The following is a 115,343-nucleotide window of genomic DNA, read 5'->3' as shown; positions in this document are numbered from 1 at the left end:
CAACCCCTTTATCGTGGCCGATTCGCAATCCGAAAAGGTAGCCCATTGGCATAGTCAATCCAAATTTGGGGTTGCCGTCAGCCAACTGGACCAAGCCCATCAATTAGTGGAAGATTACGGACTGCATATCTACGGTATTCATATCCATTCCAGTTCGGTCATTATGAATCCTGAAATCTTTCAAAAAGGAGCGGAAGCCGTTTTTGAAATGGCCAAACAATTTAAAGACTTGCAGTACATAGATTTTGGCGGAGGCATTAAAGTACCTTATGCTCCGGACGATCAGACCATTGACATCTTTCAAATGGGAGAGCGCCTTCACAATGTCCATCAGCAATTTTGCCGGGAGTTCGGCAAGCCCGTTCAGTTGTGGTTTGAGCCGGGCCGCTTTTTGGTCAGTGACTGTGGAGCATTGCTGGTAAAGGCAGTGGTGAGAAAAGACAATGGCGACCGGGATTTTGTTGGGGTGGATTCGGGATTTAACCATTTGATCCGGCCGATGATGTATGGCGCCCATCATGAAATTGTAAACCTCTCCAACCCTTTTGGCCCCCGGAAGGAATATACCATTGTGGGCAATATTTGTGAGATCGACAACTTTGCCGTCAACCGCTCCATGCCCGAAGTGAAAGAAGGGGATTTGTTGGCTATTTTAAATGCAGGAGCTTACGGTTACAGTATGGCAAGCACCTATAATTCCCGCTTCCGTCCGGCAGAAGTGCTGGTACACGAAGGGAAAGCACATTTGATCCGGCAAAGGGATACTTATGAAGACTTGATGCGCAATCAAATGGAAATTAATTTATAAATTGGGTCGAATTTTCGTGATCCCTTGTACAGGGAACGATACTCACGATTACTCGTGAAATAAGCATGCACTTGTTTCACTCCTTAAACCCAATTTTCAATCACATAAAAACATCAACACAATGTCATCTATTCAAACACTGGAGCAGCTACTAGGTAAAATGTGGCGGGATTATGTAGAAACCAACCCTCCTGCTCAACAAATTCACGACTTAATTCAGGCCGAGGGCAATGAAGTTTTGAACGATCATATTGCATTCCGCACCTTCAACCATCCTAAAATCAATATCGATCAATTGGCCAAAGTATTCAAAGCTTGTGGCTATGAAGAAAAAAGCGATTATTACTTTACGGAGAAAAAACTATATGCCAAGCATTTCGAACACAGTGATGAAACGCTTCCCCGGATTTTTATCAGCGAATTGCAATTGGAGGAGTTTGATGAAGAGCTGAATACCATTATCAACTCACTGGTAGAACAGATTGCGGAAGTGGATTATGAGCGTTTTGACTTCAGTTCTATGGGCCGCCCTTGGGAATTGTCTTACCAAACGTATCAGCAGTTAAAAGAAAAGAGTGAATATGCTGCGTGGACCGCTGCTTTTGGTTTTCGCCCGAATCACTTTACAGTAAATGTAAATGCCCTCAAGACACTTCCGGACTTAGAGTCGCTTAATGCCTTCCTGAAAGAGAAAGGCTTTAAATTAAACGATAGTGGCGGGGAAATCAAAGGGTCAAAAGAGGTATATCTGGAACAATCCTCTACCTTGGCGTACAATACCGAAGTCGTTTTTTCTGATGGAAAACACGTGATCCCGGCTTGTTATTATGAATTTGCCAAGCGCTATCCTACCGAATCCGGAAAGTTGTACAGTGGCTTTGTAGCCAAGTCAGCGGACAAGATTTTTGAAAGCACCGACCGGGGACAATAAGCCTTTGGGCTCGTTCCAAACCTTCCAGGTTTTGAAAACCCGGAAGGTTTTTATCTTCTACGCGTACTTGAAAGTTAGCCATTTTTTCACCAATTTATCCACAAGCTATGCCCAAAAGCAAAGCTGAAGACTTTGATCATCAAAAAGTTCAGAGGAACTTTACCGTTTTTCGCAACCCACGAAACGAAATGTATGCGGGCTTAAGCGATAGCGAAATATGGAGTGAATTTAAGCAGGGAAGTGAAAAAGCGTACCGCTATCTCTACGACAAACATGTGGATGCGCTTTATAATTATGCCACCCACTTGACTGCTAACCATGAGGCTGCGGAAGAATGCATCCAGGATTTGTTTGTAGAACTTTGGTGCAAACGCCATAACCTGGGGGACATCCAACATATCCGGGCTTATTTACTCAAATCCTTGCGCAGGAAGCTTTTCCGGCAACTTTCCCAAGACCGCAAAAAGCTTAGCCAAGACCCGGCAATTGACGGATATGCTTTTGAAGCGGTTCTTTCTCATGAACAGCAGTTGATCCGACACCAAACCGCTCTGGAACACAAAGAGAAATTGCAAGAGGCCTTTAACAAACTTCCTGACCGCCAACGGGAAGCCCTGTACCTGCGCTTTTACAATAACCTCTCTTGTAGCGAAATCGCCCAAACGATGGACATGAATTCCCAATCAGTCTACAATCTGATTCACAGAGCTTTAAAGCATTTGCGTAAAATATTGCTCGTTGTACTGGTTTTGATAAGCTTTTTGAGACAATAGATTTGAGAGCAACCCCATCCCCTTCTTTGTTTTATTTATACAAAGATGCTACGGATAGGTACACAATGTACTTGCGCAATTCAGAAGTCCTAAAAAAAAATTCTATCCATCGCTCTAGCGATTTTTGTAGACCGTCAGCGAAAAAAAATATTTTTTTTGCTTCAAGTGAGTAGATTTTAAAACACAGCTCCTCTTATAGAGCAAATACATCTTCTATGAATGATCAAGATTATACAGTTGAAGAATTAATCACTAACGATTCCTTTCTGAAATGGGTCCGGCAACCCGATGAGGAAACCTCCCGTTATTGGGAAGCATGGCAAAACCAGGCCCCCGTACGGATGGAAGCGGTCAGGCAAGCCCGGCAATTGCTTACCAATCTGCATTTTTTCAACGGTACTTTATCTACGGCAAAGAAAGAAGCCCTTTGGCAAAATATACAACAACAAAAACCGAACTTCCGGCCTGTTCATCAAGTCACAACTTCCAAAGGCCGGCATTGGCTACCTATCGTATCCGGTATGGCGGCAGTCCTTGTATTACTTTGGATGGCCCGTATTAACTTTTTTACAAGTGACACACCGGACAAGACTGATTCCAAACCGGAACTAGTTCTGATAGAAAAATATAACCCCAAAGGGCAAAAAACCACACTCCGTCTCAGTGACGGTTCGGTTATCAAACTCAATGCCGATTCCAAGTTGGTATACCCCAAGCATTTTGCCCATGACAAACGGGAAGTCACCTTGGAAGGTGAAGCATTTTTCGAAATCAGCAAAGATGCCCAAAGGCCTTTTATCGTCAAAGCAGGCAAATTGAAAACCCGGGTATTAGGCACTTCTTTCAATATCTACGCCTACCCGGAAGCTGCCGAAGTTAATATTGCTTTGGTCAGTGGAAAAGTTGAAGTACAGAGCGAAGAGGTCAGCCTGATCAAAGAAGACAAAGTCACCATGGCACCGGGTGAAATGTTCACCTACAACCGCTTTCATAACAAAGTGGAAAAGCGTGCTTTTGACCCGAAGGAAGTCCTGGCTTGGCGGGAAGGATTGATCATCTTTAAAAAAGCCAACCTTACGGAAATTACCTGGAAACTGGAGCGCTGGTATGGCCTGGAATTCAAAAAAATAGGCCCGGTAGCCGAGAACCAAAACTATACCGGGCAATTCCATCATGAAGCGCTGGAAAATGTGCTCAAAGGCATTAGTTATTCCACTGATCTTCAGTTTGAAATCCAAAATAACAATGTATATATCCGTCAAAAATAATTACTCAATTATGCAATCGAACAACAGTAGTTAAAAAGTCTGGGAAGGTTATTTCAGACAAACTTCCTGGCAACAAAAAAACCAGCAACATCGGGTCAGGATATTGCTGGCGGTTAACATTCCCAGGCAGCTGTGCGTAGGGATCAGCTACACATACAGCCGCACTGGAAGAGAATCATTTTGCCTTTAAAGAAATTTTTCAACTTCCTTAAACACATTCAAAAATATGAAATATGAAAAAATTTTACATGTATTTTGTATGATTTCGAAATACGGACTATATGGATTTATCGGACAACTACTATGTTATACGGTATTATTCGCAGCCAACAGTAATGCTCAAAACATACGAGAAGTGTACCTGTCCATTGAGGCAGAGGATGTCGCTTTAGAGCGAATTTTCAGTAAAATTGAAGAGAGCACAACCTTCAAGTTTTCGTACAGCAATAACAAACTCAACCTGAAAGAGCGGATCAGCATTACCGCCAAGCAACAAACCGTGGCTCAAGTGTTGGAAAACATTGCTCTGCAAACCGGCTTGCGGTTTAAGCAGATCAACCGGAATATCTTTGTCAATAAAAACCTCAACAGGTCTACGGAGGTACCGTCTAGCCTGGTGGTACAAGAAGTAATCATCAAAGGTATCGTCACCGATGAAACCGGAGGAGGTCTGCCGGGGGTGAGTGTGGTGGTCACAGGTACCACTACCGGAACCGTGACCGATATCGAAGGAAACTACCAATTGAAAATTCCTTCGGATGCCGCTTCCTTATCGTTCTCCTACATTGGTTATAAAACCATAGAACAACCTGTAAATGGCCGTTCGGAAATCAATGTACAAATGGAATTGGATGTACAATCGCTGGAAGAGGTAGTAGTAGTCGGATACGGCACACAGAAAAAAGGGGATGTTACCGGAGCCATGTCAGCCGTAAAAGTAGCCGATGTGCAAAAAGTACCCGGAGGAAATGTAGCCAATATGATGCAAGGCCAGGTAGCCGGGGTAAACATATCACCGGGAACCGGAGCACCGGGAAGTGCACCGGTAGTACGTATCCGGGGCATGGGAACCATCGGAAGCAACGACCCTTTGTACATCATCGATGGTATCCCGGGTGACATTACCTATATCAACCCAGCCGATATTGAATCCATTAACGTGTTGAAAGATGCTTCTGCGGCTACCATTTATGGTTCCAGAGCTTCCAACGGAGTAATTTTGGTCACCACCAAAAGAGGAAAGAAAGGTGCTCCGGTAGTTACTTTGGATGCTTTTGCAGGAGTTCAGACACTTTCCAACGGTGAAATTGAAGTCATGAACAGCAAAGAATTGGCCCAAGTCACTTATGATCGCTATATCAATGCCGGGGTCGACTCAAAAGACATCCCCTCATGGACGCAGAACCCGGAAAACTATGCCGATACCGATTGGCAGGATTTGATGTTCCGGAACGGAGTAGAGCAAAAATACGACTTGGGGATTGCCGGTGGTTCTGATCAATTAACTTATAGCTTTAGCGGAGGGTATTACAACACCAAAGGACTGATTATCAATACGGATTACGAACGGTACAATGCCCGGCTCAACCTGAATTACAAATTTTTGAAAGACCGCTTACAAGTAGGACAAATTCTGGCTTATTCACGGGTCAACAAAAACAATATTGGAGAACCTACCGGAGGTGGAGACGCTGGTTTTTCTCCCTTGCTCGACATTCTGGAAGAAAACCCGTTAAAAGAAGCCTATGATCCGAATTCGCCCAATGGTTTTGCCACTCCGAACCCTGACTTAAACAGTTATGGAAATGTGCTGGGAGAAAGAATGTTGGAAAAGGATCAAAACCAACTTGATTATGTTCAAGTCAATATGTTTGCCGATTTGAAATTGTTCAAAGGCTTGAATTACCGCTATCAAATGGGTTTTAACATTGAAAACGGTCATGACTTTTATCACTTAGCGGCATATGATTTCGGGGCTCAGGCACAAAACGAAAACCCTTTGCTTTCCGAAAATCGCTACCGTCAAGATGAAAGAGTATTTACGCACACCTTGACGTATGAGCACGATTGGGACAATCACTATTTTAAAGTCCTGGGAGGATATTCTACCGAAAAAGTCACCTACCGCTCTACAGGAGGAAGTAACCGTAAACTGGCTTCCGAAAAACTTGAATCATTAAGCAGTGGAATCGGTGACCAAGCAGCTACAGGAATTAACACATCCAACGCATTACAATCCTTTTTTGGTAGAGTGAATTATAGTTTCAAGGACAAGTATTTTGTGCAAGGTTCGGTTCGTAGGGACGGTTCTTCCCGCTTTAACTCCGACAACCAATACGGAGTATTTTACTCTATGTCACTCGGATGGCAAGTAACGGAAGAGTCATTCTTCAACGTACCCTTTATCAGCGACTTGAAGCCGAGGTTCAGTTATGGTACCTTAGGCAACCAAGCCATCGGAGACTTCAAATACCTCAATGTGATCACCATCGGTGAGAATGTGGTGAATTATCCTTTTGGCATGGATGCCAGTCAAAAAGTAGCGATCGGAGCTATTGGCACGGAATTACCCACCCCGGATATCCAATGGGAAGAAACCGCCACGGCCAACTATGGTTTGGACTTAGGCTTATGGGATGACCAATTGACCTTTACTATGGAATATTTCAAGGCCAAAACCACCAAAATGCTGGTGACGGTTCCGGTTCCGGCTACTTCCGGGATTACTGTTTGGCCTTATACCAATGGCGGAAGTATGGAAAACCAAGGCTGGGAATTTGCCGCCACCTTTGCCAAAAGAGAAGGGGAATTCAATTTTGACATTACCGCCAACCTGGCCGCCACCAAAAACAAAATCACTAAGCTAGGTTTTGCCGATGAATCGATCACCGAAGGATTTATAGATTTCCAGAATCACCCCACCACCTTGAGCGAAGTAGGAGGTGAAATCGGGCGTTTTTACTTGTATAAAGTCGATGGCATTTTCCAGTCTGAAGAAGAAATCAATGCCCATACAAACGCAGGGGGGGAATTGCTTCAACCGAATGCCGTACCCGGAGACTTCCGTTTTGTGGACGTTAATGGCGATGGTAATTTAAATGACGAGGACAAAGATTTCTTTGACAGCGGCCTTCCCAGACTGGACTACGGCTTAAATTTCAATGCTACCTATAGAAACTTTGACCTCTCCATCTTTATCCAAGGGACTGCCGGCAATAAAATGTACAACGGAGTGAAATACTGGCTGTACAGACAAGGGGTGTCTAAAGACTTATTGAATGCCTGGACTCCGGACCGTCCGAATACGGATGTTCCCAGAAATACGCTTGCAGATAACAACTCCAACTTCCGGCCTTCCAATTACTTCCTGGAAGATGCCTCGTACCTGAGGTTGAGAAACATCCAGTTAGGATACACTTTGCCTAGTGCCCTTACCGATAAAATTAAAGTGGCACATGCAAGAGTTTATGTAGGAGGCTTAAACTTACTGACCTTCACCAAATACGAAGGTTTTGACCCGGGATTATCCAACTTCGGAAACTTTACCCGTGGGGTTGACCGGGGATTATATCCTCTTAACAAGTCCATTGTAGCAGGTATGAACTTGCGCTTTTAATCAGATTTCTCATTTAAGTCTTATTAAACAATGAAAGTGAAAAACTATTTTAAATATATATGTCTGTCATTCCTCTTCTTTTCTTGCAATGACGACTTTTTAAATGTTCCCAACACAGGTAAACTCACGGATGATTCTTTTTGGCAATCCGAGGAACATGTATTAGAAGCCATCACAGCCACTTATGCTACCTTGCAATCCCATACGGGAAGCAAATGGACCTTCTTTGAAGAATTGTATACCTCGATGAATTACAAGGGGGACGATGTCGATAACCTGGTGGCAGAGCCTTATGGCCGTACCTTGGCCAACTTCACCTATACCACAGAGGCTTCCGGACCTTATAATTTATGGAAAACCTGCTATGCCGGTATTGGCCGGGCCAACCAAGTGATGCAAAATGTAGCCGTGATGGATGAAGTCATCATTGATGCGGAATATAAGCAAGAGATCATCGCCGAAATGAAATTTATGCGGGCTTTGTTCAATTTTTTCTTGGTCACAAGCTTTGAGGATGTGCCACTGGTATTACGCTATGAAATTGACCCTGATTTATTAACTCCTGCCAAAACCCCCGCTTCGGATGTATGGAAACAAATCGAAGCCGATTTAACAGAAGCAGAGCAATACATCCCGGACGCACATCCGGAAAAATGGGCGGGAAGAGCCACCAAATGGACGGCAAAAGCTTACTTGGCCAAAGCCTATTTATATCAAGAAAAATGGGCGGAAGCAGAAAGCAAATTCCAAGACGTAGTGGAAAACGGACCGTATGACTTGTTGCCGAACTACGAGGATAACTTTAATGGAAAAGGTGAAAACGGACCGGAAACCGTATTTGATATCCAGTTTTCCGGAGACCGCTCCAACGGCAACGATGAAAGGCACCCCTTCAGCTACGAAGCTTCTTCAACGGCTACCGGAGGATGGAGTTTGTTTTACCCTACAGCCTGGATGGTGGAGGAATTTAAAAATGACCTGACAGATGGTGGGAAATACAGCGACCGGGTTTACGGATCTATCTTTTTTGACGATCCCGAGTCGGAAATGTATAGCCTGGGCACAAACGAAATGGTTGCTTACAGCGAAGTAAAAGAAGATCTCAATCACCCTTATTTCTTCAAAAAATTTGTCAGCGATTACGATGAAAATTTCTATTCCGGTATCGATATTCCTTTGATGCGTTTTGCCGATGTGTTGTTAATGTATGCAGAAGCCTTGAATGAGAATGGAAAAACCACAGAGGCTTTGACGCAAGTGAACCGGGTAAGAACCCGCTCCAATGCGGCCGAACTTTCTTCAATGAACCAGGATGAACTTCGTACACAAATCCGCCATCATGAACGCCCGGTAGAGTTGGCCATGGAGATGGGAATCCGTTGGTACGACCTTTACCGCTGGGGAAGGGGCAACACGGCCACTGAGTCTATCAAAACGATCTTGACCAATCACGATAAACCTTTTGCCGAAAACTTTGAAGAAAACAAACACTACCTCTACCCTATTCCTTTACAGGAAATCAACATCAACCCTAATTTGGAACAAAATCCAAATTGGTAAAATAAAAGCTCGTTAAAAAAGAGTTTTATGGTCCGGAGTCCCTATGGACTCCGGACTTTTTCCTTCGCTTCCATTCATTATAAATACGAATTTCATGAAAAACTATCGACTCGCTCTCTGGGGAATCGTTGGCCTGTTGTGGCTGGGAAGTACTTCGTGCTCTCAACAAACAGGTAATGAGCAAAGCTCCGAAAGCACTGTTATATCCAACCAATTAACACGAAGTAATTTTCCCAACACTCTGAACCTGCAAGGCATCCCCAAGGATACCAGCGACCTCTCCGTTTCCAGTTTTTCCGACATGGGAGCCTGGCATAGTTTTGCTCTTCCTCCGGAAAAAGATTCAGTCCTCACCGGAAAGTTTATAGGACCATACCTTTTGGGTCGCAAAAACGGCCGGTGGCTTTCTTCCAGCTTGATGGGGCTTTGGGTGAAAGACGCAAAACTTCAACCCATCACTTTTCAAACTGAAAAAAGTGTTTATTTACCAGGAACCCTGATACAAGAATTAAGTCACCCGGATTTTTCAGTCACCCTCCAATTGATTTTCCACTCTTCTCGAACAGCTCTTGTCAGGGCGCATGTTCAGAATACCAGCCAGGAAGAGCAGAAGCTAACAGTGGGTTGGCAAGGCGATGTACTCTACGAAAATACAACCCTAAAAGAATCAAGAGAAGGAATACAAATCCATTTCAAAGATCAGGATTTGATAGCCGCAGTACACACCCCCACTTTAGTGGAAGTTTCGGTGCAAAATCAAAATCCCTCTTATGATTTAACTTCGGAAACCCGGCTGCTGGCACCTCAGGAAAGTGCGGACTTCTTTGTTGCGCAAATTACGGCGTTTAACCAAGAAGAATACAACCGGGAGAAAATAACATTAGAAGAGGTATGGCAACAACCGAATAAGTCTTTTGAAGCCAACGAGCAACGCTGGAACCAATACACACAAAGCTTACTGAACCAGGTCAATACTACCGATTCCTCGCAACAACAATTGGCCGTAAAAGCCCTGAATACCTTGATGAACAATTGGAGAAGCCCCGCCGGAGAACTTCTTCATGACGGACTTTTTCCTTCCTATGCCTACCGGGGCTTTCACGGCTTTTGGGCCTGGGACTCTTGGAAACATGCCGCGGCCTTAAGTTTGTTTGCCCCGGACTTAGCCAAAAATCAAATGCGCAGTATGTTTGACTATCAAAACGCTGCCGGCATGATTCCCGATTGTATCTTCCGGGACACATTGATCGAAAAACACAACTGGCGCGATACCAAGCCTCCTCTGTCGGCTTGGGCCGTTTGGAAAATTTACGAACAAGATCAGGATACTTCTTTTATTAAAGAGATGTTTCCAAAGCTTATCAAATATCATCAGTGGTGGTATCAAGACCGTGATCACAACCAAAATCAAATTGCAGAATACGGCTCTACGGATGGCACACGTATAGCTGCTGCCTGGGAAAGCGGAATGGACAATGCTGTGCGCTTTGATCAAGCGGAAATGCTAAAAAATCATGATACGGCCTGGTCACTCAACCAAGAATCCGTAGATTTGAACGCCTTTTTATCTGCTGAGAAAAATTACCTCATAGCTATGGCCGGATTGCTTCGGGAAAACACAATCCGGGAACAACTTCAAAAGGAAAATCAGGAGCTAATAAAGGTATTACAAAAGGAATTTTATGATTCTGCTTCCGGCTATTTTTACGACCGGACCCTCACTTCCCAGGCGTTAATCAAAGTGCAAGGCCCTGAAGCCTGGATCCCCTTATGGGCCAAAATAGCTACTCAAACACAAGCTAAGAAAACGGCAGAAATCATAGTAAACAAAGATAAATTCAGTACGTACCTCCCCTTCCCTACGCTCGCTGCCGACCATTCTGAATTTGACCCTACGAAAGGATACTGGCGGGGTCCGGTATGGCTGGACCAAGCCTGGTTTGCTTTAAAAGGCATGAAAAACTACGGTTTTGCTTCGGAGGCTGACTCTTTGGCGACTCTGCTTTTTTCCAGAGCGGAAGGCTTGATGAACAGCCCACAACCCATCCGGGAAAACTATCATCCCATAAATGGAAAGGGGTTAAACGCCCATCATTTCAGTTGGTCAGCCGCCCATATCCTTCTATGGCTGACAGAAGAATAGGAATGTAAAATAGCAAGACCTTCCAGGTTTTAGAAACCTGGAAGGTCTTTTACTGCCACCCGTATGTTTATTTCTTACTTTGTGGCAATTGATACATTACCTGTTGCGCCATGGAGCTCAACAACAAGCGGTTAATTTCTTTGCTTAATTCTTCGCTTCCGGGATATTGCTCAAAGTGCCGGACCGGTTGCCCATAATGATCGAATAAAAGATAGTTGTCCGGTGAATGGATATTATATTTCTGGATAATTTGCGATGCCATACCTAAAGCCAAATGCATCTGCATGCCTACAGATGGCAAATATTTCACGCGTGCTTTCTGCCAATCATCTTCATCCCGGTCTATTGACAAATACACAAAATACACATTTCTTCCCTCGTATTTTTGTGTAACGTTTTTGACTTGCCGCAATGCCTTCAAACTGTTTTTATCTTTGCTATCCCAAAAAGAAACTAGCAAAACATCCCCTTTGTGTTCTTCCTTCATTTTCTGAAACTGCGCTGTTTCGATAGAGTCTTTATACACCGATTGGGCATTGAATAAGGCAAACTGTTGATCAAGAGGCAGGCGGTTTGCTAAATCTTCTGCAATCTGCTCTTCCAAAGGAGTGGCTTTTAGAATATTATAATTCTCCCAAAAAGCCTTATCATACGCAATCTCCAACAATGCTTTTTGGGAAGGCTCCTGCCCGGTATATGGCACAAAACCCCTCGTTTGTACATTGTTAGTCATCATTTCAATATGATAGTAATGGTCTTTATGATCAGTCAATTGCCGGTTGGCATCAAATGCTTCAAAAAGAGCTGTTCCCTCACAAAGAACCTGATTCAGGTAGTACTTGTCCTCGTAGTTTTTATAGGTAACCGTATTGGTATATTCATTCACTACTTTGCGTTCCTCGTTAACAAACTCCACGGTATGCCGATCTACCACTTTCAAAAAAGCAAAGTCACTGGCTTTGATATACATCTCCCCTTCATGCAATACCGTATCTTTTTGAATCAACTCATTCTTACCACGGATAAAATCTTTTCCTTTGGAAAAAGCCACTACAAACACCATCTGTTTATCAAAATAAGTAGTATCAATGACTTCGTAAGTATAATTTTTGGGTGCGTTTCGCAATTTACTTTTGTAACTGGTAATATCATTCGCCAGAGAGCTATAAATGGAAATGGGGGCATGATTTAATTCGGAAAAGCTGGTAAAATCAAAACTTCTCCGCAGTTGATCTACTTTGACTTCCACCTTTTTCTCCGGAGATTTATACAAACGTCTATGCCCTTTGGGATCGTAAATATCCACAGCGGCCTCTATCAACCTACCGTACTGGCCTTCTTCCTTACAATAGTGACGGTAAAATGTATTCAGCAAATACGGATTTACCGGATAGTTATCTTTCACTTTTAAAAAAGCTTGTTTCACCAAATCCCGTGCATTGTATTTTTTCGCATAAACAGGGACTGTATGTAATTCCATCACGCTTTCCTGAAGCTGAAAGCTAAGGGTATTTGTCAATTTGAGTTCTTTCAGAGGAAGTAATAATGACTCATATCCCATACAGGAAATTTTTATATTCAAATCACCTTCCAAAGCTTCCGGGTGTATTTTTAATTCAAACTCACCATTGAGATTGGAAATAGTGCCATAAGATTGCCCCAGAATGCCGATGTTTGCAAAGGCAATAGGTTCTTGAGTAGCTTTACTACTTAAGCTCCCACTCAACACAAGTGAATTTGTATTTTGGGCCAAAACCTGAAAAAAAACCAACAAAAGCAAAAAGAATATTACATACTTTTTCATACTCCAAATGTACTGGAATAAATGTAAGCATAAAAGTTAATTAACACTCATTAAAGGCAATTAACAAGCATTAATCCATTTAAAAACAGGAAAAACACAAAATGACCAAACAGGAAAAAGTTAATATTATCAGCAAAACCTTACAAGAAAGCTATCCGGAAACTCCCATCCCTTTAAATCACAAAGACACTTACACTTTGTTAATAGCCGTCTTGCTATCGGCCCAATGTACAGATGAAAGAGTTAATCAAATTACCCCCACGCTATTCAAGCGAGCGGACAATCCGTTCGACATGGTAAAATTGACCGTAGATGAAATCCGTGAAATCATCCGGCCTTGCGGCCTCTCCCCTACCAAGTCCAAGGCCATTCATTCACTTTCCCAAATTCTGATTGACAAATACCAAGGCGAGGTTCCTCAAACCTTTGATGAATTAGAACAGCTTCCCGGAGTGGGGCACAAAACCGCCTCCGTAGTGATGTCACAAGGTTTCGGTTTTCCGGCTTTTCCGGTTGACACGCATATTCACCGGATTATGTACCGTTGGGGTCTTTCCAACGGTAGCAGTGTGGAACGTACGGAGAAAGATGCCAAGCGACTGTTTCCCAAAGAGGAATGGAATAAGCTGCACTTGCAAATCATCTTTTTTGGCCGCCAATTTTGTACCGCCCGCAGCCCCAAACACGATGAGTGCCCTGTTTGCGAAGCATTAGGAAAACCTTGCCCTTCCGAAACGCCTAACAGTTTGAAGAAAAAAGCAGCAAAAAAGAAGAAATGATCCGTCCGGAAGGTCTACGGATATCTGAAAATTGATTACTAACTTTAACTTGAAACGAATTTTTGTTTTAACTAATGAAAATGAAAAAGGTCAATCAATATCTGGAACAAACCGTATTAACGCCTACTGCCACACGGGGGGATATGGAGCAATTGGTGAAAGAAACCATACAGTATCAGTTTTTAGGCGTATGTGTTCCTTCTTTCTGGGTCAAGAAAGTGAAACGGGATTTGCGACAATTCTCTACCAAAGTAGTCGCCCCCATTGGCTTTCCTTTGGGTTACCAACATTCCGAGGCCAAGGTAGCAGAAGCCCGGCAAGCCCTTACCGACGGAGCCGATGAACTGGATATGGTCATGAATTTGTCTGCTTTTAAATCGGGAGATACCCATTGGCCCAAAGTGGAAATCGCCCAGCTTTCCAAGCTGGCTCATGAAAACGATGCTTTCTTGAAAGTCATCATCGAAACCGCTTACCTCTCCAAGGAGGAAATCATTACCACATGTAAACTTTGTGCTGATGCCGGAGCCGATTTTGTAAAAACATCCACCGGTTTTGCCCCTTCAGGCGCTCAAGTGGAGGATATCCGTTTGATGCGCACTTGCTTGCCGGATTCAGTCGGGATTAAAGCTTCAGGAGGGATCAAAACCTATGCACAGGCCGTGGCATTGATTGAAGCCGGGGCTGACCGGATAGGAACTTCTTCGGGGGTAAATATCATGAATGAGGCAACCTAATTAATCACTACATAGAAAGCCGCAGCAACTTATGAAAGGGTAAGCCTCATTTGCTGGCAGTATTATACTACCTACTGATAATCACCAATAAACAATCATCCAACATGAATAAACACGACTCAGAACCATTATTTACCGAGTTTCCACCCATCGCCAAAAGTGAATGGCTGGAAAAAATCAATAAAGACTTAAAAGGAGCGGACTTTGAGGAAAAATTAGTTTGGAAGACAACTGAGGGTTTTACCCTTCAACCGTTCTATACGCAAGAAGACTTACGGGAATTAAGTACCCCCGAACGGTTTCAAAATCAAGACCTTAATACAGCACAAGTCCCATTAGGCGCGAGACAATGGGAAAACCGCCCCGAGATTGTTGTAGAAGACCTGAAGAAGGCCAACCAAATGGCACTGGAAGCCTTGAACAATGGTGCCGATGGCATTGCTTTTAACCTTTCCGCTTACGCATCACCAATCGACTTCTCCACGCTTCTCGCTGAAATACAAACCCGATATTGTGGCATTTCATTTTTATTGAAAGAGGGTTTCAAAAATTTTGTTCAAGAATATTTAGGTTATATCACTCAAACCGGTCAGGAGGTGACCCAATTGAACGGCTGTATCCATACTTCTACGACTCCGTCACCGGATGATATCAAAGCTTTGATGAACAGCCCGGCCCGGGATTCCTCCTTAAGATTTATCCCGATAAACCTTCCAACTCTACCTGACACGGTTTCCGAAAGGGTAGCGACACTACTTTTTAAAGCGACCACTATTCTGAACACCTTGATCGATCAAGGCTGCCAAATTGAGCATATTGTTCCTCATATAAGCTTTTCCTTTCCGGTATCGAATAATTACTTTTTTGAGATGGCAGGCTTGCGGGCCTTGCGCACTTTATTCTATGAAATGATTAAAGAATACGGTGTGAAAGATTATCCGGCTCACCGTGTGTATTTACATGTGCGGTCTTCTATTCGGACCGACTATGCCACGGAAGAAGAGCATTACACCAACCTGCTTGCCAATACCACGCAAGCCATGTCGGCAATCATAGGCGGCTGTAACGCCCTGACCGTAACGCCTCATGATGCGGATCTAAAGGTCAATAATCGTTTTTCCTGCCGGATCGCCAGAAATGTTTCTACGGTCTTGAGAGAGGAAGCATATTTTGACAAAGTTGCAGACCCGGCTGCCGGCTCCTACTACCTGGAAACCTTAAGTTATAAAATTGCCGAAAAAGCCTGGAGCCGGTTTCAGGAAATGCTATGAACAAGAAGTATTCAAAAGTAAGAAACCAACCAACTAACGCGTTTTAGCTTTTTTTAACACCCTTTTGCCCAACCTGAAGGTCTGACGGGCGTTGTTCCAAGTAAAATCTTTTCTACTTTTGAAACCCATTTGTCAGGCATCGACTGACATTTTGAATAAAAACAAACAGCAAGCCCTCATGAAAAACATACTAGCCAGTGTTGCTTTAAGTCTGGTAGCAGGATTTTCCGGAGCATATCTGTACGATACGCTCAAACCGGAAACAACTACCCCCCTGGTGCATACTGCCAAAGACACGCTCCGTACGGACTTACTAAATCAGGCTTACCTACCGCCTACCGAACCCCGTTCCTCGAAGGACGTTCCCGGTGTTGACTTTGTCAAGGCTTCTACCGTGAGCACTAACAGTGTCGTATATATCAAAACGTATGCATCGCAAGAATACCAACGATACAGTTGGTTTGACCTTTTCTTTGACCGGAGACCGGGTATGAGCGAACGAGTCGTTTCAGGCTCGGGTTCGGGCGTGATTTTCAGTCAAGATGGCTATATCGTCACCAATAACCACGTAATAGACAATGCTAATAAAATCGAGGTAGTGTACCAAAAAAAGACCTATGAAGCCGAATTAATCGGGACCGACCCTTCCACCGATTTGGCACTGTTAAAAGTTGAGGCCCATAACTTGCCGGCTATTCAAGTAAACAGCTCACGCAATGTTCAGGTAGGTGACTGGGTGCTGGCTGTAGGAAACCCGTTTAACCTTAACTCTACGGTAACGGCCGGAATCGTCAGCGCCAAAGGAAGGAGAATCAATATCTTGAAAGATATCTTCCCTATCGAATCCTTCATACAAACCGATGCAGCCATTAACCCTGGCAACAGTGGAGGAGCCTTGGTGAATATTGACGGAGAATTGGTGGGAATCAACACCGCAATTCTCTCCCGTACGGGTACCTATGCCGGCTATGGCTTTGCCGTTCCTTCGGACATTGTGGTCAAAGTGGTCGAGGATTTAAAGCAATACGGTATTGTGCAAAAAGCCTTTATGGGTGTGGAAGTTTCGGATATTGACGATCAGCTTTCACAAGAACTCCAATTGCAAACTATGAATGGAGTGGTAGTAACCAATGTTGAAAGCGGAGGAGCCGGGGAACAAATAGGCTTGGAAAAGGGTGACGTGATTTTATTTGTGGACGGAGATCCCATTCATTCTCAAGCCAGCTTTGACGAAAAACTCAGTTATTATACTCCCGGTGATACGGTGAAGGTGATAGTAAACCGCAAGGGTAAACGCCTGAACAAAGAATTGGTCCTTACCAATATTGACGGAACTACCGGCATTACCAAACGCATGACTTTTGATGCTGAAAAATTGGGGGCAGTCTTTGAAACCGTACCTACTTTGGAAAGAGCCCGCCTGAATATTGAAAACGGCATCCGGGTGCAGGAAGTAAAGAGAGGCTTGATCTATCAAATGGGACTGCAAAAAGGAGATATTATCCTGTCAATCAACCGTTATAAAATCCAGTCAGCCGAAGAACTCAGTAATATTTTGGAAAAAATACGGGGCAGGGTCATTGTAGAAATTTTGACTTCATCAGGCAGAAGAAAATTTTATTCCTATTATTTCTAAAAAATCTACAATAACTCTACCTCCTCCAACGTAATAGAATCAGTTAATACATTTGGTTAACATGCGAAAACATTTAATTCCTAAAGGCGCCTTTCTGAGGTGCCTTTTTTCATGATATTTCATCGAAGTCCTAATTTTTTAAAAAAACCTGTTTACAAACTTCTTTTCAATCAAAAAAAGTTTCGCTTTTCTCCAATTGTTTTGGGGCCCATACTTTCACATTGTCTACCATGCCCGTGTCATCAAACGAGCCGAAACCAATCCGCCCCTGGTCAAAATGTGTATCGACCGTTTCCATAACCGGATGATCCATATCGCCAAAATACACTTTGATGGTACCCTCCTTTACGTTTCGTTCAATACGCACCTTATGCCACTCCGTAGTGGTACCCCAATCCACTCCTCCGGATACTTTTTTGCCGATGGCGACCCTGGGTTCATCGTTGACTAGAAAAATATTATGTGCATGCGGATCTGGCTTGGTTGCCAAATGCACATAGTAAAAATCGGAGGGATCTTTTACATTGAAAAACAAACACAAATCCCGGTGTCCGTACTCTTTTCCGGTTTGGCAGAGTTCTACTTCCATCACAAAATCTCCCAACAACAAATCTTTAATCAATGCAATGTTAAAAGGAGAGCGTACTTTCGGTTGGTAATCACTTTGGCCGACTAATGCCAACACGCGGTTCTCCCCTACTTTGGTCAGACGCCAGGCGGTTTCATCGGTAAAATAGAAATCGGATTTTTTCGCTTTCCGGAAATCGTTCGAATACACCAATTGGTAATTTTCAGGAATTCTATTTTGCGGTTGTCCCAGGCTCCAAAAGGCATGTGTCATCAGGACGATGAGAATCGTTAGTTTTTTCATTTTTCGTTTTTAATGTTAAATCAAAAATTAATCAGGTATTCCCCGATGGCAAAAAAGCTTTACTTCGGAATACCTGATGTCTATTAAAATTCCATGCAGGTATTTTTATGCATTCTCGTATGCCTGAATCATTTTTTGCAAAATATCAATAGCCGCTTCGGCAATCACCGTTCCCGGCCCGAAAACACCCAATACACCCGCCTGAAACAGAAAATCATAGTCCGCCGGAGGGATGACCCCACCGACCACCACGGCAATATCTTCCCGGTCAATTTTCCGTAACGCTTCGATCAATTGAGGCACCAAGGTTTTGTGTCCGGCCGCCAAAGAAGAGGCACCGATCAAATGCACATCGTTTTCGGCCGCTTGTTTGGCTACTTCTTCAGGCGTTTGAAACAAAGGGCCGATATCCACATCAAAACCCAAATCGGCAAAACTGGTAGCAATCACCTTGGCTCCCCGGTCGTGGCCGTCTTGTCCCATCTTCGCAACCAGAATCCTGGGCCTTCGTCCCTCTATTGAAGCGAATTTATCCGAGAGTTCCATAGCCTGTTGAAAGCTTTTATCTTCTCCGGCTTCTTTGGAATACACCCCGGAAATCGAATGGATCACCGCTTTATGCCTACCAAATACCGATTCCATTGCGTTGGAGATTTCTCCTAGGGTGGCTCTTTGCCTGGCAGCTTCCACGGCCAGAGCCAGTAAGTTCTGTTCATCGTTTGCCGGGTCGGTTGTTTCTTGCTTTTTCAATTCCGCACATTTCGTTAACGCATCCAAAGCGGCTTGTACGGCCGTTTCCTCTCTATTTGCTTTTATTTCCTTGAGTCTTTCTAATTGTTTACCTCTGACCAAAGTATTGTCTACTTCCAGGAGCTCGATTTCCATATCCTCTTCTGTACGGTATTTATTCACCCCTACTATGGTATCTTTCCCCGAGTCAATCCGGGCTTGCTTTTTGGCCGCAGCCTCTTCGATTCGCATTTTGGGCAAACCGGTTTCGATGGCTTTCGCCATTCCTCCCAAGTCTTCTACTTCTTGGATCAACGCCCAGGCTTTCCGGGCCAGGTGATGGGTGAGATATTCCACATAATAACTCCCTCCCCAAGGGTCCACCGTACGGCAGATTTCCGTTTCTTGTTGAATAAACAGCTGGGTATTCCGGGCAATCCTCGCGGAAAAATCGGTTGGCAAGGCAATGGCCTCGTCCAAGGCATTGGTATGTAAGGATTGGGTATGGCCTAAGGCCGCTCCCATCGCTTCCACACAGGTGCGGGTTACATTGTTGAAAGGGTCTTGTTCAGTCAAAGACCATCCGGATGTTTGGCTATGGGTACGCAAAGCCAACGACTTGGGGTTTTTAGGGTTAAATTGTTTGACAATCTTGGCCCAAAGCAAGCGTCCGGCCCGCATTTTGGCAATTTCCATAAAATGATTCATCCCTATCGCCCAGAAAAAAGACAAACGGGGCGCAAAATCATCGATTTGCATACCCGATTGCAAACCTGCTTTGATATACTCCAAACCATCGGCTAAGGTATAGGCCAATTCCAGATCGTTGGTTGCCCCGGCCTCTTGCATATGATAGCCACTGATACTGATGGAATTAAAACGGGGCATTTTGCGGGCTGTATAAGCAAAAATATCCGTAATAATCTGCATACTGGGCCTCGGAGGATACACATAAGTATTCCGTACCATAAATTCTTTCAACACATCGTTCTGTATGGTACCGCTAAGTTGCTCCGGGGTTACGCCTTGCTCTTCTGCCGCCACAATATAAAAAGCCATGATGGGAATTACGGCACCATTCATGGTCATGGACACCGACATTTTATCCAACGGAATCTGATCAAACAGGATCTTCATATCTTCTACCGAATCCACTGCTACCCCGGCCTTTCCCACATCTCCGGTGACCCGCGGATGGTCGGAATCATACCCCCGGTGGGTGGCAAGGTCAAACGCAACCGATAACCCTTTCTGCCCGGCCGCTAAATTGCGTCTGTAAAAAGCGTTGGACTCTTCCGCCGTACTAAACCCGGCATATTGCCGGATGGTCCAAGGACGCATCACATACATGGTAGAGTAAGGCCCCCGTAAATACGGTGACATCCCTGCCGCATACTGTAAATGCTCGAAATTTTTCAGGTTCTTTTGTGTAAACTGCGCAGGCACCTCAATGGCTTCGGGAGTGCGCCATATCGAAGACCTTCCGACCTGAGGCTTGCTTTTCTTATACAGTTTATCAAAAGATATGGATTTAAAATCGGGTTTCATTCATGTAAATTTTGGCTGTTGTCTATTGGTTGCTTGTTGCTTGTCTTTTTCCCATTAAATAAAACAATAAAAAGAACTCCACCAATCAATCGGGAAGTTTTCCTGTAAAATAGTGGAAGGCTATTTAAATTTTACTTGTAATTAATTTACATGTAAACTATATTTGCCGTATGAAATTCGAAGAGAGTATTAAACAGGAAACGTTTTCATCCCCACAAATCAAAGCCTTATTAAATATGATGTACACGGCAAACTGGTTTATGGGCAAACAAACAGAGCTTCTTAAGCCCTATAAACTGTCGCCTCAACAATACAATGTGCTACGGATTTTACGAGGATCGCACCCTAACAAACTAACGGTGCACAGCATCAAAGAACGAATGCTTTATAAAACGCCGAATATGACCCGTTTGGTGGACAAACTGATTGCACAAGAATTAGTCATTCGTGAAGGGTGTATTGAAGATCGCAGGGTGGTTTATGTTGGAATTTCTCAAAATGGTCTGGACTTAATGAGCCAATTGGATGAAACACTTTCTGTATTCGATACGATCTTACAGACCTGGGGAGAGGAAGAAGCGGAGTTGATATCAGAGGCGATGGACCGCCTGAGAACGCAGTAATTAAATTCAGAACATCTTTCGTTTAATCCTTTTAGGGTACCGGAGAGATCACTCCCACAACAAAACGTATACCTACTCTCAGCAATTCACAATCACTTAGATACTGTTCATTTTTTTTACCCAAATACATTACATGTAATATAAAGTCTAAACACTAATCATTATGAAAAGAAAAATTGAAATCGGATTACGCATTGTGATGGGACTCATTTACTTTGTCTTCGGTTTAAATAAGTTTTTTGGATTTATTCCTTTACCGGAAATGCCTGAAGCAGAAGCTAACTTCATCGGGGCTTTGATCGCTACCGGATTCATGTTTCCTTTGATTGCGATTGTTGAAATCGCTACTGGCGCCTTATTGCTTGCAGGAAGATTTGTCTATGCAGCAGCTGTAGTAGCCATGCCCGTTACGCTGATCATTTTCCTGACACATGCCTTTTTAGCGCCATCAAGCATTGCCCTCACCATTGTATTATTAATTGCCAACCTGTATATTCTGCTCAACCGTAAAGAACAATTACAGGCTATATTAGCTGTGAAATAAACCCTCTTGATACAAGAAAAACCTGACTTTTGCCTATAAAAGACAAAAGGTAAATATAGAAGTGGTTTACACTTATCGTTTTTGACCGAAGATGAAACCAAAATCGGTTCATCAAGGCACTTTTTGGAGAGAATAGCTAACGCTATTGTTGAAAAAAGTAACACAGAGGAGGCCTTTTTGAAACATTTTTTGGCAAAAAGAAAAAGGTTAATTCACTTCATATTCTTATTTTTGATAACGGATACCAACAACAGGTATCCGTCTTTTTTTGAAAATAAAGAAATCAGGGAAGTAAGGATGTGGATAGGTGTAGCGTGAAAGGCCAGTATAGGCACTTTGTTCGCGAGCATTTTTCTCCTCTTTGAAAAGACACAAAAACATTGCGTCTGTATTGTTTCACTCTCTCCTGAAAATTGATACCTATCTTCTGAAAAATGCCCTCTTTTTCACTTCTTCAAAGCTTTTTTCATGATTTTTATCAATTTTTAACAGTATGATTCTAGGGATAATTTACTATTTTCGCCACCCAGTGTATCGCTTCAAATTACAGATAATAAACACGTTAACCATTCACAATGAACCAATTCAAAAAGATTAACAAACTCACCGGATGGGTGATATTTGCCATAGCAACCCTTGTGTATTGGGTCACTGTAGAGGAAACAGCCAGTTTTTGGGACTGTGGTGAATTCATTGCCGTATCCTATAAATTAATGGTTCCGCATCCTCCCGGAGCGCCTTTCTTCCTATTAATCGGCCGGCTTTTTTCCTTTCTGGCCCTTGGCGATGTGGAACGGGTCGCTTACTGGATCAATATACAATCCGTACTTTCCAGTAGTTTTACCATCCTGTTTTTATTCTGGACGATTGTTTTGCTAGGCCGTAAAATTATTCAACCGGTCAACGGAACATATTCACTGGCTCAAACCATACAACTGATGGGGGCAGGAGCCGTGGGAGCCTTGGCCTATACTTTTTCCGATTCTTTTTGGTTTTCAGCCGTTGAAGCCGAAGTATATGCCATGTCGTCTTTCTTTACGGCTTTTGTATTCTGGGCGATTTTGAAATGGGAACATATCAAAGACGAACGGGCAGCCAACCGTTGGTTGATTCTGATTGCATATATGATGGGTTTGTCCATTGGGGTACACTTGCTCAACCTGGTCACCATCCCGGCCCTGGCTTTGATTTATTACTTTAAGAAAAATGAAAACCCTACGCCTAAGGGCATTATCCTGACTTTAGGAGCCGGTTTATTGATTGTGGGTATTATTAATTCCGGCATTATTCCGGGTTTACCTTCCATTGCCGGGTCCTTTGAGATCTTCTTTGTAAATAGCCTTGGATTACCTTTCCGCTCGGGAATCATCTTCTTTAGTGTCATCTTCCTGTCTGCCGTAATCTATGGAATTTACTATACTCAAAAGCATCAAAAACTCATTTACAATACGGTTTTATTGTGTTTGGCTTTTATTCTGGTAGGGTATTCCAGTTATATGCTTATCATTATCCGGTCTAACTTTGACCCTCCGATTGATGAAAACAACCCGGAAAATGTGATCAGTTTCGTTTCTTACTTGAAAAGGGAACAATACGGAAACCGTCCTTTACTCTACGGCCCCACTTATGAAGCACAAAGAAGCAGTGTTACTCAAGGGGAACCGCTATACCGCAAAGGAGAAGACAAATACGAAATTTACGATTACAGAACCGAAGTAGAATACAGTAAAAAAGATAAAATTTTACTCCCCCGTATCTATAGTAACCAAGGAGGACACCCCGATTTGTACCGTGAGTGGATAGGCCTGCGGGAAGGGGAAAAACCTACGATGGGAGACAACTTGTTTTACTTGTTACGCTATCAATTTGGCCATATGTATTTCCGCTATTTTATGTGGAATTTTGCCGGAAGAGAGGGTGATGACAAAGATGCGGGCTTCTTGATGCCTTGGGACAGCAAGAGTGACGTCTCCAGTGAAATTGCCAATAGTAAGGCCTGGAGCAATTTTTACTGCATCCCGTTGATTATCGGTATTTTGGGAATGTTTTTCCAATATGTTCGCAATGAAAAGACCTTCTGGGTTACCATGCTGTTGTTTTTCTTAACAGGCTTGGCCTTGGTACTCTACCTCAACTCTCCTCCGGTAGAACCCCGCGAGCGGGATTATATTTATGTAGGATCCTATTATGTCTTCGCCATATGGATTGGATTCGGAGTCTTTTTCTTATCCGATACCTTTAATAAGATATTAAAAAATGCCAAACTGGCCGGAATCATTGCCACGGTTATCGGGCTAATGGCACCGGGCATTATGGCGGCTAATGGTTGGGATAATCACAACCGTTCGAACCGTTGGCATTCCATTGACCAAGCTAAAAATACCTTGAGAAGTTGTGCGGAAAACGCCATCCTGTTTACCGGTGGAGACAATGATACCTTCCCTCTTTGGTATGTACAGAATGTGGAAGGTTTCCGTACGGATGTACGTGTAGTGGTATTAAGTTACTTTAGTACGGACTGGTACATTGACCAAATGCGTCACCAGACCTATGAGTCTGAGCCATTGCCAATCAAAATGAACCCAAACAATTACCTGGCAGGCACCAACGACTACTTGCTGTTGGTAGAAGACCCAAGGGTAAAAGGAGCTGTAAATGTAAAAACATATGTCAACTATATTGATAACAAGCATCCTGATGTGTTGGAACGTTATGCTGACGGTTCTGTCAATGCCAAATTGATCTCTAAAAATTTCTACTTGGACGTTGATAAAGAGAATGTGTTGAAACAAGGTTTTATTCCGAAAGACAAAGAAGACCGCCTGGTTGACCGCATGATCTGGACCCTGAAACCGGGGCAACGAGCGATTATGAAAAATGAATTGGCCTTATTGGACATTCTTTCACATAACAACTGGGAACGACCGATTTACTTCAACAACACTTCGGCCAACACCATTGCCATGGACTTGCGCCCTTACTTACAATTGGAAGGAATGGCTTACCGCCTGATGCCTGTGCGGGCAAAACAAGAATCCGGAGAGGTAGGTGAAGTGAACATTGAAGTGATGAAACAAAACATCAGCGAGTTTGAATTCCGCGGCTTTGACGACCCGAATACATACAATGACGAAGAGTATAAAAAGTTCGGTGCCAATACCCGGAACAGTTTCTACCGTCTGGCCAATGCCTTGTACTTAGAAGGCCGTGATCAAGAGGCATTACTAACGTTGGATTCTGCCTTGATCAAAATTCCGGATGCAACCATTCCTTATAGTTACTTTATGCCGCGTTATATTGACCTGTACCACCGCTTGGGCAATCATCATAAAGCTTCCGAAATAGCGGAAATCATTTCCAAAAGGTCAGAAGAAAACTTGGAATACCTGATCAATACGGACAGGCGTAATGGTATGCTGTCAATGATCCAGCAAAAAAGCTTCTTGGTATTAAACCAACTGGCCTTGCTTTACAGGGATTTAAGTGAAGAATCCAGTGCCAAAGTAAAAGCCTTGAATGAGCAAATTTCAGTCAACCAGGAAGATGCTTCTCTGGAAACCCAACTGAAAAAAGCCCAGGAAGAGGAAACAATGTACTTGGAACTTGCGCAAAAATACAATGAGGTATTTATCAAATATGCCCGAGTGTTGCGATAATCGACTCGTGTAGATCACAAACAAAATACCCGCCTGGTTAACCAGGCGGGTATTTTGTTTGTCTGAAAGATTCATTAAAACTTCTCCAGAGAGGATCGGGGGCAGATAACTTTATTTATCCCTTTTGATTTAATATTTCCTGAGAAATCCAGGCATATACTTTATCCAATACGGCATCTTTCTGCACTTCATTATGCAACTCATGCCTCATCCCCTCCCATAGTTCCAAGGTCACTTGTCCGTTAAGCTGACTGGCTACTTCTTCTGTAGCCAAGTGAGAAGTCAGTTGATCTGCCTTACCATGCATCATGAGCACCGGGAAAGCAAAGCGGGTTTTTCCGGCAAACTTCACAACATAATCGGCACCCCGCGTGATTTCGGTCAATAAACGGGCACTCATCCGGCTGTGTACCAAGGGGTCTTGTAAGTACATCTCCCCTACCTGCGGATCGGAAGAAAGTACGGTAGTATCTATGCCGGCACTTTCTCCATATTTCGGATAAATGATATTCATCAAATCCGCCAAAAAACGCTTGATCATTCCGGGAGGGCGAACCAAGCGCAACCAAGGGCTGGTAATAATTGCCCCTTTCAGAAACTCCGGTTGATACCGCATAATAAAGTTCATCACCAGGTTACCCCCCATACTATGTCCGTTCAACAAGATGGGCACTCCTTCAAACTTTTCATGCAACAAAGCCAGGCATTGACTGATATCGGCAATCAGATCATCGTATTGCGCTACGTAGCCCCTGAGTCCGCCGGATTGGCCATGCCCTCTCAAATCAAACCCGACCATCCCGATGCCCTTTTGGGTATAATAGGCGGCTACGTGTTCATACCTGCCAATATGTTCTCCAAAGCCATGTACTTGGCAGAGGATCGCTTTAGGAGTGTCTTCAGGTATCCATCCTTGCCCTTTCAGGCTTAGCCGGTCTCCGGTCTGCCAGTCAAATTGGAATGTCGTCATATGTATTGATATCTATCGCCTGCTCCGGGTTATGCTTCCCCGATGGTTCCCCCAAAGTTCATCGGGAATTTAGGCGCTTCTTCGGTTTGTTTTATTTTTCCAAAATTACTCTCGTACTTTTCAATATTATCCGCTAAGGCGTTCAACAAGCGTTTGGCATGCTCCGGAGTAATGACAATCCGGGATTTTACTTTGGCCTTCGGCACCCCCGGCATCAAACGAATAAAGTCAACGACAAACTCACTATTTGAATGGGCTATCATTACTAAGTTAGAATATATGCCTTCCGCAATCTCTTCTGTTAATTCAATATTGATTTGATTCTGTTGTGTTTCTGGATTCTTTGAGTCGTTACTCATAATTCATCAAATTTATTTAAGTGGAAATTTGCTCTCCGCAAATATAGGAGTTTGATTTTTATACTTTAAACCCACGATAAAAGTGAGGGGGAACGCTTCCTCCAAAAAATGCAGACAACCCCTACTTAAGAAACCTTTCCGAGGTACATACACTCTTATCATTGCATAGTTAAATTAAGAAATAATAATGTATATTTTTACTTACAAGAATAAAAATCCGGGAATCCTCTAAAGAGGAGACTTATAGCGGATGAAATCAAACACTGGCCTTCCTTCTGGCGAATATTATCGAAAATCATTAAATTCATCTTAGAAAATTAAATACGAAAAGCAAGGTAAACGTAAAAGAACAGGTAAGAGCTGAGAATGAAGTGGTTTACACTTATTAGTTTTTGACCGAAAATGGAATCAAAACCGGCTTATCAAGGCACTTTTTGAAGAGAATAGCCAAAGCTATTGTTGAAAAAAGTAACACAGAGGAGGCGTTTTTGAAACATTTTTCAGCAAAAAGAAAAAGGTTAATTCACTTCAATAAGAAAAAAAGAGAATTTCACTCCATTTCAAAAGAAAAAAGAGCCGATTGTTTTATTAAACAAGAATATATGTAATTTTTGTCGAAGGCGGTTTTTATTACCTAATAAAATATTGTAAATACAGACACCAAAGCAAACTCTGGAAGATATGCAAAACAAAAACCTATTACCCCTGATTGTAGGAGGCGCAGTGGCCTTAATACTGATTATTTATTTTTCAAATAATATTTTTTACACGCTTCAACCGGGACAAAGAGCCGTCATTTTTAAAAAATTTGGCGGAGGATTGGATAAAGAAAATGTGCTTATCCCCGGTTTTCATATCATCGCCCCCTGGAATTCTTTCATCAATTACAATGTAAAAGAACAACAAATAGAAGAAACGATGGACGTTCTGGATAAAAACGGGCTATCCATTGCCGTGGATGTCACTGTGCGTTACCACCCCATCTACGACCGGATTGGCTTTTTGCACGAATCCTTCGGAGTGTCTTACCCCACTACATTAATTATTCCGGAGGTCCGCTCTGCTGTCCGGCAGGTAATGGGCCGGTTTACCGCAGAGGAAATTTATTCAACCCGGCGCGGTGAAGTGGAAACCACCATTAAAGCCGAAACGCATAATGTACTCACCGGTAACAATATTGAAATGAAAACCCTTTTGATCCGTTCTATCCGCTTGCCGGAGCAGATCAAACAAGCTATTGAAAATAAACTGCAACAGGAACAAGAGGCTTTGGCTTATACGTTTAAACTGGAAAAAGAGAAAAGTGAAGCAGAACGTAAACGGATTGCCGCCGAAGGGGAAGCTAAAGCCAACCAAATCATCAACAGTAGTCTGACAGACAACCTCTTGAAAATGCGGGGGATTGAAGCTACCCGGGAATTGATCAGTTCGTCTAACTCCAAAGTCATTATCATCGGTAGCGGCAAAGATGGACTTCCGGTCATTCTTGGCAATTAAAAAGAAGTATCCAAAAAAGGTAATGGCCATGACTTGGCCCGATAATAAAAAACTCAAAAAGGCATTGGTGTACAATGCCTTTTTGAATGCACTTCAGTTTCAACCCCTATTTTACTCCTTTCTATTAAAAAAATCACATCCTTTCTTGGCATACACCAATGGATTAACAATTGTTACAGGCAAATCAGCGGGTATTTTTTGTACATTTTCCAAATATCCCTTACATTATACCTTAATAATTACTTCATAAACACCAAAAAATCATGGAAATAAATACTATTCTCGTTTCCACCGACTTTTCCGAAGAAGCTGATAATGCCTTAGATCTTGCTGTATCCATTGCCAAAAAGCGAAATGCCAAGATCACTTTGTTTCATGTGGTAGATGTTCCCCCGGCCATTAGCGGAGGGCTTGGCAGTGGCATTGGTTCCGTAGGGGGAGCCGGAATCGGTGGTGCTACAGACAGCCGCTTGCACGATCACTATGTCCATAAATTATTGGAAGTAGTCAAATACCGCATTGGCGAACTGATCAACCGTTATTCTGACGCAGGGGTTACGATCCAGGAGCAGATTATTTTTGACAATAAATCTAAAAAACTGGCAACGTTTATTGCGGAAAACGAAGCGGACTTGATCATGGTTGCCTCTCAATGTTCGCAATTGGAAGATCATGCGATACACCTTACGATCGAACAAATTATCCGCAAGGTGAAAAAGCCGGTGTTTATCGTAAAAAACCGTGCGGAACACCCACAAATGGGGCAAATTGTCTTTGCATCGGATTTCAAAAAAATCAATCGCGAAGCGGTAGAAGAACTGAAAATGCTACAAGAAATCTTTGATGCCCAACTCCATTTGCTGACGGTCATCAAAAGCCTTTCGATGGAAGACAAAGCTCAAAAAAGAATGAAAGAGTTTGCGCAATTATTTCAATTGGAAAAATACACGATCAATACCTACAAAGACAACAGTACGGAACATGGCATCCGGGCATTCAGCAATTCCATCAATGCCGATATGATTTCGATGATCACCCATGGCAGAACCGGGCTCGCTCACCTCTTATATGGTAGTATTGCGGAGAAAGTGGCCAATCACGCCAAGCGCTCTGTGTTAACTTTCAACCAACACGAATAATCCCTCGTTATCAACTTTCTCAGTCGGTAGATTTCTGAACATGCTTCAATAAAAGGTATAAATATCCTACCAGCTTCAAAGTAGAAGCTGGTTTTTTTATATTTTTTGGCTATCACCTCCTCTGCTTTCCGGGACAATTTTTGAAACCTAAAAGATAAGTCGACTCGTATTTGACAAATAGTTTGTTTCTTTGAACTGAAAATAATCCGTAAGACGGAATTTTTGTCAAAAATTTATGAGTTTGGATAACTCTTTTAACAATTAAACCGATGAAAGTAATGCAGATACGTTTTGCACTGATCTTTTGGTGGGTAATAACATTTGCATCTTTGGAAGGTCAAGCCCAACTCTCCAACCGAATGACTCCGGAGAGCTACATCAATACATTTAAAGATGCGGCCATTCAAAATATGTATCTAAAAAAAATCCCCGCAAGTATCACCCTTAGCCAAGGGATGTTGGAGTCAGGTTTTGGAAATAGCACACTTGCCCGCAAAGCCAACAACCACTTTGGGATTAAATGCCATGATTGGAAAGGAAAGTCCATGAGAATGAATGACGACCGGAGAAACGAATGCTTCCGGAAGTATAATACGGTGTTGGAATCCTATATGGATCATGCCGAGTTTTTATCTACCCGTTCGAGGTACCAACACTTGTTTCAATTACGAATTACTGATTATAAAGGCTGGGCCAAGGGTTTGCAAAAAGCCGGATATGCTACAAGCCGTACCTATGCCCGGAAGCTCATCGATATTATCGAACGTTATAACCTAAGCCAATACGACAATGCTTCCCAATCAGGTGGTACCCCTGTCACCCCACCCTCGGGAAATATTGACTCTCCTCCTCTTAGTTCTTCCTCACAAACGACTTCCGTCAATGGACTGGAGGCGGTAATTGTGGCTGAAGGAGATACCAAAGAAAGTCTGGCGGCACGCTTTGAACTGTCCGTAAAACGCCTGGAGCTTTACAATGAATTAGGCAAAGGAGACGGGCTAATTCCCGGACAAATTATTTACTTACAAAGAAAGCGATCCAGAGCGGCCAAAGGCAACGAGTATCATTTTGTAAAGAAAGGGGAAACCTTGTATGGCATTGCTCAACGCTATGGCATTCAATTCGAACACCTACTCCGGAAAAACCAGATGTGGTACGGTTCTAAAATACAAGCAGGAGACAAAATCCACCTGCGCAAGAAAAAGAAACTTCCCGGTCAGTTTAGTTTATTTTAGAACCTATTTAAGTTTCACCCTTTGGGTCAAAAACCTCCGAATCATCGGAGGTTTTTTTGTGGAATGGCTTATTGAAGCACTTATCTTATCTTTATACTTTCTGGAATTGTTTTATTCACTCATTTTACATTCAACTCTGTGGCTGATTTAAAAATCACATTGATCCAAACCGCATTACACTGGGAAAACAAAACGGCCAACCTGGCACATTTTGAGGAGCTTTTCTGGCAAATTACGCCTCAAAGTACGGATCTGATCGTATTGCCGGAAATGTTTTCTACAGGCTTTAGCATGAATGCCGCCCAACTGGCCGAACCTATAAACTTACAAACCTTTAAGTGGCTGAAGCAAATGGCGGCACAAAGCCAAGCGGTGGTGGTTGGTAGCTATATTGTTGTGGATGCCGGTCATTACTTTAACCGGCTGATATGGATGCGTCCGGACGGTTCCTATTCCTTTTATGACAAGCGGCACCTCTTCCGGATGGCTCAAGAACACAAGACTTATGCCGGAGGCACCCAAAAACTCATTGAAGAAATCAACGGCTGGAAAGTCTGTCCTTTGATTTGTTATGATTTGCGGTTTCCGGTTTGGAGCCGTTCCACTCCTGCGGAAAACTACGATTGTCTGATCTACCTTGCCAACTGGCCGGCAGCCAGGGCCAATGCATGGAATTGCCTCTTGCCAGCCCGTGCTATTGAAAACCTTTGCTACACCGTGGGTGTGAACCGGATCGGCATCGATGGAAAAGGAATTACATATGCCGGAGATTCAAAAGCATACGATTTTAAAGGAGAACTAGTAGAGGATTTACGAGCGGAAGATTGTGTACGGACGATCAGCCTCAGCGGGGAAAAATTAATGCAGTTTCGCCAGAAGTTTCCGGCACATCTGGACAGTGACCGTTTTCATATACAACCATAACGCCCTCTTGTACCTAGAAATGAAAAAGCCACATGTTCATCGTATGTGGCTTTTTCATACACAGCTTCATTGCCATGGACAAGCATTATGCTCGAGTAGTTAACTGATCGATCCTCTTACCATTTTCGTATATTCCCGAAGAGCTTCTTTGAACTCCAACTTCTCTTCATCCACTTTCTTTTTAATCCACATCGCAGCAAATGCATGTGTCAATTGCTCGCCCTCATCACTGCCCTCTATGACAATTTCGGGAGTTTGCTCTTCTGCAAGTGCCGCCTCAGCTTTTTCCAATTCTTCTATTGTATATTGCTCTACAAGCTTTTTGATAACAGGTATTTTCATACAATAACCTCGTTTAAACTTCTATTTCAATATTAAAAAAAACTACAATTTTCCAAGCAGTTCCACCACAGCGTCTTCTTTACTGGTAGGTACTCCTTCTACCAAAACACCGTTTTTAAACACCGCAAAAAAGGGCAAATTATTTACTCCGGCTTTTTTACGGGCCTCCGGGTTTTCCTCAGCATTCACATCCAAAAAAGTCACCCCTTCAAAGCGTTCATCGTTTGACAATCTTTTGAATTTCGGTTTGAAAAGGCGGCAGCTTCCACACCAATTAGCGAAATACTTTACCACTACCTTATCATTTTTTTCCAGGAATTGATTAAATGTACTATCCGTAGCTATTTCTACTGCCATAATATTTAGTTTTAATTGATTAATTCGACTTTAAAATTAACACTAACTCACAAATTTATCCAAAATAAAAGGCAGCGCCTAGAGGATAAATTAAACCGGGCCAAAGATACCCAATAGGAATGTATCTCACTGAAAACAAAAGCACAAAAATACAACATTCCTTTCCGAATATCACAAAACCTCAAATACCTTTTCAGGCACGAAGAACTTCTATAGCATTCGCTTAACTTTGCAAATCAGGATAAATCCGGTAGGCAAAAAAGAGGAGGCACACAACAACATAAAGCAAGTGCTCACAAATTGATAAAGGAAATTTAATGATAAATCTAATATTTTTTCCACCTTTGCGCAGTAAAAAATCAGCATAGCTATGGCGTTGAGAACAAGAGTTAAAGTTAGTGGAGTCTCAAACCTTCATAATGGTAGATACTGTGCCGGTATGGGAGTGGAAATGATGGGCATCCCGGTAGATCCTGTACACCCTCAATATGTCAACCCGGAGGACTTTCAGGAAATTATGGGTTGGTTATCAGGGATTCAGGCAGTCGGAGAAATTTCTTCCGAAGAAACGCCCGATCTTTCCGGATTCCAACTGGATTATATCGAAATCTCTCAGGAAGCCCAACTTGCTTCAGTTGCATCCTCTGACACTCCTATTATTTATAAAGTACCAGTAGAGCAGTTTGACAATATACAAGGATTAAGGACTCATTTAAGTTTGTACCATACCCAAGTTGCCTTTTTCATTTTGGATTTCGGAGCGCAGCAAAACTTTGACCAAGCTGCAATCGCTCAACTTTGTCAGCAATTCCGCATCTTTTTAGCGTACCGTTTTGATCTGCAAAACCTGAACCCTATTTTGGATACGGTAAATCCCGAAGGGATCGTGCTTCAAAGCAGTGAGGAAATCAAAGTAGGCTACAACAATTTTGACGAATTGGCCGATTTGTTGGAATCCATTGAACTGGAGGATTAATTTGTCAAAACATTTAAGGGCTGAATTTGTTCAAAAAATGTAACACGTTCAAACTGGAAACCCTTCGACATGTTTATACGTTTTTCTGATATTTATTTATACAAAAAACGCACATAGGAATATTTTTAAAACACAAGACAATGGCAGAAGAGAAGATAAAATGTTTGATCATCGGATCAGGCCCGGCAGGTTATACAGCAGGTATTTACGCGGCAAGAGCCGGAATGAAACCTGTATTGTATCAAGGGGATCAACCCGGAGGCCAGTTAACCATCACCAATGATGTAGAAAATTACCCAGGTTACCCAGAGGGAGTACAAGGCCCCATGATGATGGAAGACTTCAGAAAACAAGCGGAGCGCTTTGACTGTGACGTCCGGACGGGTTATGTTACCCATGTGGAATTCAACCCCGGTGCCCATAAAGTCACGGTAGACGAAAAGCACATAGTGATCGCCGAAACGGTCATTATTTCTACCGGTGCTTCCGCTAAATGGTTAGGCTTGGAGTCCGAAGAAAGGCTGAATGGCAAAGGAGTTTCTGCCTGTGCAGTATGTGACGGTTTCTTCTACAGAGGCCAGGATGTAGTGGTTGTAGGAGGTGGTGACACGGCCTGCGAAGAGGCCAGCTACTTGGCAAAACTTTGTAAAAAAGTATACTTGTTGGTGAGAAGAGATGAAATGCGGGCGTCTAAAATCATGCAGCAACGCGTAAAAAATGCCGAAAACCTGGAGGTTCTTTGGAATACTTCTACCAAAGAAATCCTGGGAAAAGAGGAGGTAGAAGGCGTAAGAGTCGTAAACAATGTGACCGGAGAGGAAAGAGATATACAGGCAACCGGATTTTTCGTAGCCATTGGCCATCAACCTAACACGGATATTTTCAAAGGGCAATTGGATATGGATGAGAACGGATACCTGATCACTGAAGCAGGGAGTTCCCGTACTAATTTGGAAGGAGTATTTGCCTGTGGAGACGCTCAGGACCATATTTACCGCCAAGCTGTCACCGCTGCGGGCTCCGGTTGTATGGCGGCTTTGGATGCCGAAAGATACCTGGCTGCAAAAGAATTAGTTAACGAAGAATAATTTGCAAAGAATACTTTTGAAAAGCTATCTTTCACAGATAGCTTTTTTTCATTACTTTTGCAAACTTCAAACAACAACAATTATCTATGTTGCTGAACTTTAATCCAACTCCTAAAAGGTTATTGGTTTTGATGTGGGTCTTTTGGGGCTCTTGTTCAATGCTTTTGGCACAAAAGCAAATCAACCCGGCCAGTTATATAAAACCATCCTTCCTTTCACATTCTGATACCGAAGCGGATATACTTATAAAGGCGATACAGAAGCGGTTACATGCTGACTCTACCTATTACAATCCGGAATGGGTATGGGAACACGGAACCCAATGTGACGAATCTCAAAAAGAGGACATTTTTCAAAGCAACCTCTTTTCCATGCACGATTCTTATGCACAAAACGAAGCGTGCCTGGAAGATGCGGTCATCATCAGTCCCAATGTCTCTATCCCCTTTCGCTACCTCAACAATGAAGATTACTTCGCCATTTGGGACACACAGAATGTCAACCCCTACCCCTATAGCATTGCCAGCTTTAGCGATACGGTAAAAATCGCTCTTTTCGATCTGGAAAAGGAAACATCCTGGTCAGCTCCTTTGAAAACGACCCGGGTGACATCCAAATTCGGAAGGCGCTGGTACCGTTGGCACCATGGTATCGACCTGGATTTGGAAGTAGGAGACTCTGTCTTTTCCGCCTTTGACGGGGTGGTGAGGATTTCCAAGTACAATTACCGTGGATATGGCCACTATGTGCTGATCCGTCATGACAATGGTTTGGAAACGCTCTATGGGCATTTGAACAAAAGACTGGTAAAAGTAGGTGACCAAGTAAAAGCCGGAGAGCTGATTGGCTGGGGTGGCAACACAGGACGTAGTACAGGTTCGCATTTGCACTTTGAAGTACGGTATAAAGGCCATGCTTTTAACCCCAAACATATGTTTGACTTCGGAGAGAAAAAATTACTGGCCCAAGAATTTACCATCAACCCCAAAGTCTATTCGGGCTTAATTGCCAATGCCAAAGCACAATACCACCGGATACGCTCCGGGGATTCTCTTTGGAAAATCAGCCGCAGGTATCGCACTTCCATTGGAAAGCTTTGTGCACTCAACGGCATTTCCAGAAGAACGACTTTAAGAGTTGGCAGAAGAATACGAGTGCGATAAACAAAAAAATCACGAAGCAACTAAAAAACTCCAGGGTTCATTTTCATGTACCCTGGAGTTTTTTAATTTGAAACCTCTTTTTTTTAAGGTTCTTGGTACGCTATCATGAGAAATAGCGCTCAACAAAGCAGAGAGTTGCTTAACCCGACTCCTTAAAAAACTTCTCACCTCTAAAAAGAGGGTTTATTGGTCATTTTCAGGCTTTTTAATTAGCTACTCGTTCGAAAGAGATTCTCCCTTATTCATTACTTCTTCGGCTTTATCTTCTACACGATCGCTCATTTTTTTCAATTCTTTTTTACCCAGATTGACCAGCCTTTCAAGTTTTTCATTGATGTCATGCAAAATCCGGTTCAATTTATTCCCCCCTCCTTCTTCTTCATCCTGAGTAAGAAACATCGCAGTCACAATGCCGGTAAAAGCTCCGACAAACAGGGCTAATAGTACATTAAAAAAGCTATTCCGGTTACACATAATGATTCGGTTTGTTTGAGTGAAATTTTCAATTACATGATTTGAATAAAGCAAAAGAAGGAGAAACGGCATACCCTACTGTTCTCCTTCTCCATCAAAGTAGTTTTATATATTTTGTCATAATAATGCCTTTTCACATACAGCAAAAAGGCATTATTATTTTATTAACCATTTACCAGTTTCTTTCCTTTTTTTACCAAATCAGAGAAATTGTGTTCGGCATCTTCAGTCATTAATGCTATCCTGTGCTTGCTGTCAGTAACTAAATCCTCTAGGTTTTCATTAATGTCCCTTAACTTGCGGTTTAATTTTTTACGGGTTCTCTTGCCGCTTTCAGGTGCATACAACAATGCTGACACAGCGCCAATTAAAGCACCTACGATAACAGCCGCTAATACATTGAAAAAATTATTGTGATTGCTCATAACACTGTCTGTTAATTTTATTTATTCTATAATACAATCTAGTGAATTCTATTTACATTACGAAATAAATCCCCACAAGAGTTCGGATAAACTAGCGAATATGAGTAGCTTTTCGAAAGTTTTCAATACAATACACCTAAAGCTCTTTCACAGATCGGACAATTCGCTAAAAATTTAAGTGAGCCGTTGCAAAACGTACACGATAAATTTCATAACTCATAAAAACGAAATGGGGAAGGTCGGCAGCAACTATTCAAGTTCCGAAATCAAATTAGGCAGAGCAATGGTAAACAGAGTGCCTTCCCTTTCTTTTGAGCTTACCTGTATGCTTCCCTTCAAGCGGTGGATCGTTTCTTTTACAATATACAAGCCCAAGCCCGAACCTTCCGAATCTTCTGCAGCCCGGTAAAACATATCGAAAATATGATCCAAATGATCTTGTGAGATTCCCCGGCCATTGTCTTTTATGAGAATGGTCACTTTGTCCTGATTAACGGTAACATCGATGTACAAGTAGGGGTCCTCTTGCCGGAAGCGATGGTATTTGATAGAATTGACAATCAAGTTGTTAAAAATCATTTTTAAGCGATAGGCATCCGTATAGAACCCATCCTGCTCCTGAAAATGAAGTTCCTTTCTGATTTTGTCCCAATCCCCGGCAAATTTCAGTTCCTCAAACGTTTCGTCAATCAACTGTTTGAAATTTACCTCTTCGATATTAAGCTGTGTTCTGGAATTTCGCGAGTAGTTGATTAAGTCTTTGATAAATTTTTGCAAACGTTCCGCACTGGTTTTGATCATATCGAGATATTTCAAACCTACGGGTTCTTTTACATCGTACTTGGCAATGTTGAGCAAGCCTAAAATTGAGGTGAGCGGAGCCCGCAAATCGTGAGAGGCGCTGTATACAAAGCGATCCAGTTCTTTATTGATTTTTTCCAGCTCCACGTTTTTATCCTCCAACAATTGTTCATATTGTTTGCGATTGGTAATGTCTACAATTGCTCCGTCATAAAAGACCTCACCGTTCGTATCTTTTGACAGGATACAACTGTGCAAACCCCAAAACTGACTTCCATCCTGCCGGAGCATTTTAATTTCCTCATCCTTTATACAGCCTTCATTTGCCAATTTGCCTAACAACTCCAGGTGTTTTTTTCCTTCGGAAAACAGCGCCCCAAAAGAGGTTTTTGTGCCCCCTTCCTGCTCTTTCAATCCAAAGAGCTCGATAAAGGCTTTATTGACATACACAAAATTACCGGAATCATCCGTCCGGTAAATCCCTTCTGTCAGGTTTTGGTTAATCGAATTCACCAAACGCTGATTTTCCAAGATTTTCTCTTCGGCCAGTTTGCGTTCGGTAATATCGTAGAGCATGGTTAATACACATGCCACATGGTCAATCTGTACCCACTCCGAAGAAACCAATACAAAGCGTTTCTCGCCGGTTTTCGTGGAAAATTCCAATTCGGAACGCTTTTGAGAGTTCAACTCAAAGGCGACATTGTCTTCCGCACTTTCACTCCCTTTCCCGGAGAGTAAATGCAAGCCTAAGGACCCTGCGGACTGTCCGATCAGCTCACGTTTTGAGAAACCGGAAAACTCCAGGAAAGAAGCATTTACATCCACAAACGAACCGTCATCGGAACGGAAGATCGCAATCGGCACCGGAGCAGAGCTAAACGTTCTTCTGAATTTTTCCTCTGAAGCCTTCAGTTGGATTTCGGCCTCTTTCATCTGAGTAATATCAGTAATGGCCCCCACAATCCGCTCTGCCTCCTGCTTTTGATTATACAGGATATAACCGTGGTCCAACACATAAATATAGGAGCCGTCCGGGCGGTTGATCCTGTATTCATGAGTGATTTTACTCAATTTATGTTGAAATGTCCAGGCTATTTTTTCTAACAAATAGGGGCGATCATCCTGATGAATCTGGTTGGTCCACCATTCCTGAATGTCCACATCCTGCCCTTCCTCCACACCCAGCATTCGGTAAAAGCCCTTATTTCCCCAAATTTTTCTTTGTTGGCGATCCCAGTCATAAATCCCATCCAGGGTTGCCTTCGCAATAAATTCAAGGCGCTTTTCAATCGTACTGCCCGAAGAAGGTTGTACCGGGTGTTGGGCAGCATCCCCCTCTGTCTCGGTGAGTTGAAGAGGGATTTTAATTTTTTCAAAAAACACTAAAAACACCATGGCTCCATGGTGAATAATAGGACTGATACTATACCTCAAATACTCCTCCGGTTGTTCCAAAAGCAGCAGTTTGCTTACTTGTGGGGTTTGTTGGGTTTTAGCTTTCGCAAAACAAAGCAGAAACTCTTCTCTATGCTCAACATATAAGTAATCAGGAAAATAGGCGCCTTGGCTTGGCTGTTCATGTACAGGGGTAATCAGCTCATCAGAGAGCCTACCAATACTAATTACCTTCCCTTCAAAATCCAGGTAGGCATGAGGGTGAGCCCAGGACTGTGTATCGTGATGGCTAATTAAGTTTGATAGTTTTGGATCCATTTAAACTCAGCGACAATTGCTAATTCGTAATTCAAGTTTTGGTTTATTCTTTCGGAATGGCATCAAGCGATTTGCATCAAATCACCCCAAAGAATAGTTTTTGTTAATATCAGGATAGTTACACATAGAAACAAACGTTCGTAAACCACCAATTAAGATACCTTAAGGACCTGCTTCATGTGCACTTAGTAAGACCCGCAAAAATACAGAGGCCTATGGAAGAACCATTTTCATTCGCATATTTTAACAATAAGTATTCTCAATACCTCCCTTTTCTACCCAAAAACCTTTGTAATCTATTGTTTTACATACTCCCTTCTACTTTCTATTAAAAAGCAACGTTGATCTGTGAGTCAAGAATAAAAGAAGTAGGAACCTTTATGTTTTCCAGCTATTCGGGCCAGGATACAAAAGTAACGGTTATTTATAAATACTTTTCTTTATCTAAGTGGAATCAGGCAATTTAACGAACGATTTTTTCTATTCTTAAGATCTTGCGGCTTTCATAAAATAAAAAGTTTCTTATCCAAAAAATTGCACACGCTGCTAATTGATTTACAAGGGTTTTCCACTGTCTGTAAAGACCTATACAGAATTGCTTTCATCCACTTAAAAAGATTTTATCGACTCCTCCCAAAAACTCAAACCGTACCCGGTCTAAAACAAGTGCGATACCACCCGGAATGAATCTGGAAATGTACTATTTTATTTTGATAATCAATGAAGTACTTTGAATAATTATATAATTTCCTGACTAAGTCATCCGGTAATGGCCGGACTAAAAAAGCAAGATGGCTGAAAAGTTCTCAAATGCTTTCTACGCCTTGCCGATTAATTATTAAAGTACTTCCTATCACAGCTATTGAAATTTCACTCCGGCATGCGGCTAATATCCGTTGCATTCGGTTATTTTGTTCAGGAGTTTGTATCTTTTCATAAAAACTGCGGGTTCCCCAAACATAAAAATACCTTAAACCTATGAACAAATATTTGCTATTGCTGTATTTTCTTTGCTCTGTACTTTTTTCATATGCACAAGCTTTACAGTCCCCCAGTGCCTTTTTACATTATCCACTAGGCCAACAGTTCACCTTTCATCATCAGGTCATCGATTATTTCGAACATATTGATGCCCTCTCCCCCCGGGTAAAAGTGGTCCGGTATGGAGAAACCTACGAAGGCCGCCCTTTACTTCTGGCATTCATTTCTTCTCCTGAAAACCTACAAAACCTTGAACAGATTCGCTTAAAGCACCTTTCCAAGATAAAGCTGAGCCATGAAGCAGCTGTTGCCAAAGAAATTCCCATTGTATGGCTGAGTTATAATATTCATGGCAATGAAGCCGCCGGTACTGAAGCCGCCATGAAAGTCCTTTACTCTTTGGCGACCGGTGAAAACCAGGACATCGCAACTTGGCTGGACAATACCTTGGTGGTAGTAGACCCTTGTGAAAACCCCGATGGCCGTGAAAGGTATGTCAATTGGTATCGCCAGACAAGCCATACGCATCCCAACCCTGAGATAAGTGCCAGTGAACATTGGGAGCCTTGGCCTACCGGGCGGTTCAACCACTATTTATTTGATTTAAACCGGGACTGGCTATGGCAAACACAACAAGAAAGTGCCTGCCGGACTAAAATTTACCAACAATGGATGCCTCATGTGCATGTGGATTTGCATGAAATGAGCAGTGGAAATTCTTATTTTTTTGGCCCGGCAGCCGCACCGCTACATCCAGCCATCTCCCAGTGGCAAAAAGAGTTTCAACAACATGTTGCCCAAAATCACAGCAAGTATTTTGACCAAAACAATTGGCTTTATTTCTCTAAAGAAGTATTTGATTTGTTCTACCCCAGCTATGGAGATACCTGGCCCACTTTTCAAGGTGCAGTCGGCTTTACTTACGAACAATCAGGACATGGAAAAGCCGGACGCATATTGCAAGACGCTCAAACGGGTATCCCATTGACGTTGGCAGACCGTATGCTTCATCATTATGAAGCCAGTTTATCTACCATCGAGTCCGCGTATTTACATAGGGAACAGTTGCTTCAAGAGTTTGAAAAGTACTTTCAAACCCAGCCCACTCCGACAACCTATGTAATCAAAAATACCAACCCGGAAGGAAGGATCAAAGACTTTCTGACCTTATTGGATAAACAAGGAATTCGCTACGGACATCCTCAAGGGAATAGCCATATCAAAAACTTGAGAGGCTTCCATTATAAAACTAATACAACCAAAAACCTTTCACTCGACCCTAAGGATATTGTCATTTCCACCCTCCAACCCAAAGCACAGTTGTTACAAGTTGTGATGGACCCTCATCCTGAACTGGAAGATTCGCTCACCTATGACTTAACTTCTTGGGCATTGCCATATGTGTATAATTTGGATGCCTATCAACTTAAGGGTGAAAAAGCATTTGTTCCTAAGGAAGGAAGCTTACCTCCCTTTACTGAAAACAAAGGTATTGAGGAAAATAGCTATGCCTATATTGTCCATTGGGATGCTTTGGGAAGTGTACACTTTTTGGCTGCAGTACTTCAGCAAACTATCAATGTCAGATTTGCCATGGAGCCTTTCAGTATAAATGGCATAGAATACCAACGAGGAAGTTTGGTCATTACTCAAGCCGACAATGGGCACCTGGAAGAGCCTTTGGGAAAAGTAGTACGAGAAGCAGCCGATCAAAGTAAAGTTCAACTACACAGTACATCTACGGGATTTATGCATTCGGGCAAGGATTTAGGCTCCGGGTATATGACCTATATTTCCAAGCCATCCATTGCTTTAATCAGCGGTCCGGAAGTTTCCCCCACGGCCTTTGGAGAGCTTTGGCACTACTTTGAACAAGACCTGCAATTTCCCGTCACCAACTTGCGCACCGACTATTTGGAAAAAGTAGATTTAAGCAAATTCAATGTCCTTATTCTTCCTTCCGGAGATTATCAGGAATACCGGGAGTTGCTATTAGATTTTACCTCCAAAGGAGGCCGGTTGATTGTTTTGGAAAAAGCCATTCAAAGCACCTTGACTTCCAAAACCAAGCTTTTCCAGCGAATGGAAGCCGACCAGGCTTCGGATAACAAAACCCAACCGTCAAACGATCAACTGTTAAAAAAATATGGGAATACCCAACGTGAAGGGATTTCTTCCAGCGTACCGGGTAGTATTTACAAAGTTTACCTGGATGAAACCCACCCACTTAGTTTTGGAGAAGGCTCCTATACCTTCAGTATGAAACGCAATGCCAAAGCTTACCCTTATTTATCATCGGGCGGCTGGAATGTAGGAGTGATTAAAGAGGCTGAGCCTGTAAGCGGGTTTACCGGGCACAAAGTAAAGCAACAACTAAAAGCCTCCCTGGTGATCGGTACGGAAAGTTATGGCAGTGGCCAGCTTGTCTATTTTGCCGACTCTCCTGTATTCAGAGGGTTTTGGTACAGTGGCAAAATCTTATTGGCCAATGCCGTATTTTTTAATTGGTAAAAAGGGAAAAATATACGGCAATATAGCAACAGCGTATGTTTAGCATTTTCCCAATTTAGGATCATTCAAAATAAACAGAGTCAGGATGTAAAACAACCTGACTCTACCACAATTTATCCTATGATAGTAATATTAGCGGAAAATACGCTTTACTGAAAGTTTAAATCCCGACAAAACTAGAAGAAACCCCTTGAATACTGGCAACAGGCGAAATAACATATTATGACCATTGTGTAAACCCTGCATTAAGTATTTTGAAAAAAATCTTACAGAAATCACTTTGAAAGCAAATAATTAATACCGCTCAATTTATATTTGCTCCTTGCAGAAATTGCTTCAAACACCCGAATGAATATAATCATCACAAACGGACTCAAACTTCATGGCATTTGACTTTCATAAAGACCGGAGCATCTATTTCGAATACCTGAGAAAAGCTACCCTCAACCATGTCATTCCCTTTATACGCGAGCGGTATGACCTCCCTACAAAGGCAAAAATCCTGGAGATTGGCAGTGGAGACGGAGGAGTGTTAAAAGGCTTCTTAGAAGCGGGCTGTCAAGTATATGGCGTTGAGTTGAACCCAACCATGTATGCTTCCGCTCAACGGTTACTTCAAAAAGAGATGCAAGAAGGCCTGGTACACTTAATCCATAAAAATATCTTTGATGTTGATTTTGAGGAGGAACTGCCCGTAAGGTTTGACCTCATCGTATTAAAAGATGTGATTGAACATATTCATCATAAGCCTCAACTTTTTGAACTGCTAAAGAAGATCCTGGCACCCAACGGTCATGTATTTTTTGGCTTCCCCCCTTGGCAAATGCCTTTTGGCGGCCATCAGCAAATTTGCCAAAACAGCCTGCTTAGCAAACTGCCGTATTACCACTTACTTCCTGCGTTTTTCTACAAATCGCTGTTGAGTTCAATGGGAGAAAGCGAAGGGACAGTGCGAGAATTATTGGATATCAAACAAACAGGCTTGTCGATAGAGCGTTTTGAAAAACTGGCTAAAAAATCTGATTTTCAAATTACCCACCAGCGTTTTTATTTAGTCAACCCTATTTATGAATACAAATTCCGGTTAAAGCAACGCCAACAAATTCCTCTGGTAAACCACCTCCCTTTTCTGCGTAATTTCTTAACCACTTGTGCTTATTATCTTGTAAAATAAACTTACTGACCAAACATCCGATCGATTAATAATTTTATCGCAGGTAAAGCCTCTTCGGGAGTTGTGCGGTCCACATCGTGTACCTTCCAAAACTCCACGCCGGATACATACTGCGGGTAATACCGCTGAAACATTTTCCGGTGCTCAGTTTCATCCAATGCGATGACTTTGCTTGCCTTTTGCAAGTCTGCCATTAGTAGTTGCCGGGGGTATCGTTGATTAGTTTCCAGAGGTATCTCTAGCTGCTTGAGGTAGGCGAGTACTTCCTGAGACAAAGCTCCTTTTTTGCGGTTGCGTGCCATAAAGACTTCCAGCCCACGGGAAAAAGCTTTTTGCGTACCTCCCATTTGAGTCGTCAGAAAGTTGAAATAATACTCGGCAAAACGACTTCTATAAAAATTACCGGTACAGATGAAAAGGATATATTCTGTTTGTGTGTACATGGGCTGGTAAAAGATGATATTTTAATAAATACGAGTCCGGTAGATTCGGCAAAGGACCTCTCGTTTCAATTCGGAAGAGCCGCCCCTTTTATTGCTCTAATTGATTAGAGGATCCGTTATCTTCACTGAGAGCTTTCAAACGTTCTTCGGAAATTTTGAGGTTGATGTTTGTCACCAAGTTTTCTGCCTGATGTTTAAATTTGCGTTTAATGCCTAATTTCAGTTCTCCGGAAGAGCTGGAAGGAAACTTTTCGAAGGCTTTCAGACTGTGAGCATGCAAAATAATTTTATTACCAAAAATACTTTTGGCTAAGTGTGCCGAAGATAAATACTTCAATGGAATATCAATACTCTGAACCCCGGACTTAATCACCCCAAAAAAACTATCTTTCGTTTCAAATTCTAAAAAAACACTTTCATTTTCCAAGCGCAAGATGCCTCGGGTTTCTGCAAAACCATCGTATAACTCAATTCTAAAAGGGACACTTTCCATAAACTTCACTAATTATTGGATTCTTCTCTTTGTTCGTTTCTTTAATCAACAAGCTATTTATTATTTTGCAGATTAAAAAAATTACTACACTGAAGCGGAGGGCATTTTATTATCTATACGTCCCCTCCAAGTCAAAAGATAGTCAGTCTGATTAAACGTATATGTAAACTTCATCATTGATAGCGGAAATGGCCGGTTTAGGATTGATTTTTCAACCCAACAACTGAAATATAATCCTACCCTAAAGATAATTAATCCGGGCTTTTTTTACGAAGTATTTAACAGTCAACAAATCCATGCTTCTTATCCGGTCCAAGCTCAAAAAGCAAGATAGAAGCCTAAAAGCAACATTACAAATTTACCATTTAATCACTAGAGGTTTTTCTCAATAGCATTATGGAAGTAAACAAGCAACTTAAAATAGCTGTCGATTTTGACGGGACGATTGTAGAAAACAAGTATCCGGATATCGGTCCGGAAATGATTAATGCCTTTGAAGTACTCCGGGAAATGCAGGCACAAGGCCATCGCTTAATTCTTTGGACTTTCCGGCATGGGGAAGAACTGGAAGAAGCGGTAAAGTTTTGCCGCGACCGGGGTGTGGAATTTTATGCTGTCAACCACAGCTTTCCCAATGAAAGTTTTGACGCGGATTTATACAGCCGTAAAGTCGATGCCGATGTTTTTATTGATGACCGGAGTATCGGAGGATTTATTGGTTGGCAAAAAGTACGACAATTGCTCAATCCCAAATCGGGAGAGGCCAACTTTAAAGTGAAAGGGCATAAATTAAAGGTGTTGGATATTGAAGCACATTCCAATTACAACAAAAAACTCCCCTTCTATAAATGGCTTTTTAAAAAATAGTTTTTCATGGAAGGTTATATTCCAAATAATTACGCTTCCGGATACGTATTGCGAACTTACTCCCCCTCTTCTCTTTTTTATCTAAAAGGAAGGGGGAATTTTTTTATTCTTACTCTTCCTCAAATTACTGAAAAGGTCGCCCATTTTTCATAAAGAATATAACGGCCGGATAATACAGCATGAAATCAAATAAGGTCCGCGAAAAAGTTGAAGGCATCACGGCTTTAACTCCTTCGCAGCTTGAATGAATGGATATGGCTTACCTAACCTACCAATAATGATGACTGATATACATAAGAACACGGACAACCTTCAACTTTGGAAAAAACAATTTAAACGTATTTTCAAAAAGTTTAAAAAACGCTATCATCAAAGCCTCAAGTTCAAAGACATTGAAGATTTACACCAAACCAGAGTCCATTTACGCAAGTTATTGACATTGCTTAAATTTTTGATTCAAGAAGATACAAAAGACGAAAACACCGTAGCCGGCCGGTTTTACACAACGTTACAAAACATTGAAAAGGCTTTGGGAGAAATCAGGGACCTGGACGTCTTATTGGAAGATCTGCAACATTTAAAAGAGCAGGTCCCTGTTGACAAAGCACTGTTGAAAGTAATCAGAAAACTCCGTAAAATGAAACGACTTCAGATAGGTTTACAACTCCCAAATGACTATAATGAACCATTGATGTTACTTTGGGAAGATTTTATGTGTTTACATTTGCCCGGTTATATCTGCAAGTTGGATGCCCATGCAACCCTGCTTAAGCTTATGGCAAAATTTGACAGCAGATTACAGAAATACGAAACGATGAAAGAGCAACACGGAGAGCAAAGCCCGGAAACGCTGGAAGCACTACATGCCGTAAGGATACAAGCCAAAAAACTGCGATACACTTGTACTTATGTGGAATTTGCTTTGGATAAAAATTATGCTGAAGCAGCCCGTCAATATAAAAAGATCCAAAACTGGCTGGGAGAAATCAATAACCTGAAAGTGTATCGCAGCGAGATTAGTATGCTGTTAAATTACTATACCTATCTCGATTCGGAAAAAAGTCAAGCCTTGCTTCAACATTTGGATCATCAAATCCTGGTCAAGCAAGAAGAAGAAACCTTATCCGGTTTTACTCATAAAATTCAATGACCTGATCCACTTTTTTGCGGGTCAATTTCGGAACCTTCACTTGCTCAGGAGGATAACCCACCGGAATCAATAAAAAAGCTCTTTCATTTTCCGGGCGACTGAGCACTTTGGTTAAAAAATTCATTGGGCTGGGGGTATGTGTCAAAGCCACCAAACCCGCCTGATGAACCGCTGCCAACAAAAAGCCACAAGCCAAACCCACCGATTCGTTTACATAATAATTATTGTGCTTTTGTCCATCCTCATCTAACTCATACGCCCGTTTAAACACGATGATCAGCCAGGGGGCCTCTTCCAGAAAAGGTTTGTGCCAATCGGTAGCAAAAGGCTCCAGATCTTTTAACCAAGTATCCGACATTCGCCCATGGTAATTGGTATACTCCTCTTTTTCGGCAGCTTCCCGGATTTTGCTTTTCAATTCGGCATTGGATACGGCACAAAAAGTCCAGGGTTGCTTATGGGCCCCTGATGGAGCCGTAGAAGCCGTCATTACTATTTGTTCCATTACAGCCTTGGGTATCGGTTTGGAAGAAAACTGCCGTACCGTTCTGCGCTGCTCCATAAATTCATGAAATTCTTTCGCTCGTATTTCCATTTCTTCAGGCGGATAAGTATCCCGTACGTAAGGGACAAAATTTGCATCAGTGTTCATAAAAGGAGGGTTGTTTATTAAACATAAAAAAGCAATGCTCTGTCAAGCATAGTAAAATAAACAATTCTCAGAGAAGAAGAAACCTTATTTTAATTATGAAGTGAATTAACCTTTTTCTTTTTCCTAAAAAATGTTTCAAAAAGGCCTCCTCTGTCTTACTTTTCTCAACAATAGCTTTGGCTATTCTCTTCAAAAAGTGCCTTGATGAGCCGATTTTGATTCCATCTTCGGTCAAAAACTATACGTTTAAACCACTTCTATGCTTTATTTTTGTAATTTTGTTAACCTGAATAGCCTTAAATGTTTTAAAATTTATCATTTTCAACCTAATTGCAAAAATCTACCTACAAACTCACTATAAACCAGCGATTTACTTATGAATTCATTTGTCGTATTCATTATCGGTTTTGTTCTGGGAGGCGGTATCGTGTATATCATTCTCAGCATGGAAAAAAGGGCAAGATCCAATGTGGCCGGAGACCTGTACGAAAAACTCTTAACTGAAAAAAACCGGGAAATCGAATTGTTGTTAAAACAACTTCGGGAAGTATTTGGCGCCTTGTCCAATGAAGCACTTTCTCGAAATTCGCATGATTTCTTGCGCATCGCCAATGTGAAACTGAATGAGCAAATACAGTCAGGAGAAAAAGATCTGGAACACAAGAAAAAAAACATTGACGGATCGATCTCCGATATGCGTTCGGAATTGGATCAAATGCGCAGACTGATTATCGAACTGGAAAAAGACCGGGTACATAAATTCGGGCAGCTTTCCCAACAGTTAAAAGCCAGTGTAGAACAAACTACCCAATTACAAAGCACTACAGAACAGTTAAAAAACGCACTCACAAATACGAAGATACGAGGACAATGGGGGGAGCGCATGGCCGAAGATGTACTTCAATTGGCCGGCTTTGTAGAAGGCATTAATTACTTCAAACAAAAGTCATTGGCCAGTAATAACAAGCGCCCGGACTTTACCTTTATGTTGCCTCAGTCCCTCATTTTGAATATGGACGTAAAGTTTCCATTGGACAATTATTTGCGTTTTTTAAATGCTTCCACCGAACAGGAACAAAAGCAACATAAAGAGCAGTTTCTCAAGGATGTAAAGGCAAGGATCAAAGAAGTAACAACCAAAGATTATATCAACCCCGATGAAAACACCGTAGATTATGTGTTAATTTTTATTCCCAATGAGCAAGTCTACAGCTTTATCAACCAAGAGGGGCAAGAGATTTTGGAAGAGGCTCTTCGCAATAAAGTCATTATCTCTTCGCCTTTTACCTTGTATGCCATCTTGTCCATTGTGCGGCAGGCCATCGACAATTTTCAATTGGAACAAACCGCCTCACAAATTCTCTCTTTGATGGGAAGCTTCAAAAAGCAATGGGAAAAATTCACAATGTCGATGGAGAAGATGGGGAAAAAGATTGATGAAGCGAAAACCGAATACAGCTACCTGCTCTCTACCCGGAAAAACCAATTAGAAAAACCTTTGGAAAAAATTGAAGCCTTGAGGCAAAGTAAGGGCTTAGAAGCAGCCAAGGAAAGCCCTACCCTTGAGGCTTAATTTTTTTAAACCGGCATCCGGCAATGATCGAAATATAACCTTCCGACCTTGTCAGGTGCCGGCTGTACCTGGGCAGTCGCCCCTATTCCCACACCTGTTGCAGTACAAGCTCCTCAAAAGAATCCCTTCTACGGTATTTTTTTCATTATCTTCGTATAGAAACCCTCAATAATTTTAGGGAAGTCCTATTTTATCATATTTAGGTGTAATAATTGTTATAAAAATAAAACGAACTAATAAATAACTCAAACTAACAAAACAACCTGAATGCGATTTGGCAGACTCCATACTATATTTTCACTTTTATTCTTCACTGTTGTTGCCCCTCATTTTGCCCAGGCACAGACGGCAAACCTATATTCCGTTTCCGGCCAAATAATCACCGATACAGGCAAAAAAAAGAAAAAAACGCCTTTGGAGCAGGTACAGGTATTGGTTTACCGTGTAGAACAAGATACGAGCAGAGGCATTCGAAAATATTTGTTAGATAAAGAAACCCCGGCACAAAACACCGATCTCACAGGCAAGTTTTTTGTCGAACTTACCGGAGATCATGCCTATTGCCTTATTTTTTACAAAGAGGGCTATCAGGCACAAGAGCTTCACTTGAAAAAAAGGAGAATTAAAAGCGGAGAAGGAATCAGTATTGAAATTCCGATGCACCTGGGTACGGGATTGCTAGCCAAAGGGCAAGTAGTCAACCAAGCTAGTCAAAAGGGCATTACAAAAGCAGAAGTATTGCTTACCAATAAAAAAACAGGGGAGCGACTTGCCCTGTTCACCAATCCACAGGGACAATTCTACTTTCTTCTTTCTCCGGATCAAACCTACGACCTTTCGGCTTATAAGGCGTTCTATTTCAGCACTCCGGCACAACAAATCAGCACGAAGGGGATCACGGAAAAGGTGTTTTCACATACCATTGAGTTGAAAGAAATCAAGATCGGAGAGAAAATGGTGTTTAACGGAATGCTGTTTTCTGTAAACAGTAGCCATTTAAGCCGCCAAGGGCAAAATGTATTGCGTAAGGTGAGCGATATTTTAAAAGAAAATCCCGGTATTTCCATAGAAGTGGGATGCCATACGGACTCCCGGGGGGAAGATGAATATAACTTGGAGCTCTCTCAAAGCCAAGCAGAAGCTGCCAAAAACTTTATTAAAAACACGGGCATTCAAGTGCACCGGGTCAGTGCTGTTGGCTATGGAGAGCAACAACCCGTCAATGAATGTGTAAACGGGGTAAAGTGCTCTATGAAAAAACATAATGAGAACCGGAGGTTAGAAATAAAAATTACGGGAATTAACGAAGACACATCACAGCTTCTCGCTCCCAACTATTAACAATTCCAACCCTTATACTTTTTCAGGGCTCTTTTAAAACAAATCGCACGAGCCAAACCTTAAACCTGTACGAAATTGATTAAACTAAGCGGATTAGCTATTTTCACCAGTTTTCTATTTTGCTCAAAGCTTTTCCATACACCGGAAAAGAAAGAATTGGCAGATCCTGATAGCATAGTACAATTTGCTCAACAGCTATTGGGCACTCCTTATCGTTATGGCAGTGCCTCTCCAAAAGGTTTTGATTGTTCAGGCTTTGTATATTACGTATTCAAAAATTTTGATCTGGAAGTACCCAGGTCTTCGAAGTATTATCAAGGCTTTGGTAAGGATATTTCATTAGATGAAGCCCGGAAAGGAGATGTTATCGTATTTACCGGCACCAACTTGAAAAACAGGACCCCAGGTCATGTAGGGATCATTCTCAATGAAGAAGGTGATGAAATACAGTTTATACATGCGTCTTCTTCCAAAAAACACCCGGAGGTTTGCATCACGTATTTAAAGGAAGGACTTTACGCCAAACGCTTTTTAAAAGTCGTTCGGGTATTCTAAACTCAACGATTGATAAAATCAACCAGCACTTTTATTCCTCAAGATATCATCATTGCTTACGAAGTACACTTCCACCAGAACAATGGTGACTTGCAATCGTATTCAATAATACCGTTTTTATACAAGTTCAAAACATCCGCATTTCTCTCATAACTATTACTTTACGGGTAAGCCTCCCTTTCAAAAGACTTGCCCAGCCAACACATTACCGAATAGATTATGTAAATACACTACCCACTATTGCCGTACTATAAATACATACTTCAGGGAGCATTCTTTCATGAGGTAATTGCCACTTTGCAGCTTTTTCGTAAGGAATTCCAACACTGAAGTTAAGATGTATTGTCGTAGAAAGGTAATCGGTTCATCACGTACGTAAAACAAATTCACCTAATGCACAAAACCATGAAACTTTTCCCTAAACAACTAACCAGCATTGTACTTTTCGCTTTCTTGGTTTCTATTACATCAACCGGCTGTGTCAAGCGAAAACATAAGTTTGCCAAACAAAAATACCAGACCTTGGATCAACATACCGGTATCCCCAAAAAGCTCAGTAGAAAAGTAAAAACGGACTAAGGGTAAATTAAAATATTCGAAACAAAGGTGGGTGCTATTCACCCGCCTATTCCACTTCGTGGGTCAAAAGGTAGGACAGCTCCCGTGCTGCTTTTTTATTGTGTGTGGAATAAATGGCATTCAATACATCTTCTTTTTCTTTTTCGGAAAGCCTCCAACTCAAAGCCGCCCTTCTTTTTCCATGTTCATCCCCTCCGTTTTGATACTGGAATTCCAACAAGTATAATTTTCCGTCATACCAATTTTTAGCGTATTCAATGCTCTGATCGTTCGAAAGGTCTTGCAAATAGCTCAAGCTATGCCACACACTGTTCAATGGAGATAGTAATTCTTGTACCCAGGATTTTCTAGGATTTTGTGCAATATACCTCCCTTTCACCGAATCCCGGACGGAAATCACAATTACCCCAGAGGTATTTTGTTGAAGCCACTCTTTAAATACATTCAAAAAACGGACAGCATCATTGATACCATAATTATCCAGATAGCCGGAATCCATCACTTCCATGGCCGGATTGCTGGGCAAAACCACCGTAGGTGTAATATAAGGGAAAGTTGCATTCATTCTCAGCGCGGTAGTCAATCGCATATTTTGAGCACCTTGCTCTTCAAAAAAGCGGTTAAACTCAATCCCTTTCACTCCTCCGGGACTTTGTGCACCTCTTAACATATAAGATACTGGCTGAGAAGCGATATACAGCTTTCTCCCATCGTTCAGGATCGTTGGGGTAATCAACATCATGGGCACCTTAGCCTCTTGTTCAGGCAAGGCATAGCTGTCCAAAGGCTTGTCCAGAAAGTATTCCGTGTCTTTATTCCACTTATCTTCAATGGCATAGCCCCGGTCCTTAAAGTATGTTTTCCCATTGACATCAAAGCGATGAAAACGGAAAAACATATCTGCTGAAATCATTGAAAAGACCGTAGGGTTCAATTTATCACGGGAAATGCGCTCCAAATACCCTGGGTCGTATAAGTTGATCTCTTCCCCGTTTTGTTTTTTCAAGTATAATTCCCGGTAATACGCTGCACCAAACAACCCTCCTGAAGAACCCGTAATCAAAAAGGTATTTTGCATCAATTGCCCGTTTAAAGAGCTATCCAAATGCTGTAAAGTACGGATAGCCCATAGCGCAGAGCGCTGGCCTCCTCCACTAAAACACATCAGAATCATTTTGGGCTTTGTTTCCGGGGGGAATTTCGCCCGCCAATTGTTCAGCATTTGTAAGGTATGTTGTTTGTCTTCTGCCTGATGGGTACTGTTGGCTAGCTCATATACTCTACGGTTCGTATAAAGTGCTTTAGAACTGTAATCCATCCCAAATGCTTTGTGATAAGGATCCTTATAATCCCATTTAAAATAAAACAACAGGACAAAAAGCAATATGGCGGCAACACTTACCGACCAGCCTTTGAACCAGTAGGACAAGGCTCCGGATAACATCAATAAAATGGTGAATAATAATATTACGCTGGCCGCTGCCGGAATCTGTATCAATTCGTGATCACGGAATAAGCCTAATAACAGAATGAAAACAAACGAGACAAACGAAATGATGACAGCATTGAGTTGGGTTTGGTTAAAGATCTGCAATACCGTTTCCCTGTCAAAAGGATAAAAATGGTTGATCTTTTTCATTCGGAAAGGAGGGTGAAAGTAGAAATGAATGAAAATTTTATGGTTTTGAACATCATGCAAGCGGTTCATCACCTTCTGCCGTTGGATACGGTTTTTTTTCAATTTCTTATCCACATTCTCTGCCAAGTGCCGCAAGCGCCCCCGGTTACTCATCCGGAAGTAGCCGGTGATTAATAACAACATAAACACCAAACCTACCATAAAACCCGCTACCTGGGCGATCAGGCTTCCCATTTGGGCTTGTTCGTAGACTTTCTGAAACCATACGAATTGAGCGACATAATACACGATAAAAGCCAACGGAATCACACTGTTATTAAAACAAAAAATCAAGAAGGGGTAGCGAAAGTTGATTAGAAAACTGTAGCGGTAATTGTCAAGGATATAACAGGTGATATGATAGGCCATGATAAACAAACCTATGGCCATGCCCATGATAAAGAAACTGATAAAATTAACCTCTCCCCTGTACTCAGGGTCCAGAAATAAGGTGGGAATGCCTAATGTGGCCCCTATGTTTTCACTAATCACCCCGAACAAAACGATCCAATACAATAGAAGAATATGGTTTTGTTTGATACGGATGAAAAACAAATGTACCGGAAAGGTAAACACAATATGCTCCACTCCCCACTCATAGACGGTTGAAAAGAATCCCTGGTTGATATTTTTGACTAACTTTTCCACAATTCAATGCTTCCCCCTAAATTATCAGGTAGTGATGTGTAATTTATAAACGAGAGCTTTGCAGATAGGTTTTTGTTAGTTATTGAGTTTGGAAAGCTTTAACGACATCGCTTGAAGCACGTTCATCAGGTAGGCCCACTTGAAAAACAAAATGCCTTTTCACAAAATTCCTTCTCGAAATTTTGTGAAAAGGCGAGGCACTATTCTCCTCAATTCACCCTTAAAGTTTAACAAATATTATCAACTTCAAGATCTTGCTTTATAGAGTTAAGTGCGGGGTAATTTTCCCTAATACTTCTACAAACTCAGAAAACTCGAGAGGTTTACTGAGGTATTTCACCGAACCCAACTCCACACTCCGGATAATGTCTGTTAACTCATCGGAAGAAGTCAAAACAAACACCGGCAAACTACAGGTGCGCTTATCTTCCCGGATCATTCTCAAAACTTCCATCCCATGTACTTTAGGCATTTGTAAATCCAATAATACTACTTCCGGAGAGTTGCCTTCTTGCTTCTCTCCAAAAAGATACTGAATAGCCTCTTCACCATCTTTTGCCACTACGATATCATGAAATATTTTGTTCTTTCTCAGTGCCAAAAGGATAAACTCAACATCTTCCGGGTTATCCTCTACTAATAATATGTATTTTTCATTCATAACAAATACTATGTTCTCTAAATATAAGAGAATTGGTTTATGAGAGATTATTGTCGTTCAAAATTATTTGAGCACCCTATTCAAAGGTATATTAAAATTTACATTGTTTTAAAATAGAAAGGAAATAATTCAAGTGAAATTCACTTTGATAAGACAAAAAGAACACGTCTTTTAGACAGGCGGGATAATTCATTCAAGGAATTTTAATCTAACCAACTGATTCAATGCACAATACACTGAAAAACATTCTCTTGAACAGTTATTCTAAGCAAAAATATTTCTAGGGTTTCATCAGGTAATTTCTACGTTTGGAGTATAAGGATTATTCAAACAAAAAACGGTCAGCACAAAGGCTGACCGAAGGGATTTCATTGATATAATTCAGGTATTATCCTCCAAAATCGTCAAACGATACATTTTCCGGTGGAATACCAAAATCGTCACACATCTTGATTACAGCTGCGTTCATCATTGGAGGCCCACAGAAGTAAAATTCAATTTCTTCCGGTTCAGAATGGTGTTTCAAGTAGTTGTCAATCAACACTTGGTGAATGAACCCTACATATCCTTCGCCTTCTTTGTCATCGATATCTTTCTTCACTGTCCACTTATCTTCCGGCAATGGTTCAGAAAGTGCAATATGATAACTAAAGTTAGGAAATTCTTTTTCGATTTTACGGAAGTGCTCCGTGTAGAAAAGCTCTCTTCTGGAACGGCCACCGTACCAGAAAGAAACCTTCCGGTTAGATTTTAACGTATGGAATAAGTGGAAGATATGCGAACGCAACGGAGCCATACCTGCCCCACCCCCTACGTAGATCATTTCCTTACCGGTATCTTTGATAAAGAACTCTCCGTAAGGTCCGGAAATCGTTACTTTGTCCCCGGGTTTTCTAGAGAAAACATAAGAAGAACAAATTCCAGGATTTACGTCCATCCAAGTATTTTTTGCTCTATCCCAAGGTGGCGTGGCAATACGGATATTCAACATGACAATGTTTCCTTCCGCAGGGTGGTTGGCCATAGAGTAAGCCCGGAAAATAGGCTCATCATTTTTCATTTTCAAGCTCCAGAGGCCGAATTTGTCCCATTCAGGGCGGAACTTGTCCGGACCGGCCGGGTCTTCCGGATGAGGAGCAATTTCCATGGTGCTGAAATCCACATGACAAGTAGGTACATCAATTTGGATATATCCTCCTGATTGGAAATCGAGCGTTTCTCCTTCCGGTAATTTCACGACAAACTCCTTGATAAAAGTAGCCACGTTGTAGTTGGAAACCACTTCGCACTCCCACTTTTTAATTCCGAAAATTTCTTCCGGAATGCGGATTTTCATGTCGTTTTTAACCTTTACTTGGCAAGCCAAACGCACGTTTTCTTGCTGTTCTGCTCTTGATAAGTGACCTACTTCTGTAGGCAGCACATCTCCCCCACCTTCGTCTACCTGGCATTTACACATGGCACAAGTACCACCACCTCCGCAAGCAGATGGCAAAAAGATCTTCTGGCCTGATAAGGTTGTCAATAGCGTAGACCCCGCAGAAGTAACCACAGGATTGTCTTCGTCTCCGTTAATGACAATTTTCACATCACCAGATTGTACTAGCTTTGATTGTGCAAAAAGCAACAGGATTACCAATAGTATAATTACTATGGCAAATGCTATGATGGATGAGATAATTGTAGCTGATGTCAACTCCATTTGTGTGATAAATTATAATAGTAGTCAGACTTCGAATTCAGAAGCAAATATACTTCAAAGGTTGTTGATTAAAAATTATTTTAAAGGAATGTCAGGACATACCCAAAATTTTTACACACGAGGCTTTCCCGAAGCCGTTTCATGGTTTTAAAATTTGAAAAATAACCACTTGGATAATTCCCTGTAGGTCACCTTTTTACCGTACATCAGGATTCCCACCCGGTAAATACGGGCAGCCACCCAGGTAGTTGCAATAAATCCCAACACCAATAGGCCCATAGAAAGTAATAACTCCCAGGAAAATCCAATAAAAGGCAACCGGATCATCATCACCACCGGGGAAGTAAAGGGAATCATGGACATCCAAAAGGCGATCATTCCGTTGGGTTCGGTAATAATTGCTCCGGACATGACGATGGATAAAATCAACGGCAGAGTCACTGGCAACATAAATTGTTGTGAGTCGGTCTCCGAATCCACAGCCGCCCCAATAGCCCCGAACAGAGCCGCATACATCAAATAGCCAAAGAGAAAATAAAAGACAAAGGCAATGACTATAAACACATAATCGATGGTGAGTAAGCCCTTCACAAATTCGCTGTCCATGGGATTGCTCTGTATCTCTTGGTTTAATTGTGTTTGGATCAACTCGGATTTATTGATGGGAAGATCGGCATAATCCACGCCCACCACGGAGGTAATCACCCCGGTAATGACCAGTCCTAACAACACCCAAATAAGGATTTGGGTCAGCCCTACTCCTGCAATACCCAAAATTTTCCCCATCATCAATTGAAAGGGTTTCACAGATGAAATCATCACTTCCACAATCCGGTTTGATTTCTCTTCGATAATTCCCCGCATCACCTGGGCTCCATACAAAAAGGTAAACATATAAATTAAAATCCCACCAAAAGCGCCTACCACCGTAGCGGCAATTGCACTTTGTTTTTCTTCTCCTCCTCCGTTTAAACTAATGATATTGATCTTTACATTCGTTTTGAGTTGTTGCAACACCTGTACATCCACCCCCGAACGCTTCAGTTTGATATCTCTTATTTCCTTTTCTATGGTATTTTCAATATCGTTTTGTAAAAGGCTGGAAATTCCTTTTTCCGAAAAGATCGAGATGCCTTTGGGATGCTCTATATTCAAATCGGGAATATATAAAAGGGCATCGTAAGAGCTTCCTTTAAAGTTTTCCTTGACTTGTTGAAAATCGGAGGAGAGTTCCTCAAAAACGAATGTAATCTTGTCCGAATCGTGAAATTTATCGATAAATAAACCACTCTCATCCACCACTTTAATCACTTTCTCCTCATTGTTGTACACCGCTAATAAAAAAGGTACGGCATACAAGGCCGCAATCAAAAGCGGCCCGATAATGGACATGGCAATAAATGACTTTTTGCGCACACGGGTGATGTATTCCCGGCTGATAATTAGAAAAATCTTGTTCACTTTATGACTAGTTTTTGAGGGACCTGACTTTGATTTACTGTCTCGATAAAGATATCATTAATCGAAGGAATATCCTCTTTCAAACCACATACGGTGGTAAAACCGGTAAACAGACTGAGCAACGCATTAGTATCGATATGAGGATCTAACTTGATCCGGGACCTGAAAAAACCGTCTTCATGCCGGTTGGAAGCAATTACCTGATAGCCTGCGGGCAACAGAGGTAATTCGGCCTGGGTATCGACAATAAATGTATTGGAACGGTAAGCTTCTTTGATATCCTTCTTTTTGCCATCCAGCACCTTTTTCGACTTGTTGAGCAAAGCCATATAATCGCACAGTTCCTCCACCGATTCCATACGGTGTGTGGAAAAGATAATGGTGGCCCCCTTGTCTCTCAACTGTAATATTTCTTCTTTAATAATGTTCGCATTGATGGGATCGAAACCGGAAAAAGGTTCGTCCAAAATCAACAATTCCGGCTCGTGCAATACCGTAGCGATAAACTGCACTTTTTGTTGCATCCCTTTGGACAGTTCCTCTACGGTTTTGTTCCACCAAGATCCGATTTCAAATTTATCAATCCAGTATTTTAATTTCCGCTTGACTTCCGCTTTGCGAAGCCCTTTCAGTTGACTGAGGTAAATCAACTGCTCCCCCACTTTCATTTTTTTATACAAACCCCGTTCTTCCGGCAAATATCCTATTTTGCTAACATGGTGGGGGGCCAGTTTTTCTTCTTGAAAATACACCCGTCCTTCATCTGCCGCAGTGATTTGTGTTATAATCCGGATCAGTGAAGTTTTTCCGGCCCCATTCGGTCCCAACAGCCCAAATATGCTTCCTGTGGGAATGGTTATGCTCACATCATCCAATGCTACGTGTTCGGAGTACCGCTTTGTAATATGTTCTGTCTTGATCAGTTCCAAGTGGCCTTTTTTCTATTTAGTGGTTAATGAGTTTAATTTTCTCTTCTCTTCGAAGATAGAGATTATCCCTTAGAGTCTGTTTAAATTTCATTCTTTGGAATCAAAATTTCTGATTCCGGCATCCTTTTTTCTTCAAAGCCCCCTTTTTCAATAAGAGCTTTCTAAAAAACTAAATTCTGAATGTTCATTCGGTAACTATGAATGAAAACATACTCTTCATTGGTTTTCCTGGAAAGGATTCCAAACATTTATGTGTATTTAAACAGTGTTCCGCATTTGCCTCATCGTAGACAGATTTGCGGAACTCTCAATAAAAAACCGCTGTTTGATTGTTATAAGGTAAATTATACGTAATTTGATCAGATATGAAACGTCAAAAAGAAAAAAATAAAAAACGACCCAAAGTACACCCTGACCTTTCCGGGTTTGATATTAAAATCAACTCTTCCGGTGAAATTGAAAGCACTTATTCCATAGACCAGTTGAACCAGTTTTTGAACAAAGCCGTGATAGATAAAAAATTAAAAGACCGGGATGATTTAGATGTCAAACGGGATGATTAAGTATTCAGCGCAAAAAGCTTTTGTTATTTGTTAAAAGCTAAAACCTATACTTCAACAAAAAAGGGGCTGTCCGGCCCCTTTTGCTTTATCTTATTTTCCCACTCACCTCTTAGGTATTCATTCCCCCGTTGATTTCCACAACTTGTCCGGTGATGTAGGTAGACATATCGGAACCCAAAAAAGCCACTGCTTCTGCGACTTCAATAGCCGTACCGGGTCGTTTCAACGGGATTCCTTCTTTCCATTCGTCCACCACTTTCTCATCCAACTGGGCCGTCATTTCAGTTTCGATAAATCCGGGAGCGACTACGTTCGCCCGGATATTTCTGGATCCTAACTCCAGAGCTACGGATTTTGTAAAACCAATGATCCCGGCTTTGGAAGCCGCATAGTTCGCTTGTCCGGCATTGCCTCTTACCCCTACTACGGAACTGATATTGACAATCGAGCCTTTTTTCTGTTTCATCATCGAACGGGTAGCCGCTTTGGTCAAGTTGAAAACAGATTTCAAGTTGACGCGAATAACATCGTCAAACTGTTCTTCTGACATACGCATCAACAAACCGTCTTTGGTAATTCCGGCATTGTTGACCAATACATCCAAAGAACCGAAATCCTCCAAATAATTCTTGATCAAATCTTCAGCAGCGGCAAAATCGGAAGCATCCGAGCGGAATCCTTTGGCTTTTACGCCTAAGTCGCTCAATTCCTTTTCCAAAGCCTGTCCTTTTTCCACACTTGACAAATAGGTAAAAGCCACATTGGCCCCTAATTCAGCAAACTTTAAAGCAATTGCTCTTCCGATGCCTTTAGAGGCTCCGGTAATCAATGCACTTTTTCCTTCTAGTAGTTTCATTTGTATTTTGTAAAATTTCTAACTCTATTTACCACTGCGAATTTGGAAAATTTTCGTTAAACACACAATTTAGAGTCCAAAGAGATCGCAACTCCTCTACGGAGTATACAATCACTAAGACATAAAAAAACCGTGGAAAGCACGATGTTTTCCACGGTAAAATATATGTTTATTTGCACTTATCAATATTCATTAGGCATAATCAAGGCCAGGATTACATATATTAGTACCGGTGATCCCACTCCAAAAACGGACGCTATTACAAATACTATCCGGACAATGGTAGAGTCGAGATTCAAATATTTAGCAATTCCGCCACAAACGCCAAACAATACTTTGTCAAAGGAAGATTTTACTAGTTTCATAGTTCTTTTGATGGTTCGTTATTTTTGACACTAATTCTATACTTACATTTCACGCAAGCAGGCCCATCAAGGTTACAAAGCAGGTTTTTTCTCACTCTTTTCCTTTATCAACAGTTGCATCACTTTTCCATCAGCCCCGGAAGTCCAAGCCACTCCCCCCTCCGGAGCAAAGGCTACTGCATGTTGCCCTTCTTTCGAAAAGTTTTGCCAGCTATTTCCTTGATCCAAAGAATAATCCATACCTGAAGTTCCTACCGCCAAAGCCACCTTCTGTCCCCCTGTTTTTCCAAGCGCCAAGCCGGAACGGTAACCGGCCGTAGTACCTTCCAGAGAAAGGAGGCTCCAAGTCTTTCCTCCGTCAGTTGTATGCATTGCATTCGCCTTTTGCAAGGTATCTTGTAAATAGTTACCCCCTACGGCAAGTCCTTCTTTATCATTCCAAAATGCCAAAGAGAAAATTCCGGTAGAGGCTTCCCCCTGTAGCATCGGGGTATTGGCCACTTCCCAACTTTTTCCCTTATCAACCGAGTGAAATACCCGGGATGCTTTGCCCCCTGTTCCTATCCATATATGCCCGGGGGGTAACACAGTCAAACAAGTACCACTGGCAGCAAACCCCGCCTCCCCTTCTTTTGTTTCTGGCCGCTCTGTTTCTGTAAATTCCTCCCAAGTATTTCCTTGGTCCTGAGTCCGGATCATCAATAATTTTCCATCTACCGGATCGCTAAACGCTACGCCTTCTTGATTGTCCCAAAAGTCCATCGCATCAAAAAAAACACCCTGCGTAGTGTTTTCATATCTCAGGACCCAGGACTTGCCACCATCTTCCGTTTTATAAACTCTGGCGGGCAACCCGGCCGAAAGGATTACGGCCACGTTTTCATTAAAAGCTTCAATATCCCTGAAATCTAAGGAATCCGCTCCCGGTACAGAGCAATCCTGCCAGGATGTCCCCCCATCTACAGTACGAATCACCGTTCCTCCACTTCCACTGGCCCATACTACAGAAGTAGTTACCACCGAAAGCCCTCTCAAGCTGGCTGTAGTAGGGGTTTCTTGAAGATGCAATTCCAAGGAAACCCCTTTATTTTCCTCAGGCTTGTTGTTGCCCGTACAGGCGATGAGAAAGCTTAATATAACGAAAAGACAATATTTCATTTGATCGTATTTTTTAAGGTGATTTTCTTCAATTACAATTACACTTTACAGGAATTTCAAGCAACTAATTTCATAAGCTGTACAGAATAATAGTACAAACCGCTTGTAGTCATGCTGAAAATAAGTAAATTTTAGAAGCAAAATAAAAACAATATTCTATTTAAACATGAAACCATAAAATATTATGGACAGAAGAGAAGTACTTAAACGCGTGGGCATCCTGATGGGAGGAACACTTTCCGCACCTGCCATTGCCAGCATTCTTTCCGGGTGTCAACCCACCCAAAAACTGGACTGGACCCCCGTATTTTTTACAGAAGAGCAAGCAACGTTGCTGGCTGAACTGACCGAACTTATTATTCCAACTACCGACACTCCTGGTGCCAAAGCTGCCCATGTTCCCGAATTCATCGATTTGGCATTACAAAAATGCTATTCTCAAGAAGAACAACAAGCGTTTGTAGAAGGGCTAAACACCTTGAACGGAGAATGTCAAGAGCAATTCGGAGACTCCTTTTTGAAATGTACACTCGAACAGCAAAAAGAAGCATTGACCCAAAATGCTGAAAAAGCCCAATCAACGTCCGAAGACCCTTCTGCCAAAAAGGCTTTCTTTTTTCAATTGAAAGAACTCACCTTATTGGGCTACTTCACTTCGGAACCCGGGGCAACCCAAGCCCTGGAATACCTGGCCATCCCTGGCGAATTTAACCCTTGTTTTACCATAGAGGAAGGTCAAAAAGCCTGGGCTACCTAATGCACTGTAACGAAATGAAGCGCAAGCTTCAGTCAAACTAACCCAAACCGATAGTAAATTATGAATTTGAATATAAAAGCTAAACAAGAAAATACATACGATGCCATTGTAGTAGGCTCGGGAATCAGTGGAGGATGGGCTGCTAAAGAGCTTTGCGAAAAAGGATTAAAAACATTAATGTTAGAGCGGGGAAGAAATATTCAGCATATCAAAGATTACACTACGGCCATGAAAAACCCCTGGGAGTTTCCTCTCCGGGGAAAATTGACCACGAAAGAAAAAGAAAACAGCCCGGTACAACAGCGTACCTATGCTTTTACCGAGCAAACCAAACATTTGTTTGTCAATGACAAAGAAAACCCCTACACCGAAGAACAGCGTTTTGACTGGATCCGAGGCTACCATGTAGGTGGCCGTTCTTTGATGTGGGGGCGACAATCGTACCGCTGGAGTGAAATGGATTTTGCCGCCAATGCCCAAGACGGTATTGCTGTGGATTGGCCCATACGTTATAAAGACCTCGCTCCTTGGTATGACTATGTAGAGTCTTTTGTTGGCATCAGTGGGCAAGCCGAAGGTCTGTCACAACTACCGGACGGCAAATTCCTCCCGCCTATGGAAATGAACTGCCTGGAAAAGCATGTGGCTCAGAAAATACGGGAAAACTATACGGACCGGATCATGACCATTGGCCGTACAGCCAATTTGACACAACCACACAATGGCCGTGGGCAGTGTATGTATCGAAACCGTTGTATCCGAGGGTGCCCTTACGGAGCTTATTTCAGCACACAATCCTCCACCTTACCGGCTGCTCAAAAAACCGGTAACCTGACCTTAAGGCCTCACTCGATTGTCAACGAGATTATTTATGATGCAGAAAAGAAACGGGCTGTGGGAGTGCGCATTATCGATGCCGAAAGCAGTGAAGTCATGGAATACTATGCAAAAATTATTTTCCTGAATGCCTCAACCTTGGGCACCACATCCATTCTGTTAAACTCCCAGAGTGAATACTTCCCCAATGGTTTTGGAAATTCCAGTGGTCAGGTAGGGCAAAACCTGATGGACCACCATTTCATGCTTGGCGCTGCCGGGGAATACGATGGCTTTTCGGATCAATATTACAAAGGCAGACGTCCGAATGGCATTTATATTCCGCGATTCAGAAACATTGAAGAGCAAAGAACTGATTATATCCGGGGCTTTGGCTATCAAGGTGGGGCCAGTCGTACCGGATGGGGTAGCGGCAACCAAGGGACTGAATTCGGAGCGGAATTTAAAGATTCTCTGACCCAACCCGGTCCTTGGCGAATGGGCCTGATTGGTTTTGGTGAGTGTCTTCCGTATGAAGAAAATAAGGTAACCCTCAATAAAAATGTCGTAGACAAATGGGGACAGCCGACCTTATCCATCAATTGTTCATTTAAAGAAAATGAAATGACCATGCGTAAAGACATAAAGGAATCCGCCGCGGAAATGTTGGAAACGGCAGGGATCAAAAATGTACAGACGTATGATTATGGCGCATCTCCGGGCTTAGGTATTCATGAGATGGGTACGGCCCGTATGGGAAAAGATCCGAAAACGTCCGTCTTAAATGCCTTTAATCAAATGCATGATGTTCCCAATGTATTTATTACGGATGGTTCTTGTATGACCTCCTCTGCTTGTCAAAACCCTTCCCTCACCTATATGGCTTTAACTGCCAGAGCTTGTGATTATGCGGTGAAAGAGCTTAAAAAGAGGAATCTTTAAGCTTGCAAAATACTAAAAAAACTGCCGGGAGGATAGACCTGCCACCCACTTGTTGACCTCCCGGTAGTTGATTACTGCCCATCTTGTCATACCGGCTTCTCTTCCCGAAGGGCTCTTTGTCATATTTCCTGTCAAAATTTCCGCCTTGATTGCCTGGAATAGTATTTGAAAAACCCGGAAGAAAGAAGCGCTGCTACTCCATGCAATGCTTTGGCAGAAAAGATAAAATATATTTAAGATTTTTTCACTGAATAAAACTAAAAGACAATCATGCAAGAGAAAGGTACGATTTCGGTAAATACCGAGAATATTTTTCCGATTATCAAAAAGTTTCTTTACTCTGATCACGAAATATTTTTAAGGGAACTGGTTTCTAATGCCGTAGATGCTACGCAGAAGGTAGAGAAACTGGCTGCCATGGGGGAATATAGTGGCGATTTGGGAGATACCAAGGTCCGGGTTGCAATTGATAAAGAGGCCAAAACCATTACCATCAGCGACCGGGGAATCGGTATGACTGCCGAGGAAATCAAAAAGTACATCAATCAGATTGCTTTTTCCGGAGCTACGGAATTTTTAGAAAAATACAAAGATGCGGACACCAGCCAAATCATTGGTAAGTTCGGATTAGGTTTCTATTCGGCCTTTATGGTGGCGAATAAGGTAGAAATCATCACCCAATCGTATAAGGAAGGGACGCAGGCCGCACACTGGGAATGTACCGGCACTACGGATTTTGAAATCAAGCAAGCCGAAAAAACAGAACGGGGCACGGATATCATTTTGCATGTAAATGAGGATAGCCTGGAGTTTTTGGAAGACCATCGCATCGAAGGCATTCTGAAAAAATACTGTAAATTCTTACCTGTACAAATCGTATTCGGAACGCGCGAAGTCAGCGAAAAAGGCGAAGACGACAAAGAGCAAAAAGTACAGAAGGACAATATTATCAACAACACAGAGCCTCTGTGGGTAAAAACTCCTAATGATCTGAAAGAGGAGGACTACCTGAACTTCTACAGAGAACTCTATCCGCTTTCGGAAGATCCCTTGTTCTGGATTCACCTCAATGTGGACTATCCTTTTAACCTGACCGGTGTATTGTATTTCCCTAAGGTTAAAAATGACCTTACCCTGCACAAAGATAAAATTCAATTATACTCTCGCCAGGTATTCATCACCGATGAAGTAAAAGACATCGTTCCTGAATTCCTGATGTTAATGCACGGGGTGATCGATTCTCCGGACATTCCGTTGAATGTATCGCGAAGCTACTTGCAATCGGATAGTAATGTAAAGAAAATCAACAATTACATTACCAAAAAAGTAGCGGACAAACTGCACGACTTGTTTAAGTCTGACAGACAAGGGTTTGAAGAGAAGTGGGAAAGCATTGGTTTATTTGTGAAATACGGTATGATTGCCGAAGAGAAATTTTATGACAAAGCCAAAAACTTCTCTCTGCTGCAAAGTGTCAACGACGACAAATACTACACGGTGGAAGAATACCTCACTAAAATAGAGCCTACCCAAACAGACAAAGACCAAACGCGGGTATTACTGTATACCAATGAAGAAGGCAAACAAGATACTTACATTCAGTCGGCAAAAAACAAAGGCTATGATGTATTGCGTTTGGACGGCCCGTTGGACAGTCACTTTATCGGTACGATCGAGAGCAAATTTGAAAAAGTAAGCTTAAAGCGGGTTGATGCTGATATTGTCGAACGCTTGATCGATAAGGGGGAGAAAGTAGAGTCTGTTTTAAGCAAAAGCGAAGAAGAAAAGATTGTGGAAATCTTCAAAAAAGCCTTGAATAACGACAAGCTGGACTTAAAGGTAGAGGCCCTTCCGGCCGATGATATGCCTGTGACCATCACTTTGCCTGAATTTATGCGAAGAATGGAAGAAATGGCCAAATCAGGTGGTGGGATGAATATGTTTGGTGCAATGCCCGTACAAGAAAACATCGCCATCAATGGAAACCATTCTATGATTGGTAAAATTCTGAAATCGGAAAACGAGGAAGAACAACAGCAATTGGTAAAACAGGCATATGACCTGGCCTTATTGTCACAAAATAAATTGAGTGGTGCTAGCTTGACATCCTTTATCAAGCGCAGTATTGAGATGTATTCTTAATCCTTAGCATTCATAGAAACAAGAAGGCCGTCATGATGACGGCCTTCTTGTTTTATAGTAACTCTTTCCAAAGAAATATTTCTCGATTATTCAAACCTGTACTTTAAGTACGCCTAACTAATAGGCCAGTTTCAAAGTTTTGCCTTCCAAACGCACCCCTTCCGAGTATTCCACTTTCACGGTTTGTTCGGCACAACTTCCGATACTTACCCCATCTTCCAAGATCACGTTGGATTGCATCACATAATAGGTCAGGTCATATAAAAAATGTGTCAATTCTTCCATGGATCGTCCGGAGTCCAGTACTTCAAATTCGGGGTAACCAAATTCCTGTAACCCGAACGTATAACCAAAATGCTTTTCTTCGGTTCTTCCCAAGCCGAAATACACCCAATTGTACAAAGGCAAACGATTTTCCAAAAGGCTCTTTGCTTCGTTCAAAAACACTTCTTTAGGCAACAAAAGAGTTTGCGTATGCATATACACTCCCAAAGCATTGGTTTGATGGAGTACGGAAGCGATTGCTTTGGTTAAAATAGAGTATTGCTTCACCTTTCCTCCATAGTTACCCAATACGGAAACCACCACATGCCCTTGATACCGTTCGATATCTTCTTGCACATTTTCCCAGAAATAAGCAATTTCCGCACATAATTCAATTTCTTCAGTGGAAACTTTCGAAGGAATATGCCCAAAAACAAGATTATGCTCTTCCAAAGCAACCACCAAAGCATTCTCATCCTGCTCAAATGACTGAACCTCCAATTGCCAATCTTCTTGCAATGCTCTTACTAATTTCTGACTATCAAAACCCATGGTATCTTCCAACAATACCATTCCAATTACCACATGATCATTTTCCAAAGATTGAGTGTTAGAAATCATAAAATTTATTAGGGATAAGAATAACCAGTTTCACATTTTGAATTGTTCACAAACACCAAGTGCGCACTAAAACCATACGTCACTTTCTGAAAACTGCCAGCGGATTGGCAAAGCACTCCTTCACACCGTTCTGTACACTTGCTTCTTTCTTTAACACAATTGGCAAGCCAAACCCGGTGTATTCCGTCAACAGTTGCAGGCTGCGGGGAACAGGATAAATGATTTATCTGTCATATAAAAAAGACAGGGAATATTTATCCGTTTTTTATGGGTAATTGCCGGTTTGAGTTTTCCTCAAAAAGCAATACCGGAAGTGCTTATTCTGCTACATTTGAAATGCTTCATCATATAGTAGAAAAGCCAAGCACTTTTTGAAAAAGGTAATCCACCTTCACGTTCAGTAGGTTTCACTCAACTATATGCCCTTGCAGAAAAATTTAAAATTGGCATTAGTTCATAATCCGGCAGTCCTGCTCTTTGTGAATCGGCCTGCAAAAGTAGCTCATTAAATCTAGACTCATTCATAATTACACTAAAATTATCTAATAAATACAAAGCTGCACCCAGGAACCCTCTAAATACCAATAGATTACAACACTTTCTTTCTTTTTTACATTTTCCTTTTATAAGCTTAACAAGCGAATTTACTACGGAAACTCTTTGTTGAGAAGAAAAAAATCCGCTTGGGCAATATTAACTTTTATCATTTTAAGTACATGTCAAATACCGGGTATATCAAGCCCTTCCACCCTATTTCCCTTTCAATAAAATTTAGCTTTTTTCATGAACTTTTCAAGCCTTGATACACTTCTTAAAAAAACCTCCTGAGGGGTTCACTTTTTCATCTGCAACTCAATTTGCGATCATAAACACATAGCAGCCATGATTTCCTCTGAGCATCCTAACTCCCTCAATTTGAATGTACGGGGCTTATCCCCTTCTGCCACCTTGGCCATCAACGAGAAAAGCAATGAACTCATCGCCCAAGGTAAAAAAGTGTATAAAATGGGTTTAGGACAATCTCCCTTTCCCGTACCCGAATCGGTCGTGGCCAAGCTTCGCGAATTTGCCCATGAAAAAGATTACTTGCCCGTAAAAGGCTTATACCCCTTACGCCAAACCCTTGCCCGTTTCAATCAACAAGAATACGGTATTGAATGCCGTGCGGAAGACATCATGATCGGTCCGGGTTCCAAAGAATTGATTTTCATCTTACAACTGGTGTATTATGGTGATTTGATCATCCCCGCTCCCGGTTGGGTATCCTATTCTCCACAAGCCCGTATCGTAGGCCGGAATGTACATATCCTACCCACAGAAGCTGCGAACCGTTGGCAAATGACCGCCGAACAGCTCGACTACCTGTGCCGGACAGACCCCTCCCGCCCGCGAGTGGTTATCTTAAACTACCCGGCCAACCCCACGGGATGCACGTATTCCCCAAAGTCTTTAGAAGAGATTGCGGAAGTAGCCAGAAAGTATAAAGTTATTCTTATTTCCGATGAAATTTACGGCCGTTTGCACTTTGAAGGCCTTCACCGTTCCATTGCCGAATTCTACCCGGAAGGCACCATCATCAGTAGCGGGCTTAGTAAATGGTGCGGTGCCGGAGGGTGGCGACTCGGTACGTTTAGTTTTCCGGCCAACTTGCACTGGCTCTTAGATGCCATGGCCATTGTCGCCTCAGAAACGTATACCTCTACCTCTGCCCCCATTCAATATGCAGCCATACGCGCCTTCGAAGGCGGTGCGGATATTGACCATTACCTACATCTTTCCAGGCAAATTCTCAAAAGAATTGCCACTCACTTAGTCCACCGGTTAACTCAATTAAACATTCAAGTAATGGAACCTGACGGGGCCTTTTATTTATTCATTGATTTTGAGCATTACCGGGATGCATTACAGAAAAAAAACATTTTCACTTCCGTAGAATTATGTAAGCAACTGTTAAAGGATACGGGCATCGCTTTCTTACCGGGCCATGACTTTGGCCGGAGTCCGGAGGAATTAACAAGCCGCTTGGCTTTTGTCAACTTTGAAGGAAAACATGCCCTGAACCACCATCAGATTTACCAAAACATGCCACTTGTGGAGTATATTCATAAAATTGCTCCTGAAGTAAAATCAGCGATGGACCAATTGGAAGCCTGGCTAATTGCTTTATAAGGGAAAAAGCTTTCACCCCATGAGTTAACTATTTTTCAATAAACCATATAAAAAAAGAGCTTGCTTGTGAAAACAAGCAAGCTCTTTTTGGAACAAGTATTTTAGCTTCTTTATACCCAAGAGATCAAAAATTCATCAAATTCGTCTCCGGCTTCCACATCCTTGACCAAGTCTACTTTTACTCCTCCGACACCTGCTTTTCGGATGAGGCCGTCAAGTACTCCTAATTGAAGCTTGCTGTTAAACGTTTGTGTACGCCTCATTTGAATAGAGTGTTCGGAAGATGCGGCAATCTCCCAACCTCGTTTTTCCGGATCCTGGATCATTGTTTCAGCCATTTTGATTAAGGTTTTCATAATTTCCAATGGCTTTGTGGATGTCGTAATGGCCCCGGAATCCAACATACCCTGGTAAATAGATTCCCCTACATTCCGTCCGACTCTGATCAAATTAAATTTCCCTAAATTTTCTTCAATCCATGCACACATCTCATTGTACACCTTAATTGGCACCTTGTTAAACGGCTCACTCAAGTCAAGTTCTTCAACCATTTGAAACAAGTCCGGGTATTCCTCTTTCTTATTCTCATAATTTTTCAGAATATCAGAAAGAAACAAGGCATACAATGTAACATTTTCTGTTGAATGATTCATTATTTTAAATGTATGTTATTGTTGAGATAAAAAAGTCACTACATACTATACGCAGGAATCTCAAAAAAGTATACCCATAATTCACCAGAAAGATATTTTTTTTACAAAAGGAAAAAGTGCTATTATTTACAATACTCTCCGGCAAGCAAATAAGTGCTTCCATCCTGATAGATTGCCGAATGAGCAAACTGTAAGGCTAAAACTTTCAATACTTCTTCTAATGAAGGTTTATGAAATGTACCGGAAAAAGTACAATTGTACAAAAGGGGGTTTTGTAAGCGGATTTGGATGTGAAAATAATTTTCCAAAACATTTAGTACATACCGCATATTCGCTTGAGAAAACACCAAACGCTTACTTCTCCAAGCCAACACATTCGGATCACGGTTAGGCTCCATGTATACTTTTCCGGTTTGTTGATCAAAAATCCCTGCCAGGCCAGGGCCTAGACGCAACTGCTCTTCGGATTGGGCTAATGTGCTTAACAATACTTGCCCGGTAACGGTGACCACCCGGCACACTTCTTCATGCTCTCGCGCTTGCACATCAAATATACCCTGGTAGGTAGCTGCTTTCAACTTTCCGTTCAATACCCGAAAGGGTTGTACCGATTGTTGCACCGTAAAATACCCTTCGCCCGAGAGTTTCACATCCCGGACTTCCTCCTTCCATTCTTGCGGATAGCTAAGAGAACTGTTGGCATTCAACCATACCGTAGAACTATCGGGCAAGACAATCAACCTTTCTTCCTGGTTGGCGGTTTTAACGGTAACCCATGTATCATCAGGGCTGATGGTACAGTGAGAGAACACAAACAATAGCCCGTAGAACGAGAGCCAACCTTTGAAAGAAATTTTACCTTGCCTTATCACAGATAGATCAATTATCAGTGGATGATTTTCCCAAAGGTATAAGATAAGAAATTCCTAATTTAAAAGCAGTATTATACGAGCGGTCTGGTGTGTTCGGCCGGAAGCGGTCCATCACATAATTTAACCCTACATTGTACTTTACATCGACTTGAATCATTCCTACTCCGATATCATACCCCAGCCCTCCTCCTCCTCCAACACCAAAATCAAACTTGGCATCCTGAGACTCATCATAAAGGTACACCGGAGTAGAGGTATCCGGTTCTGTCACTCCGCTCACACTATTGCGAATCGCCATCGCTCCGTACACCCCTAAATCGACAAATATTTTGAACTTATTTCCAAAAGAAATATGACTGTACATAGGCAATTCCAGGTAATCAATATGGTTTTGTACATTTTCCCCGGTATTGAAGTTTTGTTGCCAACCCTTCTGCACATAGTTCAGCTCCAACTGGATCCCAAAGTGTTTTTGTGACATATGCCGGAATACCAGGCCTCCTCCGGCCCCAATGATCTGAGCCGATTTGACAGAGGGGGTAATCAGACTACTGCTGGCACTGGCAAAGCCACTCCCTCCTATCCACGTTTGACCTTTAACATAATGTACTCCGCCAAGTAGTAAGAATATGATCAATAATTTTTTGAATCCCTGCATGTAGATAATATTGGTTATGCTTAAAGCAGCAATAATAGGAAATGCCTTTTTCAATCTGGCAAATGTAGCAAATTAGGCAATTTCTACTAGTCTATTTCTCAGAGGAATCATTTTAAAATTGTAAAAAATTGAGTACATTGATAAGGGCATGTATTGGGATTATCCCTCGTTTTAGCAAAAAAATAAAATACATCATAGACAAGCACTGATAAAATTACAGCCACATTTTATCATGGATTATCTTCCAAAAACGTCTTTATGAGTGCTTATAAAAAGGCTTTCTACTAGCAAAATACGGGACTAATCGAAACTCTAAATATATCTTTTTATCTAATAGGTAGGATTATGGAACCGATCAATAATTTGAGGCAATTGCTGATCGAATTTTTAAAAGATCGCTATGATTCCGAATGTCAACAAGTTGAACTCTTCCCTAAACTGATTCAACACATTCATTCACTGCAATTAAAAAACATCATCGAATTGTGCTTGGACCATGCCAAGCGGCATATTGAAAAGCTGGAAATCATCTTCACACAATTGCATTCCAGTTCGTTGGGTGAGATTTGTGAAGGCACTCTGGGCCTTATGAGCGAAACAGATAAATTCCTTACCCGTATTGAGAATCCCGAAGTATTGGACATTGCCATTATCACCACCATCCGGGAGCTCCATTCTCAAGACATTGCCGGTTATAAAGCGATCATGCTCTATGCCCATGCCTTGGGTTATTATGAATTGGCCCAAAACCTCTATGAAATGTTGCAAGACGAAAAAAACACCGGCAAGCTTTTGAAAAAAGTGATGCGGGACACCATTATGAGTCATACGTCTTCCAACTCTTACAACGAGGAAGAATTAGACCTGGATATCAATTATTGATCCGGCATTCGCAGCCCTCCCCCTTGTACGATACTCATTCACGTTTTCGTAATTAATCCCTTTTGCCTTTTCATAAAAGGCTTTTTCTTTTTTATCTCCCCAGAGAAAGTTCTATTTTCGTTGTATGTTTATCATTTCCGTACTTCTTTTGACAATACCCATGCTCAAGTTATCCGGTAATTATTCTCTAAAGCGGCTTGGGATTTTTTTAAGATTTTGAAGTGAATTAAACTTTTTATTTTTCCTGAAAAATGTTTCAAAAACGCCTCCTCTGTGTTACTTTTTGCAACAATAGCTTTGGCTATCCTCTTCAAAAAGTGCCTTGATGAGCCAACTCGGATTCCATTTTCGGTCAAAAACTATAAGAGTAAACCACTTCATTTTATCAAAAGCCCCAAAGCAAATATTAAATCAGGTATTAAAAATGAGTGATACCACAACGAACACAAATGGGGTTACGAGTATTTTGCCTGTTCAAGGGTACATTGTCATATGCTAATTAAACTACAAGCTACCAAAACATGGATCGACCTAAATTGTCTGTAGTCATCCCGATTTACAACGAAGAGAAAAGCATACATGAGCTTTATCGCAGGCTTTCGTATGTATTGCATACCCTTTGTCAACACTACGAATTAATTTTTGTCAACGATGGAAGTCAGGATGCCTCCTCCGCCATGTTGATGGCCCTGGCACAACAAGACTTAAAAGTAAAGTACATTACATTGAGCAGAAATTTTGGTCATCAGGTAGCTGTTACGGCCGGACTCAACCATGCCAAAGGAGACAGGGTGGTCATTATAGACGGTGACTTACAGGACCCCCCCGAAACCATCAAAGACCTGTACAACAAATCCCTTGAAGGTTATGAGGTCGTATTTGCCAAACGCAAACACAGACCCGGGGAGAGTTTGTTTAAACTCTGGACGGCAAAATTGTTTTACCGCATCCTCACCAGAATCACGTCCATCCATGTCCCGGTAGATACCGGAGACTTCCGTATCATTGATCATAAGGTACTGAATGTGCTCAAACAAATGCCCGAACAGAATAAATTCCTTCGCGGACAGATCAGCTGGATCGGCTTCCGCCAAACGTATATTGAATACGACCGGGAAGTACGCAAAGGAGGAAAGTCAGGATACACATTGCGTAAAATGTTTAAATTTGCTTTGGATGGCATTACCTCTTTTTCCGATTTCCCCTTAAAATTGGCTTCTGTTTCAGGTTTTATGGTATCCGGAGTAGCCTTCATATTGATGATATATACCTTGTATGCCAAGCTGATGTTAAAAGACACGGTACCCGGCTGGGCGTCTCTAATGGTAAGCATTTTATTTTTAGGAGGGATTCAATTAATCTCCATTGGCATCATTGGAGAATACATCAGCCGGATCGGAGCCGATGTACGCAAACGCCCTTTGTACATTATCGACCAAAGTAATATCCAACACAAGACTTCATCCTAATGGACATCTCTTTTGAACAAAAATACCATATTTATGAAGAACAACATTGGTGGTTTTTAGGCAGGAGGCACATGCTGCATCAATGTATACAACATTTGCCCCTCAACGCAGATAGCGCCCTATTAGACATTGGCTGTGCCGGCGGACCCTTGCTCATAGAACTAGAAAACCGGGGCTTTCACAACCTTACGGGAATCGATGTCAGTGCCCCGGCCATTCAACTGGCCCAAAAAAGAGGTTTGAAAAATGTACAGGTCATGGACGGAGCTAAATTGGCTTTCGAAAATGATTCGTTTGATCTCATTATTGCCTCTGATGTGTTAGAGCACATTCAAGATGAAGAAAAAGCCTTACACGAATGGTTCCGTGTGCTCCGGCCCGGAGGTTGGTTATTGGTATTCGTCCCTGCTTACAATTTTTTGTGGAGTGCCCATGATGAGGCCAATCAGCACTACAGAAGATACACGTTGACAAGTTTGCAGAATGCCTTAAAAAAACAGGCATGGACAAAGCAAAAGAAAGCATATTGGAATTTTACCTTATTTCTACCCGTACTCTTTGTAAGAATGGCACAAAACCTTGTTCGGTCAACGTCCTCTTCCGGGGAGCACAACTTGAAAAAACCATCAGCCTGGATAAACAAACTGCTTTTTCAGTTGCTGAAAATTGAAAACAAGCTTTTAAAGTGGATCAACTATCCCTTTGGGGTAAGTGTATTTTGCCTCTGTCAAAAAAACAGTAACAGTCACCAAGCAAACCCCTGATGACTGTTCAATTTTTATTGAATGATCTTGATATTAAGACTATTTTGATTTTTTGAATTTTCATGCAATTCCAAAGAAATCCGGTTGGAATCTATGCCTTTTGAATGAAAATAATCTTTCATTTCCCGCTCGCGGGAAATCTGATTAAAAGAAACTTTCTGACTGGACCGGGCTTCAAACACCAACTTTACCGATGAGTCTTTGGATAATTTTGCTACCAATCCTTCCAACCATTCGTAGTGCGACTTTTTCAGGGCCAAGGTCTCCGCAAAAAAGACAGTAGTAAACTCCAACGGTGCATAATCATTGAATTCAATGATTTCATTTTCCAAATGGGCAGGAGTAGCTCCGGTAGGCAGAGACCCTTCCTGAACAAACTTAGGTTTTGTCGTATTTGCTTCTTCACCCAATCCGTGTCCGGTACCAAGGTTTACTGCGATATGCGGGGCAATCACCAACGATACAATAGAGGTCAACTTGATCAAAATATTCATGGAAGGACCTGAAGTGTCTTTAAAAGGATCTCCTACCGTATCGCCAGTCACAGAAGATTTGTGTGCATCAGAGCCTTTGAACTCCATTTTCCCATCGATTTCCACTCCTTTTTCAAAGGACTTTTTCGCATTGTCCCATGCGCCTCCGGCATTGTTTTGAAACATTCCCATCAAAACTCCCGAAACGGTAATCCCGGCCAAAAGCCCTCCTAAAATTTCTGCGGAAGGTGTATCTGTAAATACATCTTTGAACCCAAAACCCACCAACACAGGCACTAACAGAGCGATAGCTCCTGGCAAAATCATTTCGCGAATCGAGGCCCGTGTGGAAATGTCCACACAGCGTTTGTATTCGGGTTCGGCTTTGTTTTCCATAATCCCCGGAATTTCCTTAAACTGCCTTCGCACTTCTTTGACCATATCCATGGCGGCACGTCCCACAGCTGCGATAGCCAAAGATGAAAAAATAAAGGGAATCATGGCCCCGACAAACAGGGCTCCGAGTACAGGAGCTTTAAAGATATCAATGGAACTGATGCCTGCCACACCTACAAAAGCCGCAAACAAGGCCAAAGCCGTTAATGCTGCCGAGGCAATGGCAAACCCTTTTCCCGTAGCGGCCGTGGTATTCCCTACGGCATCCAGGTTGTCCGTACGCTCTCTTACCTCTTTGGGAAGGCCTGACATCTCCGCTATTCCTCCGGCATTGTCGGCAATCGGCCCAAACGCATCAATAGCCAATTGCATGGCTGTGGTCGCCATCATTCCTGCTGCGGCAATGGCCACCCCGTACAAGCCGGCAAAAGAGTAAGAAACGATAATTCCTCCCGCCAATACGATAACCGGCAACACAGTGGATTCCATACCGACCGAAAGCCCTCCGATCACATTGGTGGCATGCCCGGTAGAGGACTGCTGTACAATGGTATTTACCGGCCTGCGCCCCATGGAAGTATAGTACTCGGTAATCACACTCATTAAGGCCCCTACCACCAACCCTACGACAATGGCCCAGAAGACATCCATGTTGCGGAACTCAAAGTTGCGAATACTTAAAGTTTCCGGTAACATCCAGTTCACTAAAAAATAAGCAGCAATGGCTGTAAACACGATCGAAGACCAGTTGCCCAGGTTCAAGGCTTTTTGTACACTGTCCTGTTCATTCTTAATCGTCACGAAAAACGTCCCCACTATAGAAAAAAGTAAACCCACCCCTGCAATCACCATCGGAAGCAAAATAGGAGACATTCCTCCAAATTGATCCACCGCACTAATTTCATGCCCTAATACCATAGAAGCCAGTATGGTAGCCACATAAGAACCGAACAAATCAGCTCCCATACCCGCTACATCCCCTACATTATCTCCTACATTATCGGCAATGGTAGCCGGATTGCGCGGATCATCTTCCGGGATACCGGCTTCCACTTTCCCCACCAGGTCGGCCCCTACATCCGCAGCTTTCGTATAAATCCCCCCCCCTACTCTGGCAAACAACGCGATACTTTCCGCTCCCAGGGAAAACCCGGCCAGCACTTCAATGGCAGTAGTCATATATTTACTAGTGGCCGCCTCTCCTTCCGGGACAAACAAACCCACCAGAATAATAAACAAACTTCCTAAGCCTAATACGGCCAATCCGGCTACTCCCATGCCCATCACCGAACCTCCGGCAAAAGAGATCTTTAATGCCGTGGCAAGGCTGGAGCGTGCCGCCTGGGTAGTCCGAACATTTGCACGGGTTGCGATTTTCATCCCGATGTACCCGGCAAGTGCCGAGAAGAAGGCCCCAATGACAAAGGAGAGCCCGATAATCCAACTGGACGTTTCAATTAATGTACCCGACCAGCCCAGCAAGAGGGATACCACCAAGGCGAAGACAAACAATACCCTCCATTCGGCTTTGAGAAAGGCCATAGCACCTTCGGCTATATGCCCGGCAAGATCACGCATTCTGTCATTTCCATCATCCTGTTTGGAGACCCAAAAAAACTGAAATGCTGTGTAAAGCAGGCCAATGATACCTGCCAAAGGAATCACGTAAACAAAATTTTCCATGTGTACACAAATAGGTTGAGTTTGGACTTTAGTTAATTCAAATAATTACAAAGAAACAGACAGAGTAAAGAATTGCTTTTACTCTGCCCTAGTACTACTATTTTGAAAAAGTATATTCGGATTGGCCATCTATCAAGCTAAACTTCTATATTCCAGTATTTTATACATACAACCCCTCTTTCAACTCTTCTTTACCCTTCAAAATACCTCTTCCATTTTACTAAAAAAATATGACTTTAAAAACTCTCTATCAGGAATTTAGTAAGGAAGCTTTTTTAAAAAAGCCTGAAAGAGGCTGCCAAAATACAGCCGTTATACTATGCTAAAATTGGTATTTTAACAAGAAAAAACCTAAGTATTCCTATAGAAAAGTAAGCAATAGCCCTTGCCGGTAGAGAAATTTTATCCGGCCTTGTAAACATTGTTTTTCCATACGATAAGCCTTCCGGGCCTTGACTGGTAAGAGTAAAAAAACGTATATTCGCCCCAAATTTTTAAACCAATGCTCAATTTCAAAGAAATCATCTCGGTCACTTTGATTTTATTCTCAGTCATCGACATCATCGGATCATTGCCCATTATCATTGACTTGCGCAAGAAAGCCGGCCATATCCAATCGATCAAAGCCACTTTGGTAGCGGGGGTGATTATGGTATTGTTTGTATTTTTGGGGGAATCTCTGTTAAAACTCTTCGGCTTAGATGTGGAATCCTTCGCCATTGCCGGGGCCATAGTGCTCTTCCTGTTAGGTTTGGAAATGGTCTTGGGGATCGATTTATTTAAAGAAAGTGCCGAAACGAATGAAAGTTCCATTGTCCCTTTGGCATTCCCCCTGATTGCCGGAGCCGGTACCATGACTACCATCCTCTCACTAAAAGCGGAATATCATCAGATCAACATTCTGATCGGTATCATTTTGAACCTGATTTTTGTGTATATTGTCTTGAAGTCCACCGATTGGCTCTCCAAAAAGTTGGGGAAAAGCGGGACCAATATCCTTCGAAAAGTCTTTGGAATCATCCTGCTGGCTATCGCAATCAAACTCTTCAAGTCCAATATCGGCTTATAAGAGAAGAAAACCCGGCAAAGGATATACCAAAGAACATTTTGAAATAAAGTGTAAAAAATTTACCTTTGCATGGAAATTGAATTGAAAGGGGGCTCTGCTCCCTTTTTTCTTTGATCCGTAGAAGCATTATGAGCTTGGAGAATACTATAATTGAACTTATTGAAAAGCACCTGCCGGATGATTCACTCTTTTTGGTAGATATGCAAATCAAACCCACCCCCAGAGGGAAAAAGATCTTGGTAACCATTGATGGGGACAAAGGAGTAACAATCAACCAGTGTGCCGAATTAAGCCGGAAAGTAGGCTTTGAACTGGAAGAAGGCGATATCATGAAATCCGCCTACAACTTGGAAATTTCTTCTCCAGGAATTGACCAGCCTTTGCAATTGACCCGGCAATACCACAGCAATGTGGGACGGAAAGTAGAAGTATTACTGACAGACGGCCAGAAAAAAACCGGTACGTTAACTGCGGTCAACGAACTGGGAATCGATCTGGATGAAGAAGTGAAAGAAAAAAAGAAAAAAAAGGTGGAAATTGTACCCGTACAAATTCTCTTTGAAAATATTGACAAAACGAAAGTGCTCATTTCCTTCAAATAACGGGAAGGATGAGGTCCGAACTTTAACAAAAACTTGAACAACTTATGAATAGCTCGGTCTTAATTGAACAGTTCCAAGACTTTTCCAACAAAAAGAATATAGACCGTCCGACTATGATCCGTATTTTGGAGGACGTGTTTCGGACTATGATTCGGAAAAAGTTTGCTTCTGATCAAAACTTTGATGTGATCATTAATGTGGACGAGGGTGACCTGGAAATCTGGAGATACCGGGAAATCGTGGCGGATAATCCCGAAGAATTTAACGAGAACACCCAGATCCGACTGAGCGATGCCAAAAAGATCGAAGAGGACTTCGAGGTAGGTGAAGAAGTGGCCGAAGAAGTCAAAATCATTGACTTTGGCCGCAGGATGGTACAGACAGCCCGGCAGACCTTGATCCAAAAGGTAAAAGACTTGGAAAAAGATATCTTGTTCCAAAAATACAAGGACTTGGTAGGGGATATTATCACCGGGGAAGTTTACCAGACATTGGGCCGTGAGTTAATCATCGTAGACGGAGAGAAAAACGAGCTTTCTCTGCCTCGCAACGAGCAAATTTACAAAGACCGTTACCGGAAGGGCGATACCATCCGGGCAATCGTACACCGGGTGGAAATGGTCAATAACAACCCTAAAATTATTTTGTCAAGAACCTCTCCACAGTTTTTGGAGCGCTTGTTCGAAAGTGAAGTACCGGAAGTATACGATGGCTTGATCACCATCAAAAAAGTAGTGCGGGAACCGGGAGAACGCGCCAAAGTGGCCGTAGAATCTTACGATGACCGAATTGACCCGGTAGGTGCCTGTGTGGGGATGAAAGGCTCGCGGATTCACAGTATCGTGCGGGAATTGCAAAACGAAAATATTGATGTGATCAACTATACGGACAACCTGGAGCTGTATATCTCTCGTGCGCTAAGCCCTGCCAAAATCAATAATATCAAAATTGATGAGGAAAATAAGCGAGTGTCTGTTTTCTTAAACCGGGATCAGGTATCCTTGGCGATTGGAAAAGGGGGGCAAAACATCAAATTAGCCAGCCGTTTGGTGGATATGGAAATCGATGTATTCAGGGAACTGGGTGAATTTGAAGATGAGGAGGAAGATGTGGAATTGAAAGAATTCACCGATGTGATCGAAGATTGGATGATTGAAGAACTTAACCGCATTGGTTTGGATACAGCTAAAAGTGTATTGGCAGTAAGCCGCAACGACCTGGTTCGCAGAACCGACTTGGAAGAAGAATCTATTGATTTTATCTTGGAAATATTGCGAAAAGAATTCGAGTAATTCGAGTTCTTTTCCCTCTACGGATTCCCAGTCGATCCCCGGCAGATTCCATTACACCCAAACAGCTAAAAAGTATTCCATACTATAATACGGAGACAGAATTTAATTTTTACATGCATAAATGATATCTTTGTAAAAACACATTGTGTAACTTTACAAATTGGGTAGATAGAAATTAGATTCTCACTTAATCAATTTTTAGTATAAAAAGAACTTTTGCAGATTACATTTCTATGGGAGATCAAAAAATGATCAGATTAATTAAAGCAGCCAAAGAACTCAACGTAGGTATTCATACCATCGCAGAACACTTGGCTTCCAAAGGGTTTAAGGTAGATTCCAAACCGAACTCGAAAATTACTCAAGAGCAATTTGACATGCTGGTTAAGGATTTTCACAACTCTATGGAAGTGAAACAGGAAGCCTCTGTGCTTACTATCGGCAGCTCCCGTCACAATGTTGTGATAGAATCTGATCAGAAAAGCAAAAAAGAAGAGGAGGAAGAAGATGAATTTTTTATCCTGGATAAATCTGCAGAAGGTGAGGAGGAAGAGGAACAAACCAGCACTACGGAAACCGTAGAAGAAACCACCTCTACTCCGGAGGAAGAACTCCCTGCCACAAAAGAAGAGACTCCGGTCTCAACGGTTGAGGAAACAGTCCCCCAAGAGCAAGACAAAACCGAAGAAGTGCCCTCTCAACCTGAAGAAACCCCAACTCAGGAAGTAGAACAGAGGCCTTCCGGCTTAAAAGTGATTGGCAAAATTGACCTGGAACAGTTTAAAAAAACCAAGTCACATAAGAAAAAAGTAGCCAAAGAAGAGCCACCCAAAAAAGAAAAGGCTCCTGAAGAGGTTCAAAAGCAGACAGAGCAGCCTGAAGAAAAACCTTCTGTACATACCCAAGAAGAAAAGGCCGCCCCAATCGCGGAAGAACACACCCAAAAAACTCCCGAAACGACTACTTCAGTAGAACCGGTAATAGAACAAAAGGAAGCGTCTCAAGAAGATAAAGCAACGCCTGTAGAGAAAGATAATACAGCAATTCCAGAAACGAAAAAAGAAGAGCCTGTACAGGAATCTACGCAGCCCGTTGCCACTCAGGAAGACCAACCACAAGATACACAGGAGCCTATAGAAGAACCTTCTACAGAAAAAGATTCCGGAAAACCGACTCCCCAAGTATCTGAAGATGAACCTGCTAAAAAAGAAATGATCAAAGAAAAGCAACCAGAAGTTGAACCTAAGGAAACCAGCGATGCTGCTCAGGAGGAGACGGCAACTCAGGAAATAGAAGGCGAAGGAAATGTGATCGAGGCCAAAGCGGATAAGCTGAAGGGATTGAAAGTGGTAGGGAAAATTGAATTGCCTACAGAAAAGTCTCGTAAAAAGCAAAAACCTGTCGCTTCTTCTGATGACAAACAGGATGAACAGTCTCAGAAAAAGCGTAAGAGGAAACGTGTAAAAGTTCAGAACAAGCGCAAGCCACAAGGTTCTGAAGAGCAGCAACAGCAGCAGCAGCAACAACAAAAACAGCAAGCGGAGAAAAAATCACCTTCTTCGAGACGGAAGAAAAAAGGCGCTAAAACCGCAAAAGAGGAAGTCTCTCAAAAAGAAGTACAAGAATCATATAAAAAGACACTCGCCAAAATGGGCGGGGGAGCTACCGGTGGTAAGTCTACCAAACGCCATTATAAAAAGGAAAAACGTACAGCACTCCATGCCGCTCGTGAAGCTCGTAAACAACGAGAACTGGACGAAGCCAAGGTATTGAAAGTAACTGAATTTATTTCAGCCAATGAGTTAGCCACCCTGATGAGCATCAGTGTGAACCAAATTATCTCTCAATGCCTGTCAATGGGAATGTTCGTTTCCATCAACCAACGTCTGGATGCTGAAACCATCACCATCATTGCTGACGAGTTTGGTTTTGACGTAGACTTTACTTCTGCTGAAGAGGAAATCGAAGTAGTACTGGAGGAAACCGATAAAGAGGAAGACCTGGCAGAAAGAGCTCCGATTGTCACTATCATGGGGCACGTTGACCATGGTAAAACCTCCTTGCTCGACTATATCCGTAGCGCAACCGTGGCAGAAGGAGAAGCCGGAGGGATTACCCAACACATCGGTGCATATGACGTAACCACCGAAAGTGGCCGTAGAATTGCCTTCTTGGATACACCGGGTCACGAAGCCTTTACCGCAATGCGGGCTCGGGGTGCCAAAGTAACGGATGTGGTCATTATTGTAATTGCAGCGGACGACAGCGTGATGCCTCAAACGGTGGAAGCAATCAACCACGCCCAAGTAGCAGGGGTGCCGATTGTGTTTGCCATCAACAAAGTAGATAAACCGACTGCCAACCCTCATAAAATTAAAGAGGAGTTAGCCAATATGAATCTTCTGGTGGAAGATTGGGGCGGTAAATACCAATGTTATGAAATCTCGGCTAAATCAGGAAAAGGTATTGACGACTTGTTAGAAGGCGTATTGCTGGAGTCAGATGTATTGGAACTGAAAGCCAATCCGAATAAAAATGCCAACGGTACGGTAGTAGAAGCTTCTTTGGATAAAGGGAGAGGCTATGTCACCACCGTATTGGTACAGTCAGGAACTTTAAATGTGGGAGACATCATTTTGGCCGGTCACCATTACGGCCGGGTAAAAGCGATGACCGATCACCGGGGAAAACGCCTGAAAAAAGCCGGACCTTCCACTCCGGTACAAATGCTCGGCTTGAACGGAGCACCACAAGCCGGAGACAAACTGAACGCCTTGGATTCTGAACGGGAAGCCAGAGAAATTGCTACCAAACGGGAACAAATTATCCGGGAGCAAAGTATCCGGGCCACCAAACGTACTACACTGAGCGATATCGGTAAACGTATTGCCATCGGTAACTTCCAACAACTGAACATCATCCTGAAAGGGGACGTGGACGGTTCGGTAGAAGCACTTTCCGATTCACTCTTGAAGCTCTCTACAGACGAAGTGGAAGTAAACATTATCCACAAAGCCGTAGGGCCTCTTTCCGAATCCGATATCTTGTTGGCAACAGCTTCGGAAGCCGTTGTGATTGGTTTCCAGGTGCGTCCTACCCCTTCTGCCAAAAAACTGGCGGAGAAGGAAGATGTGGAGGTGCGTCTGTACTCAGTCATCTACGATGCCATCAACGATGTGAAAGCCGCCATGGAAGGTATGTTGGCTCCGGACATCGAAGAAATCATTGTGGGTAACGTAGAGATCCGTGAAACCTTCAAGATCAGTAAAATCGGTACCGTAGCCGGATGTTATGTGGTAGATGGATACGTGAAGCGAAATTCGAAAATACGGGTTGTCCGTGACGGTATTGTCATCTACGGAGGTGATACCGGAGGAGAAATTGCTGCTTTGAAGCGTTTCAAAGACGATGTCAACGAAGTGAAACAAGGATTTGAGTGTGGTATGAGTGTGAAAAACTTCAACGATATTAAAGTAGGAGACATCATCGAAGCCTTCGAAGAACGGGAAGTAAAACGCTCCTTGAAATAAGCAAAACAATACCTTGAAATAATATAAAGCCTCTCTTTTGACTCACCGGAAAAAGAGAGGCTTTTTGCTTTTTGAGGACGCTCTTTGTCGCTCAAATAAAAAGCCCCTTGCCGGAAACATTTCGCTATTCTCAACTATTAACAAGTCTGTGTAGAAATTAAGCGCTACTTTTTGCGCAAATCAGGGAGATTCCTTTATTTTAAAGAGCTTTTGTTTTTCAATGCAAAGTTACAAATTCGTTAGCCATTTAAATTTTACCAGGTTTGTTTATTCACATGCTAAATCGACCTGAATAGCAACTCATAGAATATGAAGAAGTTACTTTTTCCACTACTGGTCTTTACATGTTATTTTTTCTCTTGTAAAAACACACAATCCCCGTCCCCTACCCCAGACCTTGATCCGACCCAAACTTTATTCACCGTCGGAGAGCAAACCGTTCCGGTAGGAAATTTTATTTATTTATATAATAAAAACTACCAGAAGTCAAAAGATGCGTATACAGAAGCAAGTCTGAATGAATACCTGGATTTATACATCCACTTTAAACTGAAAGTAAAAGAAGCAGAAGCACTACAGCTCGACCGGCAGCCTGGCTTTCAACAAGAATACAACTCCTATATTCAGCAACTCTCTCAGTCTTACCTCACCGACAGGGAGTTCAACCAAAAGCTGTTAAAAGAAACCTACCAGCGAATGCAAACAGAGGTAAAAGCCTCTCACCTCCTGATCAAATTAGACGCGGATGCGACTCCCGCAGATACGCTCAAAGCCTTTCAAAAAGTCCTGCAGCTCCGTGAAAAAGCCATTCAAGGAGAAGACTTTGCTCAGCTTGCCTATCAGCACTCGGAAGACCCTTCTGCCAAAGAAAACCGTGGGATGTTAGGATACTTTACAGCCTTACAAATGGTATATCCGTTTGAGAATGCCGCATATACTACCAAGGTGGGAAGCGTTTCGCAGGTAGTTCGTACGCAATTCGGCTATCATATTCTAAAAGTATGGGACAAGCGTCCGTCAAATGGACAAGCCAAAGTAGCCCATATCATGGTCCGGGCTACGGATGGCATTTCGGCAGAAGACTCTACCCAGGCACATAAAAAAATCATTGAAATTCATCATAAACTTAAAGAAGGAGAGCGCTGGGATGAACTTTGCAAGCATTTTTCAGATGATTTCCGCAGCAAAGACAAAGCCGGGGAATTGCCTTGGTTTAGCACCGGCCAAATGCCTGCCCCCTTTACAGAAGCGGCCTTCTCCCTGCAAAAAGTAGGAGAGATAAGTTCCCCTGTCAAAACACCTTATGGCTGGCACCTGATCAGGTTATTAAACAAAAAAAGCTTGGAACCCTTTGAAAAAATCCGTCCTACCCTCGAATCAAAAATCAAGCGGGACTCTCGTTCGGAAATCAGTAAAAAACAATTCTTACGGAAACTAAAAAAGGATAACCATTTCCAAGAAAACCGGGAAACAGCTGCCCAAGTACTCGCCAGCCTGGAGCAACAACAAACCATACCGGATAGCAATGCCGTACTGTTCACTCTCAACCAAACGCCTTATAAGGCCGGAGATTTCTTTGCATTTTACCAAACGCAAAACAGGCAGAACAGCCATACGAAATATGAATCTTTTGTAGAGCATTCATTGATGGAATATGAAAAAGACCACCTGGCCGAAAAGTACCCGGACTACCGCCACCTGTCTCAAGAATACCGGGAGGGCCTGCTTTTGTTCAAAATCATGGAAGACAGTGTTTGGAACAAAGCCATGCAAGATACTGCCGGTTTACATTTGTACTTTCAAGAAAACCAACACAATTACCGATGGAAAAAGCGCCTCAAAGGCAGCATCTTTGACGTGGTCAATGACAGCATTTTACAAGAAGTAAAAGAAGATCTGCAAAAAGTCAGTTTTGAAGTATCTCCTTACGGTTTCAAGCCACTTCTATTCAAGCCAATGACTACGGAATTCACCTCCGCCTCCGCTCGGGAATTTCGAAAAATAGAAGCGTATATGAAAAGTAACCCCTCTTATGAAGCAAAAGTAACTGTCTTTTTGAGGGCTAACGAACCCATTACCCTGGCTGGCCAAAGAGCTGAGTTGTTGACCTCCAGATTAAAACAATATGTGCTTTCCGAAAAGCAAATAACAGTAACGGGAACCAATACGCTTCTTTCCAGTGAGGAAGGCGAAACCAAAATCCAACTCCTCACTCAAAACAGAAAGTACCTGGCCAATAAATACAACCATCACAACCCACTGGCTGTAAAATACATCGAAGGTATCTTTGAAAAAGACAACCATCCGGCCTTGGAAAAAATGCCCTGGAAAAAAGGCAATCACCAAGTGAAGATCGATAAGCGGATATACTATATCCTGGTGGAGGAAGTCATTCCTTCCCAACCGAAAGCCCTTTCGGAAATCAAAGGGCAGGTCATTGCCGATTATCAAAATCACCTGGAGGCACTCTGGCTGAAAAGGTTACAACAAAAGTACCCCGTAAAAGTACAGGAAGAGGTCATAAAAAAACTGGTTCGTTAATGCCCTTCACCCGGGGAGTTACACGCCCCTGAAAAAACAGTGTATGGATCGAACAGCAATGCATAAAACCAGCTGTAAATGAATAACTTCCGGTGAATCAAACATGAATTTTGTGTTAATTAATTACGTTTATCCCATTGAATCGAGGTAGTTCTTGTAGAGATATTTTAATTTTGAGCTTCGAAAATCAACCATTACCTCATGAGTAAGAAAAACCACAAAGTCCTGATTGTAGATGATGAGCCGGATATTGTAGAGATCCTCACATACAACCTGGAAAAGGAAGGGTATGAAATCAAATCGGCCTCCGATGGAAAAATAGCCGTAGAACGGGCCCGCAAATTCAAACCCGACCTGATCTTAATGGATATTATGATGCCGGTAATGGATGGGGTGGAAGCATGCCGACTTATCCGGGAGCTTCCTGAACTGGCCGGTACCTATATTATCTTCCTGACAGCCCGTGCAGAGGAATATTCGGAAGTAGCTGCTTTCGACATTGGAGCGGACGACTATTTGGTAAAACCCGTAAAACCCCGCGCTTTGATGAGCCGGATCAATGCATTGTTTCGCAGGGACTCCAAAAAGTCGCAAAACCAAGAGGAAATCATTAAAATCGGTAAATTTACCATCGACAAAACCAGCTATACGCTGTATATAGACGAACAACCCGTCTCCTTACCTAAAAAAGAATTTGAGCTCTTATATTTCTTAGCCGAAAGCCCCAACAAGGTCTTCAGCCGGGACGAATTGTTGCAAAATATTTGGGGATCGGATGTTTATGTATTGGCCCGTACCGTGGATGTGCACATCCGTAGGGTGCGTGAAAAAATCGGCAACGATTATATCAAAACCGTAAAAGGAGTCGGATATAAATTCGAATATAGCGAATAGGCTTTGGGCTTTTACCAAGCCCGCATGGCAATTTCCGGTATTTAACAGATTGAATTCATTGTGATTGAATAACTTAGCCATTCTAAACCACTATAGGAATGGCTTTTTATTTTCTCCGAACCCGGAAAAGCCCTAATTGTATTTGTTTAAATTCTCAGTAAAACAGTATGTTAGTAAATTCCAAGGCAGTATCTTTTTTGTTAGCGGCTTCCATCTCAGTGGTCACCGTAGCCTTTGTTTCCCTGGTAGAAGGTGTTTCTACCATTGCCTTATTCGTAGCAGGAGCTTTGTCTTTCTCCTCTTCTTTTCTGTTGATTTATATTACTCTGGAATTTTTAGTGTTTAAAGAAATTGACGAGATCTACAAAGCCTTTGATAAGGTACGGAAAAAAGACTTTAAATCAATCGTCAGAAAAAAGACCTATAGCTCGCAAAACCCCTTAAAACGGATCAATGCCGAATTGGTGGATTATGCCTCCCTCAAACACCAGGAAATCGAAGAACTCAAAAAAGCCGAAGCCTACCGCAGAGAATTCATCGCAGATGTTTCTCACGAACTAAAAACCCCTATCTTTGCCGCCCAGGGATATATCCTGACTTTACTGGATGGCGCGGTGGACGATGACAAGGTCAAATATAAGTTTTTGAAAAAGGCCGCAAAAAGCTTGAACGGTCTGGATTCATTGGTGCAAGATTTATTGACACTTAGCAAAATCGAGTCCGGGGTGATCACCATGCATTACGAAGTATTTGATATCCAATCCCTTGCCTTGGATATCTTTGAACAATTGGAGAACAAAGCACATAAGCGGTCCATCCAATTAATGCTGGAAAAAAATTACCCCGAAGGCATCTATGTCAATGCCGATTATAGCCGGATTTCCCAAGTGCTGATCAACTTGGTGAGCAATGCGATCAAATACAACCAAGACGGGGGTTGGGTAAAAGTACGGTTTGATGAGAAAGAGAAAGAAGTGCTTATCACCGTCACTGACAATGGCTTGGGGATTCCCGAAGAAGATATCGCCCGGGTATTCGAGCGCTTTTACCGGGTAGAAAAAAGCCGTTCCAAAAAGCAAGGAGGCTCCGGACTAGGACTGGCCATTGTAAAGCATATATTAGAAGGACATAACGCCTCCATCAGCGTAGACAGTGAAGAAAACAAGGGAACAAGTTTTAGTTTCAATTTAGAAAAAGGAGTACTGAATAATGAAGAGGTTAACATTCAAAGAACTGATAGTATTTGAAAACGAGCACTTTATACTGGTCAATAAACCACCTTATATTTCCACACTGGACGAGCGGGACCTGACCCGGCCCAGTTTGATCCGGTTGGCCAAAGAAACATACCCGGACATTCAGCCATGTCACCGTCTGGACAAAGAAACTTCCGGTATCATCGCATTGGCCAAAACTCCGGATGCCTATCGCCACTTGTCCATACAGTTTGAGCGGAGAAAAGTAGACAAAACCTACCATGCCGTAGTTTCCGGTGTCCATGATTTTCAACATACAGTAGTCACCGAACCGATTGCCGTATCCAATAAAGGAAATGTCCGCATCGATTCTATTGACGGAAAAAAATCGGAAACCGTATTCAACACATTGGAAATATACTACCAACACAGTCTGGTGGAGTGCAAACCCTTGACAGGACGAATGCATCAAATCCGGATTCACCTGGCTTGCCTGAAAGCTCCGATCACCGCAGACATTTTGTACGGGGGAAAGTTCTCCTATCTATCGGATATCAAAAGGCGCTTTAACTTGAAGAAAGGGACCGATGAAGAACCTCTCATCAAAAGGGTGGCTCTTCACGCTTACAAACTGAGCTTCGAAAATTTAGATGGAGAGCAAATCACCGTAGAAGCTCCCTACCCCAAAGATTTGCGGGCCTTGGTCAACCAACTCTCCAAGAATAAATAATTCTCTTTTATAGAAAATGTACAGGGAAACCAATAGACGGATTTAAATTTGTCCTCTCTATTGGTTTCTTTTTTTACGAGATGTTCTTCCTTTAAAACATTGAAGTGCTTTACACCTATAGTTTTTGACCAAGCATGGAATCAAAATCGGCTCATCAAGGCACTTTTTGAAGAGAATAGCCAAAGCCATTGTTGAAAAAAGAAACACGGAGGAGGCCTTTTTGAAACATTTTTTAGAAAAAAGAAAAAGGTTACTTCACTTCAGTATAAGAACTTTCGTCCTCAAAGCTAAACTTTCCCCAAAGCCATTTCCTTATTACAACAAAAGGATGTTGTTCATCAATCGAAGGAAACATGGCTAAATACAACTCACAACTGATTCAAGCCCTACGCCACACATCGTCACGCCTCTCTTCAGGAGCAAAATATGAATGGGGACATATGGGACGCTGTAATTGCGGGCATTTGGTTCAAACCGTCACCAAAATGAATGACCGTGAAATTGTTCAAGTCGTCAATCACCGAATGGACGAATGGAGCGAACATGCCAAGGCCTATTGTGCCCATACGGGACATGAAGCCTCCCTGATTTTTGACACAATGGAACAAATGGGCTTTTCATACGAAGATATGGTACATCTCGAATACCTTTCTGATCCCAAGGTATTAAACAGGTTAGGACACAATACTTACTTACAACATAACCAGGTAGAACATGTCATTCTTTATATGCAAGAAATGGCCTCGATGCTGGAAGAAGAAATTTTCTAACAATTGAGAAAGGAAAAAGCCTGATCAAGTGGGCACACCGGCTCACTACCAAGGGAAAACATTCTGTTTTTCAATAGTTCTCTACAAGGCTAAACAGGTCTATCATCATTTAAAATTATTCTGAATTAAATCAAGGATGATAAAGATCATTATTTAACACCTGACAAGCTCTTATTTTAGCCTTATCCACCAAAGGTTAGAGTCCAAACCTTGCAGTGAAAGCGAATGACCTTTGGATAACATTAAACTTCATAGACTATAAAAAGTACGAATATGTTTACTGAAACCACTAATCTGAGAGAAGCGATTCAGAATTATCCTTTCGTAGAAATGGCCATTGCCCGCTATAATCCTACTACTCAAAACCTGAACTGTACCGTTAGTCTATTTTGTGATCACCACGATATTGATGCTGCATTTTTCATCCAGTTGATGGATGCTTTTGCAGATGTTAAAAATAACTTTCATCCGAAAAATTTTGAAGCATTTTCCATTCCACTGATCCTGGATTATTTGCAAAAAACCCATTCCTTTTATTTGAACAAACGCCTGCTGGAAATAGAGCAATCCATCAGCAACCTGGCTCAGATATTTCACCCCTCACATGCTTTAATCAAAGTTTTAATCGACTTTTTCAAGCAATATGAAAATGATTTAATCAATCATATCGAAGACGAAGAAATTCACCTGTTTCCCTATATTTCCGATTTGTACAAAGTATACTACGAGGGAGGCGCAAGTGCCATTGGCGAGTTAAATGACTCTACTTACCGCTTGGATGTATTCGAAACACATCACGATGATGAGATAGAACGCCAAATCAGTTTGGTCAGCCAAATCATTATGCATTACGACCCGGAGCTACAAAATTCTTTAAATTTCAAAATACTTCTTACACAATTACAAGCCTTTGAAGACGATTTGCATATTCACGGTTTGTTGGAAGACCATGTACTCATACCAAAAGCCAGGAAACTGGAACAAGCATTTTTCAATTATTAAAAAAAAGAGCTATACACTCCATTGTATCTATTACAGTACAAATTCCACTCAAAAACTATCACACAAGCCGGCTATATGCCGGCTTTTTCTTTGCATTTTTTTACATTCGCCTAAACTTATTGAACTAATTTTTTTGAAAAACCTACTCATGAAAAAACAATGGATTGGGCTTTTAGCCTGCTTGTATGCCTGCCTGGCCTGGCAATGTACCTCTAAGAAAAAAGAGGAAACCCAAACAACAAAGGAAGAGTCCGTCACGCCTTCTTACACCAAAGAACATGTGGTTCCGGAAAAAGTAAGTAAAATCGCCTTTGGCTCTTGTGGGTATCAGGATGAACCCCAACCTATCTTGCAATTAGCCGCAGAGCAAAACCCCGATGTCTTTGTCTTTTTAGGCGATAATATCTATGGTGATACAAAAAATATGGACACACTCCGCAACAAATACAAGCGCCTGGGAGCGAAAGAGGAATTTAAGAATCTGAGCCAAAGCGCTCACATCCTGGCCACCTGGGACGACCATGACTATGGATGGAACGATGCGGGCAGGCACTATCCTTTTAAAAAGGAATCAAAGGAAATTTTCTTGGATTTTTGGAAAGCCCCGGCTGATGACATACGCCACCAACGAGAAGGTATTTACACCAGTACTTATTTTGAAGCCGAAGGAAAAACGGTGCAGTTCATCTTGTTGGATTTAAGAACCTTCCGGGATGACTTACGAAAATACGAAGGCCAGGAAGTTGACACTACAAAATTTCATTACGGCTTGGACTATTGGCCCTATGAAACAGCAGACTCAACCCTCATGGGAACCGGTCAATGGCTATGGTTGGAAGAGCAACTCAGCATTCCGGCCGATTTACGAATTGTTTGTTCCAGTTCACAGTTTGGCATTACCTATAACGGATACGAAGCCTGGGCTAATTTTCCACATGAGCAACAAAAATTACTGGACCTGATCCAAAAGACTCAAGCCAACGGGGTTATGTTTATTTCCGGGGATGTACATTATGCGGAGCTTTCCAAACTTGAACGGGAAGACAATTACCCTATCTACGACCTGACTTCCAGTGGCATCACTTCCAAATGGGACTTTGCCACGCCCAACGATAACCGCATAGCGGGAGCTATTATGGAAAACCACTATGGGTTGATTGAAATAGATTGGAATCCGGAAGATCCCGTGATCCATCTTAAAATCGTGGATATAAATAAAGAAGTCCGTATTCACGAACAAATAAAACTAAGTGAAATTCACTACGATAAGCTATAACAACTGCTTATGAGCCATATTGAATTTTTGCGATCCTACTGCTATTCCGGGCAAACAGGTCCTCATGTAGACATTTTCCGCATTTATGGGTAAGCGATAAACAACAGTCTTAGAAACTATACCCACAATGCTGTGCATCTTATTTTTGGGTATAGAGACAAAGCCTCTGAACGGCAGTAGATTCTTAGAATAAGGATAAAAAATAAAAGCAAAATTGCATTTTGGCACACTTTTATCCAGAAAAGTACAAAAAAATTCAATATAACATGAAACATTTTAACACACTCCTTCTCATTGCATTCTTGATGGTAACAGCTTGTAACACTCCTCAGTCAAGTGAAGAGGGTTCTTCAAACGAAGAAAAAACCGAAGCTACTGAGCAAGTACAAACGACCGAACATGAAAGCACTAACAATGAAGCCGCTTCAGTGGATACTCTTGCAAATCAAGTAGACTCACTGGCGAACGAAGTTTTAGATGAAACGGCCAATGAAGTAGAAGAAAAAGTAGAAGAACTGGAAGAAGCCGTAAAAGAGTAATGAAGAATAAGTAAATGAACGCCTGGCTTGTGCCGGGCGTTTTTATATCAGTCTTTTAATAAAGGAGAAATCACTGTAGTAAAAATTAAGACGTCTTCGCTAAAGTATTCTTATTTTTTTAACTATGAATCTATAAAACCTCGTCCTACATTTGCCAGTCGGGTGTTAACCGCCAAGTTCACTCTTGGCTACTCTTTTCGGTCTATGGCTCAAGGCAAAGGACATCCTTCTATAGAACACCTTCTCTCCGTTTATGAGGCACTCCTCAATTAAATCGTTCTTCATTGCCCAAGTAGGGTACTTCGTAATTTTACAGGGTATTTTTTATACCTTAAGAGGGAGTGGTTGATCTATTTCCCCAGCCTACAACCTCAACTAGCCTATTTTCAAAACAAACAGCAACATACACATTCATATCCATTACTGAAACACTCGTGTCAATCCTCACAGCTTTCTATTTTTATTTCCCCGTAGTTAAGGATACATGTTTAAACTTCATCTTTTGGGCTGTAAACTCCCATTTCAGGGCTCTCAGTGCATCATTTTTGAGAACCCTAAACTGAAAATTTTCATCATCAAAGAGGGCAACCTCTCAAAGGAGCATCTCCCACAGCGAATTTTAAACATGCTCTAAAATTAAAAGCGGTATTTCACTCAGTAGCAAAACCACTTTTACAACAGGTTTACCAAGAAGCTCCTGGTAAGGCCAGGCTTGGAAGTACGCTTTCCAAAATAATCTTGACATCTTACCCCACTTTGCATTCTGCCCATTAACTTTGATTAATAGACTAGCAAAAGATCAATGCACATGAAAATGATTAAACCGACCAAGCGAAAGATCAAAAAACTGTCCTGGTGGCTACTATCCGGCGGACTACTTTGTATCTGTGCAATCCTTATCTCCGATGCCACCATTTCCAGTTATTCGAAAGCATGTTTCAATTCAGTAGATCAACTGCCTCACAATAAGGTAGGGATGCTGTTGGGAACCTCCAAATATGTCATCAACGGCAGAAGAAACCTCTATTATATTTATCGATTGGAAGCGGCTGTACAACTTTTTCAAAACCGAAAGATCGATTATATCCTTGTAAGTGGCGACAATGCTCAAATGTCGTACAATGAGCCACAGATGTTTAAAGAAGACCTCGTCAAAAGAGGTATTCCCGAAGATTGTATCATCTTGGATTATGCAGGCTTTCGTACGCTTGATTCTATCATCAGAAGTAAAAAAGTATTCGGGCAATCCAAACTTACGGTCATTTCACAACCGTTTCATAATGAACGCGCACTTTTTCTCGCAGAGAAAAATGATATGCAGGCTGTGGCCTTCAATGCTCGCGATGTAGATACCCGTTACGGTTTCAAAGTCCAAGTCCGGGAAAAGCTTGCCCGGGTAAAATGCCTCTTGGATATTTACGTACTCAATACTCAACCTAAGTTTTTGGGAGAAAAAATCAATATTCCTTAAAAAACATGAATGAGCAAAAACACAACCCATCTGCCAAGGTTTATTTTATCAGCGGACTGGGAGCGGACCACCGAGTATTTGAGCGGATTAGCTTACCCGAAGGTTTTTCAAAACGGCATATTCATTGGCTCGAACCGGGCCACCAAGAACCCTTAAAACGGTATGCTTTCCGGTTGCTTTCGCAAATTGATCAAACACAGCCCTTTTGGTTAGTCGGGCTTTCTTTCGGAGGTTTACTGGCAAGTGAAATGGCTCAACTCAGCTCCCCTCAAAAAGTGATTTTGATTTCCAGTTTTGCCAATTGCCGGCAAATCCCCCGACTTTACCGGATGGCAGGTTTTCTCAAGCTCCACCGGATCATACCACTTCAGCTTCATGCCATCGCTTCGTCTTTAATGAATTGGCTTTTTGGAGCCGATACGAAAGAAGAACAAACCTTAATAAAATCTTTTGTGCACCATACAGACGCTCATTTTTTCCACTGGGCACTTGGGCAGTGTTTAACTTGGCAACACAACAAAACGCCGGACAACCTCATTCATATTCACGGTTCATCGGATAGACTGATCCCGTACCATAAGGTACAAGCCGATACACTTATCTCGCATGGAGGGCACCTGATGGTATGGAGCCATGCTTCTCAAATCAATCAATATTTAGCAGAATTACTCCAAAGTAATCCAACCTTTAAAGAGAAGGAAAAATAAAGAAATTCCGGGTTGTAGTCTGTAATTTTGCCCTATGGGAAACGGTATTCCAAGTTATCATTTAGAAGAAGAAAACAGGCGGGTCAGCTTCACAATTCGAAGTATGGAAGAAATTTATGCCAGGAACGGAGGCAAAGCGGATGCACCTCACCGGCATCACTTCTACACCATTCTCTGGTCGTTTACGGCTAGGGGTAGTCATATCATCGATTTCAAAGAATATCCGATACGGCCCAATTCATTGTTTTTGGTTGCTCCCGATAAAATACATCAGGTCAAAACGGCTCCGAACCCTACAGGTATTTCCATTCTGTTTACCCCCGAATTTTTACAGTACAATGCCATTGCGGAAGATTTTATCGCCAACCATTTTATCTTTAAAGATACTTGTGAAACCCCTCCTTTGACCGTCCATGAAAACAAAGCGAAGAAACTGCATTTTTTCGTAGAACAAATGCAAGCTTTACAGGCTTCCGAAGCAGAATACAAATACGATAGCCTGGGTGCTTATTTAAAACTTTTTCTGATCGAATCCTTTCAGGCATGTAAAAAAGAAAAGCTTATTACCCCTCAAGAGCTTCATGGAGCCAGGGAGTTACTGAGAAAATTCAGACATAGCGTTGAAAAACATTATTCCGAATTTCATAAGGTAAAAGACTACGCGGATCAGCTCCACATCACTCCTGGCTATCTCAATGAAATCACCAGTAAATATGTGGGAAAAAGTGCCAAAGAATACATCCAAAACCGTATCATCCTGGAGGCAAAACGCCTGGCTGCCCTCAGCCCTATGAGTGCCAAAGAAATCGGCTACCAGTTAGGTTTTACCGACCCGGCCCATTTCAGCAAAGTGTTTAAGGGTAATGCCGGTCAAACACTTCAACAATTTAAAAAGAGCCATAAGTTATCCCATGTTTGAGGTTTTGCCGTTTCACCAAACTCAAGACTACCACAATTTTTACAATCTTATCCGGGATTTTTCAATTTACAAACCCCCTGTAGCCAGTTACCTTTGTAAGGTACAAATCTATAAATCATCACCTGTCTGGACTGACCGAATCAATAAAAACGGTTGGAGGTAGTCTTTACTGGTAATCATAAAAAAGGAGAGATTATGAATACGATTGTGCATAAAGCAGACACCCGGGGCCATGCCAATCATGGTTGGCTCAATGCCCATCACACGTTTAGTTTCGCGAATTATCACGACCCGGAAAGAGTACACTTTGGCGTGCTACGAGTCTTGAATGACGATGTGATTCAGGGAGGCGGAGGATTTGGCATGCACCCTCATGACAATATGGAAATCATCACCATTCCTCTACAAGGCGCTCTTGAACACAAAGACAGTATGGGCAACAGTGGTGTTATTCGCAAAAATGAAATTCAGGTAATGTCAGCCGGCACAGGGGTTTTTCACTCCGAGTTCAACAAAAGTACATCGGAAGCGGTCAATCTTTTGCAAATATGGGTATTTCCCAACAAAAGAGACGTAGAACCCCGGTACGAACAAATTGCCTTTGACCCCAAAGAGCGACATAATCGCTTGCAACAAGTCCTCTCCCCCAACCCGGATGACGAAGGGATGTGGGTGTATCAAGACACATGGTTTCACCGCGGGAATTTAGATCAGGGATTTGAAACCCGGTATCAACTCAAAAAGAAAGGCAATGGCCTCTACTTGTTTGTCATTGAGGGAGAGGTGACCGTAGCCAATCAATCGTTGGAGAGAAGAGATGGCATGGGCATCTGGAATGCGGATCAATTTCAACTTCAGGCCAACACTCAGGCAGAGGTCTTATTGATGGAAGTACCCATGGATTTGGCGTATTAATCCTTTAAAGAATTCATACTAAGGGAAGCCAAGAATAGAACTCTTGGTTTCCTTTTCACGTAATTGTCAAACCACTTAAATCATTTTTTTTAACCCATGACAAATTTGATAGAAAGCTTACAGTGGCGCTATGCCACCAAAAAATTCGATGCAAGTAAAAAAGTAGCTCAACAAGACATCGATGAGTTAATTAACGTGCTACAACTATCCGCTTCTTCTTACGGTTTACAACCGTATAAATTTTTAGTCATTTCTAATCCCGAATTAAAAAAGAAACTTCAACCCGTCACTTGGAACCAAGCTCAAACCGTAGATGCTTCGCACTTGGTCGTTTTCTGTAGCTATACACAACTTTCCGGAGAAGACATTGATGCATTTATCCAACGCATCAGTGAAGCTCGCAACATTCCCTTGGATACTGTCCAAGGCTACGGTGATTTTATCAAAGGAAAAGTGAGTGAAAAAAGTGCTCAAGCCATTACCGATTGGAATGCCCGTCAGGCCTATATTGCCATTGGCAAGCTATTGACTGTCTGTGCCCAAAAGGGCATTGATACCTGTCCGATGGAAGGTTTTGAGCCCCAACAATACGATCAATTGTTAGGGCTTTCCGAAAAAGGGTTACAGGCAGTAGCATTGGTGGCTATCGGGTACCGCTCGGAAGAAGATGCAACGCAACACCTCACAAAAGTTCGCAAGCCAGTAGAAGAACTCGTCGAGATCTATAATTAAAAGCGCCTTTCTCAAAAAGGACCTGCACGAAAGCCCTGATAGGTACAATGCCTATCAGGGCTTTTTCCATATATTCTTTCACTCCTTTAGGAGAATAATCCCTAATAAATCATAGATATTTACGTATTCTATAAAATTTTCTAAATGCTATTTTGACTCAAAACCATAGGAAGTTCTACTACACCTAAAAATTACCCTGATGGAATTCATTCAAAAGTTTATCGCTCAATTATTTGCCTATAATTTTTTCCACATCCTACTTTATTTTGGACTCTTATTCATTTATTTTTCCAAGCGGGAATCGATCAAAAGCCCCTTGGTTCGTTGGTTACTGCCTACGGGAATTATAGGAAGACTCGTTTTTGCGGTTTTCATTCCGTCTCTCATTCCATTGTTCGGTCTCGACACTTACGCCCATTGGACACCGCTTATTTTCTCACTTTCACCTATCAATGAAATATTCATCGTATTCAGTTTGTACCTCTTACTTAGCGAGCCATCTTTTCAATTCAAAAGAAGAAACATTTTTGGACTTGTCCTTCTCTCGTTTTTTTCCCTTGGCTTATACAATATCTATTGGTTATATCAAAAATTTTCACTGTTACAATACCGTAAGGGCCATCTGTTTGCCTTCTTTCTTTTATTTTTCTGGAGCCTGAATACTACTTATTTATTCACTGCTTTACATCAGGAGTTGACAATCTCCTCAGCCATACCTTCCATTTTTCGTAGCAATCAGTTGCCTTTCGTTTTAACCATGTACCTCTGTAGCTTCTCATATTCAATCTTGTTTTTGATTGCAACTTTTACGTTAAAGCGAAAGATGGAGGATCAATTTTCATTTCAACAACCCATTAACGGAGTACTTACCTTCTTTTTTACCTTTTTATATCTACAACATTATATGAATAAAAATATCGTTTCTGCGGAATTTGAGAAAAGAGTTGGGTCGGTAAAAGGTGAATAATATTTTTTTTCTATATTTGGAGGTGGATTACGCTTATAATTTTGCCCGTCAGAAAAGGCTTCTGTCTTCCATAGGGGTAAATTATTTTAAATAGATTTTGAGAATTGCCCAATTTCCTCTTAATTTAGGAGGAAGTTTCTTTTGAAAACTTTTGTTAAACCTTAAAACAAACTCCTTAACTACATGTATCAGCTACTTGACACACTTGGGGTTTTTGGTTTGCTAGTCGTATTCATTGTTACTATTGTCGGTATGATCTTTTTATTCCGGGCAGTAATGAATAAGAAAACGAGCCAAATCCTCGATGAGAACCGCCAATCAGATGTGCGGACCAAGAAATACTACTCTGTGGATATCACTAAGTACAGTACTCTGTTAGGTGTGATTGGTTTGAACTTATCATTGGCTTTTACTCTGGCGGCTTTTGAATTTCCTGATTTCGGAGAGAAAGAATTGGTTGACCTTGGTACTTTGGATGCCGATGTAGAAGAATTGATCGAAATTCCACCCACTGAGCAAAAGCCACCTCCACCACCAAAGGTACAACAACCGGAAATTGTTGAAGTACCGGATGAGGAGGAAATCGAAGAAGAAATTGAAATCGACTTAGATGTAGAAATTGATGAAGAAACCGTAGTGGAAGAAATCATCGTTTCTGACGAACCTGAAGAAGAAGAAACCGTATCGAACGAAATCTTTACCATTGTAGAGGAAAGTGCGGCTCCTAAAGGGGGAATGCAAGCCTTCTACCAATACGTTGCGAAGAACATGAAATACCCTAGTCAAGCCCGCCGAATGGGTATCGAAGGGAAAGTGTTCGTGCAATTCGTAGTGGATAAAGACGGAACTATTACTGATGTAAAAGCCATCCGGGGTATCGGTGGTGGAGCAGATGAAGAAGCGGTACGAGTTGTAAAAAATGCAGATAAGTGGACACCGGGTAAGCAAAGAGGGCGCCCTGTACGTCAGCGGATCGTTATTCCGATCAACTTCAAATTGCAATAAGAGTTTACTCTATATAGCTAGGAAAGCCCAACATGATGTTGGGCTTTTTTATTTTCCCTACCTTGGCAAAATACTTGTCGCTACTTCCTCCTGCAAGCTTACACGTTAAGAACTCCTATTTCCCAAAGGAATCATTCTACTGATTTCGTAAATTTACACAAATGGAAACATCCGAATTGAAAACCAATAATTCATAAAGCATAATGTTAAAACTAAGCTACTTTTTGATCTTTACTATTTTACTGCTTTTTTCCGATGACAAGACTCCTCCCTATTACATTTTTCCGATCCAACCCGGGCAGCAAAACCACCTGTCCGGAAGCATGGGAGAACTGAGAGGCAGTCATTTTCACGGAGGAATTGATATTAAAACCGGAGGAGTAGAGGGGCTTCCCGTATATGCCGCAGCGGACGGTTATGTATACCGGATCAAGGTATCTCCGGTGGGTTATGGTAATGCCCTATATATGAAGCATCCCAATGGCACCATTACCGTTTACGGTCATCTGAAAGACTTCAACCCCGAAATAGCCCGGTACATTTTAGACAACCAATATCAAAAAGAAAGCTTTTCTATAGAGTTGTTTCCTTCCTCTTCCCAGTTTGCCTTCAAAAAAGGAGAGCAGATTGCCTTGTCAGGCAATAGTGGTTCTTCCGGCGGCCCACACTTACACTTTGAAATCAGGGATGCTAACGAAGCCCCGATGAACCCTTTAAAGTTCGGGTTTAAGGAAGTGGTTGACAACATTCCCCCTTCCGTCAGCCAGATTGCTATTGTGCCTTTGGATGCAGAAAGCAGGGTGTTTGGCAAATACGAAACCTACCGTTCCGGCATTGTCGGTCTGGGCCGGGGAAAATACCAATTGGATCAAAAAGTCAAAGCTTCAGGCTCCATAGGCATCGAGTTTACAGGCTTTGATCAAGCCAACTATAATTATAATAAAAACGGCATCAACAAAGTAGAACTGGAAGTGAACGGAACACTGGTGTATACACACGACATCTACAAAGTTCCCTTCAGCCACAACCGTTATATGCATGTGTTTACCGATTATGAAGTTTGGCTCCATAAACGCCAAAAAAGCCAACGCTGCTACCAGGCCGATGGCAACCGGCTTCCCATCTTTCCACGACCGGATTTAAAAGGGAAAATACACGTACAGGAAGGGCAGTCCTATCAAGTTACGTTGAAACTTTACGATAGCTTTGACAATCAAAGTACCGTAAAGTTTGAGTTGGAGGGCAGCCAAGTAATGCCTATTAGCTATCGCCCTTCTTTGGGAATCAGTGTAGAAGATAATTACCTGATCGTAAATACACAAGAGGATAAAAACACAGTAGAAAGTTGCTTCTATGTTCAGCATTTTGAGGAAGGGCAGCTCCCTTCTTATTCCAACCAGCAATACCAAACCTACATCTGGGACCTGCGTAAGGGCCTGCCGGATTCCGTTCGTGTAGGTGATCAAATGTTCTATACACATTTTAAAAGTACGGTGCCTTCCCAACAGGCTTTTCATTATTTTCACAAAGATGTGGAAATCGCCTTTGCCCATAATAGCCTGTTTGACACTTTGTATTTGCAACATCAGCTTGCCCAGGATACGCTTACTGTCAATCAAGCGGACATTCCTTTATTCCGGTCTATAGAAATTACCTGGAAAAACCCTCCATTGGATAGAGGACAAAAATATGCCGGGGTATACTACATCAACCGCCACAACCGGCTTTCTTTTATCAGCAAGCAATGGAAGGGCAACAATATTTCTTTCAAAACCATTGAATTGGGGCGCTTTACTATCGACTATGATTCCATCCCCCCACAAATCAGGATGTTGCGCAAAAGCGCTTCACAGGTCCGTTTTAAGATTGAAGACCCAAAATCGGGCATTGACAGCTATAGAGCCACATTGGATGGCAAATGGCTACTGATGCATTATGATGCCAAAAGGGATCTGCTGTGGTCGGAAAGAAAGGATAAAACACAACCTTTACAAGGGCTTTTCCAGTTGGAAGTAAAAGACAAGCAAGGAAACCGCAAAGTATTTGAAAAGAGGTTTTAGCATTGAAAACATAAAAAACCCCGGGATCATCCGGGGTTTTGTCATTATAAAGATTCAGACTTTTGTCGAATTCTTTTAAAGAAGTAAGCATCCTTTCATATAAAAGCCAAGCTTCTCTTAACAATGAATTTTATTTACACGTTTTTCATGACGTCCCCCCTCAAATCCGGTTTTCAGGAAGGCTTTTATCATATCTTTGGCCAAATCCAACTCTACAAACCGGGATGGGATACACAGTACATTTGCATTATTGTGAGACCTGGCTAACTCAGCCAATTCTGTTTGCCAGCATAATGCTGCCCGCACCTTGGGATGTTTGTTGGCAGTCATAGCCACTCCATTACCACTACCGCAAATCAAAATCCCGTACTCAAACTCACTGCCGGCTACAGCCACTGAGAGAGGGTGAGCGAAATCCGGGTAGTCTACCGAATCCTCAGAATTAGGGCCAAAATCTTTGACATCATAACCTAATTCATTTAAAAAGGGAATAATATCCCGCTTGTAGTGAAATCCAGCGTGATCGCCTCCTATTGCTATTTTCATTGTATATAAGCGTTGATTAAACTAATCGAAGTCCAAACTTAATAAGGATTCTACAGGAAGGGAAAACTAATTCAGTAAATTTCGCTTTTCTCTGCAAACCCCTTGGATATTTCCACTTTTTTGAGTAGCATTTTAAAACGGCAAATAGTTCCTAAAACCTCCTCAAAATCAAGCAATAACCACTTTTACTCAAGTTTTCCCCAACAGTTTATTTTTAGTCTTCATCCATTTCTCAAAAACATCTCTTGGCAGCAAGCGCTTTACTCCTTCAATACAAAGTTGCTTGCCAATAAGACCGTAGTGGAATAAATACACTTTCAGGCTTTTGTCCTTTTCGGTTACAATGCGCAAAATTTGCTTATAACTGTCTACCGGATGTGTATACGAAACGCCTCCGGAATCAAAACTGGCGACTTTCACAGGAACCTGCTGGGCCACCACTCCATTTTGTACCTGGGTGTAGATAAAATGATAATCTCCGGCACTTCCATAAGCCGCTGAAAAGGGGTGCTTTTCCAATAATACGCTGCGAGTAAATAAGCTTTGATGCGAGCACACCATATGCTTCCAAATATACTTGGCTGGCAGGGCTTTTTTCTGTTTGGTAAAAGAGTCAAAACGTACTTCATGGTCGCCATAAACCATTTCCGCTTGATGATCCGCCAGTGCCATTACCTTTTCTACGGTTTGATTATCGACAAACCAATCCCCCGCGTTCATAAAATTCACCCATTCCCCACTTGCCATCCGTACCCCTTTGTTCATTGCATCGTAGATGCCTCTATCCGGCTCACTTACCCACCGGTCAATCTTATCTTGATATTTATGAATAATGGCAAGAGAATCGTCTGTAGACCCGCCATCCACTACTATGTATTCCAAATTCGGATACGATTGCGCCAATACACTCCGGATAGTAGTCTCCAACATATCTCCACAGTTATAATTGATCGTAATAACGGTTACTTTCGGTTGCTCATTCATATATACCCATTGCTAAATTTCTTAGAGTTGATTTCCGGTTTGGCAAAAAAAACTCAAGCTTTCTTTATCAACTGTTGGTACAGCTTCCGGTAACGGTTGTGCATGATGGTTTCGGTAAACTCCTGTAACACCTTTTCTTCAGCATGTTTGCCCATCTCCCGTATTCGCGAAAGCGGCCATTTCAGCACCTCTTCCAACGTACCTTTCAGGCTTTCGGCTTTCCCACTGATAAAAAGCCTCCCGCATTCATTACTCACTTGTTCGGGGATACCACCTGTATCCGAAGCAACCAACATCACGCCAGCCGCCATGGCTTCCAATACCGTGAGTGGAAAGTTTTCGGCTTCGGAAGGAAACACTAAAATATCCACCTGATTGTAAAGGCGGTTTAAGGCTCCTCGGTCGTAAGTCGGGCTAATCAATTCATAATGCCGTTGGCAATCCAGAGGCGGACCTACAACCATCAATTCGAATTGTCCGTTGATCTGATCGACTATTTTGCGAAACAGTGCGGTTCCCTTAAAGGGATTGCTTGTATTGTTAAAAAACAACACCTTGGGCACACACCAATTTCTGTGGTTATGATTTTTAAAGACGGAAGTATCCACCCCGTTATGAATTACTTCCACCTGCATTTCCGGGCGGGACACATAAGCCTCCTTCAGGCAGTTTCCCAGCCAATGCGATACCGGGACAAAAACCACCTGACCGTTTAAGGCACTGTAAATCTCTCTTTTTTTATTCAGGAATGCTTTGCGCAAATCAATCACCGGATTGTACAAAGGGTAGTATTTTTTATAAGGTGTGATAGCATTTCCTTGCTTAAAATCATCATTTTCAAACGTATAAACTTCCCCCCCTGTAAAGCACCACATATCATGCAAAGTCCATACGATGGGTTTTTCTTTACTGATCGACACCAAGGCGTCCAAATCAAAATAATCCTGATGAATATTATGTAAGTGGATGATATCCGCTTCATGGTAACAAGGCTGTTTTTGCAAAAAAGAGTAGGTACCATGCAAGGGATACAACACCCCTAGATTTGTCAATTGTTTCCGCTGAATCAAGTTGTATAAGGCATCATCGATAAACTGCAAACCGTAAGAAAGCCAGGTTCTTTTGATTGCATGTACTTTGCGGACGGAGGTTTGTTTTTTATTGACAAACAACTGTGAGGTAGCCTGTCTGTCAACCATATCTTTAGCAAACTGCTCTGCCCCTCCCCCCAGGTCCGATGAATTGATATGCAGAATTTTCAATGTTCTATCAGGTTAAAATGTTTGACGAGCGAAAAATCGGTTTGCTTGACAAAATCGTGCAGGCGAATCATTCTATGATCTAATTGATTATCTTTCAAAAAGTTATAGACCTTACCTCCATTGGTATAATCTAAGGCAAAGAAATCCACCCCGGCTGCTTTTGCAAATACTACCGAATGAAAACGCATACTCAAACAGTAAGCGCTTTCTTTCATGATGCGTAAATTACCCTCTACGGTTGCAGGACGGTTTTCAATATAGTATTTTTCTCCTTGAAAATACTTCTTCGTAAATTGACGATAGAACTCCCGGTCGTCTCCTCCTACCACAAAATTGTGCATAGAATAAAACGATGGAATCAAACCTTTTTCCCTACACAATTCCTTAATCTGTTTTGAAAGTTTTGCCTCAAAGAACTCTTTTAAGTTGATAAAAGCCTGACCGCTCAAATCCCCTTTATATTCGACAGACCACTCTCTTAAAAAACACGCCAAGTAAGCTTTTTTCTTCGTAATATGTATACGGGAAGCTATCCGCTCCACATAGCCATGAGCAGGGTCGTTGATTTGCTGAATGTCATTCCGTTGTGTCAAGCGTTGAGCCCATGCTACAGAAGCTTTGTCCCGTAGCTTGACTTCATCGGCCAGTTGCAGGATTTTCCGTACGGTTTTGATATATTTCTCTTCGTTCAGTGGCCCCAATCCACAACCGAACACTACGGTTTTCTTTCCGTTTTTCTTTGCCGCTTTAAACGCCAGATAAGGAATAGACAAAGCTCCAATACCCATAAGGGGTCCGCCTCCCATCACTACTTCGTCAGCCTTCCCACATTCTTCCAAAAAGGCCGGGCTGCTTACCGGTACCACATCCGCCTGAATATTGAGTTCTTTCAACGTATGCTTTGTCACAAAAGGATAAAAGCTGCTTACGGCAAGCGAAACTTCCGGAAATTGCTTCTTATAGGCATCGACAATTCCACCCAAAATAGCTTTATCGCCCACGGTTTCCGTTCCATACCATCCTGTAATCAGGATCCGCCTCCCTGAATATGCTGTTGTATTTTTGACTTTAGGAATGAGAAGTTTTGCTGCCCAAGTAGCGTACTTGTGTGAAAAAACCGTTTTGTAAAAGAAGCCTTGAGCCAGTTTTCTTTGCTCTTTCCAACTGGCCGGAGAATGGTAATCGTGAATACATTCCGAACAATCCTCTTGTTGTATTCTCTCTCTTTCCTCCAAATTAGAAGCATAGAACGTCTCTGCCGATCCCTCCAGGCTATTGCCAATGTTTTTGGATTTGGGTGCACAATACGCAACATTGCCCCGGCAATCCAATGAAATGGCTTCGCTCTGATAAGGGCAACCGATCAGACGCTGGCCTCCCATCAACATATGCTGGATACTGCGATAGGTCCGTTGATAGGTCGGGTTGGTTTCGTAGGTCAATTCCAGTTTTTTGAAAAATAATGCCAGGTGATAGGCTTCCTCTTCGGTAAAATTGCGGATGATTTCCACGGCATTATCATTGTACAACCGCCGAATAAACTCCGCCACCCGGAAACGGCCATAAATCCCGTTTTCCTTTAAAAATTCCAACATTTCATCCACATGCCATACATTGTCTTTGGTGACCGTACAACCGATGGATACGGGTATCTCCGTAGTAGTCTGAAAATGCCGGATCACTTCCAAGGCCGATTCAAAATTCTTTGTTCTTCCCCGCACTCTGTCGTGCACTTTACCTACACCATCCAAGGATACCATAAAACTAAAGCTCTTGCCAAGACGATGACATACCTCAGCCGATTTTTCAAGCCGGTCGATTACTTGTTTTTTCTGAATAGCATTGGTAATGCTGCTCATCCCTTTGAGTTTAGGCAAGGTTTTACAAGCAACCTCATATAATTCAGGCAAGTCTTTCCGCAAGGTAGGCTCACCTCCGGTAATACCGATATGCCGTACTTCACTGAAGAGCGGATCAGACAGGATTTTTCCAAATTCTTCAGGAGTAATTTCCACATCTTTTTTCTTCTGCCAAATGAAACACATAGTACATTTGGAATTGCAGATATCATTAGCTTGGAAATTCACCACAAAGGGCTTGGTCAAGTTGCTTCTTCTCCGCTCCCACAGAAAGGTATGGTACAGATCAAAAGCATGATGATAAAATTTATGTGACTTGAGCTTTTGTAACATGTTTTGTTGGTATTGGGCGTGTCATTTGAACAATGGTATTTCCCTCACCGGAGCCGCCTCCCGGGAGGTAACATAGTGTATCATTTACTTTATCAATCAGACAAACTGTTTATTAGACAATTACGGATAATAAAGTTTGAACTTCAAAAGTAACACTCCTGATCAACTTTTGTATAAAATCTCTTTGTAAAGGTCTTTATATTGCCGTACCATTTTAAATTCGTTGAAATTATTCTGAACATATTCCTCGTTTTGCACGCCTTTTTCACGGATTTTGTTCAATCCCATTGCGAGGGTATCCTGTAGTTTGTCCAACAAATCATTGGCATTGCTGTATTGAAATAAGCCTCGCGCATTGGTACGGAACTGTTCGGGAATTCCTCCTACATTGGCGGCCAATACATACACACCTGTGGCCATTGCTTGTAAGGGTAAGAGTGGAAAATTTGCCGCCTCAACAGGATACACTAAGATATCTACAGAATTAAGAATATCATTCAGTCGCTCCGAATCACCCTGGTAGGCCGGTAGCGTAGTAAAGGGGTGTTTGCACTTGAGTGACTTTCCTACCAGGAAAAGATCAAACGGATGGGTGATATCATCTACAATTTTCTCAAACAAATGGTAACCGCTAAACTCATCCTTTTGATGAATAAATAAAATCCGGACCTGGGACCAATATCGCTGATTCAAATTTTTAAACTGCTTGGTATTTACAGCATTGTAAATAACAGAAGTGTGAATATCGGGATGATAGACAAAGGATTTCAAAAAGGATTTTTCCAGCCATTTGGACGTAGGAACGATGGTCAGGTTCGGAGTGGCTTTGGCATAAATATCCCGTTTTTTGATCAAAAACCGCTGCCTGTAGTCAATCAAGGGATTCCGCAAAGGGTATTCGCTGGCAAAAGGGGTATTGGCATCTCCTTTTTGGTAGCCATGGTCCAAGAATACGAAAGTCTCTCCCCCGGTCATACACCACATGGCATGCATTGTCCAAACCACTTTTTTCTCCCGGCAGATTTTCAACAAACTGTCCAAATCAAAAAAATTATGATACACACTATGCAGATGGACGATATCCGCTTCTTGATAAATTTTGAGTTTTTTAAAAAAACGATACGTACCGTTGAGCGGATAGAGTACGCTCAGGTTTGAAAAAAGAGTTACCCGGAACAGCTTGTTCAAGAGGCGGTCGCAATAGATCAACAACAAAGCCAACCAACGCCTCCGGATTTCCATTACCTTCGAATGTTTGGAGTGCTTTTCTTTCACCCACAAGTGCGCCTCTTCCCCTCCTGCTTCCATCAAGCGTAGCGCCAAAAAAGCCGAATCATCCTCTTGATCCGAAAAGTTAATATGGAGGATTTTCACAAGCGATTCACGAATTTAGATTAAAAAAATACTCCTTAAAGTAAGGATACTCAATGGAAGATCGCCAGAAGATGTACAAAAAAAATCAGATATTCAACAATTTATGTCCCAATGCGTGACAAGCCCTCTGAAAAAAGCTTTTTTTAGGCAGATCCCGCTCTTTTCTTGGGAATTTTTGTCTTAAGATTCCGGGTTTTCCTCCCCGCATTACAATAGGTGTAGCCCGGGGAGTATAAATTTGTTCGAACCCCTGATATGACACTCGATAAGCCCTGCGAGGCTTGTCTCCCTCAACACGTTCGCTGGAATGTAAAAGACATTGGTGAAACACCAATACATCTCCGGCATTCATAGGTACAAACACTGCTTTCTCCTCCTCAATACACTCCGGTCTCACCCGGGTATGATGGGTTTCTCCTTTCACTTGGTAAAAAGGTAAAAAGCCTTTTTTATGAGAACCGGGTATTACTTTCATTGCTCCATTTTCAGGAACCACCTCATCCAGTGCCATCCAAACAATTAGTTTCGTCTGCTCATGTGCCCGGTTGATAAAATCCTGATGCCAGGGTACTTCATTTACCTTTCCTTTCGGTTTATAAACCAAAGAATTTTCATACAAAGTGATATTGGGGCCTAATACCTGTTCCAAAAAATCCAGAATAACATCGTTTTTCGCCAATCGCTGAAACTCCGGATGGCGTTGAAACAAATCAAACAAAACTCCCTGGTCCGGACGGTGCTTCAAATAATAAGGTGAAAAAGGATCTTCCAATTGCAAATTCGCATAATCATCAATTTGGGAAACAAGATTGCGAATTTGTTCTAAAGTAGTTTCATCAAAAACCTCTTTTAATATCACATACCCATTTTCATTAAATTTATCTACCGGTTGCATAACTACTTGCGTATTTTTAGTTTTCGAAAAACAAAGATTACGGGAAAGAATAAAGCTTTGGTCTGCATATAAAAAACCAGCCGCTTCCCTTTCAAAAAAGCATAGACAAAATAAGAAGAGAAGGCATAAGAAAATAAAGTTGCATAAGCAGCGCCAAATATTCCCAATAATGGAATTAAGTATAAATTTAAAATTATATTCAATACCGCCCCACTGACTGTCCGGAGCAATGACACCCGGTAATACCTTTCCTGTATAAGCCATTTATCACTTCCTACTCCCAAAAATACAAAAACTGCCGCCCAAATATGAACTTGAAGTACCGGAACAGAAGTGGTATATTCCGGGATAAACAAATCTATAATCCATCCACCAAGGAGCGTGATTACCACAGCAATACCAACTGCGATCCAAGCCAATAAATTATACAATTTTTGCAAGCGATCATAATAGAGTTTTTCATCTTTTTCTTTTGCATAAGAAATAGCCGGCACCAAAGAATTAGCCACTACTACAGGAATAAAATACCAGGCTTCGCTCAACTTAACAGCCGCCGCATAAAAACCATTGGCTTCGTCATTAAGCATATTCCGCAACATGACCTGGTCTATTTTCATATAGATGGTAACTGCTATCCCTGAAAACATAAAAAACCAGGATTGCTTTAATAGGTTGACAGCCAATTTTTTATCAAACTTCCAGTGAGTTACTTTGATGCCTTTTAAATGATTAAAGAGAAACATGTTCGTTGCATACAAAACCTGTTCGATCAATATCATCCAGATAAAAAACTCAATCGGCAACTTGAAATATACCCCCATCAACCGAAACACACTGGCCATTAAAATCATCAACATTTGAGCCGTTGAAGAATATTTTGCCTGTACAGTGGCCTGAAAATAATATTCAATAACCCAAAACGAATGAAAAACAAATGCTAAGCTGGCAATCAAAATGTACTTTTGAATTTCCCATTCTTCCGGTCTGATCAGGAAGCTCGTGCCCACTACCGCAACCGCTAAAAGCCCACCCATTAAATGCAACAGAAAGGTAGTACCCAGGTAGGTTGCCCTTGTATTATGCCGGATGGCAACGTCTCTCAAAAAAATATCTTTTACCCCAAATGAAGCAATCGCCGAAAATAGTCCTGTATAACTGATTACATAATTGAGTAAACCATAGCGTTGAACCCCTAGGTAACGCGCTACCCAAAGCCCTACCAACATTGCAACAGCCATCATAAATATCCGCTCCACCATCATCCAAGAGGTGTTTTTAAAGTACTTTAAGAATGCCTGTTTATCGAATGATTGAAAAATTCGTTGGAGCATAAGCCTGGTTAAAATTTGCTCAAAGATAGATAGCGATTTAATGCTTACAAATTCACTTGTTGCTCTTTCGTAAGAATATATTACACACAAACATGAGAAATCCCCGGTATACAGCATACGCTACCTATTGACAAGGTATGAGAAATGCACTATTGCGGTTAACTTTGTACACTTTTTGAAGATTAATACTACAAGCTATGAAACCCAGTAAAGCCTTAGAGGAATTTGTTGAGAAGCATTGGCAGGATGACCCCGCCCGTTTGTTGTTGAAGGCGAAAGCCCCGGAAGGATATACTTCCAAAGAGGCGGTACAACAATTGATCGGGGCCAAAATCGCCAAACAGAAACTGCCATCCTGGTGGGAAAACAAACAAATCCTGTATCCGGTAAAACGCTCTTTGGAACAATGTTCTTCGGAGTTGACCGCCCGGTACAAAACGCATTTGGTACGCGGGCAAAGCTTGCTGGACCTTTCCGGTGGATTTGGTGTAGACACCAGTTTGTTTGCTTCTAGTTTTAAGCGGGTTTTGTATATAGAGCCTGACCCGCAACTGGCACAGCTTGTTCAACATAATTTCAAGGCATTGGGTTTGGAACATGTTCACACTCATGTACAAACGGCAGAAGTATTTTTAGCAAAATTTTCAGGTCCGGTGGATGTCATTTACCTGGACCCCTCCCGCAGGGATGACCGACAACAACGCCTGGTGGCTTTGGAAGATTGCGAACCGAATATTGTAACGCTTCTTCCCCAACTAAAGGAAACTTCTCAAACGGTTTTGTTGAAAGCCTCTCCGCTACTGGATATCCGGAAGGCAATACAAGCGTTGCCCGGGACTTCCGAGGTACATGTAGTAAGTGTAAAAAACGAATGCAAAGAAATTCTCTTTGTCATTGAACAAGAGCATGCCGGACCGGTGACGTTTCATGCCGTGGATCTTTTGGACAAAAACCAACAGCTTTTATTTTCATTCAACCAACAAGAGGAAAGCGATACTCCGGTCACCCTTTCACTGCCCAAATCCTACCTTTACGAACCCAATGTGGCGATCTTGAAAGCCGGAGGCTTCAAAAGCATTGCCCGGCATTTCGAACTTGACAAATTACATCCTAACAGTCACTTGTACACTTCGGATAAATACATGGAAGATTTTCCCGGCAGGGTTTTCAATATTGTGACTTCTTATGCGCTCAATAAAAAAGAAATCAAACGCCACCTTCCCGGTAAACAAGCCAATATCACCGTACGGAATTTTCCGTTAAGCGTAGAAGCTATTCGCAAGAAAACGGGAATCACTGAAGGTGGCGATCAATACCTCTTTGCCACCACGGATATGCTTGGCAAAAAAATCCTCCTTCAGTGTGTAAAGGGGAAAAACAGTCAATGAAGTGGTTTACACGTATAGTTTTTGACCGAAAATGGAATTAAAACCGGCTCATCAAGGCACATTTTGAAGAGAATAGCCAAAGCTATTGTTGAAAAAAGAAAGTAATGCAGAGGAAGCCTGTTTGAAACATTTTTCAGGAAAAAGAAAAAGGTTAATTCACTTCAATAGGGAGAAAATGTCAAAACAGCTCCTCCCTATTGATATTTCCAATTGTATTTTGTGTCAAGCTTAGCTTGAAAAGCTCCAGGTACGTATCATTTTCAAATACCACCTGTACAAAGGAGTGACGGGCACCTCGCAACGGCTTAGAATTAAAAAAACGTGATCCGGAAAGTGTAAGGAATCAATTTTCTTTAACAAGGCAAGATATTCTTCTACCAAGCTGTACTGCCGCACATAAAAAGCCTGACGCATATGGTAACGCACGGATACGGCTAAAGCTTGGTGTTCTTCCGGAGAACGGTTCAACTGATAGGCTTTGTGGCAAACTTTCAAAGTAGACACCAGATGCCTGTTGAATTTTTCTTTGTAAAAAGACTGTCCGTGCGAATGAGGCAACACACGCTTTTGGGTGAGAATTTTATCTTGAAAAAAGTACAAATAATTTCGTCCGCTGCGCACCCAAAAGTCATAATCTTCATAACTGAGGGATTCGTCATACCCCCCCAACTCATCCAACAGGGCTTTGCGGATCATCATGGTGGGGGTGCAAATAAATGCTTTTTTAACCAGTTCTTTATACACCCTTCCCGAAGGAACCGTAACCATCAATTCTCCTTGGGCATTGCGAGCGTAATAGGTTTTCAGTTTATTCCCTGCTTCATCTATCATTTCAGCATCGGAAAATACCACCCCATAGGAAGGACCCAGTTCTTCCATCGCGGCTACTTGTTGCTCCACTCTTTGGGGCAATAAAATATCATCAGCGGCTAAATCAATCACATATTTTCCGGAAGCCAAGGCCAGGCCACGGTTAAAAGCTCGGCAGTTCCCCAGGTTTCGCAGCAAGGCGACATATTGTGTACCAGGGTGTTGCTTTACAAAACGCTCTATCTCCTCCGGACTATTGTCTGTAGAAGCATCGTCTACTATAATCAATTCTATATCGGGGTATGTCTGTTGACATACGGACTCCAAACTCTCTCTTACATAGGGGCCGTGATTGTGACAAAGACAAATCACAGAAACTAGAGGCTTTCGGGCATTTGCCATATTTTATTGTTATTTGTTAGTAATTGCCAATGAACTACGTTGACTTATTGACAAAGACACATTCAACAAGTAAAAAGCCTAAAGGGAATTACACAAGTTCATGGCGATTTACTTGTTTTCTGAAAGCACTGAGCGCTTCTTTTATTTGTAGTAATACGCTCATTACATATCTATCAGGTCCGGTTTCCGGAAGGCAAGCGATTTTGGCTGATAATTATAATTTACATTCAAAAAAATAGCCAAGCACCTTCCTTTCCCCTCCTTGCAGCACTCCGAATTGAGAGGCATACAAGTCCATGTAATTTTTATATATATTCGCTTTGTCAGAAAACAAAGTTACGTATGAATCAGCTAAGAATCTTTGCCGGTGTAGGAATTCTCCTTATTTTGCTCTTAAGCGGATACATTTTTTTTCTGCATTGGCAACAACCTCTCCCCAGTAAGGTTTCTGAACAGGAAATTGGGAAGACTTTCGTCCAAAAAGTAGAACATTTGGGACAATTGGAATTGGTCCGGTACAAAATCAGTGATGTAATGGAATTTACGCAAGAGAATCATTTTTTCACAGATAATAAAATTCTAATGGTGATTCAAGGAGAAGCGATTGCCTGTATCGACTTACAGCAAATCACTTTAGAGGATATTCACAGCCAGGGAGACTCACTATGGCTCCGATTACCCGCTCCGCAAATATGTCACTACAAACTCAACCAACAAGATTGTAAAGTATATGACCTGAACCAATGGAAATTATTTGATAAATCTGAATTGGTAGATGAAGCCTATAAAAGAGCCGAATCCAAAGTAATGGAGCTGGCCTTGCAATCCGACTGCTTGCAAGTGGCCCGTCAAAATGCAGAACGCTTACTCGTCCCCCTGTTTGAAAAACTCAGCGACAAACACGTCATTCTCCAATTTGACATGAATTCTCCAAGTTCATTGGCACTATGAAATTTCTTCCGGGTCTTTTTAGGATTTTCAAGCTTTGAGCCTCCTTTTGCAAGGATTTTTTATTTTGGTAGCCAAGTGGTTTACACTTATGGTTTTTGACCGAAAATGGAATCAAAACCGGCTCATCAAGGCACTTTTTGAAAAGAATAGCCAAAGCTATTGCTGAAAAAAGTAACATAGAGGAGGCCTTTTTGAAACATTTTTCAGGAAAAAGAAAAACGTTAATTCACTTCAGCATAAGATGTCTAATTTCTAACTATTCTATAAATGAAATTAACTTTTTGGGGAGCTTGCCGGCAAGTAACGGGGAGCATGTTTCACCTCGAATTAGAAGATGGATATACCCTACTGATTGATTGTGGGATGGACATGGAAAATGCCCAAGAACCACAGCCTCATTATCCCGGTTCTACTTTCCCTTTTGATGCCAGCCGGGTCAATACGGTTTTGCTGACCCATGCACATATAGACCACTCCGGAAAAATCCCGAATTTGCTGCGCGAAGATTTTGAAGGTCAGGTCTACTGTACACCTCCTACTTTGGCTTTGGCGGAACTGCTCCTGAAGGATTCGGCATCGATCCATGCCAAGAAATTAAAAACCTATCATAAGAATAAATATAAATCAGGTAAAAAAAAGGTAGAGGGGAACCCTGCCGAATGGTATGTGGACAAACATGTCAATGACTCCTTGCGGCAATTCCAGGGGGTTGATTTTAATCGTAAAATTAAAATTACGCCACAGCTCTATGCCACTTTTATTCCTACCGGGCACTTATTAGGCGCAGCCAATATCCTGCTTGAAGTGGAGGAAAACGGCACCTGGAAAAAGCTCTTGTTTTCAGGGGATATCGGCCGCAATCACTATCCGCTACTTTCCAATCCGCAAACGCCCCCTCAGGTGGATTACCTGATATGTGAAAGCACTTATGGCAACCGGCAACATAAATCGACCGACCAAAGTGAAGAAGAGCTGGAAAAGGTAATTCAACAGGCTTGTGTGGAGACTCCCGGCCGGCTGATCATTCCTGCATTCAGTGTAGGAAGAACCCAAGCCATTCTCTACACTTTAAATAAACTATACCTCCAAAACCGCCTCCCTTTCATTAAAATTTTTGCGGATAGCCCGATGGCTTATCAAAGTAACCGGATCTACGAACGCTACGCCTCCTTTCTTAATCCAGAATCTCAGGCATTCAAAGAACAGCACCAAAGCCTGTTCAATTTTGATAACCTGAGTTATATAGAAAAAACCAAAGACAGCCGGGCCCTTTCCGGTTACAATGCCCCTTGTATCATTATCTCTGCTTCGGGGATGTTGGAAGGTGGGCGCATCCAACATCATATCAAAAGCAATATCAACAACCCTAATTGCACCATTCTGATGGTCGGGTATGTGGCAGAAGGAACCTTTGGCCATGATTTATTGCATAAGTTAAAATCGTTAAAGGTGGGGTCAAAAGAAATTCCTATTGCAGCCACTATCCGCCAGACAGATGTATTCAGCGGTCATGGAGACCTCCAAGACTTATTGTCTTTTGTCGGCCAACAATCTCCCGGCACCTTGCAAAAGTTGTTTCTGGTACACGGAGAGGAACGTTCTATTCAGGACTTTCAGCAAACTCTTTCGGAAAAAGGGTATCAACAGATTGAGGTACCGGAGCGAGGGCAAAGTTTTGAGCTATAAGTAAAAACGGGAACATAAGCACCGAACAAACAAGGAAATATGCAACCTATCAAAATAGCGTTTATCGGGGCCGGCAATGTTGCCTGGCATTTGGCCCCTGCATTACAAGCAAAAGGAGCACAGGTCGTGGAAGTTGTGAACCGCTCTCCCGAAAAAGCCCTTTCACTGGTAGAAAAGCTTTCTTCGGCCAAGGTCAAAGCTGATTTGGATTTTCGAAACTCCGAAGCCGATTGGGTTTTCATCACGGCACCCGATGCACAAATTGAGCCGTTGGCTAGTCAAATACAACTTGCTCCCCGGCAAGTTTTGCTACACACTTCCGGTAGCCAACCTTTGGGTATTTTACAAAATGCTCATCTGCAATCCGGAGTATTTTACCCCTTACAAACATTTAGCAAAGAGAAATGTATCGACTTTCGTAAAGTCCATTTTTATATAGAAGGCAGTAATACACCGGTAGAGCGGAAATTGCTTTCTCTGGCTCGAAAACTGAGTCCTTTAGTAAGTACAGCTACTTCCCAACAACGCTTGGGTTTGCATATGGCAGCCGTATTTGCCTGTAACTTCCCGAATCATTTACTTTTGATGGCACAATCGGTGATGGAACAATACGAACTCGATTTTACGGCCTTAAAACCACT

At 42.1% G+C, this 115,343-nt stretch carries 95 protein-coding genes (2 of these 95 cut by a window edge); 61 read left to right on the top strand and 34 right to left on the bottom strand.

Translation table 11 applies throughout. From position 1 onward, the window contains the following. From lysA to AAG747_RS08680, 7 genes are all read left to right on the top strand, one after another. Window positions 1–808: the 3' portion of a diaminopimelate decarboxylase gene (lysA, locus tag AAG747_RS08710; RefSeq protein WP_346820770.1), read on the top strand. It extends 428 nt beyond the left edge of the window; the window shows 808 of its 1,236 coding nt (coding positions 429–1,236); its start codon lies beyond the left edge, outside the window; the stop codon is at window positions 806–808. A gap of 121 nt (window positions 809–929) precedes the next feature. Next, window positions 930–1,739, top strand: coding sequence for a DUF1338 domain-containing protein (locus AAG747_RS08705; RefSeq protein WP_346820769.1), 810 nt, complete (start codon window positions 930–932; stop codon window positions 1,737–1,739). A gap of 107 nt (window positions 1,740–1,846) precedes the next feature. Then, the gene (locus AAG747_RS08700) at window positions 1,847–2,512 is read left to right on the top strand and encodes an RNA polymerase sigma factor (RefSeq protein ID WP_346820768.1); all 666 of its coding nucleotides are present in this window, start codon (window positions 1,847–1,849) and stop codon (window positions 2,510–2,512) included. Between the two features lie 215 nt (window positions 2,513–2,727). Then, window positions 2,728–3,780: a FecR family protein gene (locus AAG747_RS08695; RefSeq protein ID WP_346820767.1), complete on the top strand. Its 1,053-nt coding sequence runs from the start codon at window positions 2,728–2,730 to the stop codon at window positions 3,778–3,780. Window positions 3,781–4,006: 226 nt separating this feature from the next. Beyond that, window positions 4,007–7,396 carry a TonB-dependent receptor gene (locus AAG747_RS08690; protein ID WP_346820766.1) on the top strand — a complete coding sequence of 1,130 codons (3,390 nt, stop codon included), beginning with the start codon at window positions 4,007–4,009 and terminating at the stop codon, window positions 7,394–7,396. A 30-nt stretch (window positions 7,397–7,426) separates the two neighbouring features. Further along, on the top strand, window positions 7,427–8,956 hold the full coding sequence (locus AAG747_RS08685) for a RagB/SusD family nutrient uptake outer membrane protein (protein WP_346820765.1): 1,530 nt from the start codon (window positions 7,427–7,429) through the stop codon (window positions 8,954–8,956). 94 nt (window positions 8,957–9,050) lie between these two features. Beyond that, the gene (locus AAG747_RS08680; RefSeq protein ID WP_346820764.1) at window positions 9,051–11,099 is read left to right on the top strand and encodes an MGH1-like glycoside hydrolase domain-containing protein; all 2,049 of its coding nucleotides are present in this window, start codon (window positions 9,051–9,053) and stop codon (window positions 11,097–11,099) included. 67 nt (window positions 11,100–11,166) lie between these two features. Here AAG747_RS08680 and AAG747_RS08675 read toward each other — a convergent pair whose 3' ends face one another. Beyond that, on the bottom strand, window positions 11,167–12,825 hold the full coding sequence (locus AAG747_RS08675; protein ID WP_346820763.1) for a carboxypeptidase-like regulatory domain-containing protein: 1,659 nt from the start codon (window positions 12,823–12,825) through the stop codon (window positions 11,167–11,169). A 179-nt stretch (window positions 12,826–13,004) separates the two neighbouring features. Between AAG747_RS08675 and nth the strand changes: the two genes are divergently transcribed. The 4 genes from nth (at window position 13,005) to AAG747_RS08655 (ending at window position 17,326) form a co-directional block, all read left to right on the top strand. Then, window positions 13,005–13,682 carry an endonuclease III gene (nth, locus tag AAG747_RS08670; RefSeq protein ID WP_346820762.1) on the top strand — a complete coding sequence of 226 codons (678 nt, stop codon included), beginning with the start codon at window positions 13,005–13,007 and terminating at the stop codon, window positions 13,680–13,682. A gap of 74 nt (window positions 13,683–13,756) precedes the next feature. Continuing rightward, window positions 13,757–14,419, top strand: a complete 663-nt coding sequence (gene deoC / locus AAG747_RS08665; RefSeq protein WP_346820761.1) for a deoxyribose-phosphate aldolase — start codon at window positions 13,757–13,759, stop codon at window positions 14,417–14,419. A 104-nt stretch (window positions 14,420–14,523) separates the two neighbouring features. Continuing rightward, entirely contained in the window at window positions 14,524–15,690 is a 1,167-nt protein-coding gene (locus AAG747_RS08660; RefSeq protein WP_346820760.1) for a methylmalonyl-CoA mutase family protein, read from the top strand. A 178-nt stretch (window positions 15,691–15,868) separates the two neighbouring features. Further along, the gene (locus AAG747_RS08655) at window positions 15,869–17,326 is read left to right on the top strand and encodes a trypsin-like peptidase domain-containing protein (protein ID WP_346820759.1); all 1,458 of its coding nucleotides are present in this window, start codon (window positions 15,869–15,871) and stop codon (window positions 17,324–17,326) included. A 166-nt stretch (window positions 17,327–17,492) separates the two neighbouring features. On the opposite strand, the gene AAG747_RS08650 is transcribed toward AAG747_RS08655, so the two are convergent. Next, window positions 17,493–18,197, bottom strand: coding sequence for a hypothetical protein (locus AAG747_RS08650; RefSeq protein WP_346820758.1), 705 nt, complete (start codon window positions 18,195–18,197; stop codon window positions 17,493–17,495). A gap of 105 nt (window positions 18,198–18,302) precedes the next feature. Next, window positions 18,303–20,474 carry a methylmalonyl-CoA mutase gene (scpA, locus tag AAG747_RS08645; protein WP_346820757.1) on the bottom strand — a complete coding sequence of 724 codons (2,172 nt, stop codon included), beginning with the start codon at window positions 20,472–20,474 and terminating at the stop codon, window positions 18,303–18,305. Between the two features lie 170 nt (window positions 20,475–20,644). Between scpA and AAG747_RS08640 the strand changes: the two genes are divergently transcribed. From AAG747_RS08640 to AAG747_RS08625, 4 genes are all read left to right on the top strand, one after another. Continuing rightward, complete coding sequence (locus AAG747_RS08640) at window positions 20,645–21,097, top strand: MarR family winged helix-turn-helix transcriptional regulator (protein ID WP_346820756.1); 453 nt, start codon at window positions 20,645–20,647, stop codon at window positions 21,095–21,097. A 163-nt stretch (window positions 21,098–21,260) separates the two neighbouring features. Then, window positions 21,261–21,641 carry a DoxX family membrane protein gene (locus AAG747_RS08635; protein WP_346820755.1) on the top strand — a complete coding sequence of 127 codons (381 nt, stop codon included), beginning with the start codon at window positions 21,261–21,263 and terminating at the stop codon, window positions 21,639–21,641. Between the two features lie 81 nt (window positions 21,642–21,722). Beyond that, window positions 21,723–21,959, top strand: a complete 237-nt coding sequence (locus AAG747_RS08630; RefSeq protein WP_346820754.1) for a hypothetical protein — start codon at window positions 21,723–21,725, stop codon at window positions 21,957–21,959. 257 nt (window positions 21,960–22,216) lie between these two features. Then, window positions 22,217–25,297, top strand: a complete 3,081-nt coding sequence (locus AAG747_RS08625; RefSeq protein WP_346820753.1) for a protein O-mannosyl-transferase family — start codon at window positions 22,217–22,219, stop codon at window positions 25,295–25,297. Window positions 25,298–25,412: 115 nt separating this feature from the next. Here AAG747_RS08625 and AAG747_RS08620 read toward each other — a convergent pair whose 3' ends face one another. Together AAG747_RS08620 and AAG747_RS08615 are read right to left on the bottom strand one after the other, a co-directional pair. Beyond that, on the bottom strand, window positions 25,413–26,267 hold the full coding sequence (locus tag AAG747_RS08620; RefSeq protein ID WP_346820752.1) for an alpha/beta hydrolase: 855 nt from the start codon (window positions 26,265–26,267) through the stop codon (window positions 25,413–25,415). 29 nt (window positions 26,268–26,296) lie between these two features. Continuing rightward, window positions 26,297–26,626 carry a DUF3467 domain-containing protein gene (locus AAG747_RS08615; protein WP_346820751.1) on the bottom strand — a complete coding sequence of 110 codons (330 nt, stop codon included), beginning with the start codon at window positions 26,624–26,626 and terminating at the stop codon, window positions 26,297–26,299. 681 nt (window positions 26,627–27,307) lie between these two features. Between AAG747_RS08615 and AAG747_RS08610 the strand changes: the two genes are divergently transcribed. The 4 genes from AAG747_RS08610 to AAG747_RS08595 all read left to right on the top strand — a co-directional run bounded on the left by AAG747_RS08610 (window position 27,308) and on the right by AAG747_RS08595 (window position 31,421). After that, window positions 27,308–28,123, top strand: a complete 816-nt coding sequence (locus AAG747_RS08610; protein WP_346820750.1) for a prohibitin family protein — start codon at window positions 27,308–27,310, stop codon at window positions 28,121–28,123. A 263-nt stretch (window positions 28,124–28,386) separates the two neighbouring features. Then, on the top strand, window positions 28,387–29,262 hold the full coding sequence (locus AAG747_RS08605) for a universal stress protein (RefSeq protein WP_346820749.1): 876 nt from the start codon (window positions 28,387–28,389) through the stop codon (window positions 29,260–29,262). A 278-nt stretch (window positions 29,263–29,540) separates the two neighbouring features. Next, on the top strand, window positions 29,541–30,497 hold the full coding sequence (locus AAG747_RS08600; protein ID WP_346820748.1) for a glucosaminidase domain-containing protein: 957 nt from the start codon (window positions 29,541–29,543) through the stop codon (window positions 30,495–30,497). Between the two features lie 138 nt (window positions 30,498–30,635). After that, on the top strand, window positions 30,636–31,421 hold the full coding sequence (locus AAG747_RS08595; protein WP_346820747.1) for an amidohydrolase: 786 nt from the start codon (window positions 30,636–30,638) through the stop codon (window positions 31,419–31,421). 99 nt (window positions 31,422–31,520) lie between these two features. On the opposite strand, the gene AAG747_RS08590 is transcribed toward AAG747_RS08595, so the two are convergent. Together AAG747_RS08590 and AAG747_RS08585 are read right to left on the bottom strand one after the other, a co-directional pair. Next, a complete protein-coding gene (locus AAG747_RS08590; protein ID WP_346820746.1) occupies window positions 31,521–31,763 on the bottom strand; it encodes a DUF6952 family protein in 243 nt (80 codons plus the stop codon). Window positions 31,764–31,805: 42 nt separating this feature from the next. Continuing rightward, window positions 31,806–32,120, bottom strand: coding sequence for a thioredoxin family protein (locus AAG747_RS08585; RefSeq protein WP_346820745.1), 315 nt, complete (start codon window positions 32,118–32,120; stop codon window positions 31,806–31,808). Window positions 32,121–32,490: 370 nt separating this feature from the next. Between AAG747_RS08585 and AAG747_RS08580 the strand changes: the two genes are divergently transcribed. The 3 genes from AAG747_RS08580 to AAG747_RS08570 all read left to right on the top strand — a co-directional run bounded on the left by AAG747_RS08580 (window position 32,491) and on the right by AAG747_RS08570 (window position 35,347). Then, the gene (locus tag AAG747_RS08580) at window positions 32,491–33,096 is read left to right on the top strand and encodes a beta/alpha barrel domain-containing protein (protein WP_346820744.1); all 606 of its coding nucleotides are present in this window, start codon (window positions 32,491–32,493) and stop codon (window positions 33,094–33,096) included. 140 nt (window positions 33,097–33,236) lie between these two features. Next, window positions 33,237–34,184 (top strand): thioredoxin-disulfide reductase, encoded by a 948-nt coding sequence (gene trxB / locus AAG747_RS08575; RefSeq protein WP_346820743.1) that lies wholly within the window; start codon window positions 33,237–33,239, stop codon window positions 34,182–34,184. Window positions 34,185–34,270: 86 nt separating this feature from the next. Then, complete coding sequence (locus tag AAG747_RS08570) at window positions 34,271–35,347, top strand: peptidoglycan DD-metalloendopeptidase family protein (protein WP_346820742.1); 1,077 nt, start codon at window positions 34,271–34,273, stop codon at window positions 35,345–35,347. 213 nt (window positions 35,348–35,560) lie between these two features. Here AAG747_RS08570 and AAG747_RS08565 read toward each other — a convergent pair whose 3' ends face one another. The 3 genes from AAG747_RS08565 to AAG747_RS08555 form a co-directional block, all read right to left on the bottom strand. After that, window positions 35,561–35,821 (bottom strand): hypothetical protein, encoded by a 261-nt coding sequence (locus AAG747_RS08565; RefSeq protein ID WP_346820741.1) that lies wholly within the window; start codon window positions 35,819–35,821, stop codon window positions 35,561–35,563. 164 nt (window positions 35,822–35,985) lie between these two features. After that, on the bottom strand, window positions 35,986–36,246 hold the full coding sequence (locus AAG747_RS08560) for a YtxH domain-containing protein (protein ID WP_346820740.1): 261 nt from the start codon (window positions 36,244–36,246) through the stop codon (window positions 35,986–35,988). Between the two features lie 249 nt (window positions 36,247–36,495). Then, a complete protein-coding gene (locus AAG747_RS08555; protein ID WP_346820739.1) occupies window positions 36,496–38,763 on the bottom strand; it encodes a PAS domain-containing sensor histidine kinase in 2,268 nt (755 codons plus the stop codon). A 978-nt stretch (window positions 38,764–39,741) separates the two neighbouring features. Here AAG747_RS08555 and AAG747_RS08550 point away from each other — a divergent pair. Further along, entirely contained in the window at window positions 39,742–42,255 is a 2,514-nt protein-coding gene (locus AAG747_RS08550; RefSeq protein ID WP_346820738.1) for a M14 metallopeptidase family protein, read from the top strand. A gap of 382 nt (window positions 42,256–42,637) precedes the next feature. Continuing rightward, window positions 42,638–43,429, top strand: coding sequence for a class I SAM-dependent methyltransferase (locus tag AAG747_RS08545; RefSeq protein WP_346820737.1), 792 nt, complete (start codon window positions 42,638–42,640; stop codon window positions 43,427–43,429). Window positions 43,430–43,431: 2 nt separating this feature from the next. On the opposite strand, the gene AAG747_RS08540 is transcribed toward AAG747_RS08545, so the two are convergent. Further along, window positions 43,432–43,872 carry an arsenate reductase/protein-tyrosine-phosphatase family protein gene (locus tag AAG747_RS08540; RefSeq protein ID WP_346820736.1) on the bottom strand — a complete coding sequence of 147 codons (441 nt, stop codon included), beginning with the start codon at window positions 43,870–43,872 and terminating at the stop codon, window positions 43,432–43,434. Window positions 43,873–43,960: 88 nt separating this feature from the next. Beyond that, on the bottom strand, window positions 43,961–44,365 hold the full coding sequence (locus tag AAG747_RS08535) for a hypothetical protein (protein WP_346820735.1): 405 nt from the start codon (window positions 44,363–44,365) through the stop codon (window positions 43,961–43,963). 396 nt (window positions 44,366–44,761) lie between these two features. Between AAG747_RS08535 and AAG747_RS08530 the strand changes: the two genes are divergently transcribed. Both AAG747_RS08530 and AAG747_RS08525 read left to right on the top strand, forming a co-directional pair. Beyond that, a complete protein-coding gene (locus AAG747_RS08530; RefSeq protein ID WP_346820734.1) occupies window positions 44,762–45,232 on the top strand; it encodes a BT0820 family HAD-type phosphatase in 471 nt (156 codons plus the stop codon). Window positions 45,233–45,509: 277 nt separating this feature from the next. Further along, complete coding sequence (locus AAG747_RS08525) at window positions 45,510–46,382, top strand: CHAD domain-containing protein (protein ID WP_346820733.1); 873 nt, start codon at window positions 45,510–45,512, stop codon at window positions 46,380–46,382. Here AAG747_RS08525 and AAG747_RS08520 read toward each other — a convergent pair. Beyond that, entirely contained in the window at window positions 46,363–47,034 is a 672-nt protein-coding gene (locus tag AAG747_RS08520) for a nitroreductase family protein (protein WP_346820732.1), read from the bottom strand. The two genes, AAG747_RS08525 and AAG747_RS08520, sit on opposite strands and share 20 nt — an antisense overlap. 376 nt (window positions 47,035–47,410) lie before the next feature. Between AAG747_RS08520 and AAG747_RS08515 the strand changes: the two genes are divergently transcribed. The 4 genes from AAG747_RS08515 to AAG747_RS08500 all read left to right on the top strand — a co-directional run bounded on the left by AAG747_RS08515 (window position 47,411) and on the right by AAG747_RS08500 (window position 51,082). After that, window positions 47,411–48,607 carry a DNA recombination protein RmuC gene (locus AAG747_RS08515; protein WP_346820731.1) on the top strand — a complete coding sequence of 399 codons (1,197 nt, stop codon included), beginning with the start codon at window positions 47,411–47,413 and terminating at the stop codon, window positions 48,605–48,607. Between the two features lie 267 nt (window positions 48,608–48,874). Next, window positions 48,875–49,948, top strand: a complete 1,074-nt coding sequence (locus AAG747_RS08510) for an OmpA family protein (protein WP_346820730.1) — start codon at window positions 48,875–48,877, stop codon at window positions 49,946–49,948. A gap of 75 nt (window positions 49,949–50,023) precedes the next feature. Beyond that, on the top strand, window positions 50,024–50,503 hold the full coding sequence (locus tag AAG747_RS08505) for a C40 family peptidase (protein ID WP_346820729.1): 480 nt from the start codon (window positions 50,024–50,026) through the stop codon (window positions 50,501–50,503). Window positions 50,504–50,908: 405 nt separating this feature from the next. After that, on the top strand, window positions 50,909–51,082 hold the full coding sequence (locus AAG747_RS08500) for a hypothetical protein (RefSeq protein WP_346820728.1): 174 nt from the start codon (window positions 50,909–50,911) through the stop codon (window positions 51,080–51,082). Window positions 51,083–51,128: 46 nt separating this feature from the next. On the opposite strand, the gene AAG747_RS08495 is transcribed toward AAG747_RS08500, so the two are convergent. The 5 genes from AAG747_RS08495 to AAG747_RS08475 form a co-directional block, all read right to left on the bottom strand. Further along, window positions 51,129–53,408, bottom strand: coding sequence for a patatin-like phospholipase family protein (locus AAG747_RS08495; protein ID WP_346820727.1), 2,280 nt, complete (start codon window positions 53,406–53,408; stop codon window positions 51,129–51,131). Between the two features lie 259 nt (window positions 53,409–53,667). Next, window positions 53,668–54,069, bottom strand: coding sequence for a response regulator (locus AAG747_RS08490; protein WP_346820726.1), 402 nt, complete (start codon window positions 54,067–54,069; stop codon window positions 53,668–53,670). A gap of 388 nt (window positions 54,070–54,457) precedes the next feature. Continuing rightward, window positions 54,458–55,771 carry an NADH:ubiquinone reductase (Na(+)-transporting) subunit F gene (gene nqrF / locus AAG747_RS08485; RefSeq protein ID WP_346820725.1) on the bottom strand — a complete coding sequence of 438 codons (1,314 nt, stop codon included), beginning with the start codon at window positions 55,769–55,771 and terminating at the stop codon, window positions 54,458–54,460. A gap of 147 nt (window positions 55,772–55,918) precedes the next feature. Then, window positions 55,919–57,232 (bottom strand): ABC transporter permease, encoded by a 1,314-nt coding sequence (locus AAG747_RS08480; RefSeq protein WP_346820724.1) that lies wholly within the window; start codon window positions 57,230–57,232, stop codon window positions 55,919–55,921. Beyond that, window positions 57,229–58,161 carry an ABC transporter ATP-binding protein gene (locus AAG747_RS08475; protein ID WP_346820723.1) on the bottom strand — a complete coding sequence of 311 codons (933 nt, stop codon included), beginning with the start codon at window positions 58,159–58,161 and terminating at the stop codon, window positions 57,229–57,231. Before AAG747_RS08475 ends, AAG747_RS08480 begins: the two co-directional genes overlap by 4 nt. Before the next feature lie 365 nt (window positions 58,162–58,526). Between AAG747_RS08475 and AAG747_RS08470 the strand changes: the two genes are divergently transcribed. After that, window positions 58,527–58,724 (top strand): hypothetical protein, encoded by a 198-nt coding sequence (locus tag AAG747_RS08470; RefSeq protein ID WP_346820722.1) that lies wholly within the window; start codon window positions 58,527–58,529, stop codon window positions 58,722–58,724. A 109-nt stretch (window positions 58,725–58,833) separates the two neighbouring features. Here the strand turns inward: AAG747_RS08470 and fabG are convergent, their stop codons facing one another. From fabG to AAG747_RS08455, 3 genes are all read right to left on the bottom strand, one after another. Continuing rightward, a complete protein-coding gene (gene fabG, locus AAG747_RS08465; protein ID WP_346820721.1) occupies window positions 58,834–59,580 on the bottom strand; it encodes a 3-oxoacyl-[acyl-carrier-protein] reductase in 747 nt (248 codons plus the stop codon). Between the two features lie 182 nt (window positions 59,581–59,762). Further along, entirely contained in the window at window positions 59,763–59,945 is a 183-nt protein-coding gene (locus AAG747_RS08460) for a PspC domain-containing protein (RefSeq protein WP_346820720.1), read from the bottom strand. A 72-nt stretch (window positions 59,946–60,017) separates the two neighbouring features. Beyond that, a complete protein-coding gene (locus tag AAG747_RS08455) occupies window positions 60,018–61,103 on the bottom strand; it encodes a WD40/YVTN/BNR-like repeat-containing protein (RefSeq protein ID WP_346820719.1) in 1,086 nt (361 codons plus the stop codon). 184 nt (window positions 61,104–61,287) lie between these two features. Between AAG747_RS08455 and AAG747_RS08450 the strand changes: the two genes are divergently transcribed. The 3 genes from AAG747_RS08450 (at window position 61,288) to htpG (ending at window position 65,760) form a co-directional block, all read left to right on the top strand. Then, window positions 61,288–61,860: a gluconate 2-dehydrogenase subunit 3 family protein gene (locus AAG747_RS08450; protein WP_346820718.1), complete on the top strand. Its 573-nt coding sequence runs from the start codon at window positions 61,288–61,290 to the stop codon at window positions 61,858–61,860. A 60-nt stretch (window positions 61,861–61,920) separates the two neighbouring features. Beyond that, a complete protein-coding gene (locus AAG747_RS08445) occupies window positions 61,921–63,618 on the top strand; it encodes a GMC oxidoreductase (RefSeq protein WP_346820717.1) in 1,698 nt (565 codons plus the stop codon). Window positions 63,619–63,888: 270 nt separating this feature from the next. Continuing rightward, window positions 63,889–65,760 carry a molecular chaperone HtpG gene (gene htpG, locus AAG747_RS08440; protein ID WP_346820716.1) on the top strand — a complete coding sequence of 624 codons (1,872 nt, stop codon included), beginning with the start codon at window positions 63,889–63,891 and terminating at the stop codon, window positions 65,758–65,760. A 117-nt stretch (window positions 65,761–65,877) separates the two neighbouring features. Here htpG and AAG747_RS08435 read toward each other — a convergent pair whose 3' ends face one another. Further along, window positions 65,878–66,645, bottom strand: a complete 768-nt coding sequence (locus AAG747_RS08435) for a DUF4261 domain-containing protein (protein ID WP_346820715.1) — start codon at window positions 66,643–66,645, stop codon at window positions 65,878–65,880. An 882-nt stretch (window positions 66,646–67,527) separates the two neighbouring features. On the opposite strand from AAG747_RS08435, the gene AAG747_RS08430 reads away from it, so the two are divergent. Then, a complete protein-coding gene (locus AAG747_RS08430; protein WP_346820714.1) occupies window positions 67,528–68,814 on the top strand; it encodes a pyridoxal phosphate-dependent aminotransferase in 1,287 nt (428 codons plus the stop codon). A 110-nt stretch (window positions 68,815–68,924) separates the two neighbouring features. On the opposite strand, the gene AAG747_RS08425 is transcribed toward AAG747_RS08430, so the two are convergent. The 3 genes from AAG747_RS08425 to AAG747_RS08415 all read right to left on the bottom strand — a co-directional run bounded on the left by AAG747_RS08425 (window position 68,925) and on the right by AAG747_RS08415 (window position 70,997). Next, window positions 68,925–69,467, bottom strand: coding sequence for a hypothetical protein (locus AAG747_RS08425; RefSeq protein WP_346820713.1), 543 nt, complete (start codon window positions 69,465–69,467; stop codon window positions 68,925–68,927). Between the two features lie 122 nt (window positions 69,468–69,589). Beyond that, on the bottom strand, window positions 69,590–70,339 hold the full coding sequence (locus AAG747_RS08420; RefSeq protein WP_346820712.1) for a FecR family protein: 750 nt from the start codon (window positions 70,337–70,339) through the stop codon (window positions 69,590–69,592). Between the two features lie 7 nt (window positions 70,340–70,346). After that, window positions 70,347–70,997, bottom strand: a complete 651-nt coding sequence (locus AAG747_RS08415; protein WP_346820711.1) for an outer membrane beta-barrel protein — start codon at window positions 70,995–70,997, stop codon at window positions 70,347–70,349. Window positions 70,998–71,342: 345 nt separating this feature from the next. On the opposite strand from AAG747_RS08415, the gene AAG747_RS08410 reads away from it, so the two are divergent. The 3 genes from AAG747_RS08410 to AAG747_RS08400 all read left to right on the top strand — a co-directional run bounded on the left by AAG747_RS08410 (window position 71,343) and on the right by AAG747_RS08400 (window position 74,112). Beyond that, window positions 71,343–71,879, top strand: coding sequence for a YciE/YciF ferroxidase family protein (locus AAG747_RS08410; protein WP_346820710.1), 537 nt, complete (start codon window positions 71,343–71,345; stop codon window positions 71,877–71,879). 521 nt (window positions 71,880–72,400) lie between these two features. Continuing rightward, window positions 72,401–73,348, top strand: a complete 948-nt coding sequence (locus AAG747_RS08405; RefSeq protein WP_346820709.1) for a glycosyltransferase family 2 protein — start codon at window positions 72,401–72,403, stop codon at window positions 73,346–73,348. Further along, on the top strand, window positions 73,348–74,112 hold the full coding sequence (locus AAG747_RS08400; RefSeq protein WP_346820708.1) for a class I SAM-dependent methyltransferase: 765 nt from the start codon (window positions 73,348–73,350) through the stop codon (window positions 74,110–74,112). Before AAG747_RS08405 ends, AAG747_RS08400 begins: the two co-directional genes overlap by 1 nt. Before the next feature lie 14 nt (window positions 74,113–74,126). Here the strand turns inward: AAG747_RS08400 and AAG747_RS08395 are convergent, their stop codons facing one another. Continuing rightward, window positions 74,127–76,664: a sodium-translocating pyrophosphatase gene (locus AAG747_RS08395; protein ID WP_346820707.1), complete on the bottom strand. Its 2,538-nt coding sequence runs from the start codon at window positions 76,662–76,664 to the stop codon at window positions 74,127–74,129. A 502-nt stretch (window positions 76,665–77,166) separates the two neighbouring features. Between AAG747_RS08395 and AAG747_RS08390 the strand changes: the two genes are divergently transcribed. The 19 genes from AAG747_RS08390 (at window position 77,167) to AAG747_RS08300 (ending at window position 100,881) form a co-directional block, all read left to right on the top strand. After that, the gene (locus tag AAG747_RS08390) at window positions 77,167–77,733 is read left to right on the top strand and encodes a MarC family protein (RefSeq protein WP_346820706.1); all 567 of its coding nucleotides are present in this window, start codon (window positions 77,167–77,169) and stop codon (window positions 77,731–77,733) included. Window positions 77,734–77,861: 128 nt separating this feature from the next. Next, entirely contained in the window at window positions 77,862–78,335 is a 474-nt protein-coding gene (locus AAG747_RS08385; RefSeq protein ID WP_346820705.1) for a ribosome maturation factor RimP, read from the top strand. Window positions 78,336–78,379: 44 nt separating this feature from the next. Further along, a complete protein-coding gene (gene nusA, locus AAG747_RS08380) occupies window positions 78,380–79,627 on the top strand; it encodes a transcription termination factor NusA (RefSeq protein WP_346820704.1) in 1,248 nt (415 codons plus the stop codon). Window positions 79,628–79,875: 248 nt separating this feature from the next. Further along, complete coding sequence (gene infB / locus AAG747_RS08375) at window positions 79,876–83,157, top strand: translation initiation factor IF-2 (RefSeq protein WP_346820703.1); 3,282 nt, start codon at window positions 79,876–79,878, stop codon at window positions 83,155–83,157. A gap of 309 nt (window positions 83,158–83,466) precedes the next feature. Continuing rightward, the gene (locus tag AAG747_RS08370) at window positions 83,467–85,698 is read left to right on the top strand and encodes a peptidylprolyl isomerase (RefSeq protein WP_346820702.1); all 2,232 of its coding nucleotides are present in this window, start codon (window positions 83,467–83,469) and stop codon (window positions 85,696–85,698) included. A 201-nt stretch (window positions 85,699–85,899) separates the two neighbouring features. Further along, on the top strand, window positions 85,900–86,592 hold the full coding sequence (locus tag AAG747_RS08365; protein ID WP_346820701.1) for a response regulator transcription factor: 693 nt from the start codon (window positions 85,900–85,902) through the stop codon (window positions 86,590–86,592). Between the two features lie 167 nt (window positions 86,593–86,759). Then, on the top strand, window positions 86,760–87,839 hold the full coding sequence (locus AAG747_RS08360) for a sensor histidine kinase (protein WP_346820700.1): 1,080 nt from the start codon (window positions 86,760–86,762) through the stop codon (window positions 87,837–87,839). Then, window positions 87,802–88,518, top strand: coding sequence for an RluA family pseudouridine synthase (locus AAG747_RS08355; RefSeq protein WP_346820699.1), 717 nt, complete (start codon window positions 87,802–87,804; stop codon window positions 88,516–88,518). The genes AAG747_RS08360 and AAG747_RS08355 overlap by 38 nt, the downstream gene beginning before the upstream one ends. A gap of 353 nt (window positions 88,519–88,871) precedes the next feature. Next, on the top strand, window positions 88,872–89,288 hold the full coding sequence (locus AAG747_RS08350) for a hypothetical protein (protein ID WP_346820698.1): 417 nt from the start codon (window positions 88,872–88,874) through the stop codon (window positions 89,286–89,288). Window positions 89,289–89,561: 273 nt separating this feature from the next. Next, window positions 89,562–90,290, top strand: coding sequence for a hypothetical protein (locus AAG747_RS08345; RefSeq protein ID WP_346820697.1), 729 nt, complete (start codon window positions 89,562–89,564; stop codon window positions 90,288–90,290). A 148-nt stretch (window positions 90,291–90,438) separates the two neighbouring features. Next, a complete protein-coding gene (locus AAG747_RS08340; protein ID WP_346820695.1) occupies window positions 90,439–91,566 on the top strand; it encodes an alkaline phosphatase D family protein in 1,128 nt (375 codons plus the stop codon). A gap of 266 nt (window positions 91,567–91,832) precedes the next feature. Continuing rightward, window positions 91,833–92,105, top strand: coding sequence for a hypothetical protein (locus tag AAG747_RS08335; protein ID WP_346820694.1), 273 nt, complete (start codon window positions 91,833–91,835; stop codon window positions 92,103–92,105). Window positions 92,106–92,913: 808 nt separating this feature from the next. Next, window positions 92,914–93,576, top strand: coding sequence for a SanA/YdcF family protein (locus tag AAG747_RS08330; RefSeq protein WP_346820693.1), 663 nt, complete (start codon window positions 92,914–92,916; stop codon window positions 93,574–93,576). A 5-nt stretch (window positions 93,577–93,581) separates the two neighbouring features. Continuing rightward, the gene (locus AAG747_RS08325) at window positions 93,582–94,283 is read left to right on the top strand and encodes an alpha/beta fold hydrolase (RefSeq protein WP_346820692.1); all 702 of its coding nucleotides are present in this window, start codon (window positions 93,582–93,584) and stop codon (window positions 94,281–94,283) included. Between the two features lie 103 nt (window positions 94,284–94,386). After that, entirely contained in the window at window positions 94,387–95,202 is an 816-nt protein-coding gene (locus AAG747_RS08320; RefSeq protein ID WP_346820691.1) for an AraC family transcriptional regulator, read from the top strand. A gap of 195 nt (window positions 95,203–95,397) precedes the next feature. Continuing rightward, entirely contained in the window at window positions 95,398–96,117 is a 720-nt protein-coding gene (locus AAG747_RS08315; RefSeq protein ID WP_346820690.1) for a pirin family protein, read from the top strand. A gap of 96 nt (window positions 96,118–96,213) precedes the next feature. Then, window positions 96,214–96,849, top strand: coding sequence for an NAD(P)H-dependent oxidoreductase (locus AAG747_RS08310; RefSeq protein ID WP_346820689.1), 636 nt, complete (start codon window positions 96,214–96,216; stop codon window positions 96,847–96,849). A gap of 1,150 nt (window positions 96,850–97,999) precedes the next feature. After that, on the top strand, window positions 98,000–98,821 hold the full coding sequence (locus AAG747_RS08305; protein ID WP_346820688.1) for an energy transducer TonB: 822 nt from the start codon (window positions 98,000–98,002) through the stop codon (window positions 98,819–98,821). 203 nt (window positions 98,822–99,024) lie between these two features. Further along, complete coding sequence (locus AAG747_RS08300; RefSeq protein WP_346820687.1) at window positions 99,025–100,881, top strand: M23 family metallopeptidase; 1,857 nt, start codon at window positions 99,025–99,027, stop codon at window positions 100,879–100,881. Window positions 100,882–100,998: 117 nt separating this feature from the next. On the opposite strand, the gene rpiB is transcribed toward AAG747_RS08300, so the two are convergent. From rpiB to AAG747_RS08265, 7 genes are all read right to left on the bottom strand, one after another. Beyond that, window positions 100,999–101,427 (bottom strand): ribose 5-phosphate isomerase B, encoded by a 429-nt coding sequence (gene rpiB, locus AAG747_RS08295; protein WP_346820686.1) that lies wholly within the window; start codon window positions 101,425–101,427, stop codon window positions 100,999–101,001. Between the two features lie 189 nt (window positions 101,428–101,616). Continuing rightward, a complete protein-coding gene (locus tag AAG747_RS08290; RefSeq protein ID WP_346820685.1) occupies window positions 101,617–102,411 on the bottom strand; it encodes a glycosyltransferase family 2 protein in 795 nt (264 codons plus the stop codon). A gap of 53 nt (window positions 102,412–102,464) precedes the next feature. Beyond that, window positions 102,465–103,673, bottom strand: a complete 1,209-nt coding sequence (locus tag AAG747_RS08285) for a glycosyltransferase (protein WP_346820684.1) — start codon at window positions 103,671–103,673, stop codon at window positions 102,465–102,467. Then, window positions 103,670–105,865, bottom strand: coding sequence for a polysaccharide pyruvyl transferase family protein (locus AAG747_RS08280; RefSeq protein ID WP_346820683.1), 2,196 nt, complete (start codon window positions 105,863–105,865; stop codon window positions 103,670–103,672). Before AAG747_RS08280 ends, AAG747_RS08285 begins: the two co-directional genes overlap by 4 nt. Before the next feature lie 162 nt (window positions 105,866–106,027). Further along, complete coding sequence (locus AAG747_RS08275) at window positions 106,028–107,239, bottom strand: glycosyltransferase (protein WP_346820682.1); 1,212 nt, start codon at window positions 107,237–107,239, stop codon at window positions 106,028–106,030. Between the two features lie 85 nt (window positions 107,240–107,324). Then, window positions 107,325–108,134 carry a phytanoyl-CoA dioxygenase family protein gene (locus tag AAG747_RS08270; RefSeq protein WP_346820681.1) on the bottom strand — a complete coding sequence of 270 codons (810 nt, stop codon included), beginning with the start codon at window positions 108,132–108,134 and terminating at the stop codon, window positions 107,325–107,327. A 2-nt stretch (window positions 108,135–108,136) separates the two neighbouring features. Beyond that, window positions 108,137–109,465 carry a flippase gene (locus tag AAG747_RS08265; RefSeq protein ID WP_346820680.1) on the bottom strand — a complete coding sequence of 443 codons (1,329 nt, stop codon included), beginning with the start codon at window positions 109,463–109,465 and terminating at the stop codon, window positions 108,137–108,139. 197 nt (window positions 109,466–109,662) lie between these two features. On the opposite strand from AAG747_RS08265, the gene AAG747_RS08260 reads away from it, so the two are divergent. After that, window positions 109,663–110,853 (top strand): THUMP-like domain-containing protein, encoded by a 1,191-nt coding sequence (locus AAG747_RS08260; RefSeq protein ID WP_346820679.1) that lies wholly within the window; start codon window positions 109,663–109,665, stop codon window positions 110,851–110,853. A 228-nt stretch (window positions 110,854–111,081) separates the two neighbouring features. On the opposite strand, the gene AAG747_RS08255 is transcribed toward AAG747_RS08260, so the two are convergent. Continuing rightward, a complete protein-coding gene (locus AAG747_RS08255; RefSeq protein WP_346820678.1) occupies window positions 111,082–112,065 on the bottom strand; it encodes a glycosyltransferase family 2 protein in 984 nt (327 codons plus the stop codon). A gap of 342 nt (window positions 112,066–112,407) precedes the next feature. Here AAG747_RS08255 and AAG747_RS08250 point away from each other — a divergent pair, with 342 nt between their 5' ends. The 3 genes from AAG747_RS08250 to AAG747_RS08240 all read left to right on the top strand — a co-directional run. Then, window positions 112,408–113,016: a DUF4230 domain-containing protein gene (locus AAG747_RS08250; protein WP_346820677.1), complete on the top strand. Its 609-nt coding sequence runs from the start codon at window positions 112,408–112,410 to the stop codon at window positions 113,014–113,016. Window positions 113,017–113,283: 267 nt separating this feature from the next. Then, a complete protein-coding gene (locus AAG747_RS08245) occupies window positions 113,284–114,702 on the top strand; it encodes an MBL fold metallo-hydrolase RNA specificity domain-containing protein (RefSeq protein ID WP_346820676.1) in 1,419 nt (472 codons plus the stop codon). A 39-nt stretch (window positions 114,703–114,741) separates the two neighbouring features. Then, a protein-coding gene (locus AAG747_RS08240; protein ID WP_346820675.1) for a Rossmann-like and DUF2520 domain-containing protein crosses the window boundary here: on the top strand, window positions 114,742–115,343 show its 5' portion. Its footprint extends 178 nt past the window's final position; 602 of the gene's 780 nt are visible here — the first part of the coding sequence; its start codon is at window positions 114,742–114,744; its stop codon lies beyond the right edge, outside the window.

The organism is Rapidithrix thailandica (genome assembly GCF_039710355.1).
GTDB classification, from domain to species: Bacteria; Bacteroidota; Bacteroidia; order Cytophagales; family Flammeovirgaceae; genus Rapidithrix; species Rapidithrix thailandica.
This window is presented reverse-complemented; position numbering and strand designations above follow the sequence as displayed.

Coding starts and splice junctions, on each gene's coding strand:
- AAG747_RS08705 (WP_346820769.1), top strand. CDS start 930: ATGTCATCTATTCAAACACTGGAGCAGCTACTAGGTAAAATGTGGCGG.
- AAG747_RS08700 (WP_346820768.1), top strand. CDS start 1,847: ATGCCCAAAAGCAAAGCTGAAGACTTTGATCATCAAAAAGTTCAGAGG.
- AAG747_RS08695 (WP_346820767.1), top strand. CDS start 2,728: ATGAATGATCAAGATTATACAGTTGAAGAATTAATCACTAACGATTCC.
- AAG747_RS08690 (WP_346820766.1), top strand. CDS start 4,007: ATGAAATATGAAAAAATTTTACATGTATTTTGTATGATTTCGAAATAC.
- AAG747_RS08685 (WP_346820765.1), top strand. CDS start 7,427: ATGAAAGTGAAAAACTATTTTAAATATATATGTCTGTCATTCCTCTTC.
- AAG747_RS08680 (WP_346820764.1), top strand. CDS start 9,051: ATGAAAAACTATCGACTCGCTCTCTGGGGAATCGTTGGCCTGTTGTGG.
- nth (WP_346820762.1), top strand. CDS start 13,005: ATGACCAAACAGGAAAAAGTTAATATTATCAGCAAAACCTTACAAGAA.
- deoC (WP_346820761.1), top strand. CDS start 13,757: ATGAAAATGAAAAAGGTCAATCAATATCTGGAACAAACCGTATTAACG.
- AAG747_RS08660 (WP_346820760.1), top strand. CDS start 14,524: ATGAATAAACACGACTCAGAACCATTATTTACCGAGTTTCCACCCATC.
- AAG747_RS08655 (WP_346820759.1), top strand. CDS start 15,869: ATGAAAAACATACTAGCCAGTGTTGCTTTAAGTCTGGTAGCAGGATTT.
- AAG747_RS08650 (WP_346820758.1), bottom strand. CDS start 18,197: ATGAAAAAACTAACGATTCTCATCGTCCTGATGACACATGCCTTTTGG.
- scpA (WP_346820757.1), bottom strand. CDS start 20,474: ATGAAACCCGATTTTAAATCCATATCTTTTGATAAACTGTATAAGAAA.
- AAG747_RS08640 (WP_346820756.1), top strand. CDS start 20,645: ATGAAATTCGAAGAGAGTATTAAACAGGAAACGTTTTCATCCCCACAA.
- AAG747_RS08635 (WP_346820755.1), top strand. CDS start 21,261: ATGAAAAGAAAAATTGAAATCGGATTACGCATTGTGATGGGACTCATT.
- AAG747_RS08625 (WP_346820753.1), top strand. CDS start 22,217: ATGAACCAATTCAAAAAGATTAACAAACTCACCGGATGGGTGATATTT.
- AAG747_RS08620 (WP_346820752.1), bottom strand. CDS start 26,267: ATGACGACATTCCAATTTGACTGGCAGACCGGAGACCGGCTAAGCCTG.
- AAG747_RS08615 (WP_346820751.1), bottom strand. CDS start 26,626: ATGAGTAACGACTCAAAGAATCCAGAAACACAACAGAATCAAATCAAT.
- AAG747_RS08610 (WP_346820750.1), top strand. CDS start 27,308: ATGCAAAACAAAAACCTATTACCCCTGATTGTAGGAGGCGCAGTGGCC.
- AAG747_RS08605 (WP_346820749.1), top strand. CDS start 28,387: ATGGAAATAAATACTATTCTCGTTTCCACCGACTTTTCCGAAGAAGCT.
- AAG747_RS08600 (WP_346820748.1), top strand. CDS start 29,541: ATGCAGATACGTTTTGCACTGATCTTTTGGTGGGTAATAACATTTGCA.
- AAG747_RS08590 (WP_346820746.1), bottom strand. CDS start 31,763: ATGAAAATACCTGTTATCAAAAAGCTTGTAGAGCAATATACAATAGAA.
- AAG747_RS08585 (WP_346820745.1), bottom strand. CDS start 32,120: ATGGCAGTAGAAATAGCTACGGATAGTACATTTAATCAATTCCTGGAA.
- AAG747_RS08580 (WP_346820744.1), top strand. CDS start 32,491: ATGGCGTTGAGAACAAGAGTTAAAGTTAGTGGAGTCTCAAACCTTCAT.
- trxB (WP_346820743.1), top strand. CDS start 33,237: ATGGCAGAAGAGAAGATAAAATGTTTGATCATCGGATCAGGCCCGGCA.
- AAG747_RS08570 (WP_346820742.1), top strand. CDS start 34,271: ATGTTGCTGAACTTTAATCCAACTCCTAAAAGGTTATTGGTTTTGATG.
- AAG747_RS08565 (WP_346820741.1), bottom strand. CDS start 35,821: ATGTGTAACCGGAATAGCTTTTTTAATGTACTATTAGCCCTGTTTGTC.
- AAG747_RS08560 (WP_346820740.1), bottom strand. CDS start 36,246: ATGAGCAATCACAATAATTTTTTCAATGTATTAGCGGCTGTTATCGTA.
- AAG747_RS08555 (WP_346820739.1), bottom strand. CDS start 38,763: ATGGATCCAAAACTATCAAACTTAATTAGCCATCACGATACACAGTCC.
- AAG747_RS08550 (WP_346820738.1), top strand. CDS start 39,742: ATGAACAAATATTTGCTATTGCTGTATTTTCTTTGCTCTGTACTTTTT.
- AAG747_RS08545 (WP_346820737.1), top strand. CDS start 42,638: ATGGCATTTGACTTTCATAAAGACCGGAGCATCTATTTCGAATACCTG.
- AAG747_RS08540 (WP_346820736.1), bottom strand. CDS start 43,872: ATGTACACACAAACAGAATATATCCTTTTCATCTGTACCGGTAATTTT.
- AAG747_RS08535 (WP_346820735.1), bottom strand. CDS start 44,365: ATGGAAAGTGTCCCTTTTAGAATTGAGTTATACGATGGTTTTGCAGAA.
- AAG747_RS08530 (WP_346820734.1), top strand. CDS start 44,762: ATGGAAGTAAACAAGCAACTTAAAATAGCTGTCGATTTTGACGGGACG.
- AAG747_RS08525 (WP_346820733.1), top strand. CDS start 45,510: ATGATGACTGATATACATAAGAACACGGACAACCTTCAACTTTGGAAA.
- AAG747_RS08520 (WP_346820732.1), bottom strand. CDS start 47,034: ATGAACACTGATGCAAATTTTGTCCCTTACGTACGGGATACTTATCCG.
- AAG747_RS08515 (WP_346820731.1), top strand. CDS start 47,411: ATGAATTCATTTGTCGTATTCATTATCGGTTTTGTTCTGGGAGGCGGT.
- AAG747_RS08510 (WP_346820730.1), top strand. CDS start 48,875: ATGCGATTTGGCAGACTCCATACTATATTTTCACTTTTATTCTTCACT.
- AAG747_RS08500 (WP_346820728.1), top strand. CDS start 50,909: ATGAAACTTTTCCCTAAACAACTAACCAGCATTGTACTTTTCGCTTTC.
- AAG747_RS08490 (WP_346820726.1), bottom strand. CDS start 54,069: ATGAATGAAAAATACATATTATTAGTAGAGGATAACCCGGAAGATGTT.
- nqrF (WP_346820725.1), bottom strand. CDS start 55,771: ATGGAGTTGACATCAGCTACAATTATCTCATCCATCATAGCATTTGCC.
- AAG747_RS08470 (WP_346820722.1), top strand. CDS start 58,527: ATGAAACGTCAAAAAGAAAAAAATAAAAAACGACCCAAAGTACACCCT.
- fabG (WP_346820721.1), bottom strand. CDS start 59,580: ATGAAACTACTAGAAGGAAAAAGTGCATTGATTACCGGAGCCTCTAAA.
- AAG747_RS08460 (WP_346820720.1), bottom strand. CDS start 59,945: ATGAAACTAGTAAAATCTTCCTTTGACAAAGTATTGTTTGGCGTTTGT.
- AAG747_RS08455 (WP_346820719.1), bottom strand. CDS start 61,103: ATGAAATATTGTCTTTTCGTTATATTAAGCTTTCTCATCGCCTGTACG.
- AAG747_RS08450 (WP_346820718.1), top strand. CDS start 61,288: ATGGACAGAAGAGAAGTACTTAAACGCGTGGGCATCCTGATGGGAGGA.
- AAG747_RS08445 (WP_346820717.1), top strand. CDS start 61,921: ATGAATTTGAATATAAAAGCTAAACAAGAAAATACATACGATGCCATT.
- htpG (WP_346820716.1), top strand. CDS start 63,889: ATGCAAGAGAAAGGTACGATTTCGGTAAATACCGAGAATATTTTTCCG.
- AAG747_RS08435 (WP_346820715.1), bottom strand. CDS start 66,645: ATGATTTCTAACACTCAATCTTTGGAAAATGATCATGTGGTAATTGGA.
- AAG747_RS08430 (WP_346820714.1), top strand. CDS start 67,528: ATGATTTCCTCTGAGCATCCTAACTCCCTCAATTTGAATGTACGGGGC.
- AAG747_RS08425 (WP_346820713.1), bottom strand. CDS start 69,467: ATGAATCATTCAACAGAAAATGTTACATTGTATGCCTTGTTTCTTTCT.
- AAG747_RS08415 (WP_346820711.1), bottom strand. CDS start 70,997: ATGCAGGGATTCAAAAAATTATTGATCATATTCTTACTACTTGGCGGA.
- AAG747_RS08410 (WP_346820710.1), top strand. CDS start 71,343: ATGGAACCGATCAATAATTTGAGGCAATTGCTGATCGAATTTTTAAAA.
- AAG747_RS08405 (WP_346820709.1), top strand. CDS start 72,401: ATGGATCGACCTAAATTGTCTGTAGTCATCCCGATTTACAACGAAGAG.
- AAG747_RS08400 (WP_346820708.1), top strand. CDS start 73,348: ATGGACATCTCTTTTGAACAAAAATACCATATTTATGAAGAACAACAT.
- AAG747_RS08395 (WP_346820707.1), bottom strand. CDS start 76,664: ATGGAAAATTTTGTTTACGTGATTCCTTTGGCAGGTATCATTGGCCTG.
- AAG747_RS08390 (WP_346820706.1), top strand. CDS start 77,167: ATGCTCAATTTCAAAGAAATCATCTCGGTCACTTTGATTTTATTCTCA.
- AAG747_RS08385 (WP_346820705.1), top strand. CDS start 77,862: ATGAGCTTGGAGAATACTATAATTGAACTTATTGAAAAGCACCTGCCG.
- nusA (WP_346820704.1), top strand. CDS start 78,380: ATGAATAGCTCGGTCTTAATTGAACAGTTCCAAGACTTTTCCAACAAA.
- infB (WP_346820703.1), top strand. CDS start 79,876: ATGATCAGATTAATTAAAGCAGCCAAAGAACTCAACGTAGGTATTCAT.
- AAG747_RS08370 (WP_346820702.1), top strand. CDS start 83,467: ATGAAGAAGTTACTTTTTCCACTACTGGTCTTTACATGTTATTTTTTC.
- AAG747_RS08365 (WP_346820701.1), top strand. CDS start 85,900: ATGAGTAAGAAAAACCACAAAGTCCTGATTGTAGATGATGAGCCGGAT.
- AAG747_RS08360 (WP_346820700.1), top strand. CDS start 86,760: ATGTTAGTAAATTCCAAGGCAGTATCTTTTTTGTTAGCGGCTTCCATC.
- AAG747_RS08355 (WP_346820699.1), top strand. CDS start 87,802: ATGAAGAGGTTAACATTCAAAGAACTGATAGTATTTGAAAACGAGCAC.
- AAG747_RS08350 (WP_346820698.1), top strand. CDS start 88,872: ATGGCTAAATACAACTCACAACTGATTCAAGCCCTACGCCACACATCG.
- AAG747_RS08345 (WP_346820697.1), top strand. CDS start 89,562: ATGTTTACTGAAACCACTAATCTGAGAGAAGCGATTCAGAATTATCCT.
- AAG747_RS08340 (WP_346820695.1), top strand. CDS start 90,439: ATGAAAAAACAATGGATTGGGCTTTTAGCCTGCTTGTATGCCTGCCTG.
- AAG747_RS08335 (WP_346820694.1), top strand. CDS start 91,833: ATGAAACATTTTAACACACTCCTTCTCATTGCATTCTTGATGGTAACA.
- AAG747_RS08330 (WP_346820693.1), top strand. CDS start 92,914: ATGAAAATGATTAAACCGACCAAGCGAAAGATCAAAAAACTGTCCTGG.
- AAG747_RS08325 (WP_346820692.1), top strand. CDS start 93,582: ATGAATGAGCAAAAACACAACCCATCTGCCAAGGTTTATTTTATCAGC.
- AAG747_RS08320 (WP_346820691.1), top strand. CDS start 94,387: ATGGAAGAAATTTATGCCAGGAACGGAGGCAAAGCGGATGCACCTCAC.
- AAG747_RS08315 (WP_346820690.1), top strand. CDS start 95,398: ATGAATACGATTGTGCATAAAGCAGACACCCGGGGCCATGCCAATCAT.
- AAG747_RS08310 (WP_346820689.1), top strand. CDS start 96,214: ATGACAAATTTGATAGAAAGCTTACAGTGGCGCTATGCCACCAAAAAA.
- AAG747_RS08305 (WP_346820688.1), top strand. CDS start 98,000: ATGTATCAGCTACTTGACACACTTGGGGTTTTTGGTTTGCTAGTCGTA.
- AAG747_RS08300 (WP_346820687.1), top strand. CDS start 99,025: ATGTTAAAACTAAGCTACTTTTTGATCTTTACTATTTTACTGCTTTTT.
- rpiB (WP_346820686.1), bottom strand. CDS start 101,427: ATGAAAATAGCAATAGGAGGCGATCACGCTGGATTTCACTACAAGCGG.
- AAG747_RS08290 (WP_346820685.1), bottom strand. CDS start 102,411: ATGAATGAGCAACCGAAAGTAACCGTTATTACGATCAATTATAACTGT.
- AAG747_RS08280 (WP_346820683.1), bottom strand. CDS start 105,865: ATGTTACAAAAGCTCAAGTCACATAAATTTTATCATCATGCTTTTGAT.
- AAG747_RS08270 (WP_346820681.1), bottom strand. CDS start 108,134: ATGCAACCGGTAGATAAATTTAATGAAAATGGGTATGTGATATTAAAA.
- AAG747_RS08265 (WP_346820680.1), bottom strand. CDS start 109,465: ATGCTCCAACGAATTTTTCAATCATTCGATAAACAGGCATTCTTAAAG.
- AAG747_RS08260 (WP_346820679.1), top strand. CDS start 109,663: ATGAAACCCAGTAAAGCCTTAGAGGAATTTGTTGAGAAGCATTGGCAG.
- AAG747_RS08255 (WP_346820678.1), bottom strand. CDS start 112,065: ATGGCAAATGCCCGAAAGCCTCTAGTTTCTGTGATTTGTCTTTGTCAC.
- AAG747_RS08250 (WP_346820677.1), top strand. CDS start 112,408: ATGAATCAGCTAAGAATCTTTGCCGGTGTAGGAATTCTCCTTATTTTG.
- AAG747_RS08245 (WP_346820676.1), top strand. CDS start 113,284: ATGAAATTAACTTTTTGGGGAGCTTGCCGGCAAGTAACGGGGAGCATG.